General features: G+C 43.6%; 105 protein-coding genes and 1 tRNA gene (2 of these 106 running past the window's edge). 54 read left to right on the top strand and 52 right to left on the bottom strand.

Annotated features, from left to right (window positions below; translation table 11 throughout):
- Positions 1–108 carry the start of a PAS domain S-box protein gene (locus tag IEV61_RS02025; RefSeq protein ID WP_188413315.1) on the bottom strand. It extends 2,472 nt beyond the left edge of the window, so the window shows 108 of its 2,580 coding nt (coding positions 1–108); it begins with the start codon at positions 106–108; its stop codon lies off the left edge, out of view.
- A 109-nt stretch (positions 109–217) separates the two neighbouring features.
- Positions 218–1,048 carry an MBL fold metallo-hydrolase gene (locus IEV61_RS02020; protein ID WP_188413314.1) on the bottom strand — a complete coding sequence of 277 codons (831 nt, stop codon included), beginning with the start codon at positions 1,046–1,048 and terminating at the stop codon, positions 218–220.
- 169 nt (positions 1,049–1,217) lie between these two features.
- Between IEV61_RS02020 and IEV61_RS02015 the strand changes: the two genes are divergently transcribed.
- The 4 genes from IEV61_RS02015 to IEV61_RS02000 all read left to right on the top strand — a co-directional run bounded on the left by IEV61_RS02015 (position 1,218) and on the right by IEV61_RS02000 (position 4,829).
- Positions 1,218–1,718: a DinB family protein gene (locus IEV61_RS02015; protein ID WP_188413313.1), complete on the top strand. Its 501-nt coding sequence runs from the start codon at positions 1,218–1,220 to the stop codon at positions 1,716–1,718.
- A gap of 93 nt (positions 1,719–1,811) precedes the next feature.
- Positions 1,812–3,431, top strand: a complete 1,620-nt coding sequence (locus IEV61_RS02010) for an arylsulfatase (RefSeq protein ID WP_188413312.1) — start codon at positions 1,812–1,814, stop codon at positions 3,429–3,431.
- 465 nt (positions 3,432–3,896) lie between these two features.
- A complete protein-coding gene (locus IEV61_RS02005) occupies positions 3,897–4,409 on the top strand; it encodes a hypothetical protein (protein WP_188413311.1) in 513 nt (170 codons plus the stop codon).
- 9 nt (positions 4,410–4,418) lie between these two features.
- Positions 4,419–4,829 carry a hypothetical protein gene (locus tag IEV61_RS02000; protein WP_188413309.1) on the top strand — a complete coding sequence of 137 codons (411 nt, stop codon included), beginning with the start codon at positions 4,419–4,421 and terminating at the stop codon, positions 4,827–4,829.
- Positions 4,830–4,955: 126 nt separating this feature from the next.
- Here IEV61_RS02000 and IEV61_RS01995 read toward each other — a convergent pair whose 3' ends face one another.
- Entirely contained in the window at positions 4,956–5,711 is a 756-nt protein-coding gene (locus tag IEV61_RS01995) for a DUF4272 domain-containing protein (RefSeq protein WP_188413307.1), read from the bottom strand.
- 141 nt (positions 5,712–5,852) lie between these two features.
- On the opposite strand from IEV61_RS01995, the gene IEV61_RS01990 reads away from it, so the two are divergent.
- The 7 genes from IEV61_RS01990 to IEV61_RS01960 all read left to right on the top strand — a co-directional run bounded on the left by IEV61_RS01990 (position 5,853) and on the right by IEV61_RS01960 (position 10,736).
- Positions 5,853–6,359, top strand: coding sequence for a GbsR/MarR family transcriptional regulator (locus IEV61_RS01990; RefSeq protein ID WP_188413305.1), 507 nt, complete (start codon positions 5,853–5,855; stop codon positions 6,357–6,359).
- 77 nt (positions 6,360–6,436) lie between these two features.
- Entirely contained in the window at positions 6,437–6,802 is a 366-nt protein-coding gene (locus IEV61_RS01985) for a hypothetical protein (protein WP_188413303.1), read from the top strand.
- Positions 6,803–6,922: 120 nt separating this feature from the next.
- Positions 6,923–7,744, top strand: coding sequence for a DCC1-like thiol-disulfide oxidoreductase family protein (locus IEV61_RS01980; protein ID WP_188413301.1), 822 nt, complete (start codon positions 6,923–6,925; stop codon positions 7,742–7,744).
- Between the two features lie 3 nt (positions 7,745–7,747).
- Complete coding sequence (locus IEV61_RS01975; RefSeq protein WP_188413299.1) at positions 7,748–8,674, top strand: TIGR01777 family oxidoreductase; 927 nt, start codon at positions 7,748–7,750, stop codon at positions 8,672–8,674.
- 24 nt (positions 8,675–8,698) lie between these two features.
- Positions 8,699–9,655 (top strand): hypothetical protein, encoded by a 957-nt coding sequence (locus IEV61_RS01970; protein ID WP_188413297.1) that lies wholly within the window; start codon positions 8,699–8,701, stop codon positions 9,653–9,655.
- Between the two features lies 1 nt (position 9,656).
- Positions 9,657–10,154, top strand: coding sequence for an SRPBCC family protein (locus IEV61_RS01965; protein ID WP_188413295.1), 498 nt, complete (start codon positions 9,657–9,659; stop codon positions 10,152–10,154).
- Between the two features lie 96 nt (positions 10,155–10,250).
- Positions 10,251–10,736, top strand: a complete 486-nt coding sequence (locus tag IEV61_RS01960) for a hypothetical protein (protein ID WP_188413293.1) — start codon at positions 10,251–10,253, stop codon at positions 10,734–10,736.
- On the opposite strand, the gene IEV61_RS01955 is transcribed toward IEV61_RS01960, so the two are convergent.
- A complete protein-coding gene (locus IEV61_RS01955) occupies positions 10,729–11,487 on the bottom strand; it encodes a DUF1223 domain-containing protein (RefSeq protein ID WP_188413291.1) in 759 nt (252 codons plus the stop codon). The genes IEV61_RS01960 and IEV61_RS01955 overlap by 8 nt on opposite strands.
- Before the next feature lie 176 nt (positions 11,488–11,663).
- Here IEV61_RS01955 and IEV61_RS01950 point away from each other — a divergent pair, with 176 nt between their 5' ends.
- The 3 genes from IEV61_RS01950 to IEV61_RS01940 all read left to right on the top strand — a co-directional run bounded on the left by IEV61_RS01950 (position 11,664) and on the right by IEV61_RS01940 (position 16,983).
- On the top strand, positions 11,664–13,346 hold the full coding sequence (locus IEV61_RS01950; protein ID WP_188413289.1) for a GH39 family glycosyl hydrolase: 1,683 nt from the start codon (positions 11,664–11,666) through the stop codon (positions 13,344–13,346).
- A 102-nt stretch (positions 13,347–13,448) separates the two neighbouring features.
- On the top strand, positions 13,449–15,566 hold the full coding sequence (locus IEV61_RS01945; protein WP_188413288.1) for a glycosyl hydrolase: 2,118 nt from the start codon (positions 13,449–13,451) through the stop codon (positions 15,564–15,566).
- Positions 15,567–15,717: 151 nt separating this feature from the next.
- Positions 15,718–16,983: a glycoside hydrolase family 28 protein gene (locus IEV61_RS01940; RefSeq protein ID WP_188413286.1), complete on the top strand. Its 1,266-nt coding sequence runs from the start codon at positions 15,718–15,720 to the stop codon at positions 16,981–16,983.
- A 57-nt stretch (positions 16,984–17,040) separates the two neighbouring features.
- On the opposite strand, the gene IEV61_RS01935 is transcribed toward IEV61_RS01940, so the two are convergent.
- Positions 17,041–18,378, bottom strand: coding sequence for a DUF8457 domain-containing protein (locus IEV61_RS01935; RefSeq protein WP_188413284.1), 1,338 nt, complete (start codon positions 18,376–18,378; stop codon positions 17,041–17,043).
- A 75-nt stretch (positions 18,379–18,453) separates the two neighbouring features.
- Here IEV61_RS01935 and IEV61_RS01930 point away from each other — a divergent pair, with 75 nt between their 5' ends.
- The 3 genes from IEV61_RS01930 (at position 18,454) to IEV61_RS01920 (ending at position 19,896) form a co-directional block, all read left to right on the top strand.
- A complete protein-coding gene (locus IEV61_RS01930; protein WP_188414405.1) occupies positions 18,454–19,026 on the top strand; it encodes a thymidine kinase in 573 nt (190 codons plus the stop codon).
- Between the two features lie 55 nt (positions 19,027–19,081).
- A complete protein-coding gene (locus IEV61_RS01925; protein ID WP_188413282.1) occupies positions 19,082–19,372 on the top strand; it encodes a putative quinol monooxygenase in 291 nt (96 codons plus the stop codon).
- A gap of 155 nt (positions 19,373–19,527) precedes the next feature.
- On the top strand, positions 19,528–19,896 hold the full coding sequence (locus tag IEV61_RS01920) for a response regulator (protein ID WP_188413280.1): 369 nt from the start codon (positions 19,528–19,530) through the stop codon (positions 19,894–19,896).
- A 128-nt stretch (positions 19,897–20,024) separates the two neighbouring features.
- Here the strand turns inward: IEV61_RS01920 and eno are convergent, their stop codons facing one another.
- The 5 genes from eno to mtgA form a co-directional block, all read right to left on the bottom strand.
- Positions 20,025–21,320: a phosphopyruvate hydratase gene (eno, locus tag IEV61_RS01915; protein ID WP_188413278.1), complete on the bottom strand. Its 1,296-nt coding sequence runs from the start codon at positions 21,318–21,320 to the stop codon at positions 20,025–20,027.
- Between the two features lie 324 nt (positions 21,321–21,644).
- Positions 21,645–22,352 carry a DUF2490 domain-containing protein gene (locus IEV61_RS01910; RefSeq protein ID WP_188413276.1) on the bottom strand — a complete coding sequence of 236 codons (708 nt, stop codon included), beginning with the start codon at positions 22,350–22,352 and terminating at the stop codon, positions 21,645–21,647.
- A gap of 69 nt (positions 22,353–22,421) precedes the next feature.
- Entirely contained in the window at positions 22,422–23,552 is a 1,131-nt protein-coding gene (locus tag IEV61_RS01905; RefSeq protein WP_188413275.1) for an ABC transporter permease, read from the bottom strand.
- Positions 23,553–23,677: 125 nt separating this feature from the next.
- Positions 23,678–24,439 carry an ABC transporter ATP-binding protein gene (locus tag IEV61_RS01900; RefSeq protein WP_188413273.1) on the bottom strand — a complete coding sequence of 254 codons (762 nt, stop codon included), beginning with the start codon at positions 24,437–24,439 and terminating at the stop codon, positions 23,678–23,680.
- Between the two features lie 234 nt (positions 24,440–24,673).
- Complete coding sequence (mtgA, locus tag IEV61_RS01895; protein WP_188413271.1) at positions 24,674–25,366, bottom strand: monofunctional biosynthetic peptidoglycan transglycosylase; 693 nt, start codon at positions 25,364–25,366, stop codon at positions 24,674–24,676.
- Between mtgA and IEV61_RS01890 the strand changes: the two genes are divergently transcribed.
- A complete protein-coding gene (locus IEV61_RS01890) occupies positions 25,278–25,487 on the top strand; it encodes a hypothetical protein (RefSeq protein ID WP_188414464.1) in 210 nt (69 codons plus the stop codon). The genes mtgA and IEV61_RS01890 overlap by 89 nt on opposite strands.
- A 33-nt stretch (positions 25,488–25,520) precedes the next feature.
- On the opposite strand, the gene rplI is transcribed toward IEV61_RS01890, so the two are convergent.
- The 4 genes from rplI to IEV61_RS01870 all read right to left on the bottom strand — a co-directional run bounded on the left by rplI (position 25,521) and on the right by IEV61_RS01870 (position 27,298).
- Positions 25,521–25,964, bottom strand: coding sequence for a 50S ribosomal protein L9 (rplI, locus tag IEV61_RS01885; RefSeq protein WP_188413269.1), 444 nt, complete (start codon positions 25,962–25,964; stop codon positions 25,521–25,523).
- A 17-nt stretch (positions 25,965–25,981) separates the two neighbouring features.
- Positions 25,982–26,245: a 30S ribosomal protein S18 gene (rpsR, locus tag IEV61_RS01880; protein WP_188413267.1), complete on the bottom strand. Its 264-nt coding sequence runs from the start codon at positions 26,243–26,245 to the stop codon at positions 25,982–25,984.
- 2 nt (positions 26,246–26,247) lie between these two features.
- Positions 26,248–26,607, bottom strand: coding sequence for a 30S ribosomal protein S6 (gene rpsF / locus IEV61_RS01875; RefSeq protein WP_188413265.1), 360 nt, complete (start codon positions 26,605–26,607; stop codon positions 26,248–26,250).
- 109 nt (positions 26,608–26,716) lie between these two features.
- Positions 26,717–27,298 carry a Uma2 family endonuclease gene (locus tag IEV61_RS01870; RefSeq protein WP_188414403.1) on the bottom strand — a complete coding sequence of 194 codons (582 nt, stop codon included), beginning with the start codon at positions 27,296–27,298 and terminating at the stop codon, positions 26,717–26,719.
- 128 nt (positions 27,299–27,426) lie between these two features.
- On the opposite strand from IEV61_RS01870, the gene IEV61_RS01865 reads away from it, so the two are divergent.
- Positions 27,427–29,424 carry a DNA polymerase III subunit gamma/tau gene (locus IEV61_RS01865; protein ID WP_188413264.1) on the top strand — a complete coding sequence of 666 codons (1,998 nt, stop codon included), beginning with the start codon at positions 27,427–27,429 and terminating at the stop codon, positions 29,422–29,424.
- Between the two features lie 87 nt (positions 29,425–29,511).
- Here the strand turns inward: IEV61_RS01865 and IEV61_RS01860 are convergent, their stop codons facing one another.
- The 3 genes from IEV61_RS01860 to IEV61_RS01850 all read right to left on the bottom strand — a co-directional run bounded on the left by IEV61_RS01860 (position 29,512) and on the right by IEV61_RS01850 (position 31,335).
- Positions 29,512–29,973: a hypothetical protein gene (locus tag IEV61_RS01860; protein ID WP_188413262.1), complete on the bottom strand. Its 462-nt coding sequence runs from the start codon at positions 29,971–29,973 to the stop codon at positions 29,512–29,514.
- A gap of 214 nt (positions 29,974–30,187) precedes the next feature.
- A complete protein-coding gene (locus tag IEV61_RS01855) occupies positions 30,188–30,889 on the bottom strand; it encodes a hypothetical protein (RefSeq protein WP_188413260.1) in 702 nt (233 codons plus the stop codon).
- A complete protein-coding gene (locus IEV61_RS01850) occupies positions 30,886–31,335 on the bottom strand; it encodes a hypothetical protein (RefSeq protein ID WP_188413258.1) in 450 nt (149 codons plus the stop codon). The genes IEV61_RS01855 and IEV61_RS01850 overlap by 4 nt, the downstream gene beginning before the upstream one ends.
- Positions 31,336–31,489: 154 nt before the next feature.
- On the opposite strand from IEV61_RS01850, the gene IEV61_RS01845 reads away from it, so the two are divergent.
- From IEV61_RS01845 to IEV61_RS01835, 3 genes are all read left to right on the top strand, one after another.
- Positions 31,490–32,719, top strand: a complete 1,230-nt coding sequence (locus tag IEV61_RS01845) for an NADP-dependent isocitrate dehydrogenase (RefSeq protein WP_188413256.1) — start codon at positions 31,490–31,492, stop codon at positions 32,717–32,719.
- 78 nt (positions 32,720–32,797) lie between these two features.
- Positions 32,798–33,088 carry a nucleotidyltransferase family protein gene (locus tag IEV61_RS01840; protein ID WP_188413254.1) on the top strand — a complete coding sequence of 97 codons (291 nt, stop codon included), beginning with the start codon at positions 32,798–32,800 and terminating at the stop codon, positions 33,086–33,088.
- A 178-nt stretch (positions 33,089–33,266) separates the two neighbouring features.
- A complete protein-coding gene (locus tag IEV61_RS01835; protein ID WP_188413252.1) occupies positions 33,267–34,247 on the top strand; it encodes a type I phosphomannose isomerase catalytic subunit in 981 nt (326 codons plus the stop codon).
- Between the two features lie 123 nt (positions 34,248–34,370).
- On the opposite strand, the gene IEV61_RS01830 is transcribed toward IEV61_RS01835, so the two are convergent.
- The gene (locus IEV61_RS01830; protein WP_188413250.1) at positions 34,371–34,856 is read right to left on the bottom strand and encodes an ABC transporter ATPase; all 486 of its coding nucleotides are present in this window, start codon (positions 34,854–34,856) and stop codon (positions 34,371–34,373) included.
- Between the two features lie 47 nt (positions 34,857–34,903).
- Between IEV61_RS01830 and IEV61_RS01825 the strand changes: the two genes are divergently transcribed.
- The 3 genes from IEV61_RS01825 (at position 34,904) to IEV61_RS01815 (ending at position 37,486) form a co-directional block, all read left to right on the top strand.
- Entirely contained in the window at positions 34,904–35,374 is a 471-nt protein-coding gene (locus IEV61_RS01825; RefSeq protein WP_188413248.1) for a hypothetical protein, read from the top strand.
- A 144-nt stretch (positions 35,375–35,518) separates the two neighbouring features.
- Positions 35,519–35,591: transfer RNA gene (locus IEV61_RS01820), tRNA-Phe, on the top strand.
- A gap of 386 nt (positions 35,592–35,977) precedes the next feature.
- Entirely contained in the window at positions 35,978–37,486 is a 1,509-nt protein-coding gene (locus IEV61_RS01815; protein WP_188413246.1) for a DEAD/DEAH box helicase, read from the top strand.
- Between the two features lie 36 nt (positions 37,487–37,522).
- On the opposite strand, the gene IEV61_RS01810 is transcribed toward IEV61_RS01815, so the two are convergent.
- Entirely contained in the window at positions 37,523–38,386 is an 864-nt protein-coding gene (locus IEV61_RS01810) for a DUF808 domain-containing protein (protein ID WP_188413244.1), read from the bottom strand.
- Positions 38,387–38,746: 360 nt separating this feature from the next.
- Between IEV61_RS01810 and IEV61_RS01805 the strand changes: the two genes are divergently transcribed.
- The 6 genes from IEV61_RS01805 (at position 38,747) to IEV61_RS01780 (ending at position 45,471) form a co-directional block, all read left to right on the top strand.
- Complete coding sequence (locus IEV61_RS01805; RefSeq protein ID WP_188413242.1) at positions 38,747–39,277, top strand: MepB family protein; 531 nt, start codon at positions 38,747–38,749, stop codon at positions 39,275–39,277.
- Positions 39,278–39,312: 35 nt separating this feature from the next.
- Positions 39,313–39,453 (top strand): hypothetical protein, encoded by a 141-nt coding sequence (locus IEV61_RS20755; protein WP_373867822.1) that lies wholly within the window; start codon positions 39,313–39,315, stop codon positions 39,451–39,453.
- A gap of 107 nt (positions 39,454–39,560) precedes the next feature.
- Positions 39,561–41,552: an HRDC domain-containing protein gene (locus IEV61_RS01795; RefSeq protein ID WP_188413238.1), complete on the top strand. Its 1,992-nt coding sequence runs from the start codon at positions 39,561–39,563 to the stop codon at positions 41,550–41,552.
- A 219-nt stretch (positions 41,553–41,771) separates the two neighbouring features.
- On the top strand, positions 41,772–43,007 hold the full coding sequence (locus IEV61_RS01790) for a glucuronyl esterase domain-containing protein (protein ID WP_188413236.1): 1,236 nt from the start codon (positions 41,772–41,774) through the stop codon (positions 43,005–43,007).
- A 150-nt stretch (positions 43,008–43,157) separates the two neighbouring features.
- Complete coding sequence (gene nhaA, locus IEV61_RS01785) at positions 43,158–44,483, top strand: Na+/H+ antiporter NhaA (protein WP_188413234.1); 1,326 nt, start codon at positions 43,158–43,160, stop codon at positions 44,481–44,483.
- Positions 44,484–44,514: 31 nt separating this feature from the next.
- A complete protein-coding gene (locus IEV61_RS01780) occupies positions 44,515–45,471 on the top strand; it encodes a CvpA family protein (RefSeq protein WP_188413232.1) in 957 nt (318 codons plus the stop codon).
- A gap of 133 nt (positions 45,472–45,604) precedes the next feature.
- Here the strand turns inward: IEV61_RS01780 and IEV61_RS01775 are convergent, their stop codons facing one another.
- From IEV61_RS01775 to IEV61_RS01690, 18 genes are all read right to left on the bottom strand, one after another.
- On the bottom strand, positions 45,605–46,060 hold the full coding sequence (locus IEV61_RS01775; protein WP_188413230.1) for a QcrA and Rieske domain-containing protein: 456 nt from the start codon (positions 46,058–46,060) through the stop codon (positions 45,605–45,607).
- Between the two features lie 27 nt (positions 46,061–46,087).
- On the bottom strand, positions 46,088–47,035 hold the full coding sequence (locus IEV61_RS01770; protein WP_188413228.1) for a DUF5777 family beta-barrel protein: 948 nt from the start codon (positions 47,033–47,035) through the stop codon (positions 46,088–46,090).
- A 30-nt stretch (positions 47,036–47,065) separates the two neighbouring features.
- Complete coding sequence (locus IEV61_RS01765) at positions 47,066–47,617, bottom strand: YceI family protein (protein WP_188413226.1); 552 nt, start codon at positions 47,615–47,617, stop codon at positions 47,066–47,068.
- A gap of 4 nt (positions 47,618–47,621) precedes the next feature.
- The gene (locus IEV61_RS01760) at positions 47,622–48,875 is read right to left on the bottom strand and encodes a porin family protein (protein WP_188413224.1); all 1,254 of its coding nucleotides are present in this window, start codon (positions 48,873–48,875) and stop codon (positions 47,622–47,624) included.
- The gene (locus IEV61_RS01755; protein ID WP_188413222.1) at positions 48,872–49,507 is read right to left on the bottom strand and encodes an RNA polymerase sigma factor; all 636 of its coding nucleotides are present in this window, start codon (positions 49,505–49,507) and stop codon (positions 48,872–48,874) included. Before IEV61_RS01755 ends, IEV61_RS01760 begins: the two co-directional genes overlap by 4 nt.
- Positions 49,508–49,746: 239 nt before the next feature.
- Positions 49,747–50,799 (bottom strand): DUF748 domain-containing protein, encoded by a 1,053-nt coding sequence (locus IEV61_RS01750; protein ID WP_188413220.1) that lies wholly within the window; start codon positions 50,797–50,799, stop codon positions 49,747–49,749.
- Between the two features lie 14 nt (positions 50,800–50,813).
- Positions 50,814–51,779 (bottom strand): YihY/virulence factor BrkB family protein, encoded by a 966-nt coding sequence (locus IEV61_RS01745; RefSeq protein WP_188413218.1) that lies wholly within the window; start codon positions 51,777–51,779, stop codon positions 50,814–50,816.
- A gap of 257 nt (positions 51,780–52,036) precedes the next feature.
- Positions 52,037–52,687 carry a response regulator transcription factor gene (locus IEV61_RS01740; protein WP_188413216.1) on the bottom strand — a complete coding sequence of 217 codons (651 nt, stop codon included), beginning with the start codon at positions 52,685–52,687 and terminating at the stop codon, positions 52,037–52,039.
- A gap of 209 nt (positions 52,688–52,896) precedes the next feature.
- The gene (locus tag IEV61_RS01735; RefSeq protein WP_188413214.1) at positions 52,897–54,510 is read right to left on the bottom strand and encodes a PAS domain-containing sensor histidine kinase; all 1,614 of its coding nucleotides are present in this window, start codon (positions 54,508–54,510) and stop codon (positions 52,897–52,899) included.
- A 13-nt stretch (positions 54,511–54,523) separates the two neighbouring features.
- Positions 54,524–57,421 carry a CheR family methyltransferase gene (locus IEV61_RS01730; RefSeq protein WP_188413212.1) on the bottom strand — a complete coding sequence of 966 codons (2,898 nt, stop codon included), beginning with the start codon at positions 57,419–57,421 and terminating at the stop codon, positions 54,524–54,526.
- A 458-nt stretch (positions 57,422–57,879) separates the two neighbouring features.
- Positions 57,880–59,598: an ATP-binding protein gene (locus tag IEV61_RS01725; RefSeq protein ID WP_188413211.1), complete on the bottom strand. Its 1,719-nt coding sequence runs from the start codon at positions 59,596–59,598 to the stop codon at positions 57,880–57,882.
- 12 nt (positions 59,599–59,610) lie between these two features.
- A complete protein-coding gene (locus tag IEV61_RS01720; protein ID WP_188413209.1) occupies positions 59,611–59,925 on the bottom strand; it encodes a circadian clock KaiB family protein in 315 nt (104 codons plus the stop codon).
- 33 nt (positions 59,926–59,958) lie between these two features.
- Entirely contained in the window at positions 59,959–60,228 is a 270-nt protein-coding gene (locus IEV61_RS01715; RefSeq protein ID WP_188413207.1) for a circadian clock KaiB family protein, read from the bottom strand.
- Between the two features lie 35 nt (positions 60,229–60,263).
- Positions 60,264–61,961: a circadian clock protein KaiC gene (kaiC, locus tag IEV61_RS01710; protein WP_229747001.1), complete on the bottom strand. Its 1,698-nt coding sequence runs from the start codon at positions 61,959–61,961 to the stop codon at positions 60,264–60,266.
- A 278-nt stretch (positions 61,962–62,239) separates the two neighbouring features.
- The gene (locus tag IEV61_RS01705) at positions 62,240–62,893 is read right to left on the bottom strand and encodes a hypothetical protein (protein WP_188413205.1); all 654 of its coding nucleotides are present in this window, start codon (positions 62,891–62,893) and stop codon (positions 62,240–62,242) included.
- Entirely contained in the window at positions 62,893–63,723 is an 831-nt protein-coding gene (locus IEV61_RS01700) for an ABC transporter permease (protein WP_188413203.1), read from the bottom strand. The genes IEV61_RS01705 and IEV61_RS01700 overlap by 1 nt, the downstream gene beginning before the upstream one ends.
- Positions 63,720–64,574 carry an ABC transporter ATP-binding protein gene (locus IEV61_RS01695; protein WP_188413201.1) on the bottom strand — a complete coding sequence of 285 codons (855 nt, stop codon included), beginning with the start codon at positions 64,572–64,574 and terminating at the stop codon, positions 63,720–63,722. The genes IEV61_RS01700 and IEV61_RS01695 overlap by 4 nt, the downstream gene beginning before the upstream one ends.
- A complete protein-coding gene (locus IEV61_RS01690) occupies positions 64,558–65,118 on the bottom strand; it encodes a hypothetical protein (RefSeq protein ID WP_188413200.1) in 561 nt (186 codons plus the stop codon). The genes IEV61_RS01695 and IEV61_RS01690 overlap by 17 nt, the downstream gene beginning before the upstream one ends.
- A gap of 228 nt (positions 65,119–65,346) precedes the next feature.
- Here IEV61_RS01690 and IEV61_RS01685 point away from each other — a divergent pair, with 228 nt between their 5' ends.
- Positions 65,347–66,042 (top strand): sulfite oxidase-like oxidoreductase, encoded by a 696-nt coding sequence (locus IEV61_RS01685; RefSeq protein ID WP_188413198.1) that lies wholly within the window; start codon positions 65,347–65,349, stop codon positions 66,040–66,042.
- Between the two features lie 99 nt (positions 66,043–66,141).
- Here IEV61_RS01685 and IEV61_RS01680 read toward each other — a convergent pair whose 3' ends face one another.
- Positions 66,142–66,699 carry a hypothetical protein gene (locus IEV61_RS01680; RefSeq protein ID WP_188413196.1) on the bottom strand — a complete coding sequence of 186 codons (558 nt, stop codon included), beginning with the start codon at positions 66,697–66,699 and terminating at the stop codon, positions 66,142–66,144.
- Positions 66,700–66,825: 126 nt separating this feature from the next.
- Between IEV61_RS01680 and IEV61_RS01675 the strand changes: the two genes are divergently transcribed.
- Positions 66,826–68,127: an MFS transporter gene (locus IEV61_RS01675; RefSeq protein WP_188413193.1), complete on the top strand. Its 1,302-nt coding sequence runs from the start codon at positions 66,826–66,828 to the stop codon at positions 68,125–68,127.
- A 67-nt stretch (positions 68,128–68,194) separates the two neighbouring features.
- A complete protein-coding gene (locus tag IEV61_RS01670; RefSeq protein WP_188413191.1) occupies positions 68,195–68,443 on the top strand; it encodes a hypothetical protein in 249 nt (82 codons plus the stop codon).
- A 113-nt stretch (positions 68,444–68,556) separates the two neighbouring features.
- Here the strand turns inward: IEV61_RS01670 and pruA are convergent, their stop codons facing one another.
- Positions 68,557–70,191 carry an L-glutamate gamma-semialdehyde dehydrogenase gene (gene pruA / locus IEV61_RS01665; RefSeq protein ID WP_188413189.1) on the bottom strand — a complete coding sequence of 545 codons (1,635 nt, stop codon included), beginning with the start codon at positions 70,189–70,191 and terminating at the stop codon, positions 68,557–68,559.
- A 303-nt stretch (positions 70,192–70,494) separates the two neighbouring features.
- Here pruA and IEV61_RS01660 point away from each other — a divergent pair, with 303 nt between their 5' ends.
- Positions 70,495–71,046 carry a hypothetical protein gene (locus IEV61_RS01660; protein ID WP_188413187.1) on the top strand — a complete coding sequence of 184 codons (552 nt, stop codon included), beginning with the start codon at positions 70,495–70,497 and terminating at the stop codon, positions 71,044–71,046.
- Between the two features lie 193 nt (positions 71,047–71,239).
- On the opposite strand, the gene IEV61_RS01655 is transcribed toward IEV61_RS01660, so the two are convergent.
- The 5 genes from IEV61_RS01655 to IEV61_RS01635 form a co-directional block, all read right to left on the bottom strand.
- Positions 71,240–71,761 (bottom strand): hypothetical protein, encoded by a 522-nt coding sequence (locus IEV61_RS01655; protein ID WP_188413185.1) that lies wholly within the window; start codon positions 71,759–71,761, stop codon positions 71,240–71,242.
- A gap of 169 nt (positions 71,762–71,930) precedes the next feature.
- Entirely contained in the window at positions 71,931–72,494 is a 564-nt protein-coding gene (locus tag IEV61_RS01650; RefSeq protein WP_188413183.1) for a DUF4256 domain-containing protein, read from the bottom strand.
- Between the two features lie 201 nt (positions 72,495–72,695).
- Complete coding sequence (locus IEV61_RS01645) at positions 72,696–72,920, bottom strand: hypothetical protein (protein WP_188413182.1); 225 nt, start codon at positions 72,918–72,920, stop codon at positions 72,696–72,698.
- A 20-nt stretch (positions 72,921–72,940) separates the two neighbouring features.
- Positions 72,941–73,321: a nuclease A inhibitor family protein gene (locus tag IEV61_RS01640; protein ID WP_188413180.1), complete on the bottom strand. Its 381-nt coding sequence runs from the start codon at positions 73,319–73,321 to the stop codon at positions 72,941–72,943.
- Between the two features lie 331 nt (positions 73,322–73,652).
- The gene (locus tag IEV61_RS01635) at positions 73,653–75,557 is read right to left on the bottom strand and encodes a rhamnogalacturonan lyase (protein ID WP_229747000.1); all 1,905 of its coding nucleotides are present in this window, start codon (positions 75,555–75,557) and stop codon (positions 73,653–73,655) included.
- A 329-nt stretch (positions 75,558–75,886) separates the two neighbouring features.
- Here IEV61_RS01635 and lpxK point away from each other — a divergent pair, with 329 nt between their 5' ends.
- The 3 genes from lpxK (at position 75,887) to IEV61_RS01620 (ending at position 79,946) form a co-directional block, all read left to right on the top strand.
- Positions 75,887–76,951, top strand: coding sequence for a tetraacyldisaccharide 4'-kinase (lpxK, locus tag IEV61_RS01630; RefSeq protein ID WP_188413178.1), 1,065 nt, complete (start codon positions 75,887–75,889; stop codon positions 76,949–76,951).
- The gene (locus IEV61_RS01625) at positions 76,914–77,729 is read left to right on the top strand and encodes a purine-nucleoside phosphorylase (protein ID WP_188413176.1); all 816 of its coding nucleotides are present in this window, start codon (positions 76,914–76,916) and stop codon (positions 77,727–77,729) included. The genes lpxK and IEV61_RS01625 overlap by 38 nt, the downstream gene beginning before the upstream one ends.
- A 120-nt stretch (positions 77,730–77,849) precedes the next feature.
- The gene (locus IEV61_RS01620) at positions 77,850–79,946 is read left to right on the top strand and encodes a putative porin (RefSeq protein WP_188413174.1); all 2,097 of its coding nucleotides are present in this window, start codon (positions 77,850–77,852) and stop codon (positions 79,944–79,946) included.
- 253 nt (positions 79,947–80,199) lie between these two features.
- On the opposite strand, the gene IEV61_RS01615 is transcribed toward IEV61_RS01620, so the two are convergent.
- The 4 genes from IEV61_RS01615 to IEV61_RS01600 form a co-directional block, all read right to left on the bottom strand.
- Positions 80,200–81,612, bottom strand: a complete 1,413-nt coding sequence (locus tag IEV61_RS01615) for an ArnT family glycosyltransferase (protein WP_188413172.1) — start codon at positions 81,610–81,612, stop codon at positions 80,200–80,202.
- A 245-nt stretch (positions 81,613–81,857) separates the two neighbouring features.
- Positions 81,858–82,286, bottom strand: a complete 429-nt coding sequence (locus IEV61_RS01610) for a retropepsin-like aspartic protease (RefSeq protein WP_188413170.1) — start codon at positions 82,284–82,286, stop codon at positions 81,858–81,860.
- 82 nt (positions 82,287–82,368) lie between these two features.
- A complete protein-coding gene (gene tamL / locus IEV61_RS01605) occupies positions 82,369–84,621 on the bottom strand; it encodes a translocation and assembly module lipoprotein TamL (RefSeq protein WP_188413168.1) in 2,253 nt (750 codons plus the stop codon).
- A gap of 4 nt (positions 84,622–84,625) precedes the next feature.
- Positions 84,626–89,782, bottom strand: coding sequence for a translocation/assembly module TamB domain-containing protein (locus IEV61_RS01600; protein ID WP_188413166.1), 5,157 nt, complete (start codon positions 89,780–89,782; stop codon positions 84,626–84,628).
- 282 nt (positions 89,783–90,064) lie between these two features.
- On the opposite strand from IEV61_RS01600, the gene dnaE reads away from it, so the two are divergent.
- Positions 90,065–93,649 carry a DNA polymerase III subunit alpha gene (dnaE, locus tag IEV61_RS01595; RefSeq protein ID WP_188413164.1) on the top strand — a complete coding sequence of 1,195 codons (3,585 nt, stop codon included), beginning with the start codon at positions 90,065–90,067 and terminating at the stop codon, positions 93,647–93,649.
- A gap of 113 nt (positions 93,650–93,762) precedes the next feature.
- Here dnaE and IEV61_RS01590 read toward each other — a convergent pair whose 3' ends face one another.
- The 3 genes from IEV61_RS01590 to IEV61_RS01580 form a co-directional block, all read right to left on the bottom strand.
- Positions 93,763–94,188 carry a hypothetical protein gene (locus IEV61_RS01590; protein WP_188413162.1) on the bottom strand — a complete coding sequence of 142 codons (426 nt, stop codon included), beginning with the start codon at positions 94,186–94,188 and terminating at the stop codon, positions 93,763–93,765.
- Positions 94,189–94,389: 201 nt separating this feature from the next.
- Positions 94,390–94,581, bottom strand: coding sequence for a hypothetical protein (locus tag IEV61_RS01585; protein ID WP_188413160.1), 192 nt, complete (start codon positions 94,579–94,581; stop codon positions 94,390–94,392).
- A gap of 348 nt (positions 94,582–94,929) precedes the next feature.
- Positions 94,930–95,718: a hypothetical protein gene (locus IEV61_RS01580; protein ID WP_188413158.1), complete on the bottom strand. Its 789-nt coding sequence runs from the start codon at positions 95,716–95,718 to the stop codon at positions 94,930–94,932.
- A gap of 217 nt (positions 95,719–95,935) precedes the next feature.
- Between IEV61_RS01580 and IEV61_RS01575 the strand changes: the two genes are divergently transcribed.
- The 6 genes from IEV61_RS01575 to IEV61_RS01550 all read left to right on the top strand — a co-directional run bounded on the left by IEV61_RS01575 (position 95,936) and on the right by IEV61_RS01550 (position 102,346).
- Positions 95,936–96,718, top strand: a complete 783-nt coding sequence (locus IEV61_RS01575; protein WP_188413156.1) for a slipin family protein — start codon at positions 95,936–95,938, stop codon at positions 96,716–96,718.
- A 101-nt stretch (positions 96,719–96,819) separates the two neighbouring features.
- Positions 96,820–97,248 (top strand): VOC family protein, encoded by a 429-nt coding sequence (locus IEV61_RS01570; RefSeq protein WP_188413153.1) that lies wholly within the window; start codon positions 96,820–96,822, stop codon positions 97,246–97,248.
- Positions 97,249–97,382: 134 nt separating this feature from the next.
- Positions 97,383–99,380 (top strand): DUF1800 domain-containing protein, encoded by a 1,998-nt coding sequence (locus IEV61_RS01565; RefSeq protein ID WP_188413152.1) that lies wholly within the window; start codon positions 97,383–97,385, stop codon positions 99,378–99,380.
- A gap of 66 nt (positions 99,381–99,446) precedes the next feature.
- Positions 99,447–100,718: a DUF1501 domain-containing protein gene (locus tag IEV61_RS01560; RefSeq protein WP_188413150.1), complete on the top strand. Its 1,272-nt coding sequence runs from the start codon at positions 99,447–99,449 to the stop codon at positions 100,716–100,718.
- 377 nt (positions 100,719–101,095) lie between these two features.
- Complete coding sequence (locus IEV61_RS01555) at positions 101,096–101,668, top strand: NUDIX hydrolase (protein WP_188413148.1); 573 nt, start codon at positions 101,096–101,098, stop codon at positions 101,666–101,668.
- A gap of 24 nt (positions 101,669–101,692) precedes the next feature.
- Positions 101,693–102,346, top strand: coding sequence for a hypothetical protein (locus IEV61_RS01550; protein ID WP_188413146.1), 654 nt, complete (start codon positions 101,693–101,695; stop codon positions 102,344–102,346).
- Positions 102,347–102,366: 20 nt separating this feature from the next.
- Here IEV61_RS01550 and IEV61_RS01545 read toward each other — a convergent pair whose 3' ends face one another.
- The gene (locus IEV61_RS01545; RefSeq protein ID WP_188413144.1) at positions 102,367–103,062 is read right to left on the bottom strand and encodes a pseudouridine synthase; all 696 of its coding nucleotides are present in this window, start codon (positions 103,060–103,062) and stop codon (positions 102,367–102,369) included.
- Between the two features lie 183 nt (positions 103,063–103,245).
- Here IEV61_RS01545 and IEV61_RS01540 point away from each other — a divergent pair, with 183 nt between their 5' ends.
- The 9 genes from IEV61_RS01540 to IEV61_RS01500 all read left to right on the top strand — a co-directional run.
- Entirely contained in the window at positions 103,246–105,471 is a 2,226-nt protein-coding gene (locus IEV61_RS01540) for a tetratricopeptide repeat protein (RefSeq protein WP_188413142.1), read from the top strand.
- 94 nt (positions 105,472–105,565) lie between these two features.
- The gene (locus tag IEV61_RS01535; RefSeq protein ID WP_188413140.1) at positions 105,566–106,687 is read left to right on the top strand and encodes a glycoside hydrolase family 43 protein; all 1,122 of its coding nucleotides are present in this window, start codon (positions 105,566–105,568) and stop codon (positions 106,685–106,687) included.
- 142 nt (positions 106,688–106,829) lie between these two features.
- A complete protein-coding gene (locus IEV61_RS01530) occupies positions 106,830–107,285 on the top strand; it encodes a ferritin-like domain-containing protein (protein ID WP_188413138.1) in 456 nt (151 codons plus the stop codon).
- Between the two features lie 6 nt (positions 107,286–107,291).
- Positions 107,292–107,801 carry a TspO/MBR family protein gene (locus IEV61_RS01525; protein ID WP_229746999.1) on the top strand — a complete coding sequence of 170 codons (510 nt, stop codon included), beginning with the start codon at positions 107,292–107,294 and terminating at the stop codon, positions 107,799–107,801.
- A gap of 39 nt (positions 107,802–107,840) precedes the next feature.
- Positions 107,841–108,380, top strand: coding sequence for a hypothetical protein (locus IEV61_RS01520; protein WP_188413136.1), 540 nt, complete (start codon positions 107,841–107,843; stop codon positions 108,378–108,380).
- Between the two features lie 200 nt (positions 108,381–108,580).
- A complete protein-coding gene (locus IEV61_RS01515; protein WP_188413134.1) occupies positions 108,581–109,132 on the top strand; it encodes a PPC domain-containing DNA-binding protein in 552 nt (183 codons plus the stop codon).
- 440 nt (positions 109,133–109,572) lie between these two features.
- A complete protein-coding gene (gene sucD, locus IEV61_RS01510; protein ID WP_188413132.1) occupies positions 109,573–110,451 on the top strand; it encodes a succinate--CoA ligase subunit alpha in 879 nt (292 codons plus the stop codon).
- Positions 110,452–110,679: 228 nt separating this feature from the next.
- The gene (locus tag IEV61_RS01505) at positions 110,680–114,372 is read left to right on the top strand and encodes a type IIG restriction enzyme/methyltransferase (RefSeq protein WP_188413130.1); all 3,693 of its coding nucleotides are present in this window, start codon (positions 110,680–110,682) and stop codon (positions 114,370–114,372) included.
- Between the two features lie 204 nt (positions 114,373–114,576).
- A protein-coding gene (locus IEV61_RS01500) for a TPM domain-containing protein (RefSeq protein ID WP_188413128.1) crosses the window boundary here: on the top strand, positions 114,577–115,343 show its 5' portion. Its footprint extends 322 nt past the window's final position; only the first 767 of its 1,089 coding nucleotides appear in the window; it begins with the start codon at positions 114,577–114,579; its stop codon lies beyond the right edge, outside the window.

The raw sequence follows: 115,343 nt of genomic DNA, 5'->3' as shown, positions 1-115,343 counted from the left end.
ATTGGCAAAAAGTATGCGCATTTCGCGACCGGCATACAAGCCAATAGGCGTAGGCGATTCCTCAATTAAAGCACGCAGCGCAGCAAAATCAATGTCGGGGTAGTTCATCTCTTGAGTAACAAATATATATTTTGTTGGGTACCTAATGCTATGCCGAAGATATAAATTTCAGCATATCCAAACCCGTAAGTAATTCCAACAATGATGGTTAGATATTTTAAAAAAGTGAGGTTTGAAAAGATTGTACCGGCTGGTAATTTCTTAGCATAACTTTCCCATAACCAGTATCTTGCGCTGTAAAAACAGGTGTTTCTTCATAGCGCGATGCAATTATAATTTCGGTACCGCTGGCATGGGGTAAAAACATTTCGCGGGCCTTTACGGGGCAATTATTGTCTTTAGATAAATGCGACAGTAACAGGTGGCTCATAAACAAAGGCTTATGCGTCTTGAAAAGTTCAAGTGCTTGATTATTAGATAAGTGCCCGCGGCCCCCGCTAATGCGTCTTTTTAAATGATAGGGGTAGTTGCCATGCTGCAGCATATGCTCATCATAATTAGCCTCTAAAAAGGCAGCGTGGCATTGCTTAAAATGGGTGATAAGGTGCTGGCAGGGAGCGCCAATATCGGTAAACACGCCTACCTTGACGCCATTGCAACTTACTATAAAGCTGTGAGGCTCAGCGGCATCATGAAATTTAGGGAAAGCCGTAATCGAAATGTCTCCTATTTTTACAGGCTCGTATCCTTTAAACGGTATGGCATAATCGTCTAACAACAGGCGGCCATACTGCATGGTGGCATGGGTTATATAGACCGGCAGCTTATACTTTTTGGCAATAACCGGCAGCCCGCGTATATGGTCAGAGTGCTCGTGAGAGATGAAAATGGCCTTTACTTTTTGCATACTCAAGCCCAGGCGCTCCATGCGTTTTTCGGTTTCGCGGCAAGAAAGGCCCACGTCTACCAGGATGGCCTCCCGATGGTTGCCTACATAGTAACAATTGCCGTTGCTGCCTGAATTGAGCGAAGTGAAGAATAATGCCATATTTACAATTACAAATAAACCTGTTTTTACGCATATAAATAGCGTTAAACTTCAAAAAACTTCAAATTTTTAGTTTAGTAAATTTCGAAGATGATTTGTAATTAGTCTAAATATTTTAGTAAGTTTTTAATATGAAATTTTCATATTTGCCACTAAAATTACAACCACCATGTATCGTAACATCAACGACTTTTTAACCGACTGGCAACTCGAAGCTGCCAGCACCAACCGGGTGTTAGAAAATATTACCGAGGAAACCAAAGGCGTCAAGGTTCATCCCAATATACGCACCCTGGAAAGGCTGGCCTGGCACATTACTCAAACCATTGCCGAGATGGGCACCAAAGCCGGGCTGTTTGAAGAAGATGTATTGGAACACTTACCTGCACCTGTTAACTTTAAGGAGGTTACTGCCACCCATCAAAAATATAATGCATTACTGGCCGATGCGGTATGTACCCATTGGAGTGATGAGTCTTTGAACGAAGAGTTGGATATGTACGGCCAGGTATGGACCAAGGCAACCCTTCTGGATGTGCTGGTGAAACACGAAGCGCACCACCGCAGCCAAATGACGGTGATCATGCGCATGGTTGGCTTGCCAGTGCCGGGTTTGTATGGCCCATCTCAAGAGGAATGGGCAGCTATGGGTATGCCGGCTATGGAGTAGTTCTGCATAACCATCCTGCCCCGAACTGGTATTTGCGCTGGTAAATAAACTAAGTTTTTATATTTCATGCCCGGTTATATTATTACCTAACTTATGAAATTAAAGTCTGCGCTACACCTGAGTATTTTATTGCTGCTGAGTGCTACTGTTTTACGGGCTCAAAAAGCTAATAAAGCGGTTAAGAAACCTAATATCATCATTATTTTGGCCGATGATATGGGTTACTCAGATATTGGCTGTTTTGGCTCCACCACGCAAACACCCAACCTGGACGGTATGGCCAAAACCGGGCTGGTAATGACACAGTTTTATAATGCCTCGCGCTGCTGCCCTTCGCGGGCATCATTGCTTACGGGCTTGTACCAGCACCAGGCTGGCGTGGGCGATATGGTGAATACCCGCAAAGAACCAGCCTATCAGGGCTACCTCAATAATAACTGTGTCACCATAGCCGAAGTGCTAAAAGGCAGCGGCTATAATACATACATGGCCGGTAAATGGCACGTAGGCACCGCGCCTGATAAGTGGCCGGTAAAGCGTGGCTTCGACCATCACTTTGGATTGATAGATGGTGCCGGTAGCTATTTTGACCCCACCAACCCGTACCGCCCAAACCAGCATTTGACTGTGGCTTTAGATGATAAGCCTTATACGCCCGAAAAGGGTTTTTACGCTACCGATGCGTACGCCGGGCATGCCGTGCAATACATTAAAGACAATCAAAAAACAGGCAAGCCTTTCTTTCTATACATGGCTTTTACCGCACCGCACTGGCCTTTGCATGCATTGCCGCAAGATATTGCCAAATATAAAGGCAAGTACATGGCAGGCTGGGACAAACTGCGAGAGGAACGCTTTAACCGCATGAAGCAGTTAGGCATCATCAATAAGACTACCCAACTCTCGCCGCGCGATAAGAACGTGCCCGACTGGAACTCTTTAACTGAAGCAGAGAAGATAGCCTGGGACGATAAGATGGCTGTATACGCCGCCATGGTAGACCGCATGGATCAAAACATTGGCCGCATACGCCAGGCACTCAAAGAAACCGGGCAAGATCAGAATACGGTGATCATGTTCCTGTCAGACAATGGCGCCAGTAGCGAAAGTATTAAAGGCCCCGGCTTTACGCCCGAAGTTACGGCAGCTAATTTAAAACCCGCCAGCGATCCATCTTCTTTTACTGCCTACGGTTTTACCGGGGCTAACGTAAGTAATACGCCGTTAACCCTGTTTAAGCATTGGGTATACGAAGGTGGTATTGCCACGCCATTCATCGTGAGCTACCCGGCGGTAATTAAAGCCCACAGGCAAAGCACACAACCGGCTCACCTGGTAGATTTAATGGCTACCTGCGTAGATTTGGCCGGTGCCAAATATCCGGCAACTTACAAAGGCAACACGATCACCCCAACCGAAGGGCTTAGCCTGATGCCGGTTATACAATATAAAAAGTGGGAAGGCCACAACGCCCTGTTTTTTGAGCACGAAGGTAACCGTGCCGTGAGGCAGGGGCCTTGGAAACTGGTGTCGCAATATCCCGATAACCAGTGGCAGTTATATAATATTGAACAAGATCGCTCCGAACAAAATAACCTGGCTGTTCAAAATCCTGATAAGGTAAAGGAATTGGAAACACTGTACCAAAGCTGGGCCAACCGCATAGGTGTTATTCCGTTCGAAAAACTGAGCAAGGGCAAAGGCGATTTATAATGATATATTACAAGCGGCTGTAAACGAGAGTCGTGTCTTTTTATAACAAATAGCCAGGTTGGGTGTTTAGTCACCAGTATATTAGTTCGAGTAATTATTTGCACAATATATGGACAAGTTAATAATCTGTTTTTACGAGGTAGTTAAACTGAACATGACCTGTATAATTGGGATGCCATTTAATTGCCTGCAGCAATAATTCACGCTATTTGTGGAGAGGTATGTAAATAGACAAATTATGCTGAGTCTTACAGTGTAATTATATAAGAGAAAAAAACCTTAAAATTAATTATGATCAAAGTCCTTAAATTCCTTCCTTTCGCATTGTTATATATAATTACAGCATGCAATACAAAAGGGCAAAATATTTCTGTTACAGACTTATTAGATCAAAATGTGCAAGAGGTTTTAAAATCCAAAGGTATCAAGTTTAAGCTGACCCCATTAAACGATATGCCTAACTATATGCTTAATTTATATGGCGAAATTATACCGGCAGGAACTGTTACGGTATTATCTCCCGAATATCAAATTGATTGGCAGGGCGAAAAGATTGTGCCAATGCTGGTATTTGGAGATGTTCCCTTAAAATCGCCATATTTCTTGTTGGATAAAAATGGAAAGATATTGATCATTACAGCTGAAGCAGGAAACAATGGCCCTAAGGGTCATAAACAAGGAGAAGTATTTGCCGACGATGATGTTATTAATTTAAAAGCTGCGCTGGCTAAACAATGGGGAAAGGAGAAACTCGCACGTAAAGACCCTAATGAAGGCAACATATACTTATGGAAAAGCCAAACCATTAGCTCACGTTTAACCATAGAAAACGAGAACTTTGAAAACCTATCAAAAGAATTGCGTAACGATATTCCTCAGGATGGCCGGCGTGGAGTGCTTACTATTTATAATGGCGTTAAGCCGGCTTTTTATGATGAAGATGCCAATTACTTTAACAAAATGCAAGTACCTAAATAACTGCGCAGTATGAAAAAGATAATATTTTGGTTAATGGTGTTGTTCCCAACATTCTTATTTGCCCAGGAATCATATTGGAAAGTAGAGCGGGTTAAGCCTGTAATGCAAACGGGCTTAATTTTTGAAGCAGCCTTGGGAGAAATGTCTAATGCAGACTATGTTATTTATGACGAGGCTAAAAAACAGGTTTGGTATTATAGCAACAACCATGCAATGGAGCCATATCTTCTTGAAAAATCTTTGATAAAAGCAAAAGGTAAACTTGTTAACGAAAGCCGGATACGTACGAAAATAGTTGGAACAGAGCTGAAAATTTTAATCTATCAGGATAATAATAACATTGCTTTTTTAGCATGCAAAAAAGTTGCCGATAACAAATCTGCATTTTTAGATAAGGTTAACGCAAATAAGAAAAAGTAAATAAGTTAATCAATATGGTTTTATGAGCATAAATTATTGTAGTTAATACAAGCGGTTAGTTAAATATTTTATTGATCAGTTATTACCTTAAATGATTTCAAAGGCCGATTATAAAAGAATATAACCCTAGGTATCGGTAGATACTTCATCCCAATGCTGATCGGCTAATTTAATTAACCAGTTGAGTGCGTAATGCCTTTCGTAAACCACTCCTTTATCCATTTTACCTGGTGCCGGTTGGTTTTTTGTGCGGGCATCTACACAAGCCCAGTCCAGCCGAAGGATGAGGTCGGCCTGGTCTAAAATCTCTTTTTTGCTGCGTAGCTTGGCCTTGGCTTTAAACTCGTCTTCGGTAAGGTCGCTAATGATTTTTACGTCTTGGGCAACGTTGCACATTTGATCGGGGTAGGCCAGTTGGTCAATATAACCCAGCGCCCAAAGCATTACGTGCAGGTCTTCATAGCGCCAGTTGGCATCTATTTTCTGTTGTTCGGTAGGGTGTTTAGTGTTTACATAGGCCAGTTCGGCGGGGCTTAGCTTACCTTCAAGGTTATACTTCTCATTAAAGAGATCTAATTTACTTTGCTCAAGTCCCTCGCTTTTCAGGCCAATGAAACATAGCGCCAGGGCACGGTCGGCTAACTCATCCTGGGTGCGTAATGTTACCTGGCTGTCATCGTCCATAAACATGGCATTGGGGTTGCTGTAAACCGGAATACCATGCGCTTTGCAATAAGCTTCTGATTGTGCACGACGTTCTTTTTGTGCCTGGGTAGGTTCAATGTGCTCGACAGGGACCGATATAGAGGCTTTATCATCAGGTTTATGATTAGCGCAGGATAACGAAGCGGCTATCATTACAAGACCAACGTACTTTTTCATTCAGGCTGAATTAAGTAGAATCAAACAAAAAACTTTTCGATTGACAAGGTAGGAATGTTGCAGCAAGAAATAAAAGTAAAATGGTTTAAAATAAACTTTCAATAATATTTGAAAGTTTGAAAACTTGTATTACATTTGTACATGGAATTAGCAGAAGGGAAACAGAAGTTTATTGAGGCCTGGGGTAAGCTGGGATCGGAGTGGGGGATAAACCGCACCATGGCCCAGGTACACGCCTTGTTGCTGATCTCGCCCGATGCACTTACCACCGAAGAGATCATGGAAGAGCTAAGCATTTCGCGCGGTAATGCCAACATGACCCTGCGTGATTTGATGGGATGGGGATTGATAGAAAAACAACATAAACCCGGCGAACGCAAAGAGTACTTTTACGCTGATAAAGATACCTGGAACATAGCACGCCAGGTAGCCCAGGAGCGTAAAAAACGCGAGCTTGACCCGGTAATCAAAATTTTAAACGAATTGAATAGTGTGGAGGGTAACGATAAAGACCCCGCTTACAAAACCTTCAAAAAATCGGTAGCCGATATTAACAAGCTTGCTAAAAATGTAAACAAAACATTAGATACCATGCTTAAAGCCGATGAGAACTGGTTTTGGGGTTCGATTTTTAAGATCTTTAAATAGATCTATTTTTTTAATCCTATCTTTCATTAATTACTGAAAATACAATAATAATTATATACACTTAAACACTAAAAATCATGAACTACTTTATTTTAACCTACGCCGTTTATTTATTGGTAAGCATTGCCTTAACTATTTGGGTGGCCAAAGTATTGTTTAACAATGGCCGTATTTTCCTGATCGATATTTTTCATGGCAACACACCCCTGGCCGATGCCGTTAACCGGTTGCTGGTTGTGGGCTTTTATTTGATTAACATTGGCTATGTTAGCCTGGTGCTGCGTGAGTACGGACTTATAGCCAGCACACAAGTTGTACTGGAAGTATTAAGCCGTAAGTTGGGTTGTATTATCCTTATTTTAGGAGGGATGCATTTTATCAATTTGATCGTGTTCTTTAAACTGCGCAATAAGGCACAATTGACTAAACCTGTTAACTTGTAATATTATAGAACTCTCGTAGCGTTGTCAGCCTGAGCTTGTCGAAGACCTAACCAGGCGGCAAATGCTTCGACAAGCTCAGCATGACATAGTTCTTTCAATATTATTATTCATCACCCCACCATGAAAACCCTGCAAAACCACCTTGTACTATACGATGCCGAGTGCCCCATGTGTACCAGTTATGCTAAAACCTTAACGCAAACCGGTATGTTAGACAGCAACGGCCGGGTCAGCTACCAGGATATGCCGCAAGACACTTGCGTACTGGTAGACCGCCAGCGTGCCGTGAATGAAATTGCGTTGGTAAATACCCAAACCGGTGAGGTGAGTTATGGTATAGACAGCCTGTTTAAGCTATTCGGCCATCAAATACCGATGTTTAAACCACTGTTTACTTTCGGCCCGTTCGTTTGGTTAATGCGTAAAGTTTATGCGTTTATCTCCTACAACAGGCGGGTTATCATTCCTCCGGCACATACTGTTGCCGGTAGCCTGCAACCCACCTTCAGGTTGAGCTACCGCTTGTTGTACCTAATTTTTACATGGTTTATAGTAGGTTTTATACTCACTGGTTATGCGCATTTGTTAACAGGTCTGGTGCCCTTGGGCAATGCCTATCGCGAGTACCTGATCTGCGGCGGACAAGTCCTTTTTCAGGGCATCATCATCAGCTGGTACGCACCTGCCAAACGCTGGGATTACCTGGGCAACATGATGACCATTTCTTTTGCCGGTGCGCTGCTCTTGCTGCCGGTTATGCTGCTGGCCAAGTTTGTAGCATTGAACGCTATCATTTGCACTATTTGTTTTATGGGCGTTGCGGGGCTCATGTTCTTAGAGCATATCCGCCGTACCAAGCTGCTGCAGTTAGGCTGGCTGCTCACCGTTACCTGGGTGGTGTACCGCCTATTGGTTCTTTTGCTTATCTTTAAATTTAACTAAACCATGCAATATCACAAAGTAGTTTTAGCCGGCGGTAACGGTTACCTGGGTAAGGTGCTGGCACAGTATTACAAAGAGCTGGCAAGCGAAGTCATTATTTTGAGTCGTAAACCTGCGTCGGCTATCAATAACATCACTACTATAGTTTGGGATGGTAAAACGGAAGGCGACTGGGTGAAAGCTTTAGAAAGTGCCGACCTGCTGATCAATCTTTGCGGTAAAAATGTGAACTGCCGCTACACACCTCAAAATAAGCAGGAGATCATCAGTTCCCGCATAGTACCTACCACCTTGTTGGGAAAGGTGATTGCCGGGTTAAGTCGTGCGCCTAAACTATGGATCAACGTAACCTCGGCCACTATATACCGACATGCCGAAGACCATGCTCAAGACGAAGCAACCGGCGAAATTGGCTACGGCTTTTCTATAGACGTATGCAAGCAATGGGAGCAAACCTTTTTTGACACCGTAACACCCGACACCCGCAAAGTGGCACTACGCATGGGTATTGTACTGGGCCATAGCGATGGCGTTTTTCCGCGTTTGCTTAACCTGGTAAAGCTGGGTATGGGTGGCAAACAAGGTGATGGCGAGCAATATGTAGCCTGGGTACACGAACATGATGTAGCCCGCATTACCGATTGGCTCATGCAAAACACCGATATTGATGGTGTAATTAATTGCACTGCCCCCGAAGCTGTCAAAAACCATGAACTAATGCGCCTTATTCGCCGCGCATATGGCATCCCCGTAGGTTTGCCTGCACCGCAATGGTTATTGGAAATTGGCGCAATGGTTATTGGTACCGAAACAGAACTCATACTAAAAAGCCGCTGGGTGGCACCTAAGCGATTGCTGGATGCTGGTTTCCGGTTCCAGTTTCCACAGGCGCAGCACGCGATTCACGATATATTGAGTATTAAAAATTAATCTACAATCTTACACCTGCTCATCATGACCGATAAACAAAAAAGGCTATTCAAAATTATTGGCATACCATTGCTGTTCGCCTTTATAGCGCGCTTTATTTTTAATGTGAAAACTTGGGATAGTGCTTTTACATTGATGTCGCTTACATTTTTATTTATGGTTCCTTCTGCTATCGGAGCAATTACCATCTATTTTTCAAGTATCGAGAAGGTTAGAAATTATTCTTACCGTTTCTTTATGCCTTGGGTGCCAATTTCAATATTTATGGTGCTTACGCTGTTTTTTTCTATTGAAGGTTGGGCATGCTGGCTAATGATCATGCCCGTTTTTTTAATAGCGGCATCTTTGGGCGGCTTATTAGCCGGTTACTATAAAATAAAACGACACGATAAGGAACGAATGTACCTGTCAATACTTGTTTTATTACCGTTGTTTCTATCACCTATAGAACAGTGGATAGGCAGTGTAAACAATCAATACGAGGCCTATACCTACATTGACCTTCATGCCGATAAAACCAAAATCTGGCAAAATGTAACCCGCGTGCGTGCCATTCAAAAGGATCAGGATAAAGGGTGGTTAACCAATAGGCTGGGTTTTCCGCGCCCCGTGCGTGCCGAATTAAATTACAACGGGGTAGGCGGTTACCGTAAAGCTGTATTTGAAAAAGGACTGGTTTTTCACGAACAGGTAACCCAGTATGAAGAGGAGCGCCGAATGCGTTTCACCATCAAAGCTAACCCCTACGAAATTCCATCCACCACTATGGATGAGCATGTGGTAATAGGCGGCAACTATTTTGACGTGATGGATGGCACTTACGTGCTGCAAAAGCTCAATGCCAATACTTACCGCCTGCATTTATACAGCCACTTTAAGCTCACCACCACCTTCAATTTTTATGCCTCTTGGTGGGCAGGCTTAATTATGAAAGATATCCAGAACAACATTTTACAAGTTATTAAAGAAAGGGTAGAATAATATGCCGGTCATTAATTTACAAACCTACATTAACGCCCCGGTAGAGGATTGCTTCAACCTGTCGCGCAGTGTTGATATGCATTTGCAGTCTATGCAAAGCCATCAGGAAAAAGCCATTGCAGGTATAACTACCGGGCTGATGAACCTGCAAGATACCGTAACATGGAAAGCCACGCACTTTGGCTTGCCGTTTAAAATGACGGTGCAAATTACCGAGATGAGATACCTGGAGTATTTTGTAGACCAAATGGTAAGTGGGCCGTTTAAATGGTTCAGGCATTATCACGCTTTTCAGGCTAAAGGCAATGGCACTTTAATGTTGGATGAGTTTGTGTTTAAATCGCCCCTGAGTTGGCTGGGTAAACTGGTAGATCGTTGGGTATTGAAAACTTACCTCCATAACCTGCTTCAACAACGTAATGAGGTGATTAAGCAGGCGGCCGAAAATGTAGCCAATACTATCCGTCGTGCCGATGAATATCAGCATCCTATGTGCTAAGTGGTGGTCTTTAATTAGCCGTTCGTTCTCCTTTATGCTGATATGCCGATATGCATTGGCATGACAACTTTGTTTCATAAATTACCCAAACCTCGCATGAAACCTCAACAATTTCTAACCCGCATCCGAATCTATATCTGGATCATTATCATAGGCCTGTTCATCAGCGGCGCCACCGCTTTCCCGCTCGAAACAGAGCTGGCTTATTTTTACCAGCATATCCAAATCTTCCCTACAGGGATGCAAGGCTGGCTAACCACTATTTACGAAGCCATACGTAGTACCAATGCCAGGTACCCATACCTGAGTTACGGCACCGATTGGCTGGCTTTTGCACACCTGGTACTGGCTGTCTTATTTATTGGTCCGTTGAAAGATCCGGTGAAGAATATCTGGATTATCCAGTTTGGTATGATTGCCTGTGTGTTAATTTTTCCACTGGCTTTTATTGCCGGGCCTGTCAGGCATATTCCGTTGTTCTGGCGTTTTGTTGATTGTTCATTTGGTGTTATAGGCATTGTGCCTTTGTGGCTGGCCTACAGGGCTACGCGGAAATTAGAGGCGGCAGGCATTATTAAATAGCGCTCAGCTGAACTTCTTTAGCCGTCATAATTTCGCCTGTGCTGCTGTTTTGTATAAAGCTAATCACCTGGCCATCTTTCAAATTAAAATTCTCGGGTGGCGTAATAGCAGCCGTACCTAATTGGTGGCCGTTAAGCGGAATGGTCTTCAGTTCGCGTACAATGTTGATGTGAGGGAGGGTTTTGCCTGCATTTTCGCCTGCTTTTACTTGAGTTTGTGCTTGCTTTTGTACAAAAGCAATATTCAGCGTATAATTATCGGCAGCGTTCAATACCTGGTATTGCAACTGTAATTTCTGCTGACTTAAGCTCGCTTCTTTAAAGGTTAAGATTGCCGCAGATGTGTTTTTTAAACCGGCGGTAACAGCCCGGCGCAAGGCATTTTCGTTAGAACCTACCATTTCTGTTTTTCCGTTCACTACTATTTGTGGCGTATAGGCACCGCTTAGGTGCATCCAATCCGTATAGCGTTTTTGCCTGGCCGAGAATTCGGCTTTACTGTAAACATCTTTCCAGCCCAACCTATTCCAGTAATCTACATGAAAGCTTAAAATGTAAACCGGCCGGTTTAATGTTTCTTTGCTGATCTTGGCAACTAAAGCATCGGCCGGCGGACAACTCGAACATCCTTCGGAAGTGAAAAGTTCAACCAGCGCAAAACCTTTGTCTGCCTCTTTCCATGTTAAATAGGTAAATGCGGTGCCCGTAAGCAGTATAAACGCCAGTAAAAAACTAACAATCAATGCTTTCATGATTTAAATATAACTCTTTTTAGTGCAGGTTAGTATGATGTTTAAAGCCAGGTAATCTAAAAAACATCAAAAGTACTTGTAAAAATTTAGTGTCTAATCGACGAGTAATCGTATTAAACACTACTTTTATTATACATCGCATGTAACACTTGCGGTATTACCAATTAACCTGCTTCATGAAATTACGTACGCTGCTCATCCTTTTATGGGTTGCTGTTATAACTCAAACGGTTATAGCACAAACCAATGCTGACATTACTGCCGCCACTATCAACATAGATATGAGCAAGCCAACCGGGCTAATGACTCCTATTTGGGCCTGGTTCGGTTATGATGAGCCTAATTACACTTACATGAAGGATGGGCGAAAACTGCTGTCGGAAATTGCGGCTTTCAGCAAACTGCCGGTTTATGTACGGGCGCATAACCTAATGACCAGCGGCGACGGCACCCCGGCTCTTAAATGGGGATCTACCAATATGTACACCGAAGATGCTAACGGAAAGCCTGTATACAACTGGCATATTGTAGACAGTATTTTTGATACCTACGTTAAGCGCGGCATGAAACCGCTGGCGCAAATTGGTTTTATGCCCGAGGCCTTGTCAACACATCCGCAACCTTATCAGCATAACTGGAAGCCCGGTATAGATTACAAGGTCATTGAAACCGGCTGGGCCTATCCGCCTAAAGATTATAAAAAATGGGGCGAACTGGTATATCAGTGGGTTAACCATTGCGTTCAGCGCTACGGTAAAAAAGAGGTAGAAAGCTGGTACTGGGAAGTATGGAACGAACCCGACGGCGCTTATTGGAAAGGTACCGTACCTGAGTTTTGTAAACTGTATGACTATGCGGCCAATGGTGTAAAGCGCGCCCTGCCCACCGCCCGTATTGGCGGCTGTAATATTACCGGCGGTGGTATGAAATTCCTGACCGCTTTCTTAAAACATTGCCTTAAAGATACCAACTATGTAACCGGCAAAATAGGCTCGCCGCTTGATGCCGTGCTTTTTCATGCCAAAGGCTCGCCCAAGATTTATAATGGTGTGGTGCGCATGAATATGGGCAGGCAGTTAAAGGATATGGATAATAACTTCAGGCTGATTGCCTCTTACCCGGAGCTGAAGAACATTCCCGTCATCATTGGCGAATCGGACCCGGAAGGTTGCGCAGCCTGTGGCATGCAAACCAACCCCGAAAATGCTTACCGCAACGGCACCATGTACAGCAGTTACACGGCGGCTTCGTTTGCGCGGGTATATGCTTTGGCGCAGCAGTATAATATCAATTTAAAAGGCGCGGTAAGCTGGTCGTTCGAGTTTGAGAACCAGCCCTGGTTCTTTGGCTTTCGCGATCTGGCCACCAACGGTGTTGATAAGCCGGTGCTTAACGTGTTCCGCATGTTTGCACTCATGAAGGGTGATAGGGTGGCCGTAACGGGGAGCCAGATGTACCCGCTGCAAACCGTGGTAGATTCAAGTATTCGCAACGCACCCGATGTTGGTGCACTGGCCACCAAAGGCACCCGCGAAGCAACCGTTATGCTTTGGAATTACCACGACGAAGATAAATTTACTCCCGCCTTGCCTGTAACCTTGACTATCAACGGACTATCTGCCAATACCGTAACGCTTACCCGTTACCGCATCGACCAGGAAAACAGTAACTCCTATACTTCGTGGAAGAAGATGGGCTCGCCCCAACAGCCAAGCCCGGCACAAATTGCACAGCTTGAAAAAGCCGGTCAGTTAAAAGCGGTGGGCCAGGTGCAAAAAATGGCTGTTAACGGAGGGCTTCTTGATATCAAAGCTACACTCGCCCAACAAGACATTGAACTGCTCAAAATCAACTGGTGAGCGAAATGCGTATAAAATTTAGGCTTTTTTATATAGCTGCGGATAAGTAATTAACAACGATTATCCTTAACTCATCTCCTCAATTCAATTCACGAAAAATAAATGTTGAATATCAAAAGCTACCTGCTTTCGGGTTTTGCATTGCTAACGGCTCATTTAACCTTAGCACAGCAACCCTGGCAAAAAGTAACGCTTCCAAAGTATAATGCTATGGTGGCTACGCTTAAAAATTACCCTACGGCATATGCAGAAACCTTGACCTGGGGTTTGGAAGGCCCGCTTTCCCGTGAATCAGTCATTGCAGATCTGGATGCTATTTACAAGCAGGGTATCCGCGTGGTAAGTATCGAGGCCGGGTACGGTATGAAAATACCATACTTATCTGATGGCTGGTTTGAGAATATAAAGATCGTTGTAGAAGAGTTGAAGAAACGCAACATGCGTTTGTGGATCATAGATGAAGGCAAATATCCCAGCGGTTTTGCCGGTGGCAAGTTTAGCCAGGAACGGCCCGATTTGCGGATGCAGGGCTTGGTTGTTGCCAAACGCATTAACCTAAAAGAGGGCGAAACGCTTAACGAAAAGTTAGATGCATCCATCATTAGTGCAGTTGCGGTTAACGCCGAAAGTAAGAGCCAGCAAATCATCAGTATCCATAATGGCACCATCAATTGGAAAGCTCCGGTAGGCAACTGGCAGGTGCTATTGGCGCAGCACCGCTTTAAAACTTCTGTTACCCGTGCGGCCAATAACCCTACGGGGGGCAAAGACACTTTGAATTCTTTGTGCGATTACTTAAATGCTGAAGCCACCCTCCAGTTTTTGGAATTTACGCATGTGCAATACAAAAAGCATATAGGGAACGAGTTCGGCAAAACGGTATTAGGTTTCAGGGGCGATGAACCCGAGTATAACTTTACGCCCTGGACTCCGCAGATCATCAGCATTTTTAAGCAAAAGAAAGGGTATGATGTTACGCCTTACCTGGCCTCATTCTTCGGTACTTTCATGACCGATGAGCAAAAGAAAGCCAGGGCCGATTACTGGGATGTTTGGTCGGACCTTTTCCGCGATAACTTTTTCAAACTGCAGGCTGATTGGTGTGCCCAAAACGGACTGGAATACATGGTGCACGTTAACCATGAAGACAAGCTAATGGATTTGGCCCGCAGCGAGGGCGACTTTTTCAAGACCATGCGCTACGTACAGGTGCCCGGCGTAGATGCCATTTGGCACCAGATATGGTACGATACTGTGGCCGATTTTCCAAAACTGGCTTCTTCTGCAGCACACATGTACGGCCGTCCACGTTCGTTGAGCGAAAGCTTTGCTGCGTATACACCCAAACCTACCGTGGCCGATGCCCGCTGGGTAGTGAACGAGCAACTGGTACGTGGCATTAACATGTTCGAGTACATGTTTTGGTCATCATCGGCCAGCGGACGGGTACCCGGTAAAAGTTACCTGACCGACGCAGAATTTCCGGCCCTTGCCGAATATTCAAACAGGGCTTCGTACCTGTTGGCTAACGGCATACCCGCCGCGCAGGTTGGCTTATATTGCCCTACCGAAAGTATGTGGTTGGGCAAAAAAGAAGCTGATAGTAGCTTGCTTAATGTAGCCAAACAACTGTTAGAGCACCAAATAGATTTCGACTTTGTAGATAACCAAGGTTTATCATCAGTATTTAAGCTGGATAAGGGAGCATTTACCAACTTAAGCGGACAGCAATACCGCACCATCATTATTCCTCAAACCGAAGTGCTTTCGGCGCAAGCATACAGGCGCTTAGCGCAATTTGCCATAACCGGTGGTAAGGTGATTTTCTTGGGCGAAAATTTACCGCTGGTTGCAGGGCAAACTTTTAAAAATTCGCTGGCTGGACTTAATTTTGATTGGGCAATTAGAGAATCTTCGGCCCAACTGACGGATAAGGTGATCAAAAGCATGTCGCCGCCCGATGTGGTGTTGAGCAAAGCTCTCCCGGCTATCAAATACCTGCACCGCCGCTGGGAAGATGCCGAGCTGTATTTCTTCTTTAATGAGGGCGAAGAGGCACAGTCAATAAATGCTTTGTTAAACGGAGCGGGTAAAGCTGAAGTTTGGGATGCCGATGCAGGTGCCATCAAATCTTTAGCTTCTAAAATTATAAGTGGGAAGACACAGGTAGCCTTGAATATGGCAGGGCGCAATAGTCAGTTCATTATTATCCGTCGGTGATAAATCTCGTAAATAAATAGCCTGCTTTACAATACCAAATGTCATCTCGAACGATAGTGAGAGATCCTGTTCAAGAGATAGATGGGCAACCGGCTGCCTTGAACAAGATTTCTCGTTAACACTCGAAATGACAGACTAAAATAATTAACTCATGAAAAAGATATTCTATCTGGTGGGTATCCTCATCACAATCTCCACATCAGCCTTTGTAATGAGGATAAACACTGCGCCCAAACGCTACCTCATTACCGCTTATGGCGCCAAAGGCGATAGCGCAACCCTGAATACCAAAGCCATACAACAAGCCATTGAGCAATGCAGCAGTAAGGGTGGGGGCATCGTAGTGGTACCTAAGGGTATCTTCCTAAGCGGGGCCATATTCCTTAAAAAAGGCGTTAACCTGCTGGTTGAAAAAGGCGGCGTATTAAAAGGTTCCGTTAATCAGGAAGATTATCCGCAGATACCAACACGTTGGGAAGGCGAGGAGCGAACTTTTACGTCGGCCTTTATCAATGCTATCGACCTCGACGGCGTTGAAATAAGCGGCGAAGGAACGATAAATGGATCGGGGGATGTATGGACGGCACGTGGTAGACAGCCGTTACCGCAAGGAGCTCCACGAACAGCCCGTTTGGGCAGGCCGCGGCTTATCTGTATTCAAAATTGTCAAAATGCTACCATTGCCAACCTCAACCTGCACAACCAGGCGGTATGGTGCCTGCATGTGTTATACAGCAGCAAGGTGCTGGTGAAAGATCTGAAAATCACCGCCGATCATAACATCCCGAGTTCGGATGGTATTGATATAGATTCGAGCACTGATGTGCGCGTTACCGGTTGCGATATTGATGTGAACGATGATTGCATCTCCATCAAATCGGGTAAGGATGAAGATGGATTGAAAGTGAACCGTCCCTGTGAAAATATACTAATCGATAAATGCCGATTTGGATACGGGCATGGCGGCGTAGCCATGGGCAGCGAAACATCGGGCGGCATCAGGAATGTAGAAGTGAGAGATTGCGTAGCCGAAGCCAGTAACTGGGCACCCATCCGTTTTAAATCGCAGCCCAGCCGCGGCGGCGTGGTAGAAAATATTACTTACCGTAACATTAAACTCAACAACACCCGCAAGGCATTTGAGTTTAATATGGCCTGGCGCATGGTGCCGCCTGTTAAGCCGCCTTCCAAAATATTACCCATTGTGCGTAATGTAAAGCTAATCAATGTATCGGGCACGGTTGCAACCATTGGCGATATGCACGGATTGGAGGGCAGCCCCATCACCAACGTAGTTTTTCAGGATTGTGTATTGACTGCCGAGAAAGGCTTCACGCTGGACAAAGTGGAACAGGTAGACTTGAGCGGCTTAAAAGCCAACGTAAAAGAAGGAGAGAAGGTAATCTATGTTAAGTGATAAAATCAAACAATCACCCGCTAAATACTCATGTAGCGGGTGATTGTTTATAGCATATTATGCCGGGAAGCGTCTGTGTAAAACAGCGTAAAATTTATCGACCGTATTAGGTTTATCGCCCCAGCTGTTTTTAACTACGTAGTTCGACTTCAAAAAGCGGTCGGCCTCGTCAAAGGTTTTGCAGCGGTTTACCAGCTCAATGGCTTCGGTGTAAGCCATACCGTAGCCGTTAAACAGGTCTTTCACAAACAATAATTTATCGTTCATGCTAATGGCTGCCTTAATATCTGCAACGGGCTGTCCCTGCTGCGAATGTGCAGGCGTTTGCGGATGCAGTTGTGCCGATAATCGCTGGTTTAGTGTTAATGGCTGCTCAGGCTCAGGTTTGGGAGCCTCGGTAACAGGAGCGTTATAGGTATTATAAGCCGGTTCGGGCTGTTGTATTTCGGTTGCACGTTCATTAGGCTCAGGCGTAAAATGAGCAGGTTCCTCATATACGGGCGTAGGTATGGTGGGTTCAGGCTCTGCCGGAGCAATGTTTACAGGCTCGGCGTATTCGGCACTGTCGTAAGCTGCGGGTGTAAATACCGGCTCTTCTACTTTAACTTCTTCGGTAACAGGTGTAAGATCTACATGTGGTGGTGCAGGTTCTTCGGTGTGGCTGCTTATACTAAAAGTATGATCGTTGTTGCTTACCTGCGGGTCGTGGCGTATAAAATCATAATGGTCGGTTCCAGCAGCGCCTATGGAAATGCCCTGTTCTTCCTGTGGCTCTTCGTTAACTGGTGCTGTGTATGTTTCTTCCTCTTTTATGATATCTCTCGGAGTGCTTTGATGCACATGTTCGGTCGCTTCATCTTCCTGTATATCTGCGGTGTACTCTTCCTGGGCAGGGTTGGTAAAGGTGAAGGTTTGATCTTGTGCAGGTAGCGGTATAGTATCGTGTTCAACCTTTTCGTCAGCAATAACATTGGGTTGTGTTTCATCAATTACCACAGGTGTAAAAGCATCGTTATCCTGTGCAGCAGGGGGGGTAATGGTATCTTGCAGGATTCCGGTGTCAAATGTTATGGCGCTTTGGACCAAGGGGGGCAAACTTATTTCGACCTCGGGTGCTGGTACCGGTGCCAGTATTTCAATGGTTGATGTTGCAACGTCCATGCTTTCTTCTCCGGTGCGCTCGGTGTGCTCAGGCAGGGCGGGAGGAATGTTGCTGCTTTGGGAGTTGATCTTACGGAGTATCTCGGTATGGTCGGTCAGAAACTTGGCATTGGCGGCAAACAGCTCCAGTTCCAAATCGTTTAAATGTGCTTCTTCTGCATGCAGATACTCATATTGTTCGCTCAGTTCTTTCAGTATGTTGCCTATCTTTCTTAGAATTTCCTGTTGTTTCATGTAGCCGATGTTGATAATGTACCTATTCAAAAGTAAGATATAATTATGATATTAGCAGGCTGTAAAGTTTTTGGAATGCTGTTTAGTGAAGATGTTTTTAAAAGGCGCAGTGAACACGGCGGAAGTATTGAAGTGGTATGCGGCTCTATGTTTTCGGGTAAAACCGAAGAGCTGATCCGCAGGTTGCGTCGTGCCCAGATTGCCCGCCTCAACGTAGAGATTTTTAAACCCATGACCGATACCCGCTATGATGAAATGGCCGTGGTATCGCACAACCAAAACAGCATCCCCTGTACACCGGTCGAAAGTTCATCGGCCATACTACTGCTGGGCAGCCATGTGCAGGTAGTGGGTATTGACGAGGCCCAGTTTTTTGATGAAGAACTGGCTTACGTTTGCGATACCCTGGCTAATAAAGGGGTAAGGGTAATAGTTGCCGGACTGGATATGGATTACAAGGGTAAACCCTTTGGTCCCATGCCCGGTGTTATGGCCATAGCCGAATCGGTTACCAAGGTGCATGCCGTGTGCGTGCAGTGTGGTAACCCTGCGCTGTATTCGTACCGCCTGGTGCCTGATGGTGCCCGAATTTTATTGGGGGAAAAAGAAAGCTACGAGCCACGCTGCCGTAACTGCTATAACCTTTAAACGCAGCGAACAAATAGAATTGGCGTTGGTTATCTATTATATAACCAATACCGCAATGAATGTTAAATTATTAGCTTTCCTGCATTGCAACACCGATGCAGAAGATACCTTTGAACTTGAACTAAAAAAGCTGGTAGAAGCGTCGGCCGCCGAAGAAGGCTGTTTGCATTATGAGCTTTACCAGTATGAGAATGAGCGCTGCCACTACGTTATCATAGAGCAATGGAAAGATGAAGCTGCCTTGCAGCATCACCACGAAACTGTGCATTACAAAAACTTTGGTCGTGTTGCCCCTGTACTCCTTACAAAACCTGTTGAAGTAAAAGTGTTAACAAGGTTAGCCTGAAATTTTCTGATAAAATAAGGTAATAATATTGCTTTCGGGGTAAAACAAAAGAGAGGGGTTTATTTGTTAATTACTCGTAAGACCGGCACAGGTTTGGCAAGTAAACACTTTTTGCCGGTCAATTATTTATACACGTATACATTCCGTAACTTATTATGGCTAAGAAAGTGCTGCTTATTGAAGATGATAAAGATATAAGGGATACTATAATTTATGCTTTGAAAGAAGAGCAAATTGAAGTGATCGCTTCCGAAGATGCTAAGATCTTAAAGCAGTTATCGGAAATTAAGCCCGACCTTATTTTATTAGATAACTGGTTAACCGATTGGAAAAGTGATGCCAACGGGCAGCAAATAAGTAAGGAAATTAAAACTAATCCGTCTACCAGCCATATCCCGGTGGTTATTGTATCGGCGGTGAGCAACATCAAAGAGATTGCCGATGCCGGCCAAGCCGATGGTTATTTGAAAAAGCCGTTTGACCTCACCGATCTTTTTGCTATTGTACATAAGTTTGTAGATTAAAGTCCCTCCGAAACTGGGAAGACTTTAGAAAATATAAAAACAAAGAAAGCCGCTCATTTGAGCGGCTTTCTTTGTTTATGAACTGAATGGCGGGTTAACTAATCAACTATTCACCAATCAACCTGTCACTATTTTTTCAAAAATTTGAAATCTTTACCGATGAATTTAGCGTTGCTGCCTAATTCTTCTTCGATGCGAAGTAACTGGTTGTATTTTGCGATCCGGTCTGAACGTGAAGCCGAACCGGTTTTGATCTGACCGCAGTTTAAGGCCACAGCTAAATCGGCAATGGTAGCATCTTCAGTTTCGCCCGAACGGTGACTCATTACTGAGGTATAACCGTTAGTTTGAGCCAACGATACAGCATTAATAGTTTCGGTTAAAGATCCAATTTGATTTACTTTAACTAAAATTGAGTTAGCTGTATGATTATCAATGCCTTGTTGTAAACGGGTTACGTTGGTTACAAACAAATCATCACCTACTAACTGTACTTTAGCGCCCAGTCTTTCGGTTAATAATTTCCAGCCATCCCAATCGTCTTCGGCCATACCATCTTCAATAGAAATAATAGGGTATTTTTCAGCCAATTGAGCCAAGTATTCAACTTGCTCTGCACTGGTGCGGATGGCACCTTTTTCGCCTTCAAATTTAGTGTAATCGTATTTGCCGTCTACATAAAACTCAGAAGCAGCACAGTCAAACGCCAGGTAAATATCTTCGCCGGCTTTGTAACCTGCTTTTTCAATAGCTTGTATAATGGTTTCAACGCCATCCTCAGTACCTGCAAAGGTAGGCGCAAAACCACCTTCGTCACCTACAGCGGTAGAAAGACCACGATCGTGCAAGATTTTTTTCAGGTTGTGGAATACCTCAGTACCCCAACGCAAAGCCTCAGAGAATGTAGGAGCGCCAACCGGCATGATCATGAATTCCTGGAAAGCAATAGGGGCATCAGAGTGCGAACCACCGTTAACAATGTTCATCATGGGAATAGGCAGCGTGTTGGCGTTTACACCACCAATGTAGCGGTACAAAGGCTGACGGCTTTCTTGTGCAGCAGCTTTAGCAACCGCTAAAGACACGCCTAAAATTGCGTTAGCGCCTAAATTGCCTTTGTTGGCAGTACCGTCAATCTCGAGCATTAATTTATCAATGGTATTTTGCTCAAAAACGTCCATGCCTTGTAGTTCTTTGGCCAGTTTATCGTTTACGTTGGCAACAGCCTGCAATACACCTTTACCCATGTATTTGCTTTTGTCATTGTCGCGAAGTTCAACTGCTTCGTGTGCACCGGTAGATGCACCAGAAGGTACGGCTGCACGGCCCAAGGCACCGTTTTCTGTTAAAACTTCAACTTCAACTGTAGGGTTACCACGCGAATCCAATATCTGGCGGGCATGTACATTAATTATTAAACTCATAATGCTATTTATTTTTGGTAAGAGTATATAGTATATAATTATTTGCGCGCTAAGATAAGCGCAAAAATTTAAATTTTGTACTTAAAATAGCAATACTTAGTGTTTTGTTTACAATAACTCAGGGTTAAGTTATTTGGTTAGTAATTTGATTGATTGAATTAAAAAGATGTGGATTATTGAACGGGTAACTCAAATAAATAGTGGGCATTATCCTAATGGTTATGGCTTTTCGTTCCTACTATGTGGGCCTTGGCCACCTTGCCGTATTGGCTTACACCCTTAATACAAAAAGTTGAAAGCAAACCAAGCTATGTATTACGGTATTTATTTTTTATCTGAGGTCTGCTGGCGCTGAATGTTATAGGTGGCAGTTAATATCAGGTAGTTTTTATCATTGCTTGAGGCAATGGCGTAATTACGCTGATTAATGACACCCGCCTGCAAAGTAAATTCTTTACTGAATTTATAACCTAAAGATGGAGAAAAGCGGTTGCGTTCAAAATTGGGTTGCTTGTTATTAAAAAATACTTCGCCAAAAGCTGCAATAAAAAAGGTTTTAGGATCTAATTTAGGCCTATTGATAGGAACACTGGCAGTTAGCCGATACCTGAAACGATTTAAGTAGCCTGTACTTAACCAGCGCTGCTCAACACGGTACCTGTGTTCTAACTTAACACGGTTGATGAAATGGTTTGTAGTAAACTGTTCCCAAAGGCGGGTTTCGGTTACCTGAGGGCCATCATCAACCGCATCAAAACCATAAGTAGTATACCTGCCGGTACCTAATAAGAACAAACTGTTGTTATCAATATTATAGCTAATACCCGCTTTTACCTCATAATAATAAAAATGGCTGGCTATGCCGTAATTGCGGTTTTGTGCTTCTGCATAGCCTCCCCAATGTTGGTCTACGTTGCCCGCAAAGTTTACCGTAAATATATTCCAGCTACCCGTACCGTAATTTACTCCTTGCCCTTTAGCAAGAAATGATGTTGTAGCAAAAAGCAGGATGAATATGTAAAGTCTTTGCATAAGCACATTTGTTAATTTTAGGTTAACAAAGGCGCAAATATAGTTTTGTTAATATTAATTTAACATATATTATTCCCATTTGAATGTTTTAATAGCTACAGCATATATCACAATGCCCCATGCAAGCAGTATCAACAGCTCATGACCAACCTCCGTTATAGCAACGCCTTCAAAGGCAACTTTGCGCATAGCATTATTTAAGTGCGTAAGGGGCAAAGCATTGCTAATGGGTTGCAACCATTTAGGGAATGCAGAGGTTGAAAAGAACGTACCCGATAACAAAAATTGTGGCAAAGTAATAATGTTGGAAAGCGGCGGTACGGTGGTTTCGTTTTTAGCGATCCCTGATATGATAAAGCCAAAGCCCATAAATATAACCAGCCCCACAAATGCAAGGAAAAGCATACTCAACACCGTAACTGCACCATGCACAAGCGTAAATCCAAACGCATAATGCCCTACTGCTATAATGATAATGGAACCCAGCATGGCAAAAGTAACCCGAGCCAGCATTTCGCCGGCTACAATGCTGTAGCGTTTTACAGGAGTAGCAAAAAAACGTCTGATGACCAAGGTTTGGCGTAAGCTTAAGAAAACAAAAGCTGTACCGAATACGCCAATGTTCAATAGCGAAAAACCTAACTGTCCGGGTAAAATAAAGTCGATGTATTTATACTCACGGCCTTTTATGGTAGTTTCTTTAATAGTGGCAATAGAGGAGAATGCTCCCGTTTTTTCTCCTATTTTAAAGAAGATGCTGTTCAGCAGAGATTTTAAGATGCCACCTTTATCGGCGGATGCAGCAGTGTATTTTACCTGAACGTTATACCGTGCTTTGGGTAATGCAGATAGAGGCGGGTACACGGTCCAATTACCACCGTTTTTTTTAACGTTTAAAATAGCGTCGATTGATCCTTTGGATAAGTTCTTCTCCATCTGATCGGCGTTTTGATTCCGAATAAGGTTGACCACTTTAGCATTTTGTAAGGCTTTATAAATAGGGTTAAGGGTATCACAGCCCTTAGCTACACCAACGTCAACGGTTACGCCACCGCTGCCAATATTGGCAAATACTACTATAAATATTAAAGGAAACAAAAGGCTGAAAACCAGCCCCGAAGGGTTGCGGAATATGGAACGTAAACTGGCTTTAGTTATGGCCAGAGTAGCGCGAATGTTGCTGTATGATGAAGTGTTCATGAGACCTCTCCCCGGCCCTCTCCAAAGGAGAGGGAGTTTTTAGGGGTTTATTTAAATTGTAAATATTATTAAGAAACGATGTCTATAGCCCTCCCCTTTGGGGAGGGTTGGGAGGGGTTGGGGTTTTATTCCCGCCATTCCTTCCCCGTTAAATTAATAAATACATCTTCCAGGTTGGCCTGCTTCACGGTTTTCTTACGCTCAAAGCCGGTGGCTACTAATTGGTCAATAAATGTATCTGGGGTGTTAATGCCTATCACATGCCCACCATCAATAAAGGCCACGCGGTCGCATAGCTCTTCGGCTTCGTCCATATAATGGGTGGTCAACACTACGGTGGTGCCTGCGGCACGTATCTGGCGAATGAGTTCCCAAAGGTTACGACGGGCCTGTGGATCGAGCCCGGTGGTGGGCTCGTCTAAAAATATGATACGGGGATTATTAATAAGGGTAGTGGCAATGGAGAAGCGTTGCTTTTGTCCGCCCGAAAGGTCTTTATACTTCGCTTTGGCTTTATCGGTTAGCGCTACCTTTTCCAGCATCTCTATGGGTTTAATGCGGTTGCCGTATAAGCCTGCAAAAAGCTCCATTAACTCAATAAGGTTTAGGCCGGGGTAGTAGCCTGCTGCCTGCAATTGCACCCCAATGCGTTTTTTTATTTGGTTGGCTTGGGTATCTATCGAAAAACCATCGACCGTAATACTGCCCGATGTTTTATCGCGCAGTGTTTCGATGATTTCCAGCGTAGTGGTTTTGCCGGCGCCGTTGGGGCCTAACAGACCGAATATTTCGCCTTCATAAACTTCGAAGCTGATGTCTTTTACGGCGGTAAAATCGGCATAGCGTTTTACCAGATTGTTTACGGTGATGATAGGTTGTGTTGCCATACTATAAATGTAGGGCAGAGGCAGTTGATTTGGAAATTATATTCGGTGAATGGCAGAAATAGTAGGGCGAACGGTAGAAAGCCCCTCCCAACCCTCCCCGGGAGGGAGGGCTTTTGATTTTCTTGTGGTGCTTATATTACTTTGCTACTTAAAAACAGCCCTTTTATCAAGAAAGAGCTTGGTGGTATTTTCTTAAAGCCCTCCCTCCCGGGGAGGGTTTGGGAGTGGCTTCTCTTAAAAGTCTAAAGGCCCTAATCGGCGCATATTTTTCATAATCAAATACCTTCGGTGTCTGATAAACTTTGTAGGGTTAACGGCCGAGCGTTTTAACGGGCTTGGGAAAATAGCGGCAATAGCGGCTGCTTCGCGGCGGGTAAGGTTGGCAGCAGGTTTATGAAAGTAGTTTTGTGCAGCCGCTTCGGCACCGTAAATCCCGTCGCCCATTTCTATCACGTTGAGGTATACTTCCATAATGCGTTCTTTACTCCAAAGCAACTCAATTAACATAGTAAAGTATGCTTCAAATGCCTTGCGGATGTAGGAGCGTCCCTGCCATAAGAAAACGTTTTTGGCAGTTTGCTGCGATATGGTGCTGCCGCCAATTACCTTTTTACTGTTCTGGTTCTTTTTAATGGCCCGTTCAATAGCTTTAAAGTCGAACCCATGGTGCTCCAGAAACGATTGATCTTCACCGGCCACGGCCGCCTTTTTCATGTTGATGGAGATTTCATCAAAATCTTTCCAGTGTTTGTCAATTTTCCAGATTTTGCCGGCCGCCTTGCGCTCAAAGCCACGGCTTATCATAAGCCAGGTAACAGGTGGGTTTATAAATTTATAAATGAATACCCAAAAAACAGTTATGGCAATAAATGCTATTACAAATAACCTAACAAAGCGCCAAATGAGTTTACCTATACCTCGAGTCATGAAAGCCCCTCCCAACCCTCCCCGGGAGGGAGGGCTTTTGAAAAATGTTGTTGATGAAATTTCTCTAAAATATAAAAGCTCTTTCCTATTGGAAAGAGCTTTTATTAAAATATCCTTTTAAAGTCCTCCCTCCCGGGGAGGATTTAGGTGGGGCTTACTCAGCTACTACTTCAAAAGGTACCTGAACTTTAACTTCTTTATGTAAGTTTAGAGTTGCAGTGTATTCGCCTACAAATTTAGGCTCTTCGTTGAAAGTGATACGACGACGGTCAACTTCGAAGCCTTGTTTTTTCAAAGCATCAGCCACCTGGATAGTGTTGATAGCACCGAAAATTTTACCGCTTTCGCCGGCTTTAGCGCCGATAGTTAATTTAACGCCTTCTAAACGGGTAGCCACTTCATCAGCATCCTTACGGATCTTGTCTTGTTTAAACTGAGCTTGTTTCAAGTTTTCAGCTAAAACTTTACGTGCAGATGGGGTAGCTAACTGACCAAAACCTTTAGGGATTAAAAAGTTACGGCCATAACCTGCTTTTACTTTAACAACTTCGTCTTTCTCGCCGAGGTTTTTAACGTCTTGTTTTAATATAATGTCCATTTTGTTAACCTCCTATATTATTTTAACGAGTCAGTAACGTAAGGCAACAAACCAATGTGGCGGGCACGTTTAACCGATTGAGCCACTTTACGCTGAAATTTTAATGAAGTACCGGTTAAACGGCGTGGTAATAATTTACCCTGATCGTTAATGAACTTTAATAAAAAGTTACCGTCTTTGTAATCAATGTACTTGATACCGTTCTTTTTGAAACGGCAGTATTTTTTGCGGTTATCGTCCACTTTAGGAGCGGTAACGTATTGAATTTGATCGTTTGCCATAATTAAGCTGCCTCCTCGGTTTTAGGTTTTTTGTTGAAAGCGCCGCTACGTTTTTTCTCGTTGTAAGCAATGGCATGTTTATCCAAAGAAACAGTTAAGAAACGCATTACACGCTCATCACGTTTAAATTCAACTTCCAGTTTGTTAATTAATTCACCTGGAGCTTTGTATTCGGTGAGGTGGTAGTATCCTGTCGATTTCTTTTGGATAGGATACGCTAATTTTCTCAAACCCCAATTGTCTTCAAGAACAATTTCGGCTCCGTTATCGGTTAAAAGCTTGCTAAATTTGGCAATTACCTCTTTAGCAACCTCATCAGATAACAACGGGGTTAGAATGATTACGGTTTCGTACTGTTGCATTTTTGCTTTTTGTTAATTAATTGCCCGCGCAAAACGGGAGTGCAAATGTAGGGAATGCATTGCAATTTTGCAACAGTAATTTAGATAATTGCTTGACGGTATGAAGGGTTTACAGTTTATCGGCAAACACTTCGTCCAAACTTAAGGTAAAGCCGGGCAAAATAGGAGTAATCACCTCATCACCTATAGTCAGTAGGCGTGATGCCTGATAAGCACCGTTAATTAAGGTATATTTTAAAAAAGTTTTTTCTGATGGTTGAATGATCCAATATTCCTGCACACCGGCTTCTTCATAAACTTCATACTTATTTTGTAATTCTTTTTTATTGTTGCCTGGCGAAAGTATTTCAATTACAATATCGGGTGCGCCTATGCAGCCGCGTTCGGTAATTTTGGAGGTGTCGCAAATTACACACAAATCGGGTTGCAATACGGTTGCAATCTGTTCTTCATTAATTGTACGTGATAAAAGTACATCAAACGGAGCTGCGCAAACCACACATGGTTTTTTATTTAAAAAGTTGTACAATTCAAAATTTACGTATTGTGAAATACGCTGGTGAGTATAACCAGGTGCAGGGCTCATCTTAAAGATCTTCCCTTTAATTAGTTCCAAACGTTCATCAAAACGCCATTTCAGGTAGTCGGCGTAGGTGTAACTTTTGTCTAAATCTAAATCTGAAAACTGCATAACTGTACTATTATGGAGTAAAAATACAATAATGTGTGTAAATGTTTGCATAGTTCTGTTTATCAGGAAACAGCAACTTTCAACCTTTCATCTTTACCCTTTCGCCTTTTTTATTTACCTTAGTGGCTGTGGATAATTTTATTGTTTCGGCCCGTAAATACCGCCCGGTTACTTTTGAAAGCGTTGTAGGTCAGCAACATGTGACCAACACACTAAAGAACGCGATTAGAAATAATCAGCTGGCGCAGGCATTCTTATTCTGCGGGCCACGTGGGGTGGGTAAAACAACTTGCGCGCGCATCCTGGCCAAAACCATTAACTGCACCAACTTGCAGCCCAGTGGCGAAGCCTGTGGCCAATGTGATTCGTGCCGTGCATTTCAAAACGGAAATTCTTTTAACGTACATGAGCTGGATGCGGCATCTAACAACTCGGTTGATGATATACGCAGCCTTATAGAGCAGGTGCGCATACCGCCGCAAGCCGGTCGTTATAAGGTATATATTATAGATGAGGTGCATATGCTGTCGCAGGCGGCGTTCAATGCGTTTTTAAAAACGCTTGAAGAACCGCCTAACTATGCTATCTTTATTTTAGCCACTACAGAGAAGCATAAAATACTGCCTACTATCCTGTCGCGTTGCCAGATCTTTGACTTCAACCGCATCAGGGTAGAGGATATGGCTAACCACCTGGCCTCTATTGCCGGGAAGGAAAGCATTAGTTACGAGCCCGACGGATTACATATTATTGCCCAAAAGGCGGATGGTGGTTTACGGGATGCTTTATCTATGTTCGATCAGATCGTGAGCTTTTCGGGCGGACAGGTTACCTATCGCTCGGTTATAGATAACCTGAACATTTTAGACTACGATTACTATTTTAATGTGACCGATAGTTTGCTTAACGAAGATACCACAAAAACCTTATTGCTGTTTGACGAGATTTTATCCAATGGTTTTGATGGCAGTCATTTCATAACCGGCCTGTCGGGCCACTTGCGTAATTTATTGGTAGCTAAAGATGCGGCTACCTTAAAGTTACTGGAAGTGAGCGAAGGTATCCGCAATAAATATTTGCAGCAATCGCAGCAGTCGAGCACCTCGTTCCTGCTATCGGCCATGAATATTGCTAACCAGTGCGATCTAAATTACAGGCTAAGTAAAAATCAACGCTTACAGGTAGAACTGGCCTTGCTCAAAATATGCCATTTAGGTGCCGTATTCACTGCGGCAAGCGTTCCGGCTCAGGCTGCGCCAAATGGTGAGGCTTTAAAAAAAAACTCTGAACCAAGCGTAGTCCCGGTTGCTGAAGCGCCTAAACCGGCCAATGTTACACCAGTAGAGATACCCAAAGTTGAAGCGCCTAAGCAAGAAGCAGCCGCAACCGAGGTTTTGCCTGTGCCGGCGGTGAGCGAGCCTAAGCCTACTTATCAAACGGCCACGCCGTCATTATCAGCAACTCCGTCGTTAACCGCTACGCCATCGCTGACAGCAACACCATCATTAACGGCCACGCCATCGTTAGCAGCAACACCCGCACTGGCCAAACCCCCAGTGCCTTCTGCTGAAACGCATGTTACCGAAGCTCTTCCTTCAGCATCGCCTCAGCCTGTAGCCAGTAAGCCTGAGCAGCCTTTAAGGCCGTTGGCTGGGTCGCTTTTAGCTACACCATCGTTAAGCCCGTCTTTAAAAGGGGGGAGTTCAGGCAGTTTAGTTATTGAGGAAGAGGAAGACCCATACGTTTATGGTACCGATAAAGAAGATTTTACTACTGATGCCTTTTTGAAGTGCTGGAATGAGTACGCCGCTAAGATAAAAGCCGAGGGGAAAGCTACCTTAGTTACTATACTAACCGCCAACGCGCCGGTAATGCAAAGGCCTTATGTGTTTGATATTGGTGTTAGTAACCGTACACAGGAAAATGTTTTCAGGGAAGAGAAACCGGGCTTGATGAACCACTTACGTACCACGCTACGCAACTTTGGCATTGAAGTAAATACGCGTATTGAGGAAAGTACCGTAGTGCGAAAACCTTATACTGCCATTGAGAAGTTTCAGCACATGGCAGCTAAAAACCCGCAGTTAATTGAATTAAAAAAGCGGTTTAACCTGGAGTTTGATTAACCCCTCCCAACCCTCCCCAAAGGGGAGGGTTTAATAAGAAAGATGATATTTTAACTCCCTCTCCTTTGGAGAGGGCAGGGGTGAGGTTTAATTCAAAAATTCTTTATCCTCTTCGTCACCGCTAATGTCGGCATCATTTTTTGGATAACCTTCCTCATCCAAATCGTCACGATCGTCTTCGGGTGTGTGTGAGAGGGCAGCATCAACTGGATCAATCTCTACAATTTTTCCGTCGTCTATGTGCATTCCCAAATTGTCTACATCCGTTTCCAGCGAACGATTTTTGTCGTATTCACCTAAGGTATCATAAGGGTTTGCTTCGTCATAATCAGAGTTGAAGTCGCTTCCACCGGGAGCTGCTGTTTCAAATAATGCAGGCGGATCATAATCCGGGTCATCACTTTCAACTTCTATTTCGTAGCTATCGGTTTCAGGATCGTATTTCAAATCGTGGGCAGATGATTCTTCATTAAGATCGTCTTTCAGCTTTTTATCTCGGTCCAGGTTTTCGTCGTTGAAACCGGGATAGAAGGTATCGTCGTTTTTCATAGGTTTAAACTTTGTATATTATCTCAACAGAAAATATTGGGCCAAAGTTTTATTACCGATAAAAATAAAGATACCTTTCCTGTCCTTGCCACTTGGGAAGCCCCTCCCGAACCCTCCCCGGGAGGGAGGGATTTAAAGCATGAGTTTTTTTCTAAGTCTTCCCTTCCGGGGGAGATTTAGAGGGTGCTCTTCGTCGGCAAGGTTTATAGCAGGCCTACTGTCTTGAAATTTGCTTGCGGTAAGACGTAAATCCGCCTATGGCAAATTTTACGCCCAATACAAACTGGGTGTATGCGTCTTTACGGGTACCTGCTTTTATTCCGTCTATTTGATCGCCCAACACCAGGTTATACTGATAGCCTAAATCAACTTTCACCGAAGGTTCATCGTAGCTGTTGAAGATCTTGAATTCGTAGCCTACTTTAAGCGGCACAAAAAATTCGGTGCTGTTGTTGCGCCCGCCAGAATAAAAATCGGGAATGTATAACGACTGGCGGTTAATCTCGCTCATGTTATTATAAATTACGCCAATACCTCCGCTTGCGTATACATTTTTTAAGGCGTTAAAAATTACGCTTCTTTCGTAATCCAAAAACTCACCTGCCTGTATCTGCGTGCGGAAACTCACCGCAGTATAGCTGTTTTTAAACTGGCGGCCCGATAGGGTAAGCAGCGAATCGCCACCGGCCAGGCGGCCTACCTGCACCTCAGCAATGTGGTTTAAAAAAGGGGTTTGGTTATAAGTAAAATGCAGGTGCACTGCAGGGGTACCTTTTACGGTTTCTGCATCGGTGTAAGCATAGTTTAATGCGCCCGAAAAACCAATATCATATTGTGCGTAATTGTAGCCTAACTGGGCTTTGGCCAGCAATACGGTAAGACATATGCCAAACGTTAACAGTAACTTTCTGATCATAATGTCTTGTTGTAGGTGTAACGATAGTAGGTAGTAGCAGGAAAGCCCGAATCTGTATCGACTATAGTTTCGTCGAGCACGAGGTTACCAAGCGGGTCTAAACTGTAAATGTCGTAACGGAGCAGCAGGCTGCCACTTTTAAAACTTAACGTGTTAGGTGTATTTTGTGAGTTTGCCGAGTAGTAGCCCTCATAAGTACTTCCATATATGGTAGAAGAATAAGTGGCTGCATTGCCGGTTTTAAAGTCAAAATAGTCTTTATCAGTAAAATCGGTAAGCGGCGGAGAAGTTGTGCCGTCTTCTTGTGTAATTACTAATTCTTTGAGGTACCATTTGCCAATTAACTTGGCGTTTTGCAAATAAGCAGGTACCACCAGCGGGTCCTGCTTACAGCCGGCAGCAAACAAGATCACCGCCATGAATAAAAAACCGTAAACTTTTTTCATCTTCTCTTTTCGACCTTAAAAGTAATTATTTATTTAAAGGCCACCAATTTTCATTTATACGTTTAAGTAAAAGTTTGAGTTATATAAATTTCACTATAGCCAAAATGTATATATTTGGACGTTTTTACAAAAATAGAACTACAACAAACCCGATATGTCAAAAATTAAAGTAGAAAATCCGGTAGTTGAACTGGATGGCGATGAGATGACCCGCATCATCTGGCAATTTATCAAGGATAAACTTATTCTTCCTTACCTGGAAGTTGACCTGAAGTACTACGATTTAGGTATCGAGTACCGCGATGAAACTAACGATCAGGTAACTATTGATGCTGCCAATGCCATTAAGCAATATGGTGTAGGCGTTAAATGTGCTACTATTACGCCTGATGAAGAGCGCGTTAAAGAATTTGGTTTGAAACAAATGTGGAAATCGCCTAATGGTACAATCCGTAACATTTTAGATGGTACCGTATTTCGCGAGCCTATTTTGATGAATAATGTACCTCGTTTAGTGCCAAACTGGACAGCTCCTATTTGCATTGGCCGTCATGCTTTTGGCGATCAGTACCGCGCTACCGATTTTGTTACCAAAGGTAAAGGTAAATTAACTATTACTTTCACTCCAGAGGATGGCAGCGATGAGCAATCATTCGAGGTGTTTAACTTTAAGAGCGATGGTGTAGCTATGGCTATGTACAATACCGACGAATCTATCCGCGGTTTTGCTCACGCTTGCTTTAACCAAGCTTTGATGAAAGGCTGGCCTTTATACCTGTCAACCAAAAATACCATCCTGAAAAGATACGATGGTCGTTTTAAAGATATTTTTGAAGAGATCTATCAGGCAGACTACAAAGCTAAGTTTACCGAAAAAGGTATTGTTTATGAGCACCGATTAATTGACGACATGGTTGCATCGGCCTTAAAATGGAACGGTAACTTTGTTTGGGCTTGTAAAAACTACGATGGCGATGTACAGTCTGACACAGTAGCACAAGGTTTTGGTTCATTAGGTTTAATGACCTCTACTTTAATTACGCCAGATGGTACCGTTATGGAAGCCGAAGCAGCACACGGAACAGTGACCCGTCACTACCGCGAGCACCAAGCCGGCCGCCCAACCTCAACTAACCCTATTGCCTCTATTTTTGCCTGGACCCGTGGTTTGGAGTTCCGTGGTAAACTGGATGGTAACCAGGAACTGATTGATTTTTGCCATGCTTTAGAGCAAGTTTGTATTGAAACTGTAGAAAGCGGTAAAATGACCAAAGATTTAGCCATAACAGCTAAAGCCAAGGTTGAACACGGTGTTGATTACTTATATACCGAAGAGTTTTTAGAAGCTATCAACGAAAACCTGAAAGTTAAATTAGCTAAGTAATTAAAGGAAATTTTCTTAAATATTTTAAAGCCCGCTTAACAATAAGCGGGCTTTGTTGTATAATAGCTATATTTGTTTATGGCTTATCTACAAGAAGTACAGTCGGTTTTGAGAGAGCTAAAACCTCAGTTAATGTCTAAATATGGTGTAAGTACACTGGGCCTTTTTGGCTCCATTGTGCGTGATGATTTTACGCCGGAGAGTGACATTGATATAGTGGTAAGTTTTAGTCGACCTATAGGGATTGAATTTGTAACCTTGGCAGATGAACTTGAAGACAAATTTAATCGCAAGGTTGACTTAGTTTCACGTAATGGGATAAAGCCCCGCCACTGGGCTTATATAGAGCCGGAAGTTTTATATGTCTAATAAATTATTTATTGAAACTTTCAGGCCTGTTACCCGTATTGTCAATCTGAGCTTGTCGAAGACTTAGTTAAGCGTATAGGTCTTCGACAAGCTCAGACTGACAAGTTTAGTCAGATTTTACAATTCGAAATAACGTTTAACTATGACTCACAATCTTAATCAAAATCTCTAAATAGACATGTCAACACTCTATCCTTTAAAATTCAAGACTATTTATAAAGATAAAATATGGGGCGGTCAAAAGATCAAAACCTACTTGCATAAAGATTTTGGCAATTTGCCTAACTGCGGCGAAACCTGGGAAATATCGGGTGTGAAATCGGATGTTTCGGTAGTTGATGGGGGAGCGTTAGACGGACAATCATTAGCCGACCTATTAGCGCAACATAAAGGCGAGTTAGTAGGTAAAGCCGTTTATGAGCGTTTTGGTGACATCTTTCCATTACTTGTAAAGTTTATAGACGCTAACGAAGATCTTTCGATACAGGTACACCCTGATGATGAACTGGCTAAGAAACGCCATAACTCATTCGGTAAAACCGAAATGTGGTACGTGATAGAAGCAGATCCTGGTTCGAGCCTCATTGCTGGCTTTAACGAGGAAGTGAACCAAGAGGTTTATGTAAATAAGTTAAACAGCGGCCATCTTACCGATATATTGAACCGCGAAGATGTAAAGGCAGGCGATGTATTCTTTTTACCAGCGGGCCGTGTGCACACTATTGGTAAGGGTTTGTTAATTGCCGAGATACAGCAAACTTCAGATATTACCTACCGCATTTATGATTTTGACCGCGTAGATGATAAGGGTCAAAAGCGCGAACTGCATACCGAAGAAGCTTTAGCCGCCATTGACTACAAAAAATACCCCAACTACCGCACCGACTACACGCCTGTAAAAAACGAAGACGTGCATTTGGTGAGCTGCCCGTACTTTACCACCAACGTGTTAGATTACACTGAGGGCGTAACCAAAAATTATTCAGCCTTCGATTCGTTCGTGATCTACGTTTGCCTGGAAGGAAGTTTGGAAGTAAAATACAACGGAGCAAGCTATCCTGTAAAAATGGGAGAGTGCCTGTTGTTGCCAAACAGCGTAAACGAAGTGGAATTAAGTACTACTTCGGGATTTAAGATATTGGAAAGCTATATAGCTTAATAGGCTGTCTAAACACCAAATAAAACCATGTCATTGCGAGGAGCGATAGCGACGTAGCAATCGCCCGCGTGCAAGTATAAACGCGTGCGGTTGCCATGCTACGCTCGCAATGACGGTTATATTTTAAGCCACCAAATAGCGACCAAACAACTGCATATGCCAACTGTCTTTCAAAGGTACTTCCCATTTAGTTTGCAGCTCATCTAAATTTTGTACAAGGTTGTTAAATACAAGCGTATCCTGCGTTATAATGCCGTTTCTAATCAGCTCTTCAAACTCCTTACGCGACACCGATACAACGCGGTCTTCATCGCGGTAAGCCAGGTTAAAGCGGTCAAACAGTACAATACCGTATTGCTGCTCCAACTGCTTCATAAAGTTTACCGATTTATCGATAGAACAACCGCTGGCACCGGCCTGGCTTTCATCAACTACCAAAATCAGAAAACGGTTGTACTTTACCTGTGCGCCTGCCAGTAGCTGATTGTTATGCGCGGTCCACCCCTGAGCAAAGGCGTTAAGCTGCTGTTGTATTTGTTGCGTTTGCTCGTCGGTCAATTCGGTGGTTGACTGGTAAACCCACACTCTCGAATTTTTAGAAAATTGCATATACAAAGGTATCAAAATTGTAACTTCGGGTTGAACGTTTTGTTGTCATGATGAAATCAACTTTTGCGGGGTTCAAACCGCTGTATGTGTTAGGACTTGCTTCTGTGTTTTTACTGGCAGGCTTTAGCTTGTACATAGATAAGCAAGACACCATTAGCTGGAGTAACCAGTGCTTGTTTCAGTCGTACGACTCCTCGGGCGAGCTTAAGTTGAAAAAATGGGAGCTCACCGTTACCGCCGATGCCTTTATGCGCTTCCGGAAAACGTTTCAGAACGGGAAACAAGAATACTATTCCTTTAACATACGCCGCTTTAAGGATATGGACTACCTGGGCAATACCAACAAAGGCATCATCCGCCTCAGTACCCTGGCCGATGATATTATAGTGCAAACCTATAATGACCGTAAAGGTAATGTTGACTCTATGAGCACCACACTTAAAATTCCGGTTAAAAATATGGGTGCCGAAAGGTTGGATAGTTTATACCAGGCATTAACTTACCTTAAGTCAAAATAATTGTAGATAGCTGTAAATTTTATTTGTCTTGCAATCAGTATTTTAACTCATTTCATGCTGTAGCGGACAAAAATAAGTGCAAATTTTATCAAAATAAATTTTGATAACCGGAAAAACAAGCTACATTTGCATTCCCAAAACGGAGGTACCATAGCTCAGATGGTAGAGCAAAGGACTGAAAATCCTTGTGTCACTGGTTCGATCCCAGTTGGTACCACAAAAATTAAAAGCTTCTCAATTCAATTTGAGGAGCTTTTAATTTTTAAGCCCACTATGTGCTCGCTTTATAATTCTTAGATGCACTTGCCAGCTGCATGATTAAATAGATTTGATAGCATACACCTTAACTTCATATATCGTTATGTTCATTTTTTGCCGCTTAAAAAATAACGCTGTGAGTTTATTCTTAGTGGAATAATGCAATAACAATTCAAAACAAGCGCAGATGCGTTTGGCATAAGATCTTTGCCGTTCGCTTGTTCTTATTAATTGAAAATTATTTAATGTAAAAGAAACGGCTGGCTGTATTATTGATTTATTAGTGTTGTAGCATGGTGGTGCAAAAAGCAGTACTACGCTATCACACTAATCTACAACGATATTATGAGTGGATGCGGCACTAAATTATACGATTATCAGCAAAATGACCTGAACAAACTGTTCGATAAAATGGAACAGGTGTCTACAAATTATAAATTGCTTTACCAGCTACCTACCGGTGGCGGCAAAACGGTTATATTTTCTGAAATAGCCAATCGCTTTATTGAAAAATATAAGCAAAAGGTAATGATACTTACGCACCGTTTGGAGCTTTGCAACCAAACCTCGGCCACGTTAAAAAAATGCGGTATTAAGAATAAGATCATCAACAGCGCGGTTAAAAAGCTGCACAAAACCGATCAATATACCTGCTACGTAGCCATGGTAGAAACGCTGAATAACCGCATCGAAGCAGGCCACATAAATATGGATGATGTTGGCCTGGTGATAATTGATGAGGCGCATCACAATTCATTTCAAAAACTCATAGATAAGTTTGACAACGCGCGTATTATAGGTGTAACGGCAACCCCATACAGTTCTGATGTGAGTTTTCCTATGCGTAATACTTATAATGAGTTGATTATTGGCGAAAGCATCAGTTCACTAATTCAGAATGGATTTTTAGCCAGCCCAATTAGCTGGCGTTATGACGTGGAACTAAATACGCTAAAAACAGGTTCACACGGCGATTTTACAGTAAGCACTTCCGACGAATTATATTCTTCACCGGCTATGCTGGAGTTGTTGCTGCACGCATACGAGGAGCATTCTAAAAACAAAAAGGTGCTCATTTTTAACAATGGTATTTTTGCGTCAAAGGCGGTTTGCCAAATGTTTAATGATGCCGGCTATCCGGCCAGGCATCTCGACAACGAAACATCGGCAACAGAGCGGGCCGAAATATTGCTATGGCTTAAGAAAACCAAAAACGCTATCTTAACTTCGGTATCTATCTTAACTACCGGCTTTGATGAGCCTTCTATACAAACCGTTATTTTAAACCGGGCAACCACCTCGCTAACCTTGTACCATCAAATGATAGGCAGAGGGTCGAGAACACTTCCTAAAAAGAAGCAATTTACTATTATTGACCTGGGAAACAACGTTGACCGCTTTGGCGAATGGAATGCAACGGTAGATTGGCAGTTTGTTTTTGACAACCCCGAAGCATATACAGCGAGTATCCATATCCAGGCGTCCCACGATTCGCATAGCATGCCTTCAGAAATGCGTTCTATGTTTCCAAACAGCTTGGAGATTTCCTTCGATGTACAAACCGCTTACCACGATGCCGTGGAAAAAGGCAACAAACCAAGCACCATCATCACCAAATCTATACAGCAACACGCCATGATGTGTGCTGATAATAGCGAAACCATTGCCGATGCACTTAACCTGGCCGGAGAGTTGAATAAAGAGATTGCCTGGCGCGTTAAACAATACGGAAAGTGTTTGGGCAAAGCCACCAAAAATTACCTGGATTGGTTACAGGAAGATTATAAGTCAAAAATGAAGGCACAAATTCAGGAAACCATGCTCGAAAGGCAATCGCAAAGAATAGCCGTTTAACGGTTAGCTAACTAAATTTAAATAAGATTGGGGTGCTTACGATTTAAACAACGTAAGCACCTTTTTAATTATAGTAAACAGCAATACTGCAATGAGCCCGGCAGCAAGGCCCAGCGCAAATTCTTTAATAATGGATGGTACATTGGGCAGCAGGTGATGAAAGTATTCGATATTGTGAACAAATATACCGCCCGATACCAGGATGAGCGCAACGGTACCTACAACCGCTAAAATTTTGATGATGATAGGTAACGACTTAACCAGCAACGAACCTAAGGTTGCAATAAATCCTTTATTGTCGGCACTCTTCATGAGTTTGTAGCCGGCATCGTCCATACGTACTATCAGGGCAACTATACCGTAAACACCTATGGTGGCCAACAAGGCCACCACCGAAACCGTAATGATTTGGGTAGATAGGCTTTCGCCGGTAACAGATTCCAAAGCAATAATGACTATTTCTATAGAAAGAATAAAGTCGGTGGTTACGGCCGATTTTACTTTCGCTTTCTCTGCCTCCCGGTCATCCTGCTTCTCTTCAATAACCTCATGGCCTTTTTTAGAAGGGTGAAAAAAGAATTCGATAATTTTCTCTACGCCTTCAAAAGCCAGGTAAAATCCGCCTAAGATCAATATGATCTTAATGGCCACCGGGAAAAATATACTAAGTAGCAACGCTACCGGTACAATAATGAGTTTGTTAACCAACGACCCTTTAGTGATAGCCCAAAGCACAGGCAACTCCCGTGATGATAGGAAACCTGTAGCCTTTTCTGCATTTACGGCCAGGTCATCGCCCAGTATGCCGGCTGTTTTACGCGTAGCAACTTTGGTTGCTACGGCCACATCATCCATTAAAGCCCCTATATCATCTAAAATTGCAAAAAAACCTGATGCCATGCGTTCAAAATATTCAGTTCAAAAATCAATGTTATTAAGATAAGTATAGCACTTAAGTTTTAATCTGTTGTAATTATTTGCTTACACCTGCTTAACCAGAGTCAATAATAATGAAATTATGTTTCGTAATGCGGTTAGTTGATATTGCAAAAAAACAGCTGACTATTATGGTTAACAATACAATACATCATGAGAATGCACTCATGTTTAATGCTGAGCGATTGGCGAAATACAATCGTTGTTAAGAAGAGATCGCTATATCTGCGTATAGCTTTCCACATTGAAAACCGACACAACAAATGCCACTAAATTTTCAATAGATAAAGTAGGTATATTTGGAACAAACATTAATAATTTAATATGCCGGGGGAAGATACGTTGACAACAGTAAGCATGCTTCCAAACGAGCTAAAAAACGCTAAGAGATTGATATATGATAATTGCGGGTTAGCTTTGACAAACCTGAAGTTAAATACTGCAAGTTTGGAATATGAAGCTTGTTCATTTGAACTCAATAGTAAGAAAATTCAATACCGATTGTCTAAAATCACGCCAAGAAAAACCGGTCAATTTGTGACAATATGGAAAAGAAACCAAGATGGAATAACTGAACCTTTCGATATGTCGGATGATCTGGATTTTATAATTATTGCAGCGAAACGAGAAGATGACTTTGGGCAATTTGTTTTTCCAAAATCAATTTTGGCAGAAAAGGGAATTATCACTACAAATACTAACGAAGGAAAACGTGGAATTAGAGTATATCCACCATGGGACAATGTAACGAATAAACAAGCGGAGAAAACTCAGATCTGGCAAACAAAATACTTTTTTATAATTGATGATGTCAACACAGCAAGCGTTGATTTAATAAGGAAGCTGCTTGTTTAAGCTATAGAAATAAAACTTAATAGTTTGTAAGTAGGATAGGACGTTCACTAAAAGACCCCACTCAAATGGTTGAGGACTTAAAAGTATTAGACATTGACTTTATCAGCATCCATAATCGTATTGATACATCCACTCCAACCGATCTCTATTCACTTTTAATCTTTCGCTGCAATTAAAGATTAATTACTGTAGATGATAACGTGGCATAAGGAGTAACAAATGCTTACAAAATGCTTTGCAGGTAACTGATAGGGGAGTAATATTCGTAATTTTACCCCGACTAATGAATGCACTGAACCCGGCCATGCAAATGGCTCAAAACTACCTCGAGTTTACCAATACCACCATTTTCCTTACGGGTAAGGCGGGCACGGGTAAAACCACGTTTTTACAAAACCTGCGCAAAACATCGTCTAAAAAGATGGCCGTTGTGGCGCCAACAGGTGTAGCAGCCATCAACGCCGGCGGCATGACCATTCATTCTTTTTTCCAGTTATCGTTTGCGCCGGTTATCCCTACGGGTAACGGCCGCCCCGAATTGCATTACAGTTTAGAGAAGAAAGAACTGCTCAATAGTTTGGAACTGCTCATTATTGATGAGATTAGTATGGTAAGGCCCGATGTGCTCGACCAAATAGACCTCATCTTGCGTAACATCAAAGGCTCTTCGCATCCTTTTGGAGGTGTGCAGCTGTTGCTCATCGGCGATCTTTCGCAGCTAAGCCCCATTATCCGTAATGAGGAATGGGCTATGCTGGGCAGGTATTATGAAAGCCCTTACTTTTATAGTAGCCTGGTTATGCAAAAGGCTTCTTACGTGCGCATAGAGCTCGATCATGTTTACCGGCAAAAAGAACAGGCCTTTGTAGATATTTTGAACGAGGTGCGCAATCAAACCATTAGCCAAACCAGCTTAGATTTGCTTAATGCACGTTACGTACCCAACTTTAAGCCCGATGCCGCCGAACCCTACATTACGCTTACCACGCACAATGGTATTGCCCAGCAAATAAACAACGAGTTTTTAACTGCATTGCCAGGTACCGAAATTGAATTTGGCGCTACCATACGCGGCGATTTTCCCAAGGATGCTTATCCTACTGACACCAGCCTTAAGCTAAAGATAGGTGCGCAGGTCATGTTTGTCAAGAATGATGCATCGGCCGAAAAACTTTTTTATAACGGCAAAATAGGAACAGTTACCCGGGTAGAGAATGACGCGGTTTTTGTACAGTGTGGCCAACAGGATAAGGAGATTATGGTAGAAGCTGTAGAGTGGACCAACATAGCCTACACTTTAGAAAGCGATACCATTAACGAAACCAATACCGGCAGCTTTGCCCAAATACCGTTAAAGCTGGCCTGGTCTATTACCATACACAAAAGCCAGGGATTAAGCTTTGATAAGGCGGTAATAGATGTATCAGAGTCTTTTGCACACGGCCAGGCCTATGTGGCTTTAAGCCGTTGCCGCAGTTTGGCGGGTATGGTGTTGCGTAACCCTATAGCGACCCGCAACATTATTGGCGACCCGGCCGTTGCCCGGTACAATGTGCAGGCTATGGCGCTTAAGCCCGATGAAAAGAGGTTGGAGCGCGACAGGCAACAGTACGAGTTATACCTGTTATCGGAGCTGTTTAATTTTAATCCGCTGCAAGCCAAATTGGGCGAATTTGAACCGTTGCTGCCCAATGCGCAACAAGATATATTTTCCATAGCCGATAAGTTTAAAGGAAAACTAAAGACTGATCGAAGTATGGCTGCGGCCGGCTATTTTCAAGAAAAGTTAACTGCTGCTGTAGAAAGCTTGCACCAGCAATTACCCGCGCAAATTGGTAAAGCCAAAGATAAAGCCGCCAAGGCCGACCACCTCATGAACTGGTTGATGGACCGCATAAGGCTGATGGCCTACTTTGCCGTTAACGCATTCAGTACCGATAGCTACCTGGAGGTAAGCAGGCAAAAAGCAAAAGCCAGCGGACAATCGTACCTGAAAACGCTTAACGATAAGCCTAACCAAAAGCTTTTTGAACAGTTGCAAGCCTGGCGCGAAGAAGAAGGTGCCAGGGAAAAAATGATGCCCAACATGGTGCTCACCGAGCAAACTTTAGCTGCCATTGCCGAAAAATTGCCCGAAACGCTAAAAGCCCTAAGCGCCATCAAAGGCGTTGGTCCGCTTAAAACTCAGTTGTACGGTGCCCGCTTAATTACCATGATCCGTGCTTACTCCCTGGAGTTACTGGGCGCACCTGCCGACCAGAGGAGTTTATTTTAAAGATTTTGTTGGGTCGATAATCTGTAATATAACGAAGCCGGTAAAAGACTTGATAAAATTTGCAATCGATTGTAAGTCCAAAAATTTTCGTTACATTCGATTACCAAATTAAACTATGCTTCGTTATCCCGTAAAACGGAATCTATAATAAAGAACCCGTATAGCGCGCTTACAGAACCAATTAAAAATCTTTATAGAAACCTAAAAACTGATCGGGTTATGAAAATTAGATCGTTGCTATTTTGCTCGGCAGGCACTATTGCGCTGTTAACGGCTATTATTGTGAGCTGTAAAACCCATGGCGGCAATATTGTCCAATCAAAAGGGGAGTTGCAGGCCATGCCATCCTATGCATCATTACCGTCAAATCCCAAACTGCCCGACCCGTTCAAAATGATGAATGGTAAGCGTGTAACCACTAAAAAGGAATGGGCTCGTCGCCAAACCGAAATTGCTGCGTTAGCACAGGAGTTTGAATACGGGTATAAACCCAATACGCCGGCATCGGCTACAACAGGGGCATTTAACAATAATACGATTACCGTTACTGTAAATAATAACGGCAAAACCATAATGTTTAATTGTACCATTACCTACCCAACCACGGGCAGCAAGCCGTATCCGGCAATGATAGGCATTGGCATGTCTAACCTGAACAATGCCGCCATACTTAATTTAGGCGTAGCTGTTATCAATTTTCCTAATAACCAGGTTGCCCAGCAAAGCAATGCTTCCTCAAGAGGTAAGGGTTTGTTTTATGATATGTTCGGGAGCGATCACTCGGCATCGGCCACTATGGCCTGGGCCTGGGGCGTAAGCCGGTTGATAGATGCGTTGGAGAAAACGCCATTGGCCAATATCAACGCGGCCCGTTTAGGGGTTACCGGCTGTTCGAGGAACGGTAAAGGTGCTTTAGCTGTAGGCGCCTTTGAAGAACGCATTAAACTTACCATACCACAAGAGCCCGGTGCAGGCGGCGCGGCCAGCTGGCGTGTTTCTGACGCGCAAATACTGGCTGGCAAAAAGGTGCAAACCATTTCGCAAATTGTTACCGAAAACGTTTGGTTTAGAGAGAACTTTTCGCAGTTTGGCAAAACAGCCGATAAGCTGCCGTTCGATCAGCATAGCGTGATGGCCCTGGTAGCCCCCCGCGCACTTTTAATTATAGACAATACTTCTATAGACTGGCTTAGTCCGGTTAGCGCATGGATAACCGCCAATGCTGCGCACAAAGTATGGCAATCTCTTGGCGTGCCCGACAGGATGGGGTTTTCGCAAGTGGGTGCGCATAACCATTGCGCTTTCCCCGATGCACAATTGCCCGAATTGACCGCTTATATTCAAAAATTCCTTTTAGATAACAACACACCCAACACCAACGTCATGAAATCAGATGGTGATCATAAATATGATGAAGCCACCTGGGTAGACTGGACAGCACCGGGTTTAAGGTGATAGCAGCTTGTTTGTTACAAGAATAGAAACCAATGATTTATGCATAATCATGATGATTTAAGCTCAATTATTACGCTGAAAGTGGGGTGATAGATACTCTTTATTCCACCGCATTGTCTTATCTTCGGGCAACTACCGAAAACAAACATAATGCGTAAATCACCCATCGATCAGCTTATTGAGCCTGTAAGTAAGTTTATTCACCAAGAGTATACCAGCGGTATAGTGTTGTTGATGAGCGTACTGGCGGCCATTGTTTGGGTAAACTCACCCTTTAGTGAAAGCTATCATCATTTTTGGAATATCACGTTTTCGGTAGGGATAGGCAAAGCAGTTTTAGATCACCCTTTACACATCTGGATAAATGATGGCCTTATGGCTATCTTCTTTTTTGTGATAGGGCTCGAACTCAAGCGTGAGTTTATGGAAGGTGAGTTGTCTACCTTAAAAAAATCGCTGCTGCCCATGATGGCGGCCCTGGGCGGAATGCTGGTACCGGCAATGGTATACTTTGTAATTAACAAGGGTACCGAGGCCTCGCACGGCTGGGGTATACCCATGGCAACCGATATTGCCTTTGCACTGGCCTTGCTATCTATAGCGGGGAAGCATATACCCTCGTCTGTTAAGGTGTTTCTCTCGGCTCTTGCCGTGGCCGATGATTTGGGGGCTGTGCTGGTTATCGCTTTCTTTTATACCTCGGGCATCAGCTTTTTACCTTTGATGATAGGCCTGGGTTTTTTACTCATCCTCATTATTGCCAATGTAATGGGCGTGCGTAGCGGTACTTTTTATCTCATCATAGGTTTTGGCGTTTGGGTGGGTTTCCTGCTTTCGGGTGTGCATGCCACTATTGCAGGGGTATTGGTGGCCTTTACCATACCGGCCCGTACCAAAATTAACGAAGACGAGTATTCGCGGCAGGTAAAGCAGCTAATTCATGAATTTGACCATGAAATACCTAATGCCGGAGCACTCACCACGCCCAGCCAGCACCAAACCATACAGGAAATTAAAAAGATAAGTCTTGATGCCGAAACACCGCTTCAAAAAATAGAGAATGCACTGCATCCTTACGTAGCTTTTGTAATTATGCCCTTATTTGCCCTGGCCAACTCGGGTATCATCATCGGGGCCGATATTTTTTCGGCCATTGTAAACCCTGTAAGTATTGGGATAGCGGTGGGCTTGTTGTTGGGTAAATTTATAGGCGTGTTGCTGTTTACCTTTACCATGGTAAAAACCAAATTGGCTCAACTGCCGGCAAAGGCAACCTGGGGACACATGGTTGGCGTATCCATTTTGGCGGGCATTGGCTTTACCATGTCGTTATTTATTTCGGCCTTGGCTTTTAGCGATGCACAAATGATTAACCAGGCCAAGTATGGTATTTTGGTAGCGTCCATTATTGCCGGTACACTGGGTTTAACGGTACTTAAATTCACAAAAAAGGCGCCGGCAGCAACTATAAGCTAAGCATATGGTTACTTAATTAAACCAACCGTGCATGAACTACATTAATGCTTTGTTGCTCATCATTGTGGCGGTGTCTGTTTGGGCAGGCATTGCACGTGGGTTTATTATTAGCGCCCTGGCGTTGGCAACATGGCTGGGAAGCTTGGTTGCAGGCTTTTTAGCTTATGGCTTGCTCAGTTCACTACTGCTTAAATTGTGGCCATCGGCAGGGGTGTGGGCGGCTCCTTTGTCCTTTATCATCACCGTAATTTTAGCCCGTTATGTTTTAGATACCCTGGCAACCCGCGTGCTGGAAAAAGTGCCCCGCCAAGTGCATGGAAATATGCTGAACCGTATTTTGGGAGCAGTTCCGGGCACTGTTAACGGGTTAATATGGGCGGCTTTGTTATCGGCTTTCCTGCTGCTGATGCCTTTAACCAATCTGGTATCTAAGCAAGCACGCGATGGTAAACTGGCGGCTAAACTAACCGAAAAAGTGGGTTGGGTTCAGGAAAAGCTATCGCCCGTTTTTGGCGATATATTAAATTACGCTATCCCGAAAAACACGGTAGAAGTAAGCGCCAATAATCTTATTAAACTACCGTTTAGGGTACAAGATCCCAAATACCGGCCCGACCTCGAAGCCCAAATGCTGGTACTGGTTAACCGCGAACGAACCCAGCGAGGCCTGCATGCACTAAAGGCCGACCCTGAAATTGCCGTAGTTGCCCGCAAGCACTCTGCCGATATGTTTGCCCGGGGATATTTCTCCCATTTTACTCCCGAGGGCACTGATCCATTCCAGCGGATGCGCAAAGGTCATATCCGTTTCCTCACTGCCGGCGAAAACCTGGCGCTTGCCCAAACCCTGGCCATAGCCCATAGCGGATTAATGAAATCGCCCGGGCATCGGGCCAATATTCTTAACCCAACGTTCGGCAGGTTAGGCATTAGCATACTGGACGGTGGGATTTACGGTTTAATGATCACGCAGAATTTCAGGAACTGATAGATCGGCATTGATCATATTCCTGCGCTGAGTATCGTTGCGTATGTGCAATAAAGATGTTAAAAGGCCTGCCGGGAGCGATGTTTGTAACATTATCCGGCAGGCCTTAATTAAGCTTGTTAAGCTTTTATAGTTAGGCAGCTACAGTAAGGTTGCTGCCGGTAATGGCTACTGTGTAGGCTTTTAATGCCGTTGTTGCCGGGCCTAATAATACCGCACCGCCGGTACTAAACTGGCTCCCGTGGTTAGGGCATATAAATTTGCCTTGTGCCGTATTGTAGTTAATTGAGGTGCCCTGATGAGTACAAGCTACCTGCACTGCCGTAAAGGCCGATGATACCGAGCCTGCTGCAAGGCGTACCAGTATTACGCCGCTGGCTACCTTAAAATCGCCAATGTTTTTAAGTTCACTATCCAGGTTAACGTTAAATAAAGTGCTTCCGCTTGTTGGCGGAGGATTAGTGGTGCCGCCGCCGTTGCCTGGTGTGGGGTCATTTTTAGGATCGCTGCCGCAAGAGTATAAGCTGCAGCCTGTGCAAACAGCAGCCATGGTAATGCCCAGTTTCGATAAAAAGTCTTTTCTTTCCATAATGTTGTCGTGAATTAGTAAGGATTGTTATTTGTAAGTGCCTTTGTGTTTATGGTTAAAATCGAACACACGCGATATGGTGAACCCAAAGCGGTATTGCCCTTTGCTCCAGTTCGATTGGCTATCGGCCAGGTAATTAATAGGGGAGATAGCCTGGGCATTGCTGAAATTCATGGTGAACACGTGCCCGCCGGTTTCAATTTCAATACCCACGCCCGAGGGGTCGTAAAACTTTGGACTATTGCTGTTTTTGCGGAAGTTGGAAAAAGGATGCGCATAATCTACCACGATACCCAGTCGCTTAGTTACCTTCAAACGCCCTGCTGCCGATAAGGAGAAGATATTTTTTTCGTTACCTACCAGGTAAGGGAACGGCAGGTTGTTACGCAGAAACGATGGCGATATTTGCATAGAAAGTTTAGGCGAAAACTTGCGCGCTATAACCACCTGTGCAAAATAATTAAGGCGGTTAGTATAATCGTCGTACACATTGGTTGATACGCTGTAGGGTTTCAATCCTGTTTTACCTATCAGGGTAACGGCTACAGGTATACTGTTATCGGTTTTTTGGTGGAGTATGTTATACTTTAAGCCCAGCTCCAATAGCTGCTCATATTTACTGCGGGCAAAATCAACATCCAGGTTATCGGTAAGCCCATACTCAAAGCCAATCAAAATATCTGAAGAGTTATCAAATCCCCACAAGGTTTTACCACCGCCATCGGTGCCGCCTATATCGCCAAAGCGGTGTACCACAATAAAGTTGAGGTTATTCTTTTTAATGGTTTCGGTGGTTTCTGACAGGATAAGCCGGGTGGCTTTAAACGTGGCTATTACCGGTTCGGCCTGCGGACTGCCCGTAAGTGCGTTCATTAAAGAGTCGGTGGCCGAAGTGTCGCGCCCGATGGTTTGTGCTTCAACACTGCCTAAGGCAGCAGCAAATAGCATAGCAAGCAATAAAAATTTTTTCATCATGAGGGTGTAGTGTTGGAGGGGGGAGATAGATTAATTTTTAGGTTGGTATAAGGTGTAACTGGCCGCAACCTGTATCCTTATACTTTCGGCAATGTTTTTAAATACGATGGTAGGGATGTCTATTTTATGATCTTTACACAGTACCATAAACTCTGCCGTCATGCTGATGCTGCCATCGTTGACCATGATCTTACCCGTAATGGTACGGGCCTGCTTTACGCCGTGCGTTTCAAAAGTGCCTGTTACCGTAACAGGGTAGGTTCCGTTTTTGCTTAAATTGGGCAGCTGTTGTATTTTACCTTTAAAGGAGGCATTAGGATACTTGTCGCTCTCCATGTAGTTCTCGTTAAAATGCTCCTGCATCAACGACTTTTCGAACACGAACGAGCGGATAGGTACGCTAAAGGCTAAATCGCCGGTTGCGGCATTAAATACCGATGTGCCTTTTTGCGATGTGGCGTCAATATCTTCCAACGGCGCCTTGGAATACAGGTTAACCCTGGCATTTTTTGACACGTAGGTTCCCTGTACCGCCTGATTGATGTGCAACCAGGCAATTAAAATAATTGCTATATATTTCATAATGCTACTTTTTTGCCCGAGAAGTATTGAGGTACCAGCTGGCACCAAAGGCCACACCGGTAGATTTTAAATTAACACGGCCGTATCCAATATTGGTTAGCGGCAGCTTCATGTAAGGCTGTACATTTAAGCCAAATTTTGAATTAATACGCCTTTGATAGGTGGCGTTAATATTTATGACACCAAACAGGTGCTTATTTTGGTTTTTAATTTCAATATCGCCTGCACCAATGGTATTGCCCGGATAAGTATAGCTATACCGTTCGCTGAGCATAAAGTAAGAGGAAAGGCCCGTGCCAATGCTTAACTGGTTTATACCTCTGCTGTAAACCTGGTAATTTATATTTAAAGGAATATCTAATACGCGGCAGTCGGCCATTACATCAATTGGGTTGACAGAAAATTTATAGTCAGACGCGTAGTTGTACTGGCTAAAGCCAATAGTGTATGGCTTTTTAGCATACACAGCACCCGTGCTCATGGTTATTTTATTGGTAATGCCTACCGATAGCAATAAACCGGCGTTAGTGCCTATTTGCGTGCGGTTAAAGGCACTGCCCACGCCATTAAAATCGGGCGCGGCAATAATGCTTAGGCTAATGGGATGCCTGAAGGTATTTGTGCTTCGCACTTTTTTCTTTCTTTCTACCGATAGCAATGTGGCCAGCGAATCTGCAGGAATAGTTGTTGCAGCAGCAATTTCGGAGGCTAATAGCGCAGTCTGTTGTGGTTGTCCGCTACTGGTGCTATCGTTTGAAGCAAAAACCTGTGGCTGAGCGTTATTTTTTACTTTTTTAGGACTGGTGGTATCCTTAACAGCAACGTAAGGGCCAGTGCCATAATCAGGTAAGGCATTTATCTCTCTCTTCGTACTTTTTTTACTTATTATAACAGGGAACCTCTTAACTAATTTTGCCATAGCTGCTACATGCTTGCTGGGAGCTGTTTGGGTTGGTATTTGCTGTATGGACTGACCGTTTTTGCTGGTTTGGGGTTTGAGTTTAACTTTCGTAATTAAAATATGCTTTTTAACAGGTGTTTTATTAGTTATTAAGAACAAGCCAAAGGCAAGTAATAATACCGCGGCCGCACTGCTCAAAATTACCGGCATGCTAAAAATTATACCTCTACGTTTAGGCTTATCCAATAATTCTTCCATAGCCTCCCAGTCCTCGTTACGGTATGTAACATGGTCCTCTGGTTTGGATAGCCCATTTTTAAATAGCCGGTCAAGCTTATGTTCGTCGCCCGTTTTCATCTCCTTATACCGTTATTCAAAAAGCTCAGGTGTAGTTGGGCTGCGTTAATAGCTACTATTTGCGTTTGATGGGTGCCATTGGAATTGTCTGATATTTCGGCGGCTTTAAGTATCATCTTTTTTAATTTTTCGCGTGCCTTAAACAAATTTGATTTTGATGTCCCTATGTTAATATTCAACATCGTCCCAATTTCTTCATGCGTGTAGCCTTCTATGGCATAAAGGTTAAATACGGTACGGTAGCCGTGGGGCAATTGCTGTATCATATGCAGCAGTTCCTGGTAATTAATACGTTTGTCGGGCAGTTCGTTATCATCGCTTATATGTTCGGCCTTTTCCAGCTCATCGGTATAGGCCATTTTTAAATTGCTCCGGTAATAATCAATGGACGTATTCATCATGATCCTGCCCATCCATGCTTTAAACGGCTTGCTGCTTTCGTATTTGCTGAGGCCGGTAAAAACCTTCATGAAGCCCTGATTCATAATTTCGGCCGCCTCATAACGGTTACCGGCATAACGCAAACATATACCCATAGCAAAGCCATAGAATGCTTTATAAAGCATTCTATGGCACTTTCTATCCTGCTGCAGGCAGCCGGTAATAAGCTCTGCTAAGTCTGCTTCTCCCATAAATACCTTGGGTGTGCTGCTTTTTTATGAATTAAGATACATCATTTATAAGCATCACGTACAAAAAACCTAAAAGGTTGCCTGCGCAGTAAAAAATAATTGAAAATAATTTATCTACGTTAATGCAAGTCCTGCAAATGTGGTTATTTAAAACAGAGTTAGCCCAATAGCCCTTTGGATACGCTAGGTTAGGCGCAGATTAAATTATAGTAATGTAGGGTACGTTGATTAGTGGTTTTTTAATCAAGCGTGCCTTCGATGCCTTGTTGAAATGCTTTGATGAATGCGTTTTTAATAACACCTAAAAATGTAGCCCAGCCACTGGTTTTAGGATCGTTAATGTTGCCTTTGATAGGAATTTTAGTGGCAACTTTTTTGGTTTTTGGGTTTTCAACCACTTTGACAAACAGGCCAATCACCGCTTCTTTGGCTGCGCTGAGTATGCCGCCTTCTTTTTTATCTTTTTTCCAGTTGAGTACTTTAATGTTTTTGAAGAACGGTTTTGCATACCCTTTAAGCTGGCCGTTATTAAGTTCCAGTTCGCTATACATATCCAGGCTGCCGCGCTCTACATCAAATTTGCCATAAGCTTTAATAAAGCCATTTAAGCTGGTTAGTTTAGTGCCGGTTAACTGCATATTCAGGTTAAAATCGGGAATTTCTTTTAACGCATTCAACTTCATGTCGGCTTTTATGTGGCCCTTACCTATGGAGGTGCCCGTTAAGGAAACAGAAGAAGGCAAATGTGTGCCTACAGCCTCAACGTTGGCCAGGTTAAGCGCGGTAAGGTTCATACCGTCTATGTACAGGTTCACATCGGGCTTACGGCTAAAATCAAGATAGGCAAATCTACCGTTGCGCACAACGAGCCGGTTAATAGTCATCGGCATCAAAGCTTCTACAGTTTCGGTCCAATGTGCCCGCGATGGTTCTTTAGATAGGTCGGCAGTTGCAGCCAAAATATGGATGACCGGTCGGTCCATTTCAACCTCACCCACCAGGCGGCCTTTAAAAATGTATTTCCATTCTATAGATAAATCTATATGGCTGATCTGTAAAAACGGATATTTAGGCGGGTCGATCTTTTTTCGAAGTTCAAGTCCCTCAATTGCATAAGCACCCCTTATCAGGTGAATATCAACATCATTTACGTGGCCCGTATAACCCGGCAGTTGGTTGAGCTTTTTATTAACGTAGCTTTTTACAATAGAGGGGAGTGCTATCCTAAATATGACCAATAGCAGAATAATACCTATGATGATTTTGTACGAAGTCTTGAGGTTTTTCCACATTATAGGGGCGTTAATTAGCTTTCTTTCTTTTCTACATTGCCCTGCGGAGGCAGTACGTCAACATCGCGCTCGGTTTCGGTTTGCTCTACATGCACGGCATAATCGGCCGGAGCAATTTTGGCGCCGGTAAATTCGGCATACGCCTGGGTAAACTCTGCACCAAAGTAGAGGATGGCTGCTGTATAATAGATCCACAATAAAATGATGATCAGCGAGCCTGCCGCGCCGTATGCCGAGCCAGAGCTGGTTTTTTCTATGTAAATGCCAATTAACAAACGGCCCAGCATAAACAGCAAGGCGGTAAAAATGGCACCTGCACGTACTTGTTTCCACTGAATTTTAACATCGGGGAGTACTTTGAATATTACGCCAAATAAAATGGTGATCACTACAAAGCTGATCACTACATTGAGCACACTGAACAAGGTCACGGTAACATCGGGCAAAAAGTTTTTGAGCCTGTCGCTCACCGCTTCCAGCGCGCCATTTACCACCAATGATACTACCAAAAGAAAACCCAGTGTTACAATCAACGATCCGGATAGCAGGCGGTCTTTCAACAGTTTTACCCAGCCGCGTTTTGGCTTAGCTTTTACTTTCCAAATGATATTGATAGAATCCTGTATCTCGCCGAAAATAGAAGTGGCACCTACTACCAGCGTTATAAAGCCTATAATTACAGAAATGGTGGTTTGCCCAGATTTTTCAAGGTTCTTGATCATGTCCTGAACCTGTTTGGCAGCTTCGTTGCCTATAAGTCCATTTATTTCATGAAACAACTGCCCTTGTATAGCCTCTTTACCTAAAAACAAGCCCGCCAGCGAAATCAACAGCATTAACAACGGGGCAAGTGAAAAAATGGTGTAATAGGCTAGCGAAGCACTAAACTTCATGGCCCTGTCGTCGCCAAAACCTGTAGCGGCGCCTTTTATAATGGTAAATCCGTCTTTTAAAGTTTGTAACGAGAAGAGTTTTTTCATAGGGCAACAATCAAAAAAATAAGGCAAACTGCACCTAATGCAGGTTTTACCCGTAGGGAAATATTTATCTTAGTAAATAAAAATACTCCTGAATTGTTTGCCGCCACCTTACAGAAGGTGAAGTATAGTCATGAAAAGAGGCCGCTTAAAGCGGTATTTTAGCTCATTTATAAAACCAATCAGGAATCTTATTCGCCTCTTTCCTTTGGTGCATTATAAGCGTTGGGCTGTACGCCCGATTGCAGGTCGGGGTATTATTAATGAACAATACCGTTCAACACTGCAAACCTTATAAGGGCGGCGGTATTGCGTACGCCGGTTTTATCAATAAGATTTTGGCGGTGCCCTTCTACGGTACGTTTGCTGGTAAATAGCTTATCGGCAATTTCCTGGTTGGTAAAGCCATCGGCCAGCAGGGTAAGTATCTCCAGCTCGCGGCTCGAAAACTCAAGGCCTGCCTGCATTTCGGTGCTGGTATGTTCGGGCATGGTAACCAGGCGATTAACAAAGCGCATGGTAAGTTCTGAGCATATGTACTGGCCTTTGGCCGCCACATGTTTAATGGCAAAGTGCAATTCATCGGCACTTATGTTTTTAAGCAGGTAACCGCAAGCGCCCGATTTAAATGCTTTGATCACATATTCCTCATTATCCAATGCGGTAAGTATAATTACCCGCACCCGGGGGTGGTTGGTGTTTATCCACTGGGTAAGTTCCTGCCCGCCCATGCCGGGCATGTTCATATCGGTTAAAATCAAATCAATGTGGTCGCCTTTTTTAAAAACCTCTATTACCTCTTTGCCATTGTTAACCTCGGCTACAATGTTAAAATCTGGTTCTTTTTCTAAAATAAACTTCAAACCATCTCTCACTATTTTATGGTCTTCGGCAAGAACAATGTTAATCATATTGTATTTTAATTAGGTATGTGGTATGGTAGCGTAATAGCGCATATTAAGTATGAGAGTGCAAGTTATATTAATGGTTTAAAATATTTCTTTTAAACAATATTCATCTTTTTCAAATTGTTGTTTAATCACATTAAATGTGATTAAATCCTCCGGCCTATGCGCCAACAGCAATGATTCTTTTTAATTCACTCATTTACGCTATCGTTTCAAATACTTACCGGGTTGTTTAGTTTTATAATGATGCTGGTACCCCGCCCCGGTGCCGATTTAATGGTTAAATTGCCGTTATATAAACTCAGCCTGTTTCTAATACTGCTTATACCTGCGCCTTTGGGCACAGTATCTAAAGCTTTAACGTCAAAACCCCGGCCATTGTCTTTAACGATGATATCTATACCTGAGTTTTGAAAAAGTTCTACGCTGATGAGGCTGGCCTCGGCATGTTTCATGCAGTTATTTATAAGCTCCTGTACAATGCGGAAAATGCAGATCTCGAGTAAGATGTCTAAACGGTTATTAAAGCCGGTTATCTTGGTTTTAATGTGTAGCTGTGGGGTAGACAGCCTTTTTGCCAGTTCGTTTACGGTAACACGCAGGCCAAAATCTGTTAATACAGATGGTGCCAGCTCAAACGATATATTGCGCGTTTCTTGAATGGCTATATTTAATAGTTGGTTTATACGCTGGTAGGCTTCGGGGGGTGTTTGTGGTGTGTTTAGCTGGTTCAACTGTATTTTTATGCCGTATAGCAACTGACTCACACTATCGTGCAGGGCTTCGCTTATGCGTTTGCGTTCGTTCTCTTCGGCATAAAGGGTTGCCGTGGTTACGTGCTGCTGATGCTTTATTTTCAATAGCTCGGCTTCTTGCTCGCGTTGCTTTTTCTCCGTAACATCGGTCATGATACCGGTAATACACTTGCTCATATCGGGCTTTACAACCTGGTGCCCGCGCAGGGCAGCATAGCATACCCTGGTATTTGAACCTGCAAAACGGCAAACAAGATCTATTTCGCTTTGGGCGTTAATGGCCGTTCTGAAAAGCTGGTCAACCATGGCCTGGTCTTCGGGGTGTATAAGTTTTATAAATGAATAGTAGTTGCCATCAAACCCGGCTTGCTTTATATTACACAGCCGGAGGTTTGTCTTGTCGAGGTACATTTGCATGGTATCTATATTAAGTTCCCACACGCCCGATGATGATGCATTGAGCGACAGCTCTAACCGCTCTTTGGTTTCGGCCAATACCTGCTCAGACCGTATACTTTCGGTAATATCAATTACCGCTACGTAGTATTGCAGCTTGAGGTTAAAAGAGGTATTAATGGTAATACCCTCCATTTGTGCATAAAACTCGCGCCCGCCGACCGATAAAATTTTGAGCTGGCAGCTTTGCTTAACCGGCGAGGTGAGCAGCCGCTTATGAAACTGCTCATATATGTCAGCATAATCGGGTGCTATAAAATGCTTTAAGCGCTTTTGTTTAATACTGCCCCTGCCGGCATCTATAAGATTTAAGCCGGCCGTGTTTACCTCTTCAATATAACCGTTCTTATCTAAAATAAAATAACCAATGGGGGCCAGGTCATAAATGCCCGAAAACTTCATTTGCTGCATTTCCAACTCCTCGTTGGCTATGCGCAATTCGTCGTTCTGCATTTCCAGCTCAATCTGGTGCACCTGCAGCTCCTGAAAAAGTGTATTTACATCTTTTTCGCCATAGGGCTGGCCATTGTAATTGCCGCTATCAATAACACCTTCGGCATTAGCGCGTAATTGTGAAAATGCAGATTCATCGGTAATGGTTTTTTTCTTTTTCAAAGCCGGGTGGTAATTACTGCTGTTTTATAGTGACCAAAATAAGTTGCCTTTCGTTTACATTTTCTTCGCCAATATGCTCTGCCGTAATTTGGTAATTAACACCCCTGTTGTTTACTATAACAGGCGGAGTGTTTTTACCGGCGCTCCACTGCTCAAGCACGGCAGGCAGTAAGGCGTCTTTCCATGTATTTTCTGCGAACTGTATAAAGTTAAGCTGGCCCTCGGTATAATCGTTTATATGAAAAGCTTGCTCAAAGCTGTGGTTCACGTTCAAAATATCCAGTTTCCAGTTAAGTATTACTGTAGGCTGATCTGTTTTATTGATCATGCCGGTGGTGTACTTTTTAAGCGCCTTTAACTCGTATTCCATTTCTTTATAGCTGGTAATGAGCGTGAAGGTAAGCACAGCCCCCGATATAAAATTATCTAAGGTGCGGTAAGGCATAATACGTACGCGGTACCAATCATTAGCCTTGGTTTTTATTTCAATTTCTTTAATGAGTAAGCGATCAATTACTTCGAGTATATTGCTTTCTAACACGTCATAATCAAAGTTAGATACCACATGCGAAAGCGAACGGCCCACATCAATAGGAATGATGTTGAACAATTTGCTTATTTGCGGGGTGTATCGTAGTATTTCAAGATCGTTGTTTAAAAATATGGTGCCTATCTCGGTACTGTCGAGCAGGTTCTTCATATCGTTGTTTAAACGGGTAAGCTCTTCGGCTTTCGATTGGTATTGCATGTTAACGGTCATCAATTCCTCGTTAAGCGATTGCATTTCCTCTTTCGTAGTTAACGATTCTTCGTTAGTGCTTTGCAGTTCCTCGTTAGTGCTTTGCAATTCCTCGTTGGTAGATTTTAGTTCTTCTAACGAGGTTTCCATTTGTTCTATGGTGCTATGCAATTGCTGTTTGGTATAAAAGAGTTCTTTTTCCAGGTCGCCCACCGCTTTATCAGGCAAGCTGTTTTCGCTGTCGGTACGGCGGCTGGCTTTTTTTACCATACCCATATCTTCAAATGCAATAAGCATTAAACTGCTCAGAGCCGATTCGTTCATGAGGGCAGCCTGCAAATTAACCAGCCGGGTTTGGCTGCCATCCTTAATTTTTATATTGTTAACTTTTATGGGCGTTTTTTGCGTTCGGGCCTGGTGTATAATGTTGCCTAATACATATTTAAGCTCTTCGCGTGCCATTTTGTGCACGTTCATTACGGCCTCGCCGCTGGGCAGCTCAAGGTAGCGGCCGGTTTTGCCGTTGGTAAATAAAATATCGCCTTTATCGTTAATTAATACCGATGCCGGGGTGTAATACTCTAATAGTATTTTGTTATAGGCTTCTACAATGGGGAGTTTAGGCATTGATTTTTCATTGTCTTCGATACGCAAAATGGAGGTTGGCTGGCGGGCAACATGAAAAGGAAAATCTATCATTTTGTTGATAGCCGGTTTACCTTCTTTGGCCTCAAATATTTTCCACTTAGGCTCTACCGATACAAACATATCGGTAAAGCCTCCAATGGTTTCGGCAGGGCCCAAAAACATGAGCCCCTTATTGCGCAGCGCATAATGAAATACCGGGATGATCTTTTTTTGCAGCTCGGTGGTCAAATAGATCATTACGTTGCGGCAGCAAAGCAAGTCGAGCTTGGTAAAGGGAGCATCTTTAATTAAGTTGTGCTGCGCAAATACGATCATTTCGCGTAGGTCTTTCTTAATGGTATAAGAGGCATCGGTATAGGTAAAGAAACGCTCTAAGCGTTCGGGCGTTACATCGGCCACAATATTGCTATGGTATACACCGGTGCGTGCATGCTCAATGGCATCGGCATCAAGATCGGTGGCAAATATTTGCACTTTAGGCAGCTTTTTTTGTGGCCAGGAATCCAGGATCTCAATAATGACCATGGCTACCGAGTAAGCTTCCTCGCCGGTAGAGCAACCGGCTATCCATACCCTAATGGGTTCCGAATTTTCTTTATTGCGTATAAGGCCGCCCAGCTTTATCTTTAAAGCATCGTGAGCTGCAGAATCGCGGAAAAACTTGGTTACACCTATCAGCAGTTCGTTAAACAGCACATCAATTTCCTGCGGATTTTCGCGCAGGTAGTTTACGTACTGCACATAGTCGGGCAGCTGGTGGTAGGCCACGCGGCGGTCTATCCGGCGTAGAATGGTGCTCTTTTTATACAGCGAAAAATCGTGACCGGTGTGCGAGCGCAGCAGCATCAGTATTTTTTGTACCGAGTGCGCATTCCTGATCTCGGAGCGGGCCTGATCTGAAGGGTCTTCGGTTAGTACCGGGTGGTTAAGGTATTGGATGAGTTTGATGGGCATTTCCTCAGGGGCCAGCACATAATCGGCCAGGTTGGTGTCAATAGCGGCCAGTGGCATGCTGTTGTATTGGGCAGTTTCGGGGTCTTGCACCATCACCATGCCCAGCTTTTCTTTGATCATTCGTACGCCCGTTTCGCCATCAGAGCCCATGCCCGAAAATATGATGCCTACGGCCTTGTTCCATTGGTCGTCGGCCAGGCTTTGCAAAAAGTAGTCAATAGGCTGGCGGTAGCCGTGGGGCTTGGTAATGTTTAACAGCAACAGTTTGCGGTTATGAATGCCAATATCCTTATTAGGCGGAATGATGTAAATATGGTTTGGCTCTATTTGTACCCCATCTAATGCTTCATGTACGGGCATGGAGGTAAAATTCCTGATCAGTTCGGCAATTTGGCCCTTGTGGTTAGGGTCGAGGTGCATTACAATAACAAAGGCCATCCCGCTATCTGACGGCATGTGTGTGAAAAACTTCTCGAATGCCGCAAATGCACCTGCTGAGCCGCCTAAACACACTACCGGAAACGAACGGCTCTTTTGAAGCTTCGCACTGTCATTGCTTCTTTTACTCATAGGTAAGTACAAAAATATGTATGCTATATCCTGTTGTTGCAACTCCAGGGACAGCTATAAATAAAATGAAAAATTATAATGGTATAAGTATAATCTTAAAATATGGGATAAGGAAAAAGCAGCATGAGATTTAAACCTGTTTCCCCGGATAAAGATTAACGGTATTGGCTTGTGATTAGCTTTGATGAAAGCATCATCAAAGATAGGTTTATTAACCGGGTATAAAACCCGGCCCCGGCAGTTTTTTATAAAGGGATGACGAGTACCCTTCCGCCCACCATTTTTTCTGATAGAATTTTTGATTTCGGACACCGATGGCTCAAGCCCCGGCAAGTTTTAAAACCCGTAATTTTAGACAGTTTTTGCCGAAATAGAAAGGCTGATTATCCGCGTGTAATTAAATGAAGAAAAATGGAGGTTTTTTGAGGAATATTGTATTTATTCCTACTTTTTTGAACCTAATTGAGCGGTAATGTGAACCAAAATGTACTGCCCTGGCCTAAATGGCTATCGGCACCAATGTCGCCGTTATGCCTTTTTACTATCTCGGCACAAATGTATAAACCCAAACCTAAGCCCGAATATTGCTTGCCGCTGCTGTCTACCCGGTAGTATCTATCGAACAAATAGGGTAGCTTTTCGGGCGGTATACCCTGGCCCTTATCGGTAATGGAGATTTTGGCAAAATTGCCCTCACGAGCTATATTGACCAGTATTTCCTGCGAATTGGGAGCGTATTTTATGGCATTATTGACTAGGTTGGTAATTACCTGCTCAATTTTGTCGGCATCTATATTGGCCTGCAGTTCCATATCGCCGCTGGTGGTGAGGTAGTGGGTATGGCCTGTAAGCACATGGTTGCAACAGTCTTGCAACAGCCCCGACAGCGTAGTAGGGGTTTTGATGAGGTGCAGCTGGCCATCGGTCATTTTGGTGGCATTCAGCAGATCTTCTATAAGCACGCTTACCCGGTTAAGGCTCTTGTTAGCCTGATCTATAAGCTTGGGTAACATAACGTTAGATGGGTTATCCTTCATGCGGCTAAGCAATTGCAACGAAGCCTGCAAGGTGGTAACCGGTGTGCGCAGTTCGTGGCTGGCCACGCTTATAAACTCATCTTTATGCTGTATACTTTTGCGGCGTTGGGTTACATCCATAAAGGTACCTATACCTCCTGTAACCTCGCCATGCTCATCAAGCAGTGGCGCCGCGTTTATAGAGATATAAAAACGCTCATCATCAGGAGGTTGTACGGATATTTCCTGGTCAAACAAGGGTTTGCGCGTAGCCATCATTACCGACATAGGATGCTCATGCGATGGCAGGGGTGTACCGTCTATACGCAGGTTTTCCCATTGCGGGTCATCGTAAGTGCGCTCGAGTATTGTGCTTTGCTTGAGGCCTAATATCTTCTGTGCCATGGGGTTAGCATAAATTAATTTACCCTTTGCATCTACAATACCCACACCTTCGGCCATGGTTTCGAGTACACGGGTAAGGCGTTCCTGGTTATGGCGCAGCTCTTCTTCAACCCTTGTTTTTTCCTCAATGTTGATCTGTAACTCATGGGTGCGCTCCTTAACCGTAACTTCAAGATTGGCATTAAGGTGCTGGGCTATTTTTTGCGCTTCCTCTAACTGAGCATTTTTATGCTCCAGCAGCTTTTGTGTCTCTTTTTGTTCGGTTAAATCGGTAAGGATAACGCTCATAGACAAGCCTTCATCCAAATTTAGGGTTTTTAACGAAAGCAATACAGGAACCTCTACATCGTCACTCGCTAATATATGGAGTTCGCCTTTTACATTGCTCGTCCAAGCTCTGGCTATGTATTCGGCGCAGGTTTCCTGGCAATCTTCGGTAATGAATTTGTAAATGGATTTGCCGGTAACTTTCTCTAACGGGGTGTTTACCAGCGTTGCAAACTGCGAGTTACAATACAGGATATAGCCATCCTCATTAAGCGTTACGGCCCCCTCGCTCATTTGCTCTATGAAAATACGGTAGGTATGATCGGCGCTTTTTAGCGTGAACAGTTGCAGGCCGTCATTAGCCTTCACTACTAAAGCATCAATTTCGCCCGAGCGTATGGCCTCTATGGTATCGGTAGCTTCTTCAAGCTGTATACGCATTTCGTTAAGCTCGGTAAGAAGTTCCTGGTATGATCTTGTATTTTCCACCTGAACAATTAATTACGATAAACCAAGTCCGCGTAAAACCTTTGCCGTGTCTGACATGTCGCCAACCATGCGCCTCACCGGCGCCGGATACTTTTTAATGAGCATAGGCACCGCCGTTACGTTATCGCTTTGTACCAGCATAGGCTGCTGGTGCACGTCAATAATTTCGAGTTCAAACCTGTTTTTCAAGTGGGTATCTAATATAATCTGCAGGTTATTAATGGCGCGTACAGATACAGGAGATGTGCCGGTTACAAATAATCTGAGCTGGTAAACCGAATCATCATCCTTGCCCCAATCCACGGGCAGGTCTCCGTCCTTAATCATTATACTGCATATAAAATTGCTTCTGTCTAAAATTTATTTCGGACGTATATCTAATCCCACTAAAACCTTTTCTTCATTTGAAAGGTCGCCTATTATTTTACGTACAGGCTCAGGTACTTTCTTCACCAAAGTTGGTATGGCCAGTATCTGATCGCCTTCGGCTAATTGAGGGTACATAAGCAAATCAATCACCTCAATAGTGTACTCACCCTTCATGTGCTCTTCACAATATTTTTTCAAATTGCTAAGTGCTGTAACCGATTTGGTGGTCTTACCTGCTACATAAAGCCTCAATTCGTACATTTGTTCCAGTTTAATATTAATTACAGAAGAGTTAATTATATTTCGGGGCTCAAATTACTATTGTTACCCCGGCGCATATCCGTTGTTCTTTGACGGGTTTGCTCCATAATTTCCTTTTTCAAGTCTTCTTCTATATACATTTTGTTCAATTCTTCTTCCGTTGATTCGAACTCCGTTTTAAGACTTTCAATTTTTGACTCCAGCACCTTGCGCTTGCGCAGCAGTTCGCGGTCTTTACGGCCAATGGCGTGCGTATGTAATACCTGCCCGGTTTCTTCGAGCAGTATGTGCGCCTCGCGTGCCGAACCTATCAGTACGCCATCGGGACCCAGATATACGTCTACAAGGTCAAGCCCTTTATCGGTGATAATAAATTCGCGAACCTGGTTAGAGTGATGCATACCGCGCGATTTCATGATGTATAAACCCCGGTTGCGCTCGCCGTTCAATTCAATATCTTTAATCAACAACCAGGCGTCAACCAATGATGATACGCCTTCGTCGGTTTGCTCGTTAACTACCGTATTTAAAGTTAAAGCAGTAAACATAACAGTTATTTGCTCTTCCTGCAAAAAGTCTATTAAACGTACCAGCATAGCTTTTACTTCGCTAACGGTACCTACGGTGATCAAATTGGTGATAGGGTCGAGTACGATTGATGATGGCTTAAACTTACGGATAGCTTTATGTATGGCTACCAGGTGCATTTCTAAGCCGTATAAGGTAGGGCGGGATGAATAGAATTGCAGCAGGCCATTATCCATGTGCGTTTTTAGATCCATGCCTATAGAGTGCATATTACGGATGATTTGCTGAGGAGATTCTTCAAAAGCAAAGAAAAGGCACTTCTCACCACGGTTACATGTTTCGTAGGCAAAGCTGGCTGCAATACTGGTTTTACCTGTACCTGCCGTACCCGATACCAAAATGCTGCTGCCACGAAAAAAACCCTTTTTGCTCAGCATGTCATCTAACGCTTCAATGCCCGAAGAGGTACTCTCCGAGGAAACTGGTTTGTTAAGTTTCAACGAGGTAACGGGCAAAACTGAAATGCCTTCTTCGTCAATTAAGAAAGGGTATTCATTGGTGCCATGTACCGAGCCCCGGTATTTTACAACACGTAGCCTGCGGGTAGATATTTGGTTGATAATGCGATGGTCTAACAAGATAACGCAGTCAGATACATATTCTTCCAACCCTTGGCGTGTAAGCGAGCTTTCGCCTCGTTCGCCGGTTATAATAGCGGTAACGCCTTTATCTTTCAACCATTGGAACAAGCGGCGCAATTCGGCACGTAAAATGGTTTGATTATTTAATCCCGAAAATAGATTTTCAATAGTATCTAACACCACACGTTTGGCACCAATACTATCTATAGCATAGTTCAAACGTATAAAAAGCCCCTCAAGATCGTATTCGCCGGTTTCCTCAATTTCGCTCCGGTCAATATGAATGTAATCTATCCTGATCTTTTTTTCTGCCTGTAAAGTGTTAATATCAAAGCCTAAAGAAGCTACATTAACAGCCAGTTCTTCAGCTTTTTCTTCGAAAGCTATAAATACGCCGGGCTCATTATATTCCTGTGCGCCACGTATAATAAATTCTAACGAAAAAAGAGTTTTGCCACAGCCGGCACTGCCGCAAATTAAGGTTGGCCTGCCGGTGGGCAAACCTCCCAAAGTTATTTGATCGAGGCCGTTTATACCGGTGGGGGTTTTTTGTAATGTGTTCAAGCGGGTATAAGAGTTTAAATGCGAAATTAGGAAGCTGACTTTTGCGTTCTAAAAGCATAGAACTTTATAAACCTACACTATTTTTTCCTTAGATACTGCTGTGTAAACAAATATAGAGTAAACGTTGCATTAATTAAACAATTTGTTAAATAGGAGTAATTAAGGTAAAAATAATTAACCTAAACAATATTTTGAATTGTAATAGTATGGCAAATTTAATTATAATTTTATTGACGGCAGAGCATCGCATCTCTGTTATTTAAATTGAATAATTTCAGTTATCCTATTTTGATAGTATAGTTTTCGAAGCGCATTTTTATTTTGCCGGTTTTGGTTTCCATACCACGCATTTTTTTGCGGTCTATTTTGGTGTCTTTACCCATAAAGTTGAGCGGAATTTTAAGTCGCTCTATAGCAAATGTGGCTTCTACATAGGTAGGTAATACGCTATTGCCCGGCGCATACTGCATTAAAAGGTTATAGGTTCCGTTTTTGCGGGTGTTAACTTCAGATTCTGCTATACGGCCTGCACGCGTATCCATGTAGAGGGTGGCCAGGGCCAGGTCCGACCGGTTATCGGTAGGTATAACGTTGATCACTTTGAGCACCTTTCCGTGCCGAGTTTCGGTGCCGCGGTCTACGGTGATAAAGGGATATTTGAAAATTTCGTTCAATGAAAAATCGAGCCCGCGCCTGGGCAGCATCACAAAATCGCTGGATGAAAACTCCATTTTTTTTCCTTTGGCGTATTTGATCTTAGCGGTTTTGGTGGGCATTTTAATGAAAGGGACATCAAGATCTAAGATCACGTTGGCCGTAAATTGCTGTACCGAATCCATGCGCTGCTTGATGCGCAGCAGGTCGGCATCAATTTTTTGGGCGTTGGCAAGGGTGCCGGTAAAGATGAAAAGTAGGATGAAAGCATACCTCATTATCCGATATCTTTTTTGTTGAAGAAGTAAGTGCCCGTAGTTGAAAAAATAAGGCAGTAAATAATTAGTATAGCGTTGTTTATGCCAATGGCGAGCCAGTTGGTTTCAAAATAGAACAACTGTTGCCAGGTATCAATTAATTTTGGGAAAAAGTAGTTGTTGAGCGCAGGTACGCCTAAATCTACTTTTAAAAGCAGGTTGGTGATGATAAGGAACAATGCCGCAGCTATCCAAGTTTTAGCCGAATCTTTAACAAAAATAGCCAGCGTTACGCTTACTACACTATAAAAAACCATAGCTACTGTTCCTGAAGCAAAAGCCCAGCATATGCGATGAAATGCATCTGTCGATTTGAAGAAATTTAAGGTGTTGATGTAGACTACCAGGTCGCCCTTCCCAAAAATAGAATAAGCCATCACAAATGTGCTCAACATCATTAAAGCGATAATGGTAACGGTGAACAGAACTGCCATAATATACTTGGACAGGATAAATTTCCATTTTTTTACGGCCTGAAGCATTACAGTTTGCAGCGTGCCATCCTTATACTCATCCGTTACCAAGCCCGATGTTACGATCATGAGGATAAGCGGCACATTAAACCATAAGGAGTTAAGAACAATGTACATGATAAGGTTGCCGTTGAGCAGTGTACCTTCGAAGTAGAAAGACTGCTTGAGGTTATCTAACAACAGATCTAAAATAGTACTGCCCTGGTAGTAAGCCGTGATGAAAATTAGCAGTTCTATGACCAGTATGGCCATTAAAGCATAGTAGGTTTTACTTTGCTTAACCAATTTGAGCATTTCGGCATAAAGTAGCGATCTCATACTGCCGGTGTTTTGATGAGTTCTTCGAGGGTTAACTCAGGAGTGCAGGCGGTTACTTTAATGCCCTCGTTTAACAAGTTTTGCAGTAATGCCGGAATATCTTTAGCATCGCAAGTTACCTTAGCATCGTTAATGCCGTACTTTACCTCGTAGTTTTGCAGGGTTTTAGCTGTAGCCAATTGGTTGGCCGTAATACTAAACGTACGGATGTGCCGGCTAATGAGCTGATTTGTAATGCCCGAATTTACGATACGCCCCTGATCTATCACATACAAAAAGTGGCAGCACTTGCTTATCTCCGACATTAAGTGTGAGGAGAGCAGGATGGCAATGTTCTCCTTAGCGGCAAGGTTAACAATCAGCTGTACCAGCGATGTTACCCCTATAGGGTCGAGTCCCGAAAAAGGTTCGTCTAACACTAAACATTCGGGGTTATTTAACAGCGCTATAGCAATGCCAAGGCGTTGTTTCATCCCTAACGAGAAGTTACGAACGGGGTCTTTACGGGTGAGTGGCAGGCCGACTTTCACAAGCACCTGGTTGATAGACGCCGCATCGGCGGGGGCACCTTGTATACCGGCAAATATCTTTAAATTATCAAAAGCATTAAGGTAATTGTACAAGCCCGGCCTTTCAATAATACCGCCAATGGGTTTGGGCCTTTGCGAATTAATGATAACCTCTCCCGTATCGGGCTTTACCAACCCGCATAATATTTTGAACAACGTGCTTTTACCGGCACCATTGCGGCCCAGCAATCCGCAAATTTGACCGGGTGCTATGTGGATAGTCACATTATCTAATGCTTTACCGGAAGGGTAGGTTTTGCTCAGGTTACTTCCGGTAAGCATCGTATAGTAGATTGTTGCTCATCTCCCTGAAATTGAATTTAGGCTCGTAATACTTTTCCAAGAACGTGCGCGACCAAAAATATCTTTTGAAGATGAATAATGGGTCGGTCACCATAAAATCGGGCACGAAGTGGTACCACTTAATACCCAGCCTGCGGTAATACTTTGTCACTTCATCGTGCAAACCCAATTCTTTCGCAGCCACTAAAACGGCGTTACGCTGGCAGCGCGAGCCTTGGTACAGCCCTGCTATTTTAGGGGTAAAGCCATTCATGTACAAGGCATCTTTAACCTTTTTATAAGTTTGAAAACGCGACCATCCATCCATAATTACCAAGAAGATGTGGCTAAATGCGAAAAGCACGCACGAAAACCAGAACAGGATAAATATTAAACCATCGTTTGCATAAGCATCCTGAAACTTTGACCAGTAAAAGGCCGATTCTAAAATAAAAAGCAATACCGAGCCATATAGCAAGCTGCCCACGTTCCAAAACGAAACGGCTACGCTGGGTTGCCTGGGTAAAAGATTTGGGTTTAACATAGCGTGATTATCTTTCGGGCTTAAGTAAGCACTTTACAGGTTTAACTTAATATTAACTAAGCGGAAAGCAAATTAGTACTTGCACCGGGTTATTTCAATAGATAAAAACTGAATTTAGTAAAAATTAACTGTAAAAGTGTAGGCTACGCCGCATAGTCGTAGTTAGGCAATAGGTAAACGCCTGTATTTTTAATTAAATGCGTAAATTTATATTTTACACAAATTGCCATGGAAGAATCGGATAAATTGAACCGGATTATTGAGGCCCGCATGAAACTCAAAGCCCGCTTTGAAGAAAAAATGCAACAGACGCCATCTGTTGCCGATGATGCACCCAAAGGCTCAGGTAAGCCCAACCGGCATGGTATGCCCAGTATCCCTATAGGCCAAACGGCTACTGTAAAATGGCCTGTTCTCGATCTCGGCTATCAACCTAATATTCCGCTCGACCGCTGGCGACTGACCATTGATGGCGCCGTAGAGAACCCCGTGCGCTTAACCTGGAAAGAGTTTATGGCCCTGCCGCAAACCAAGGACACCTCTGACTTTCATTGTGTAACCACCTGGTCAAAACTTAACATGCACTGGAAGGGGGTAAGTATGCTTGACCTGGCGGCGCTGGTGCATCCTAAGGAAACGGCTACTCATATCATGTGCTATGGTTACGATACTTACAGCACCAATATATCGCTCGAAGAAGCGCTGAAGCCTGATGTGTTGCTGGTGCATATGTTCGACGGGCAGCCGTTGCCTCATGAACACGGCGGACCTGCACGCATGATCACCCCACAGCTTTATGCCTGGAAAGGCTCCAAATGGATTAAACGCATTGAGTTTTTAACCGAAGATAAACCCGGCTTTTGGGAAGATCGCGGGTATTCAAATACGGCCTATCCGTGGAGGAACGATAGGTATAGTGATTAAGATCTTTGGAGAAAAGACTTAGGGAAGAAGGACTTTCAGAAAAGTTAAGGTGTTCGATAAATCCTTCCTCCTCAGATCTTTCTTCCCTAAGTCCAAAGTTTACTTCTCCAGCCCCACTAACACGGTATAAAATGCGTGGTAGAGTTTGCGCAGTTCGGTGGCATCGGTAATGCCGCGGTTCAGGTTAAATTCCAGGAAAGTTTGATCGCCATCGCTGTCTTCAAGGTGATGGGTGTGGATGCCGAAATCAAAATCTTCGAGCCCGGTAAAAAGAGTTCTGATCTCTGCATCGGCAAAAAGTTCGCGCACCTTTTCGGGTGCATTGGTTTTGATCACCACATGGTCATCCAGCTCGGGGTAACCCATTTTCATATCTTCCAGGCCAAAAAACTTGCCTATGGTATCTAAAAAGTCTTCGTCGTGTATGGCAAATTTAAAATCGCGGTTAACCGATAGGGGAGCAGAAAGCTGGGTAAGTTCCGACCCGCTCTCAAAACCGCCGCCTAAATCGATATCAATATACAATTCGGTTTGCCTGCCATCCTGATCTATGATCACGTTATAATCAAGCAATTCGCCTTCGGCAGCAAGATCTGCCGCAATGGTATCCCAAATTTCCTGTTCGGTAGCACCTGATATTATTTTTTGATCTTCCATAACGTGAGGGTTCAATTTTTGGAAACAACACCTGCCGCGCTATAATGTTTAAGGCATTACAGCTTGTGTAACATAATTACAGTTATGCTTGCCTAAGTAAACCTAAAGCTTAAATTAGAGCGGTATATGATGCAAGGTATTGAATCGGCGCATGCAACAAAAAGGTTGAACCACTTTAAAGCAATTTTAGGCGGCTCGGCAGGCAATTTGGTAGAATGGTACGACTGGTATATTTACTCAGTTTTTGCGTTGTATTTTGCCGGTTCGTTTTTTCCTAAGCAAAATGAAACTGCACAACTGCTTAACACTGCGGGTATTTTTGCCATTGGCTTTTTAATGCGGCCTATTGGCGGCTGGCTCATGGGTGCCTATGCCGACCGCAAAGGCCGTAAGTCGGCGTTAACGCTATCGGTACTTATGATGAGCGGTGGCTCATTACTGATCACCATAGTGCCCGATTATAAGCATATTGGCATTGCTGCGCCTATTGTTTTGGTGCTGGCGCGTATGCTGCAAGGGTTAAGCATTGGCGGTGAATATGGAACTGCAGCCACTTACTTAAGCGAGGTTGCCCCGCCAAACCGTCGCGGGTTTTATTCCAGCTTTCAGTATGTAACCAGCATTATGGGGCAATTGGTAGCGCTTGGTATTTTAATGCTTTTGGAACGATGGCTACTTACCCCTGCACAACTAACTGCATGGGGCTGGCGCATACCGTTTGCTTTGGGTGCCGTGCTGGCCGTATCGGCGCTTTACCTGCGCCGCAGTTTGCCCGAAACAGAATCTTTCAGTAAAGAAACCACCGATGATGAACAACGCGGTACTTTTGCCGAACTTAAAAAGTACAAGCGCGAAACTTTTACCATTGTAGGTTTTACCATAGGTTTAACTGTATCGTTTTACACCCTAACGGCTTACACGCAAAAGTTTTTAGTTAATACCGCAGGTTTCAGCAAGCAGGATTCAACTTTGATTATGACCATTGCCCTGCTCATTTTTATGGTGGCGCAACCCCTTGCCGGTTTACTGGCCGATAGTATTGGCCGTAAGCGCCTCATGGTTATACAGGGTGTGGTAGCCCTGGTTACCACGCTGCCTATTTTAACGCTGCTTGGCCATACCCGGCAGTTGTGGCTGGCCGTGCTGCTGGTTTCCCTGGCACTGTGTATTTTAAGTTTTAATACGGCTATATCGGCCATTATTAAAGCCGAACTATTCCCGGTTAAGATCCGTTCGCTTGGCGTGAGCTTTCCTTACGCTTTTGCAGTGGCACTATTTGGCGGTACGGCCGAATATGTAGCATTGCTGTTTAAAAATGCAGGGCATGCGGGTTTGTTTTTTTGGTACCTTACCTTTTGTATCGGCGTTTCGCTCGTAACCAGCATACGCATGTATCGCCGTAAAACGGCCGATCATATGGATGCGTAAACCAGGTAGCGTCTTGCAAACAAAGCGCCGTGTTTTTGCTTTATAGATTACATTAATTTATATAAACATGGCTTCAGAAAATACAGTTCCCGTGAACGAGGAAGAAAACGAAAAAGACGCAGTGCGCGACGAAAATAATACCGATTTAGGTAACGCCCACGATATTGAAAACAAAGAAGAAGGCGAATTTGAAGCCGTACAACATGCTTACGATGCTTCTACACCTTCTTACGAACTGAACCTTGATGCCGGCATCGAATCTGAAAAACAGAACGAAGAAGGCGAAGAGGATGAAGGATCGAACATTAAGAAATAGATTCGAGAGTACAGAGTCAAGAGTCCAGAAAGCCCCTAAACTTGGTAACAAGCATGGGGGCTTTTTATTTTCTTAAGTCTGGATTCTTGACTCTATATTCTGTAATCTCTCCTTTACAATTCTTTATTCAAGAAAGGGTAAGTATAATCCTTAGGTGGATCGAAGGTTTCTTTGATGGTACGTGGCGATGTCCAGCGAAGCAGGTTTAACATAGAGCCTGCTTTGTCATTAGTACCCGAACCGCGTGCTCCGCCAAAAGGTTGCTGACCAACCACGGCGCCGGTGGGCTTATCATTCACGTAGAAGTTACCGGCTGCATTGCGCAGGCGTTGTGTGGCCTGGGTAATGGCATATCGGTCTTGCGACAGGATAGAACCTGTTAAGGCATACGGCGAAGTTTTATCGATAATGTTCATCACCTCTTCAAACTGGCTATCCTCGTATACATAAACGGTTAATACAGGGCCAAACAACTCCTCGCACATGGTTACATAGTAAGGGTCTTGCACCTGGATAATGGTAGGCTCTACAAAGTAACCTACCGATTTATCGTAGCTACCACCCGTAATAATTTCTACCTCGGGGTTAGCCTTGGCTTCGTCAATGTATTTGGCCAGTCTATCAAAAGACGCTTCGGTGATGACGGCGTTCACAAAGTTTTCAAAATCTTCTACCGGGCCAACTTTAATGCCGGCAATATCGCGCTGCAGCTTTTCTTTCACCGCAGGCCATAATGATTGCGGGATGTAAGCACGCGAAGCCGCCGAACATTTTTGTCCCTGGTATTCAAACGCGCCGCGTATTAAGGCTACGTTCACCACATCGGCATCGGCGCTGGGGTGGGCCAGCACAAAGTCTTTACCACCGGTTTCGCCCACAATGCGTGGGTAGGTTCTGTATAAATGAATGTTGTTACCGATGGTCTTCCACAAGTTTTGGAACACGTGGGTTGAACCGGTAAAGTGCAAACCGGCAAAATCGGGGTGACTAAAAATAATATCACCCGCTACCGGACCATCCACGCTGATCATGTTAATAACACCGGCCGGTAAACCTGCCTCAATGAATACTTCCATGATCACATTGGCCGCATATATCTGTGTAGGTGCTGGTTTCCAAACCACTACGTTACCCATTAAGGCAGGCGCAGCGCACAGGTTACCCGCAATAGCAGTAAAGTTGAAAGGGGTAATGGCAAACACAAAGCCTTCTAACGGGCGCTGCTCCAAACGGTTCCAAATGCCTTTGCCCGATACGGGTTGCTCGGCGTAGATCTGCGTCATGAAATGCACATTGAAGCGCAAAAAGTCAATAAACTCACAGGCGGCATCAATTTCGGCCTGGTAAGCGTTCTTGCTTTGGCCCAGCATGGTAGCCGCGTTGATTTTGGCGCGGTAAGGACCGGCCAACAGATCGGCAGCTTTTAAGAAAATGGCAGCGCGTTGCTCCCAGGGCATGTTTTCCCATTGCTCTTTGGCACCCAGGGCGGCTTCAATGGAGGCATGTACGTGGCTGGCATCCCCTTCGTGGTAGGTGCCTAAAACGTGTTTATGATCGTGTGGCGGGCGTACTTCCAGCGTTTTGCCGGTGCGAACTTCTTGTCCGCCAATGTACATGGGTATATCTATTTGCTGTGCGCGGGCTTCATCTAAAGCGGCTTTCAAAGCGGCACGTTCCACACTGCGCGGACCGTAGTTTAAAACCGGCTCGTTTACAGGATCCGGCACATTAAAAAATCCTTTTAACATAGGGTATATTTTATGCCGCAAAGATAAGGATTGTAGGGGAGATGTGCGAATGCAGGCACGGATGGCTATGGAATTGTGACGTTGGGATTAATAGGGAATCCAATCAGCCAAGCTTATGAGCGCTTTAGTGGTGCGGTGATAACACCGACCAAAGGCTGAAGGTTCTACGTACAGGAGGATGGAGAGCGGCAGCAGGATAAACGGCTGCGGTAGTGTATTTTTAAATAGTTAAATTAGCACGTGGTTTAATAGCAGATCATTCAAATTCATAACATCTCTGCTTCCACAAGAACGAAAATTGATATGCCACTGATTGTTAAAGGTGCTTTATGCGGATTAATGCTTTTCTTAGTCAACTGGCTTTTTGCGGCAGCAGAAAGTTTGAGCCTGCTCTTGATTTTTTCCAACTTGCTGCCGGGATTTGTATTCGGGGGGCTATTGGAGGCTGATTCTAAGCGGGATTTCGGCAGGAAATCATTAGCCTTTATTACACTTTCGGGCTTTTTATACATCCTGGTTGCATGGATAGCTACGGGCCCCGAATTACAATCGGTTAAAGATTTGAAATTTCCCATAGCGAGTGTTATTGGTTCGGTTGGCTTAATGCTTTTGTACGGTGCTTTGGTCAATAAACAGGTTTTAAACCTGCCAACCTTGATCTGTGCTTTCATTGCAGGTATAATAGCAACCCTGCTTCAGTTGTTGAATCCCGACTTAATATTCACCTATCATGTGAAGTACATGGAGATACTGGCGGTTTTAATTATTATACCCATTTGGCAAATTCTCTTTTGTTCTGTAATTTACTTTTCTTTGAAAATGAACAGGGCAACGCCGGTAAGGTTGGGTTTGTAAACTGTGTTAATTATGCAGCGGTAAAGCAGGCTTTTTAAAAACTGTAGTCGGAGACTACAGGCATAGTGGTTCATAGACGGAAGTCTACGAACAGCGCACGGGTATATAGTTTTGTATACTGTAGTCTAAGACTACAATATACAGTTGGTAGACAAAAGTTTACCAACTGCGGACATTCTCTAACTTGCTATGGCTAAGTAGTAGCCTTTGATGAAATATGCTCTTGTGACGCATAAAATTCATTTTGTTGATCTTTATTAAGTAGTGTATCATCAATATTTAATAAAGTATTTGTACCTAACGAACCAGACTTTATTTCTTTAAAGTATTCAGAGAATGAAAGTTTGTCTTCCCCCGTCAATTCACATATAGAGGCGTAAGATTTATAATCTATTAAGGTGAATGACTTTCCGCCCAAATAATAGCTACCAGTCAGAGAACTTAATAAGTGCGGAATGAGTTCGCCAAACTCGCCGACATAAAAAGCAAATAATAAGTTCTTTTTTTCATTGAAAGTAGTTTTGCAAGAAGCAATAAACTGCACTTTGAAAATCTCATGGTATTCATTTGTGCTTGCATCTTCATTGTGCATTTTATCGTCGCCAACTAATAAAAGGCTATTTGGGTGAGCTATTGGCTTATAAGTTAAAATTTCATATAACTTACGATCTTCAGGTTGGTCTTTACCAAGATACTTAACGATTTCTATTTCCATAAATTTGGTTTATATATTTAATTTTACAATACAAATTGTCAAGGCTGATGTTACCCGCGCTACCACAAGTTCATGACTTGTGGTAACCATGCTAAAGATTATAATCTTCAGCCATCATCAACCACGGGTTTCGCTGCGCTAAACCCGCGGCAGCACAAAGCGTACTAAATCACACCCTTAACACCCCCCTAAACCCCCTCGCCGCATAATAAGATTCTGCACCGTTATGATACAAGAAAACTGTATTATACCGCCTGTCACAAAACACTGCGCCGCCCAGTTTACGGATAGCTTCGGGGGTTTGTATCCAACTGGAGGTTTTGAGGTCAAAGCTGCCGAGCGTTTGCAGGTGGCGGTATTGTTCTTCGGTTAAAAGTTCGATGCCGATGTCGGTGGCCATATCCATGGCGGTATTCTCGGGCTTAAATTCTTTGCGGCTTTCCCAGGCTTTGCGGTCGTAGCATACGCTGCGGCGGCCTTTAGGGCTTTCGGCTACGCAGTCGTAAAACAGGTATTCATTAGTAGCATCGTAAGCTATCACATCCGGCTCGCCGCCGGTGCGTTCCATTTCATAGAGCGACCACAGTTTATCCGTGCTGGTTTCCAGTTTAGCTTTAAGTTTAGCCCAATCCACACCCTCGTGGCGGTTCATGTGTTTTTGAAAACGGGTTTGCAGGGTGGTAAGCAGTTCTTCGCGCTGCTCGGGTGATAGGTTTTTAGGTTGGTTAGTCATGTTGTAGAGGCTACGGTTATGAAGGTTTTAAACAAGCCTAAAGTATAAAACTTTGGTGTCATTTCAAGTTTAAAATCTGCTAAGGGTAAAGGCGTCAGTCTGAGCTTGTCGAAGACATAGTAAAGCGTACAAGTCTTCGACAAGCTCAGACTGACAAGTAGATTAATGTGCCATACTAAAAACAGCACTCCACAACACAGCTTACAACTTGGCCGCATACCTTCCCTTAATATCTTTACTAATATAGGTGCTTAGTCCAACGCCTTTAGTAGCCAAAATTTTTATGGCCTCTACAGCGTCCTTGCCAGGTGTATCATAACTGTACAAGTATTTATCGCCACTTTTAAATTCCACAACAATGCTATCGACCTTAATTTCGTAGGCCGTAACTCCCGAATCAGTACTGAGATTTTTATACGGCGTCATGAACCAAAAAGTGCAGCGGTTTAGGTTTCAATAAGCATGGTGCGCATACCGCCCACGGTGCCATCGGCCGTAAGGCCTAAAATAAACACTTGTACCTGCACATCGCCCACACGGTAAACGGTGAGGTTGGTGAGTTCCTGTTTCAAGGCAGCCATTAACTGTTGAAAGCGTTGTGCGGTGGCTATGTTGACGGAGCCTGAGGTGGGGTCTATCAGGTTCCGCAGCAGGTGTTCAATAGTGGTTTGCTCAACGGTTGTGCCCTCCGGCTTTTGCGCGAGTTTAAGTGCCAGTGCGGTGGTTAACTGGCGCTCGTTAGTGTTAACGTACTCGAAGGGATAGTCCGATTCGCTCATCATCATTAAACCGCTGGCGGCGCTTTCTAACTTGTTTTGTATGGTCATATATAGGGGTTAGCTGTTAAGCTAATTTATGCTTATACAAGTGCCGCATAGAAGATTTGTTTGAGAAAGTAGCAGATAGTGTAATAATAAACCATCATGCCGAACTTGTTTCGGCATCCCATTATGCAGGTGTGTACAGATTTGCGCGCAACGTTCATTACCTGGCAAGTGGGGTGCCGAAATAGGTTCGGCATGACGGGAGTAAGCAACCGTTAAGTTGCTATTAATCCAAGTGTCAGTCTGAGCTTGTCTAAGACCTAGCAACGCGTACAGGTCTTCGACAAGTTCAGACTGACAAATTCATCAAGCATTAGGGTAGCGTGTAACTATGCTACTTCTTAGCCTTCTCGCCAACAATTACAATGTTAGGTTTGGGTGGTGTTTTCATATCCTGACCTATGTAAAAACTGGTATGCGGCGGCTGGTTGTAAGCAACGTTTTGCCAGGCAATGCTTACGCGGTATTGCGGGTCGTGCATGAACGTGTACAGGCGGTTTTTGGCCGGTATGGTGGTGGTGAAGATGCGGAGTTCCTTTCCGTCGCGGGTGGCGTAAATGGCTTCTTCGCGCCAATCACCCAGTATATCGCCGCTTAAAACCGGGTTTTGCTTGGTGCCGTTGTTGCTTACGCAATCGTACTGGGCGGCATTCAGCAGCATATCGGCCTTGCTATTTTGGTAATCCCACTTGGTAATGCGGGTGCCGTCCAGCAGTTCGCTCAGCATATCATCGTCCCAAAAAATACCGAAGTTAACTGATGGGCTGCGCTCCGAGATCTTGTTACCCTTTACATCGAACATGCCCGTAATACCAGCTCCGGCCACCCACGATTCAAACCCCCGATAGCGCGGGTCAACGTCTAATGATAAGCCACGGCCTGGTCCTTCGCCATCGTCGCCCGCCTTAACGGATGCTTTTTTCCAGATCACTTCGCCCGTGCGTGCATCACGAAAGTTGGCACCCGCATCGCCAAAGCGTTCCTGTATATCGAAAACCTCCAGACCCGGTCGGTCTGGGTCAAGGTCCGATACATGCAGGGCATCGGCGTGGCCAATACCGGTGGTGTATAAACCCTTGCCGTTATCGTCAAGCGCCATGGCGCCGTAAGTGATCTCGTCTTTGCCATCGCCGTCTACATCGGTAATGGTGAGGTTGTGATTGCCCTGTCCGCGGTAAGGGCGGTTTTCGGGGCTGGCATCACTGTCAAACAGCCAGCGTTGTTTCAGCTTGCCTTTCTCCAGATCCCAGGCTACAATAACATTGCGTGTATAGTAGCCCCGGCACATAATTAAGCTCGGATGTTTACCATCAAGGTAAGCCACAGCGGCTAAAAAGCGCATGCCGCGGTTGCCGTAACCATCGCCCCAAACGGCTTTAATTTGGTCGGTGGTGGGCTCCAGGGTTTCGGGGTGTAGGGTGGGCGCGTAGTTTACGGTGTTAATTTCGGCACCGGTTAGTCCGTTAAAAACGGTCAAATACTCCGGTCCGTGAAGGATGTGGCCGGCACTGTTGCGCCAGTCTTTGGTAGAGTCGCCTATTACTTTGCCTTTGCCGTCTATAGTGCCATCTGCGGTTTTGCAGGCAACCTCGGCCTTGCCGTCGCCATCAAAATCGTATACCATAAATTGGGTATAGTGGGCGCCCTCGCGTATGTTGCGGCCCAGGTTAATGCGCCATAGCAGGGTGCCGTTCATTTTGTAAGCTTCGAGTACAGGTTCGGTAGTGATGCCGGGCTGCGAATTATCGCGCCCGCGGCCTACCTGGTGTATCACAATTTCGTATTCACCGTCGCCATCCAAATCGGCCACAGAACCATCATTGGGGTGATAGCCCTCCGGGGTTTGCAATGGAACGGACAGGTAGGGTTTAGCGGTATTATTGGCAGCCAGGGTAAAGGGTGCGCTGGCTTCGCCTTCTTTGCCGTTAAGCACTTCTCTAACAAAGTAGCTTTGGCTAAGGGTGCTATCCACCTTTTCGTCAATATAGTTGGTGGTGGCAGTAAGGGGTTTTGCATTGAGCTTAACGGCTTCTTTACTGCCCGATTTACGGTAGAGATTAAACGCCAGTTCATCGGCATCGGTGCCCAGCAGGCGCCAGCCTATATATACTTTGCCACCGCCCTGGTTTATGGCCACTACACCCCGGCCAAGCTTTTCCATCATTTTTTGAGCGTTGGCCGCCGTGCTGATGCACCCCAGCAACAAAGCTGCCATCAGTACATTGAATTTTTTTTTCATGGTTAATACAGGTTAAAATTGGTGGCTAAAAATAATGGAAAACTCTGCACTAAACTGTGATGTACTGTACGGTTATTGGCTGCGTTTTGTATAACAATTGTGTTATATATTTTATGGGAAAGTTTTTAACCACTTTAGGGTATCAAGAACTATTGAAATACCTTTTATTTTGACCAGTATGATAATTTATGGAAAATCGCCGCAACGCTATAAAAGCCCGAAGCGAACTCAGCTTTTAATTCTGTCCGCTTACCGAAAAATCACATCATCTACCGTTTAATAGCATCAACCCGGCATAATCAGCTTTTTGTATCTTTACCTGTTGATATATGAAATATTTGCGCTGGTTGCTTTTCCCGTTTTCGTTGCTATATGGCTTGGTGGTTATGATGCGTAACTGGTTTTATGATGCCGGGTTGTTTGCCAGTCGCAAATTTGATTTACCTGTTATTGCCGTAGGCAACCTTGATGTGGGGGGTGCCGGCAAAAGCCCCATGACCGAGTATCTCATACGCCTGTTAAAAAATGATCATAAACTTGCTACCTTAAGCCGTGGCTACGGCCGCAAAACTAAAGGCTTTTTAAAGGCAGATGACACCACAACCGCCACTCATATAGGCGATGAACCGGCACAATTCCACCAAAAGTTTCCGGATACTACGGTAGCAGTTTGCGAAAAACGAGTAGACGGGATTACACAGCTCTTGCCGCAGCATGATGTTGTTATTTTAGATGATGCATACCAGCACCGCGCGGTAAGCCCTGGTTTAAGTGTTTTGCTCTTTGATTATAACCGCCTGCACGAACCACATTTACTTTTGCCTGCAGGTAACCTGCGCGAGCCATTTAGCGGCCGTTACCGGGCCGATATACTGGTGGTGACAAAGTGCCCTCAAGAGTTAAGCGCCCAGCAGCAACAGCGGGCCACTGAGCAGTTGAAGCCCTTAACCTATCAGCCGGTGTTTTTTACAGCAATTCAATATTTGCCTTTGCAAAATATGGCAGGCGAATTAGTTGGGCCAATGCCCGGTGCAGATACTACCGTGTTTGTGTTAACTGGTATTGCCAATGCACAACCTTTACTGCAATATATTAAACAGCATAACTCCAACGTTATACATCATAATTATCCCGATCATCACCAATTTAGCTTGAAAAATATTGCTAAACTTGCAACGGATTTTAACAATTGCAAGGCATCTAAAAAGGTAATAATTACTACCGAAAAAGATGCCCAGCGCTTAAAAACACCTGTATTGCTGCCTCATGTTAACGCTTTGCCGGTTTGGGTTTTACCTATTGGTTTAAGCTTTGTGAATAATGACGGGCAACAATTTAACGAATTAATACACCAATATGTTAAACAGTATACAACGCACAGCCGCCTGGATTAAAAACCGCATAGGCGACTTTGAACCAGAAGCCGGCATTATTTTAGGCACAGGCCTTGGCGGCCTGGTTAGAGAGATAGAAATAGAAAAGCAACTGCCATATTCCAATATCCCCGATTTTCCTATTTCAACGCTGGAGTTTCATTCGGGCAGGTTGATATTTGGTACCCTGGCCGGTAAAAAAGTAGTGGCCATGCAAGGGCGCCTGCACTATTATGAAGGGTATAGCATGCAGCAAATTACTTTCCCGGTAAGGGTAATGAAATTGCTGGGCATCAAAACGCTATTCGTATCAAACGCCAGCGGCGCTTTGAACCCCGCCTTCAAAAAAGGTGATCTCATGGTGATTGATGATCATATTAACTTGCAGCCTGCCAACCCATTGGTAGGGAGCAATATTGACGAACTAGGTCCTCGTTTTCCGGATATGAGCGAGCCTTATGACCGTACCTTATCTGAAAAAGCATTACAAATTGCTGCGGCTAACAATATAACCTGCCATAAGGGAGTTTATGTAGCGGTTAGCGGCCCAAACCTCGAAACACGTGCCGAATACCGCTATTTGCGTATAATAGGCGGCGATGCGGTGGGTATGAGTACAGCACCTGAGGTAATTGTGGCTAATCACATGGGTTTAACGGTTTTTGCTATCTCCGTTTTAACTGATGAAGGTTTCCCCGATACGTTGAAACCGGTAGGTATTGAAGAGATCATTGAAATAGCCCGCACGGCCGAACCCGATCTTACGCATATTATGAAAGAACTGATTGCAGGATTGTAAGCATCGTTAAAATATGAGCAATTGTGCTGAGCATATCAAAGCATTTGTCGCTTTTACAAGTCTCAGGTAAGTTTACACTGGCAAGTTTATTATAAATAAAATTCCCGACCAACTGATTAAATGCTGGATAAGCTAAAATATATACTGGTTACATTACTGCTTACCGTATTGGTACAAACTGCGTTTGCCCAAGTACCTTTGCGTCGTGTAGCGCCGCCCGGAACCACCACCACCAACGATACTACTACACGTAGCGGCAGGAGCGGTGCATCGCAATCGATAGATAGCGTACGCAAACGCCAGGAGAATAAGCAGGATTCCATTATTTATACCTCTAAGTTCATTAAAGTGACCAACGAAGCGCTGCTGAAAGATAGTACGCAGGTTTTTCCGCTGGATACGGGTTTGGTGAATTTTGAAAATTATAGTCCGCTATTGCAGCCGCGCAGTCCGCGTATCCATTTAGGTAATACAGGTTTGCCCCAGCGAGCACTGTTGTTTGAGCCTGCAAAAACCATTGGGTTTGATGCCGGTTTGCATGCGCTTGATGTGTTTATGGTACGGCCCGAGGATGTTTTATATTACCGGGCCAGGGTGGCTTACACTAATCTGTCGTTTTATAGTGGTGCATTCAGTAATTCTAATTCTGAGCAGATATTTAAACTGCTGCATACCCAAAATATTAAGCCCAACTGGAATTTTACTTTCATCTTCAATAACGCCGGTTCGCGTGGTTTTTACAGGCGGCAAAACGTTGGGCATTTGAACGCGGGCATTGCCACCTGGTACGAATCAAAAGGTAAGCGTTATAACCTACTCGCTAACATTTTATTTAATAATCTGAAAGCACCCGAGAACGGCTCTATCACTAAAACTAATATCTTTCAGCAAGGGTCGTTCGATAATTCCCAAGAGGCAGTACGGCTTAATAATTCTTACTTAAACTATCGCAACAACGGCTTTTATCTAAAGCAGTTCTATTACATAGGCCGTATAGATACGCTTTTATCGGCCACTAAAGATGTTCAGAAGATATTGCCCACACAGCGTATTTCTCACACGCTGTTTTATAACGTTCAAAAATACAGGTTCATTCAAAATGAGCAGGATATAAACAAGGTGTTCCCCGATTACTTTTTTAATGCCAACATCTCGCAAGATTCGCTCGCAGTGGTCAATGTCCGAAATGATTTTTCTTACAGCTTTTACCTTCGGGGAAAATCGGTAAGTTTTGTAAAGAACGAAGTAAAGTTAGATGTAGGCCTCACGCACGACTTTTTTCATTACACTCAATACGTAAACGACTCGGTAGACGTAATTAATAATTCGGGACTGCGTAACCAGGTGCGCCGAGTACAGGGTTCAACGTATCAAAACATTAAGCTGAACGCTAAATTCAGCTATCGCTTTAGCGACAGAGTAGGACTTGAGGGCGATTTTCAGCAGGTGGTGCAAGGGTATAACTTTGGCGACTACCTGTACGATGCTAAGCTAAACTTAGCCGGTGGCGAAAAAGCAGGCCGCATCGTGTTAGGCGCTTATATTCAAAACAACGAACCACCGCTCATTTACAAAAACTGGATCTCTAACCATTATGTTTATACCAATACCGGCATAGGCAAGCAGCAGATCAACAACTTATCGTTCAACTATATAAATGATAAATTGCAGCTTGATCTCAAGGCCGAATACTTTCTGGTAAACGGCTACCAGTACTTTGCCGCCCAAACGCCCGGAGGTATTGATGCTGCCCCGGCACAGCTAAATTCACCTTTAAACCTGCTTAAAATTAGCGTGGGTAAAAAGGTAGCTTTTGGCAAATGGCACATTGAAGACTACCTGGTATACCAGCGGTCCGATTACCAAACTACCATTCGTACACCCGAATTTTATAACTACTTTAATATTTACTACACCAAGCTGTTCTTCAACGTGCTGAACGCAAGCTTAGGCGTGAATGCGCGGTACAATACCGCTTATACCAACCCCAGCTACGCGGTGGGGATAGGCCAGTTCTACAATGGCTCAGATATTTCGTTCTTTACCTACCCGGTGATAACCCCGTATGTGAAAGCTACGCTGTTCCGTACCAACCTGTTTTTGATGTACGATTATGCCAACCAAGGCTTGCAAAGCAACGGCTACTACACGGTTAACCGTTACCCAATGCCCGCAAAGCAATTGAAGTTCGGCGTAAGCTGGACGTTCTATAATTGATCCGAACCCGCTTAAGGGAAGTAATAGTTTTTCTGAATTTCCCTTCTTGGAGAGGGTAAGAGGAATTTTTGCAAAGGCCGGCATATTTATTCGCGTAATGAATGCAATCGCTTTACGAACACACCCCTAACTCCTCTCAAGAAGGAATAAGAGTTTTTTATTTTTAGCTTTCTAAAATTCCCCTCCGAGGAGGGGGGGCGTGGAACTAGTGCGAGGATAGGTTATACGCTAATAGGATATGAAACGGTCTTACCTAATTAACCGGAACAGCCCGCATTCGTCTTTTCGTAACAAATTTTAGGTTAAGCAGCTTAGTATTGGCTGCTAAATAACATATCCAAAAAAGTAATACAGGTACCACCACATCAAGTTGGCGTGGGTATGCGCTTAATGCACCGCTTAGCAGCAGATAAACGCCGGTAACCAGTAGAATGAATTTAACCGGGTAAATAACCTTGCGCCAGTTATAAATAGTGAGTACTATGCCCAATAAGCTTGCCCACATCATTAAGCTCCCTCTGATGATGTTCCCAATAATGGCCGAATCCTGGTAAGCATACGAATACGGGAAGTTGAATAACATCCTCGATACGTTATAGTAATAATTGGTGGCAAATTTTAGCGGATGCGCTTTAATGTTTTGAAATGCTATCTGTTTAAAAAGTGCGTCTTGTTCAATAGCGTTATGCTTGTTCAGGATAAAGTTGATCTCTTTGATGTGATTCTTCCTCAGCAGCATAGCTGTTTCTTTCGATTTGAAAATATACGGGTATTGGGTGTTTTTAAGGCTGGGAACTTTCCAATCACCGTACTCGCGTTCAAAAGGTGTGCTCATCCAATAGAGGCTCATACCGCCCGAATTGCCCCAGTAAAATACCTTATCCGTGATGTAGTAAGTATATGCAAGATATGGTACTGTTGCAGCCAAGGCAATAAGCAGCACAGTAGCCGATTTAATGTAGTACTTCCGGTTCTTTTTGAACAGCAACATGCCTAAGCAAACGAATAAGCAAATAAGAATTACATATCCTAAGATAATTTTGGTGAGCGTAAGGTAGCCTAACACCCCACCCGCTATCAGCATGTATTTATTTTTCTTTTGAGTGTAGTAAAGGGTAACGCTATAAATAAATGCAGCTATTAAAAAGGAGGTGAATGCCTCGGTATACAAAAGCGGTAATACCGATAAGGCATTAGGATAAATGCCCAGTAGCAGACTACCAACCAATGCCGTTTTTTTATTGGCCACTAAACTTAGCGACTGGTGCAAAAACACCAGTGAGAGATAATGAAACAAAGCGTTTATTAACGCCGCATAAACCAAAGGCACATGCAAAGCCGCAAAAGGCATTAAAAGAATGGGGTAACCGGGTCCGTTCCATAAATTGATGTTCTCAGGAAATGGGGAATAATAACCGTGAATAAGGTTTTTGGCCAGTTCCACATAACGGATCTCATCGGCATGCAAACCGGGTAGCCTGTAGTGGATAATTAACCAGGCACTATACAACAGAAATGGGAAATACAATAAGTACGGACTATCCATCAGCCTTTTGCTAAAGGTGCTCCATCGTAAATTTGCCTTTGTGTTGGCCCATAAACTCGAATGAGCTACAGCAGCAGCAGCAATAGCTTTTACGGTTTTACTTTCTGGTATATCGTTCATGTTTTATGAGGAACAGCAAATTATGCAGGTATGTATGGATGCCTGTTTATAGCCAACCAAGCCGCCTAAGGGCGTGTTAGGCTGTGTATATAGTTATTCAATGTGAAGTAAATTTAAACGAATAAAACCGGCTATGCAAGTGCATGAGATAAGGTAGTATGCTGAACTTTATAACAAGGTGTTATTTGCTTATTCCTGTAGATATTGCCAGGCTACGCAAACGGCAATGTATGTTAAGTGATCACTTATTCTACCTGCAAGCTCAGTTTCTGCTTCCCATAGCTAATCACAGCTTTATAGCGCATCAAAATATCTCCACCCAACACGCCCAGTACTTGCGGATGATTGAGCTGTGCATAAGCTTGGTTAATAGTAGAAAGATCTAACACAGCTACTTCAAAGTCAGGGAGCTTTAATCTTCCTATCTTAAAATCAGGCAATACTGCTGTAAACGATTCCATAGTGAGCGTGCCTAAGCCTGCCGACAGGCGGTCTGTCGACTGAACATTTACGTGGTTAAGTGCCTGCGCCAGCATGGTTTGGTCAAATACGGTTTTGGAGGCACCTGTATCTAATACTACCTTAAAACTTTTGCGGCCAATTTTAACTTCGACTAACAGGTGGTAGCCATCGTCTTGCAAATCAATGGTGTATAAGGGAATGTTGATCTTCATAAATTTGGGCGAAGCTAACAAATTAAAAATGCCATTCCGAATAATCAGGAATGGCATTTTATAAGTTAAACGGGTGTGATGTTTAAAACGGATAGCCTATGGCTAAATTAAATACCACTTTATCTTTTGCAGTATCCGACTTATAAGGCCGGGTTAACGGGAAACCAAAATCGGTACGCAATACTAATACACTGGCATCAAAACGGAGACCTGCACCAACGTCGGTAGCTAACTGACTCAAGAAGTTTTTGCTGAAAGTTCCACCTGGTAAAGTAGCAGCCGATTTGGCATTCCATACGTTACCTGCGTCAAAGAACAATGCACCATAAACAATGCTAAACAAGTGCGGTCGGTACTCTAAACTACCTTCCAGTTTAATATCGCCCGATTGATCGCCAATAAAACCATTAGGATTGTTAGCTAATGGGTCAATTGTACCCGGCCCTATTGAGCGGGCACGGAAACCACGTAAGCTGTTAGCACCCCCTATAAAAAATTGCTGACTGTAAGGCAAAATGGTTGAGTTGCCATATGGTAAACCTGCACTCGCAATTACCCTTGCTGCAATAGTGCTTTTTGCACCAAGTTTGTGGAAGAAACGAATCTCATTCTCTAATTTAATGTATTGATTGAAGTTAGTACCAAACACCTTTTTTGCGTTACCGCCTAAAGTATCTGCCCCCATAAACAAGCCGGTTAACAAGCCTGATGTACTTGCACGCCCGTTATAGTAAAAAGTGTTGGTACGGTACGTTTCTGTAGTGTTGGTATACGTGTAGCTATAACTTGGGCCAAAGGTAAACTGAGGATCAATAACGTGTTTTAAAGCCGGGTTAGGCGTTCTTCTAATACTATCTAAATACAATTCGGTTACACTTGCCGGCTTAACATAGGTAATTGCCAAAAGGTTAAGCTCATGGCTTTTGTGTACGTTTTGCTTCCATTGATAACCGAATGAACCATTGAACGAATTAAGGTTATACAGTTGGCTACGGTTTATAACCGAGTAACCCAAGCTTAAATTAGTACGCGGTATGTAAGCGTTATCGGCCTTGAAATTAAACGGACTGATAAAACGCGGCCACGATAGGGTAGTGTTTATACCCACTTGTGAAAGTGCATAGCCACCATTGCTTGATGCTATTTGCCCATCGGTGCTACCAAACAAGGTGACGGTTAGCGCTTCTGCACCTTTAAAGGTATTGCGGTTACGCCAGTTGATATTGATCTGGGTTCCGTTATAGTTGGCCGATGTGGTACGACCCAATAAATCTACAGATAAAGACTTACGCGGGTATTGGGTTAAAAAGTAGAAAGCATTTAGTTTAGATGAATCGGCAGACACATCCTCAAAACGGTTCTTTACAAATTTATAAGGCCCTAACTCAATAAAGCGATTCAAAGAGTTATTGTGGTCTGTACGGTTGTATACTTCGCCCGGGTGCAGCAAAACCGTATTTTTGAACACATAAGGGCGAATAGTACGTCGGCGGCGATCTATTACATTGTACCAGTTATATTTTACAGCCGAATCAAGCTTTAAAGCCGTATCTCTTAAAGAGTAGGCCGGATATATATAAATCTTATTAATGGTGTAAACACGGCGTGCACGCTCGCTCACATCGTTTTTTACCTTCATGTAAGCATCTATCTGGTGGCCGGCAATGGTGGTGTCAAACGCACTGAAAATCAAATTTTCGGGTGCAAAATAATAGAAGCCTTTTTCTTTAAGACGTGCATCAATACGCAAACGTTCTGCCTTAATGGCATCCAGGTTATAAGCCTCGCCTTTTTTCAAGATAGTTTCTGATGCTGTTGCTTTGATCGCTGTATCCAAGGGGTCAGTACCTGTAGGGAAGATGATATTTCGGTATTTGTAAGATGGCCCTGCCGAAACTGTGTAAACAGCCTTTGCTTTCTTATCCTTGCTTATGGTATCGCCGGTAACTTGGGCTTGAAAATAACTGCGGTTTTGCAGCCGGTTTTGCAAAATGGTAATATTAGCTGTAAGGTCAACATCGCTTGCCAGCACAGGAGGTTCGCCAAACTTGGTGTTTAACCAATGCTTTAAACCCTTGGTTTTGGTAGTTTTTGTTTTTTGATAAATGTATAATTTAAAACGGAACGGACCTATTTTTCCGTTAGGCTTTGGTCTTAATAAAGCTGTTAAATCTTCAGTTAAAAGGCTTTTTTCTTTTTTAGACAGGTCTTTATCTGTAAAGTTGACCTCACCTCCGGTATATAGCTTTTGACCGGCAGGCAAATCCTTGGTGGTGCTGCAAGCGCTGATCACTAAAGCAAACATTAACGATAAGTAAGCTAAATTTTTAATCATAGGTTTAGTTTGTAGAAGTAGTAGTCTGCTTTGGCTCATCAGCAGGTTGCTTGTCCTGTTGTTTTTCTTTCTGTTCTTGTTGCTCTTTTTTCTCTTTCTCCTCACGCTTGCGCTGACGCAGTAAAGCTCTTTCTTCCGGACTGTTTTTAGAAAAAATCTCTTTAAAACGATTATAGTCTACATTAACGGTAAAACCCACACCTGTTTCAATAACCTGACCCTGGATAACAATATACTGGTCGCGGCGATAAGCACGCAGAATGTAGCGGCCGTCTTTAGTTAAACGATAATTAACAGATACGTTACCAGCTATCGTACTGGAGCTTTGCCCCGGTTGTTGTTTACCTTCGAGTTGGAAATTATTACCAATGGTTACGGTTAACCTATCATTCAGGAAGCGTTTTGATAGCCCCACGTTCAGGTCTGTACGGTTTTGTTCGGTACCTGAGGAGTAATCCTGGCCCGATTGCAGGTCGAAGTTCAAATCCACACCTCCAATAAAGTTACCCGCAAGTTTATTTAATTGGTTAGATAGTAGGCTGCTCACGCTATTACGGACAGCACCTTCCACACCGGCACTGCCGCCTTGGCTTTGTAAAGGATTATCGCCAATAAAGTGACCCAGTACCAATACGCCCAACACTTGTTTATTCATTTCGTTAGGGTCGCGCCTGATTTGCGAAAGGCGGTTGTTCACAGCATCAACAACGCTTTGCGACACGGTGTAATTACTATCCGGTAACACTATGTCAAAGCTGATTTTTGGTGTAAGCAACTGATCTTTCATGTTGAGGTTTACATTGAAAGGTAGCTTTTGTTTATAAACAGTGCCAGAGCCATCTGTACCGCTCAATTGATCCTGCACTAAATCAATAGGAGGAACGTTAGCCAGGTAAATTGCGGTTAAATCAACGTTGGCGTTGGTCGGGTCGCCATTCCAAACAATGGTACTGCCTTGTTTAAAGCGGAACAAGCGGCTTACCGGCCCGTAAGATAGCTGGTATGAACCTTCGTTAACGGTATAGGTACCGGTTAGGTTAATTTTACCGCTTGGATCAATACCCGCGCTTAGTTGTGCTTCGCCCTTAATGTGTACCACATCGCCGTTACGCTCATCAATTACAATGTTGAAGTTGGCGTTCTTGCTAACGTTTAAAGTAGCTGTTAAGTCTAAACCCGTAAGTTCTGATTTGCGGAGCGAATCCAGTTGTTTGGCGTATAATATGGAGTCAAGATCAGGGTTTTTACTGACGAACTCCACCACGCCCTTTCGGTCCTCCACACTCGGGTCGGTAGTGGGCAGCACAAAAGTCATATCCGTTTTATCATTCACGGTCAGGCTGGCATCAACCACAGGCTTGTTCATATCGCCCCGTATCTTCACACGTGTATCAATATAAAGCTGACCGTAAAACAACTTGTTATCGGCCTTGGTAGAGTTTACCGCACGGAAGTTGGCTGCATTAATATCTAACCCAAAACGGAAATCGGTATAGGTTTTCGTATAAACCGCTCCCGTAACTGTGGCTTTATTGCCAAGGCTATCTATCAGTGTAAAATCGTTGAAACGTACACCCTCGTTATTAAAGGTAATGCTTTCGTTAGGCATGGTAAAGTAGGAGTTGAGCATGGATACATTGAACCCAACTTTGGTGAAATTGATATCTCCCCTTACCGCTGGCGCAGCTGTATTACCTGTAATTTTTAACTGACCTGTAATGTTGCCCGTAGCCCTGCGTATGCTGCCAAAACTGAAGCCTTCAATGCTCTTCATGCTCATATTCACAATGTTCAGGTTCATATCCATGCGGCCTTCGGGGGTATCGGTGTAATACATGCCGGTTAGGTCTACCTGGTTACCGTAGCCGGTTATGCTTACGTTTGCTGCGTAGGCATTGGCGGTTTGGTTGTTCACTTTAATGGCTATGTTACCAACGGTATCGCCTTTAAAGTTAAAATCGCCAACATTCATATCGGCTACAAATACGGGTGATGCCTGCAGGTTGCTTACTACTGCATTACCATTAATGGTACCACCTACCAATAGCGAGTCTTGCTGGGCCAGGCGGGTTAGCGTTTCGATATGGAAATTGTTGAAATTAACGGTGAGCGGTGCGTTAGGCTGCGCCGGGTTACTGTTAATACTCAAAGTTTGATTATTATTGGTTAATGCAAAATCGCGTGCTAATATACCTTTGGGGCCATACTGGAATGAGTTGTTAGGATTAACCGCCCATTCGGCATAGTCTAATAGCAACCCGTTTTGCAGGAAGCTGAACTGGTAGGCGCCCGGTATTACGTTAAATACACCGGCTATACGGTAGCGCTCTTTCTTCGCAGCATCACGTACTTGCAGGCTCAAATTCAGTTTGTCATTTTGGGCATTACCGCTGAGACTAGGGTACAACAGTTTTAAACTGCTGCCTGCTTGTATTTGGTCAAAGGTTAACGCGTAGTTTAAAGCGTTATTGGCAGTGTTAATGTTTATTTTGCCATTACTTACTACGTTAGTGCCATAAACAATTTTTGGCATGGTACCGTTAACCAGCAATTCTCCGGTTTGGCTATCAAAGCGGCCATTGATCAATACCGGGTCAAGCTGTTTCAAATCGGGTGCAAACTGTGCAACCAGTGGTGTTTTAACCACGCGCATATCAAAGTTGAATTGCTGAGGTTTGTACGGTGCAGTTTTAATTGCTTTACCTCGTGCTGCCGGGGCGGCGGCTAAAGCGGTATTGAAGTATTTATTTATATTATCTTGTAAGGCAGTACCTATTTGCGTTAGCTGATACTTGCCACCTAAATGGGCAGTTAGGAACGGCGTTGCTAACCGCAGGCTACTGCTATCGGCATTGGCGGTTGAAATAACACTTACGGTATCTAACTGAATACGCTGTCCTTTATTCACCAATAGCATATCCGTTAATACGGCGCTACCATTTAAATAGTCGGGGTCGGCAGTAGGGAAGTTAGCTACCAGCTTACCATGAAAGCGCATATCATCCTTCACAAAATTTAGCTTTTGCAGGTTCACACTATCAACCAGTACCGTGGCGTTAACCGACGGATATTTCTTGTTCATGTTGGCCTTGGCATCCAGCGTAAAGTTGATGTTTGGATCTTTCATGCGGGCTGTGGCTACATAATTTCCATTACGGGCACTGCCTTTGGCTACCAGGTTGCGGTAGTTGTAACCCTTTATTTGTGCACTAAGTACGTTGGCGGCAAACTGTAGGTTCAAATGTTTAGGATCGGCACCTGCACCTTTAACGTTGGCATTAAGCGTAAGGCGGCCTACCATTTGCGGCTGACCGCTCAGGGCACCGGCATTCAGGTTTTTTACCTTCACGTTGGCCGCATAAGCAATGCGCTTCATGTCCATTGCATTCTTGACGTTTGCATTTATGGCTGCGGCACCTAATGTTGAACTTAATGTCATTTGCGTCGACAGATCCTTCATGGTGCCTTTCAGCTTACCACGCAGGGTCATGTACTCAGGTATATTAATATTAGGAGGGATGGTACCACGTGGTGCCAGGCGCATGATATCGCGACGACTGGTAGTAAAATCGGCCAGATTTACATCGAAATAAGCCTTTTTCACATCGGGCATGCCACGCAACACGGCTGATGTTTTGATGTGCGTATTTGATAAACCGGTTACTTCAAAATTAGGGATGTTCAGGTTGTTAACCCGACCCATAATCCGGCCGTTGATCTTGAATACTGCATTGGGTGTACTTTTGAACGGTTCCATGCTGGCCATAGTAGGCATGAGCAATAACACATCTTTTAAGCCTAAACTGCTGCCATCTAAATTGGCGTTGATGCCTAACTTTCCAATGTCTTTGGTTAAGCTTTCAATAGATGGGTAAGTAACTTCTAAATTGCGTTGCAGTACGGTTTGCGGGGTTTCAACATACAAATCTTTTAGGTAAGCGCTTTTGGCACCATACATAAACGAGGTACGGAACTGTTTGAGGTTGAAACCACTCTTGTCTGTAAACGTAAACTGGTTTACCTTGCCCGCTATGGTATCCGGACTGTACGAAAGGTTTTCTATCTCCGTAGTCAGGTTCTTAATATCCATGTGCCCAAAATCAATACCGCGGCGCAAAGGTGCCTGAGCATTGTTATCGAACTTAATATCGTTATTAGCTAAACTAATTTTGCCAATAGTGGCGTGCCATGGTTTGGTGCTGTTAGGAGCAGTAACAAGGGTGTCTAATTTTTTGGCACCCTTAACTATAGCTTGGGTTACCGATTGTGGTTTGGCCAGGGTTAAACCTGCTTTGGTGTCATTCAGGGTAATGCTTTTAACACCAACACGCTGATTTTTCAGGTCAATAGCATCCATCTCTACCAATAGCTTTCCAAGGGTGGTCACGGTGCTCATTTCGTTGGTACGGTAATCTATCTTGATCTTCGAAAAATCGATAGTACCCAGTTCCAGTTTCAGGTTAAGCGGAGTGGTGGCGGTATCTACCGCATTAGTTTGGGCAATGCTCGAACCGGCTGGTGTTTGTATAATTCGGGCGTTAACATCCGAAAGGTTTATCTTCGGGATACTGAAACGCATGCTGTCTAAATCAAATTTCTTAATGCGGGTATCAAAGTGGCCTAATAAAAATTTGACGTCGTTGCCGGTGGTCACATCTTTATAGGCAATGTTAATACGGTCGAGTATTATTTTATCTAACGATATTTTAAGTGTAGAAGTGGTGTCTTCGGGTTTGGGTTCTTTCTTGTTTTCTCCGGCAAAAGCTTTGATGATATAATCAAAGTTGAAAAGACTATCGGGTCCGCGATTGATTTTGGCGGTAATGCCCTGCAAATTGATCTCGTTAATCTCTACCTGGCTTTTCAGGAGCTTTAACATGCTAATGTCTACCTTCAGTTCATCGCCTGCTATAAGAGTGTCACGTTTTTGATCTTCAAAATAAACATCTTTCAGCACCAGCATTTTGGGGAAGCCAATGGTGATGTGTCCAATTTCAACTTTAGTATGAATTTTCCCTTCCAGGAAATTTACGGCTTTGTCTTTAGCGAAATTTTGTACGGCGGGCACTTGTATCAAAAGAACTACAAGGAGCACCAGAAAGATGACACTACCAACTATCCAAAGAATGGTTTTTAAAGCTATACGTCCAAATTTTTCCAATTTTATTAACTTTTCGAGATGTAGATGATGCAGTACTAAAAGTTGTACAAACACTATGCCCCCTGCCTGTGGGAAAACAAGATAACGGCAAATTTACACTTTTAACACCCGTAATTTTAAATGGTTTTAAGCGTTTTTATATTTAATACAGCATTTTGCAGCAGGATTAACCTTCTGCATTCAGTGTGAATACTTTAGCATTTTTGTTGAAAAATGCTTTATACTTTAAACAGGGGAGGGCGGTATTTTATTTAAATTTGTACTCCACGCGAAGGATTAGTTATGCCAGATTTTTCTCATTTACACGTTCACACCCAGTTTTCTTTACTCGACGGTGCCGCCGATATATCAAAGCTCTACAAAAAAGCAGCAGCCGATGGTATGAAAGCCCTGGCCATAACCGATCATGGTAACATGTTCGGCGTATTTAAATTTGTAGCCGAAGCTTCAAAACATGGTGTAAAACCCATTGTTGGCTGCGAGTTTTACGTGGTGGAAGACCGTCATAAAAAACAGTTTACCAAAGAGAAAAAAGACGTACGCCATCACCAGTTGTTACTAGCTAAAAATGCACAGGGCTATAAAAACCTCATCAAGCTTTGCTCGCTGGGGTACATGGAGGGTTTGTACAGCAAGTGGCCGCGGATAGATAAAGAACTCATCCTTAAATATCATGAAGGGCTTATTGCTACTACCTGTTGTATAGGAGCCTCAGTACCCCAGGCTATCCTCAAAAAATCGGAAGACGAGGCTGAAAAGGAGTTTAAATGGTGGCTGGATATTTTTGGCGAAGACTATTATATCGAGGTACAACGTCACGACATTCCCGAGCAAACTACTATTAATAATACGCTGCAAAGGTTTGCCAAGAAGCATAACGTAAAGATCATTTGCTCTAACGATTCGCACTATGTAGACCAGCAGGATGCTAACGCGCACGATATTTTGCTGTGCGTAAACACCGGCGATATGCAAAGTACGCCCATTGCCACTGACGAAGAAGGCGGCAAGGGTTATCGCTTCGGCTTTCCTAACGACCAGTTTTATTTTAAAACGCAGGCCGAAATGGCCAAGCTGTTTCACGACATACCCGAAGCGTTAGATAATACCAACGAAATTGTAGACAAGGTAGACGTGCTGAAGCTGAAACGCGACATCATGTTGCCTAACTTCCCTATACCGCCCGAGTTTCAGATACACCAGGGACCGGAGTCGGACGTGCTCAATCAATGGGAATACCTGAGAGATTTAACCATGAAAGGTGCCCGCGAGCGGTATCTTGATTTTACACCCGAGGTAGAAGAGCGCATTAACTTTGAGCTGTTCACCATTAAAACCATGGGTTTTGCAGGTTACTTCCTCATCGTGGCCGATTTTATTAAGGAGGGCCGTAACATGGGCGTATTCATTGGTCCGGGACGTGGTTCGGCGGCAGGATCTGTGGTGGCTTATTGTACGGGCATTACCAATATAGATCCTATTAAGTACAACCTCCTGTTCGAGCGTTTTTTGAACCCCGACCGTAAGTCGATGCCCGATATTGATACGGATTTTGATGATACCGGTCGGCAAAAGGTGATTGACTATGTGGTTGATAAATATGGTAAGAACCAGGTAGCCCAAATTATTACCTACGGCTCTATGGCCGCCCGTACCAGTATACAGGATGTAGGCCGCGCCCTGGATATGCCGCTGGCCGAGGTAAACGCGCTGAAAAAACTGGTGCCCGATACCTTGGGCATTAACCTTAAAACGGCTATTGAGCAGGTGCCCGAACTGGCCGAGATCTATAAATCTAAAGAATTAAAAGGTATTGTACTGCGCGAGGCCGAAAAGCTGGAAGGCTCGGTACGTAATACGGGTGTGCACGCAGCGGGTATCATCATAGCGCCCGATGACTTAACAAATATTGTTCCCGTAGCCACCGCCAAAGACTCCGACCTGCTGGTTACCCAGTACGACGGCCGCGTTATTGAAGATGCCGGTGTTATTAAGATGGACTTTTTGGGCCTCAAAACCCTCACCATTATTAAGGATGCGCTTCGCCTGATTAAGCAAAACCACGGTGTGGAAATAGATATAGATTACATTCCCTTAGACGATCAAAAAACCTACGAGCTTTACCAACGGGGCGATACCAACGGTACCTTTCAGTTTGAAAGCGACGGTATGCAAATGTATCTGCGCGATTTAAAGCCCGATAGGTTTGAAGATTTAATTGCCATGAATGCCCTGTACCGACCGGGGCCAATTGAGTACATCCCCAGCTTTATTAAGCGTAAGCATGGTTTAGAGCCTGTATCGTTCGATTTGGATGACATGGAGGAGTACCTGGGCGAAACCTATGGTATTACCGTATACCAGGAGCAGGTGATGCTTTTATCGCAAAAACTGGCCGGCTTTAGTAAGGGCGATGCCGACGTTTTACGGAAGGCCATGGGTAAAAAGCAAATTGAGGTGCTCAACAAAATGGAAGGCCAGTTTATGGAAGGTGCGGCTGCCAAAGGCCATGCTAAAGATAAACTGACCAAGGTTTGGAACGACTGGAAAGCCTTTGCCCAATATGCCTTCAATAAATCGCACTCTACCTGTTATGCCTTTGTGGCCTACCAAACGGCTTACTTAAAGGCGCATTACCCGCCCGAGTTTATGGCTGCGGTATTAAACAACCAGAACAATATTGAAAAGATCTCTTTCTTTATGGAAGAAACCCGCCGCATGGGCATTAACGTGCTTGGCCCCGATGTAAATGAATCTGACCTGGCCTTTGCCGTGAATAAAAAGGGCGATGTGCGCTTTGGCTTAACTGGCGTAAAAGGAATAGGCGATAAGGCGATTGAAAGTATTATAGACGAGCGCAACGAGCGCGGCCCTTATAAATCTATATTTGACTTTGCGCAGCGCAGCAATGGCCGCAACGTTAACAAGAAAGCCTACGAAAACCTGGTGTATAGCGGAGGCTTTGATAGTTTCGGCTTGAACCGTTCCTGCTTTTTTGCCAAAACGGAGAATGGCATATTAAACGGCGTTGAACGCTTAATTAAATACTCCAACGATTATCAAAATACGCTGAATAGTTCGCAGTCGTCGTTATTTGGCGGTACTGTGGAAGCTTACATACCCGAACCGGCCATGCCCGATAGCGAAGAGTGGCCGCTGATAGAAAAGCTGAAGTACGAAAAGGATGTAATAGGGATCTATTTGACCGGTCACCCGCTTGACAACTATAAGCTGGAACTCGAAAAATACTGCCAGAACAAAGTAGCCGACCTGAAAGTATTAGTAGCCATGCGCAACGGCGAAGCCCCACCCGAAATGATGGAACGTTTTGCCACCCTGCGTAAGCAAGGCGAACTCAGCATTGGCGGCCTCATGGCCAATGTGCAGCATAAAATGACCAAGACCGGCAAGCCCTTCGGTACCTTCGTCATAGAAGATTATTTTGACAACTACGAGTTTGCATTATTTGGCGATGATTACATCAAATTCCGCAACCTGCTGGGCGATGGCTTTTTTGTGCAAATCAAAGGCACGGTAGAAGAAAAGTACCGCCAAAAAGACAACTGGGATATGCGCCTGGCCGCCATTAACCTGCTCTCCGAAATGCGCGATAAAATGACCAAATCGCTCACCGTGTGCGTACACCTGCACGCCCTAACCGATCAACTGGTTAACAACCTGCAAAACATCATCGAAGCCAACAACCAAAAATACCCCGTCAAAAATTGCACCCTCCGCTTCATGATCAAAGACAGCGAGGACACGTTGTTTACCGACATGTTTTCGAAGACCTGTAAAGTAAACCCAAGTGATGATTTGATTGAAGGGATTTTTGGGTTGACGAATGTGCAGCCGGTGTTGAAGTAGGGTTGATATATGTAATATTATTGGAAAAGCGATAGCGTTGCAACCGCACATAGGCAGGTATAAATGCTTGCGGTTGCAGCGCTACCGCTCGCAATTACGTTTAATTTATAAGATTAACCTAAATCAAAAAACGTATAAATTTTAAATAGAATTGGATTGATGTCTTTGTGCTGGTTGATACAATTAAACACATCATTATTAATTGATATTTCAGTAGTAACCCCACTTCTTATTTTAATTAAGTGAGGGTAGCCGTCATAAAGCTTCAAGCCATAAAGCATTTTGGAGATTACAACTTCCGGATAGTCAGATTCCGGGGTTTTGCCGTTTAAATAAATGATCTCAACCTGTTCTGGCAAATATGGTACTATATTCTCTTCAACATATTTTTTTAAGCTTAACTTGTTATTATAACAAAAGAAGTTTTTGTCTCCCATGTTATTTAAATAATTTAAATATTCTAATTCAATAGGGTCTTTCTTAGTTGAGTTTTTATACCAAACAACAAAGAGAATTATAATTAGAAAGCCAAACATCATTAGGTTGCTTCAACTTTAGGTTGCAACTAATATACAGGTAATTGGCTAAATTTATTTATTGTAAGTCTGTAAAAAAATCTGTGTCAACCCCGCTGCCGCGAGTTTAGCGTAGGGTAACAAGTAGTATAGTATAGGAAGGTTTAACCTTCCTATACTATACTACGAATCATACACTCGTAGCAACGAGTGGATGTATTAATTTTATCCGATGATCAACCAATTGGCTCCAACAGCCTTAACTGTAATAAATTTATATTGAGTAGCTAATTGAATAGTAGCTGCCCCATTGATATTCTGTTGAACTGTTGAAACAACTTGTCCTGTTACCGTAATTACTCCGGTGCCTGAATTAATAATTGTTTGTTCTTTTCCCGGAACTATCAGGGCGTTCATTAAGGTGACTGTAAAGGTATTTGAGGTACAATTAATTACCTGATCAGCTTCTAAAGTAGCGTAAGCGCTCGATTTGTCGGTTGAAGGAACGTTTTCCCGGTATTCACTCCGGTTAGTAAAATTTAAATACTGGTTGGCGTTACAGTTTTCAATATTATTGCCTAAAAATTTAACGCCAGTTGTTGTTGCACCGTTAGAAAAAAACGAAAATGTTGTAGTCCCCCCGCGCTGTGCGTAGTCTCCGACTACGCACCACTATGCCCGCAGACTTCAGTCTGCCCAAATCACCGGGAAAATACTTAAATAACGTGTTGGCAATGCACCCAATACGGTTGCCAGCGCTGATTGCTATTTATGCTTAACAATATAAAGGCTGTTTGGTGCACTGTTAACCGCATATACTAAAAAGGCAACATCGGCTTTGTATTGGGCCGGCAAGCGGTAGTAATTTATACCGGTGTCGTAATCAAAATCACCCGGAAAAAGTATAGCGGCCGATTGACAGGGCAGTTTAAATTTAAGCACTTCGTTTTGGTGTTTTACTTCATAATAAGCATCGCCGTCCCACCAGTGATAGTGAGTGCCGCCGTTACCTCCCAGGCCGCTTAACGGGTTAAAAATTTTAAAGCTATTAAACTCCTTAAGGTGAAAGTGTTTAAGGCAGATGACCTGTGCGGGGTCTGTCCATTTTTGAAAGGGCTTAATTTCATCCTTTAGTATAATGCAGTTCTTTCTTAGCTGTGCATATTCCGTGTTTTTTATAACATGGTCATGCACTACCTTGCCGGTTAAGGTAATAGTTACCATATGGGCGAGGTTGTCTTCGCCCAGTGTTGATGCATAGTTTTTGTATTCCAGTTTTACCACATTTTGCAGGGTGTCAAAATACAGATAGCCGTCATTGCCTTCGGTCATCACCGTATCGTTGGCACTCCAATTAGATTCTCCGGGGTGGTATTCAAAGCTGCCGGTAACAGCAACTTTGGTTAAGGTATAATGTGCCGATTTTACGCCGGCTTCAATGGTATTAAATTGCCGGTTATAGTACCTGCTGGTTATTTGATTTATCCCCACAACTACAAACGGAAACGCAATTAAAACAAGCAGGCCTATCAGTATTTGGTATCTCTTCTTCATGCGGTGGTTTAAGTTAATAAAAGTGCTGTTTCAATATATACCTCATGTAGTGCTGCTTGTTTTAAACTGATGATTTATATAGTATTAAATGGTTTATTGTTCTGCACCCCCCGCCCGTTCAGGCGTCCACGCCTGAACGAAACTACCCGTGCAAATTTATAAAAATGATTTGCACATAACTTTCGTACATTGGCCCATCCATTTAACCATCATCAACATGTATTTCTTACCCATTATAGGCGTTATTGTATTCGTATTATTATCGGGCATCCGCATTGCGCAGGAGTATCAACGGGCGGTGGTTTTTCGCTTGGGGCGCTTTCAGGGCATTAGGGGGCCGGGGCTTTTCTGGCTCATCCCGTTCATAGAACGGCAGCAACTGGTGGATATCCGCACCAAAACGGTTGACCTGGAACAGCAGGAAACCATTACTAAAGACAGCGTGACCATTAAGGTAAACGCCGTGCTATGGTTCAAGATCACCAACCCCGAAGATGCCATTATAAAGGTAGCCGACTATAATAAAGCAGTTTACCAGTTTTCGGTGACTGCCCTGCGTAACATCATAGGCCAGCATTCGCTGGATGAAGTACTGCGCGAACGCGAGCAAATTAATGGCACCCTGCAAAAAATAGTGGATGCGGCCACCGGTCCATGGGGTATCAAAATTGAAATGGTGGAAATGAAGGACGTAGAGATCCCCGAAGCTATGCAACGCGCTATGGCCCGAGAAGCCGAAGCTATCCGCGAAAAACGTGCCCGTATCGTTAAAGCCGAGGCAGAACTCGAAGCATCGATCAAGTTAACCCAGGGCGCTAAAGAAATGGAACGCAGTCCTATAGCGCTGGAATTAAGGCGTATGCAAATGCTGTCGGAAATTGGCATTGATAATAATACTACCACCATTGTATTGGTACCGTCAGACTTTACCAACGCCGCCCGCAGCTTTACCGAAATGGTTGCCGCCCAGAAACCGGCCATTCAAAAAGACGAAGAGTAGCGGTTAATACCTGTAATGTGCTCATTCTGGAGGATTGGACACGATGGCTTTTATGTATGCGCAATATCTGTTAATTTGCCATCCCTCAAATTTTAGTATATATGAGCAAACTCACCCCATTCCATGTAGCCATCCCCGTATACAATTTAGATGAAGCCCGTAAATTCTACCGCGAAGTATTGGGCTGCCCCGAAGGCCGCAGCAGCGACCAGTGGACCGATTTTAACCTTTATGGTCACCAGTTCGTTATCCACCTTAAACCCCGGCCCGAAGGAGGATCGCAACATCACACCAATGCGGTAGATGGGCATGATGTACCTGTGCCGCATTACGGCGTGGTGCTGGAGTGGTACGCATGGCATGAGCTCGAAGCGCGTCTTAGAGCAAAAGGCATCCATTTCATTATTGAGCCGGGCATTCGCTTTGCCGGCAAACCCGGCGAACAGGCCACCATGTTCTTTCTCGACCCATCGGGCAATGCGCTGGAGTTTAAAGCGTTTAAAGATATAGGCCAACTGTTTGCAATATAACAGGCCTTTGCCGAGCGATGAAAATGATACAAGGCTAAACTAATTATTCAAATAAAATTGTTTTAAATTTGATAAGTGGTTAAACCACAGACTGCTTTAGTTGTCTATTAAAACATCATTTAAACAAAATGCTTATGAAAACCGGGTTAAGCAGGTTCTATTGTGCCATTGCTGTTTTGTTTATACTTTTTGGATTTTCGGCTTTTTATACAGGTCAGCTGGGTTACAAAGACGTTCCTAAATTTCCTTATAAATCAAAAGGTTTAACCGAGCGTGAGGCCGCGGCCCACCTGTTGAGCCGCTTTACTTATGGTGCCACTCCGGGCCAGGTTGACGAGGTAGTGAAAACCGGTCTCGAAAAATGGTTTGCTCAACAACTGGAAGCACGGCAACCCGATGATTCACTCAAACAATTACTCAAAGATTTTGATGCGGTTAAACTCAGTACCGAGCAAATCATCACCAAATACCCGCGCCCTTTCCAGGTAACCCGCATGATGATCCGCGATAGCGTGGTTAATAAAGATTCTATCAGGAGCGACAGGAAAGAATATAGGGATCTGATCAATAATTATATGCAGCAGCACGGCATGGTGGCCGAGCAGGAATTGTATCGGCAGTTTATTAACCAAAAAGTACTGCGTGCGGCTTACACCCAAAACCAGTTGCAAGAGGTCATGACCGACTTTTGGTTTAACCACTTCAACGTATCTATTACCAAAAACCAGTGTGCGGTGTTTATACCTACTTACGAGCGCGATGTAATACGGCCTAATGTATTTGGCAAATTTGGTAACCTGTTGCTGGCAACGGCCAAATCTCCGGCCATGCTCATTTATTTAGATAATTCGTCAAGCTCGGGCGATAATGCCGCCCCAGCCAAACCTAACAATACACAAGCTAAACCGAAGGCCGATGCTCAACCTGGTATGGGCATGGCAATGGAAGGTTCCTCAATGATGATGGGCAATACCATGGCTATGGTCGCACCCAAGCCACAGCCTAAAAAGAACGGCGCCGGTTTAAACGAAAACTATGCCCGCGAGGTAATGGAACTGCACACCCTGGGGGTTGATGGCGGCTACACTCAAAATGACGTAACCCAAGCTGCACGTGTATTAACTGGTTGGACCATTTACCCCATGGGCGATGAAGGCTATGGCTACATGCGCAAACTGCAGGAACGCTTTAGCGCAGACAGGTTAAAAGAACAAGGCTACGTGCACGACGGCGAGTTTCTGTTTACCGCCAACCGCCACGATCGTGGCCAAAAAACGGTGTTAGGCAAGCAATTTGGTCCCGATGGCGGCTATCAGGAAGGGGTAGATCTGCTGAATATGCTGGCTCACCACCAGTCTACTGCTAAATTTATTACCCGTAAACTGGCCGTACGCTTTGTGAGCGATAACCCGCCGCAATCGTTATTGAACAAAATGGTGAAAACCTTTAATGAGAAAGATGGCGATATTAAAGAAGTGTTGATCACTATGGTATCGGCACCCGAATTCTGGAGCAAAACATCGGTTCGCGAAAAAACCAAGTCGCCCTTTGAACTGGCCATCGGTGCCGTGCGTACGCTTCATGCCGATATTCAGCAACCATACCAGTTATATACCTGGATCAATCGCATGGGCGAAAAAAAATATTACTACCAGGCCCCAACTGGCTTTCCCGATAAGGGACAGTATTGGATAAATACCGGGTCGTTGCTTAACCGCATGAACTTTGGCCTGGCATTGGCATCCGGCCGTATACCGGGCGTAAATGTCAATCTTATGGCGCTCAATCAAAATCACGAGCCCGAAAGTGCACAGGCAGCTTTAACAACTTATAGCAAACTCATTATGCCCGAGCGTAATTTAAGCGAAACCATTAAGCGCTTAACGCCCATGCTTAACGACCCGCAACTGATGGATAAGGTAGCAGCGGCAAGCGCGCAAAACAAACCGGCAGCCAATCCTTCTACTGCATCTAACAATGTAATGATGAAGGGAACAGTGACTGATACGCTACGCGATAAAGCTTTAAAAAATAATACCTACATGGCTATGCAGGCCAAGGGGGTAAATAAAAATATGCTATCGCAGGTGGTTGGCGTTATTATAGGTTCGCCCGAGTTTCAAAGGCGGTAAAGCCTGTGCTATACTTGCCAGTGGGTGAGGTTGATGTTTAAATATTACAAGATTAAAATTTTAATCATGGTATCGAGAAGAGGATTTTTAAGATCGGGCGGTTTGGCCCTGATGGGCGTGGGCCTTATGGGCGGCATCCCAGGTTTTTTGGCCGAAGCTGTAGCCGGCGAACAACTCATTAACCCCTACGGTAAACGCAAGGTGCTGGTATGTATATTTCAGCGCGGCGCCATGGACGGACTGATGGCCGTTACACCTTTTACCGATGAATATCTGAAAGCCGCCCGACCTAACCTGTTTATGTCTGCCGCTAAAACCGGTACCGGCGCATCGTTGATAGATTTGGATGGTCACTACGGTTTACATCCCTCCATGCAGGCTTTTGAACCCATGTTCCGCGAAAAGCGTTTGGGTATCGTGCATGGCATCGGTTCGCCCAATAACACCCGTTCTCATTTCGACGCGCAAGATTACATGGAGTCGGGCACACCGTTTAATAAGGGTACGGCCAGCGGCTGGTTAAACCGCGCCGTGGGTTTACTTGGGCACGATGCCATTACGCCGTTCACGGCCGTAAGCTTAACGTCGGCCATGCCGCGTTCATTCTATGGAGATAATCCTACGGTATCTATCAGCAACCTGCAAGATTTTGCCATCCAAATGCGTGGTAACCCGGGTGCCGCCAACATGGCCGCCAAAAGCTTTGAAGACCTTTACGATAAAACATCGACCGGCTTATTGCACGATACAGGCAAGGAAAGCTTTGATGCCGTAAAAATGCTGCAAAAGGCCGATGTTAAAAATTATAAACCTGCCAACAACGTGGTTTATCCAACTTCGGCCTTGGGTAACTCCTTAAAACAAATAGCCCAGTTAATTAAGATGGAAGTGGGTATGGAAGTAGCCTTTACCGAATCTAACGGTTGGGATACCCATTACTCGCAAGGAACAGACAATGGCATATTTGCCCGCAACGTAGGTGATTTGAGCAGCAGCATGATGGCCTTTTGGAATGACCTCAGTGCTTACCAGGACGATGTAACCGTAATGACCATGACCGAATTTGGCCGTACCGTTCATCAAAATGGCACCGGCGGTACCGATCATGGCCGTGCCTCGTGCAACTTTATTTTGGGCAATAATGTAAACGGCGGACTTGTACACGGCAAAATGCAACCCTTAGCCAACGAAAACCTTGAAGATGGCCGCGACCTTGCCGTAACCACCGATTTTAGAAGTGTATTTAGCGAGGTAGCCGACCGCCAGCTTAAAGTAACCAATAACCGCGTACTATTCCCCGACTGGAAGGGGGAGAAGATAGGGGTGATGAGGGCGTAAGTAGCCTCTTGGAAAGGTTATTCAAAAATTCCCTCCTTGGGGGAGGGGTGCGGCCGGATTGCGCGGTGGCAGGGAGGGTCTGAACGCTATGATGTTTAATAAACGCTTCATTAGACCCCTCCCTGCCCTCCCGAGGGAGGGAATTGTAAAGCATGCTATCTTAACAAAACTTTGCGAAGTAACGCTACTACTGTTCAAAATAAGAGAGGCTGGCCTTTAACGTAAATTCTGTAATCTCGAACGAAAGTGAGAGATCCTGTTCAAACCACAAGTCACCGCCTCGTAGGATAGCAAGACTTCCGACAAGATTTTAGACATTTCAAAAAGTCCTCCCTCCCGGGGAGGATATAGGAGGGGCTTTTTGTTATTTTAGCGGCATGAACACGCATGAAATTCAAAAGTGGAAAGTGCTGAAAGAGCAGGATGTATCACCGAGTCCGTGGTTTCCTATATTGCAGCATACGGTGCAACTGGCCAACGGAAAAATTATCGACGATTATTACTTTTCCCCTTTGGGTGATGTGGTTCAGGTACTGGCCTTAACCCCGGCTCATGAAGTGATACTGGTAAGGCAATACAAACATGGTTTGGGCGAGATACTGCTTGAACTTCCCGGTGGTATGCGTCAAAATGGAAAATCGCTCATCCAGTCGGCCTTAAATGAACTGGAAGAGGAGATAGGTGTAAAGGCCAATGCCGATCAACTGGAATCTTTAGGTCAAATTGCCAATAACCCAACCAAAACAAGGCAAATTACTTACGGCTACATTTTGTTCGATGCCGAATTTAACTCCATACAAAAGCTTGACGAAACTGAAGATATTGAGGTACTCACCATGCCGGCCCCCGAGGTATTGCAATACGTAAAAGATGGTAAAATATGGGTAACCGATTCTATGAACTTCATCCTGAAAGCAGCACTTAGGTATCCCGATATTTTTAAGATTTAAACTTTTAATATTACTGTAATGAGTATGTATAAGAAGCAACTTAATACTATTATTCTTCATCGGTTTCCTACACCGTTGGGTACGGTAAGTTGTGGATTTAAAGCCGATTCGGCAGTAGTGGAAGTGTTGGGTCCTTACAATCAACCAAACGGCTATTGTACGTTAACCATAATGCCCAACTACAAGGTAGAGTCGATTAATTTTAAATTGCCTGCGGGAGATGATTACAAAGAGCATAACACTGCATCTCATGGTTGGTTATGGCGTATAGAAAAATTGACGGATGTTGTCGATCCTGTAGAACTTTATTGTAAAATATCTACCCAAAGAAAGATAAACTACGGTGCGGCCTGCGGCGAAGCATTAGACGCTATTGAGGCTTACGACGATGAGTGGTCATTGAATATAGGCACCGAAGATGGAGAAGCCATGAGAAATAGGGGTATGAATAGCGATGGAATGCCGGAGCGGTTAAAAGATCAACTGGATTTTCATAAATCGTTTACGATATTGAAGCGTACAGGGCTTTACACCAAAGTTCCGCATCTAAATAAAGGAGAACACTTTCACATACATTACCTTATGGCTTACGGTAAGCGAAGTGCAGAAGATATTTCTACATGGCTTGCGGTAGATACTCCGAAAAGGAAATTAGAAAATTGGGTAGGCGTTTGGTAAGTGCTTAGCAATTGAGTTAATTATAGAAAATTTATATCCGTCCAACCCATAAGTTCCATCATTCTTAAAAATTCAGGTTGCAACGGGGCTGCTATAGTTACTTCTTCGTTGCTCAACGGATGATTAAAAGTGAGCGTTCGCGCGTGCAGTAACATGGTGTTCAAGTCCCAGGTTTCGGTAAATAGCTTGTTTTGCTTATTACAACCGTGGGTGCGGTCGCCTATAATGGGATGAAAAATATGGGCAAAATGCTTACGTAACTGGTGCATGCGCCCGGTGGTAGGTTTGGCCTCCACCAGCGAATAGCGCGAGGTCGGGTGTTTACCTAAAGCAACAGGTAATTCGGCACGGGCCAATGTTTTGTAGGCGGTAAAAGCATTCTGTAATGTGCCATTTTCTTTACGTAACGCATAATCAATTTCCCCGCTTTCGGGCGTGTGGCCGCGCAATATGGCTAAGTATGTTTTGTGTACCTGGTTGGCAGCAAACTGCTGCTGCATGGCTATCTCGGTAGTTTTATTGAGGGCAAACAACAATACGCCACCCGTTTTACGGTCTATACGGTGAGCCGGAAACACTTGTTGGTTTATTTGATCTCTTAGGAGTTGCAATGCAAACTCTTCGGCATCTGCCGCAATGGATGAACGGTGAACCAGTAGTCCGTGGGGTTTATTAATAGCAATCAGGTCGTTATCCTGGTATAAAACAGATAGCATCAGGCTGTAAAAGTACGCTTTTAAGGCGTTAGAAGGTTTGAAGACGGTGATTTACATAATTTATTTTATCATGAGGATAGTATTATAATAAATTAATTGCTTTAAAATATATAATATTGTTTACTTTACATAAACCAAAATTTATACCATCTCCGTATAAAAATTTAAATCGATTAATTTAACATGAACAAAAAGGTTACCGTGCATAATGCTGACGTTGTGTCACTGTTAAGCAGCGCCTATACAAGCCGTGTTCATAATCCTAAAGAGAGTGTTGTTTTAGCTAAGCAGGCCCTCGCTATCAGTAAAAAAGCAGGTGATCTATCGCTTATTGGTAAGAGCCTTAATCAATTATCGCTGTTTTACATGATCTTAGGAGAGTATAAACTTTCTGTTAACACAGCTAAAGAAGCCATACGTTATTTTCAAAAACTTAACGACGAACGAGGCATTGCCGATGCCCAATATAATATTGCCAGTGTTTATTATAAGACCGATAACTACCATTTAGGGCTTATTAATTTGATAGATAGCCTGGCCATATACCGTAAGTTTGACGATTACCACAACCAGGCACGCACGCATAAATCTTTAGGCACCATATACGAGTACTTTGGCGACCGCAAAAATGCGGTACGATCTTACGAAGCCTCTATTGATGCCGCTAAAAAGGTAAAGGATCAAGACCTTGTTGCTAATGCTTACAATCCCCTTTCGGGTATTTGTCTCAAAAAAGGTAAGATACCAAAGGCCTGGGATATGATTCAAAAGTCGGTGGCCATAAAAACCAAGAGTGGCGATGTTAGGGGGTTGGCGTTTTCGCTTTACGGGCGTGGCAAGGTGCATGTGGCATTAGAGCGCTGGGCCGAAGCCGAGCAGGATTTTCAGCGTGCTATGGAAATTCATAAAGAGATGGGCGAACGACTGGGCCTGGGTATGGTTTATTGTAAGCTGGGTTCGTTATATGTAAAAACCAACCAGTTAAATAAGGCCAAGCATGTGCTCGAAAAGGCACTGCAATTTAGTACCAGCCACAATATCATCTACATTAAGTTTAAATCTAACTATCAGCTTTACCGCGTTTACAAAGCCGAAAATAATACCCTTAAATCTTTAGAATATCTTGAGCATTACTTAAACGAAAAGGAAACGGTGATCAACACCCAAACCCTCAAAATAATTGAGAACTATGAACTGATCACCAAAATGGAAACGCTTGAAAAGGCGGCCCAGTTAGAAAAAGAACGTATACACATCATGGAAAACCAGGCCAGGGCAGAGCATACGGCCCGGGTAAAGCAAAACTTTTTGTCTACCATGAGCCATGAGATACGTACGCCGCTTAATGCTGTGATAACCATTACATCCCTGTTGAACGAGCGAGTGGATCCCGAAGAAAAGCAACTACTCGATTCGCTAAAGTTTGCCTCCAATAACCTGTTAATGATCATTAACGATATATTGGATTTTACCAAGCTGGACACTGGTAGGGTACAGTTGGAGTGCCGTAACTGTAACCTGTTAGCACTCTTTAAAAGTATAAGCGAAACTTATAATAATATGGCTAAGGCCAAAGGTTTACTTGCAGAGATCAAGATTGACGAAAATATACCCGGCGATTACGAAGTTGACGAAACCAAGCTATCGCAAATTCTGAATAACCTCATCAGCAACGCTATAAAGTTTACGGATAGGGGCAAAGTAACCGTGGGCCTAAAGTTGATCAACAGTATTGGCGATCATGATACCCTGCGCTTTACCATTACCGATACCGGCGTGGGGATACCCGAAGACTTTTTTGACGAAATGTTCGATAGCTTTTCGCAGCCCAAGGCCATTACTACGCGCAAACAGGGAGGGTCGGGCCTGGGACTTGCTATTGTGAAGAAACTGGTAGAACTGCATCAAAGCCAGATACATTTTAAAAGCATCATAGGGCAGGGCTCCGAGTTTTATTTCGACATAAAATTTAAAAAAGCTACTCCTGTTAAAAAAGCAGTGGTGCAGGATCTTGATCAGTTAAGAAACAAAATTGTGCTTCTGGCCGATGATAATATGATCAACGCCATGGTGGCCCGTAAGCTGCTCTCGAAATGGGGCGTATCGGCCGAGCATGCCGTTAACGGGTTAGATGCCATTGAGAAAGCCAAGCAGCAGCAGTTCGATTTTATATTGATGGATATTCACATGCCCGAGATGAACGGGTTTGATGCCACCATGCATATCCGTAAAAATCAAAACCTTAACGTAAGCACGCCTATATTTGCGCTAACTGCCGATGTTACGGCCGAAAACCATGCTGAATATATTGGCTTTTTTACCGGCTTTTTGCGCAAACCAATAGAGATAGATAAGCTTTACGAAGCCTTGCTCAATGTCTCTGCTCGGGTCAATACTTCCTTCAGATAAAAAATTATTTAAATGAGTGGGCAAAATTACAGCAAATCAAAAATAATTTGTTTCTTTATGCAACCGATTGCAAAACCATAAAAAACAATATTATATGCTAAAATTCACTCAACTGCCTGCGGTTGCTTTGCTCAGCGTAAGTTTGCTTTCTGCTGCTTGCCAGGGTGGTGCAGGTAATACTACTGCTGCCAATAAAGACAGTGCCGAAGCAAAGAAAGATACGCTTCCGAAGGCTAAATTTATATCAAAACCACTGGTAACCACCATTTACACCGCCGATCCATCTGCACATGTGTTTAATGGTAAAGTTTATGTTTATCCATCGCACGATATTGATACCGGTACCCCCGAAAATGATAACGGCGATCACTTTAACATGAAAGATTTTCATGTGCTTTCTATGGATAGCGTAGGAGCACCGGTACTGGATAACGGCGAGGCGCTGAATATTAAGGATATTCCGTGGGCGGGCCGCCAACTTTGGGCTCCCGATGCCGCTTACGAAAAAGGAACTTATTACCTGTATTTCCCGGTTAAAGATAAAAGCGATATTTTCCGCATTGGCGTAGCCACCAGCAAATCGCCGGTTGGTCCGTTCAAGGCCGAGCCTAAACCTATTGAGGGCAGCTTCAGTATAGATCCGTGCGTATTTAAAGATACCGATGGCAGCTATTACATGTACTTTGGTGGTATTTGGGGTGGTCAGTTACAGCGCTGGGCTACCGGTAAATATTCGGGACCTAACGGTTCTAAAACCGATCTTCAAAAAGATGATGCACCGGCATTAACCGCTAAGGTAGCTAAACTGAGCCCCAACATGCTGGGCTTTGCCGAAACGGCTAAAGACGTGGTTATCCTCGATGAAAACGGCAAACCGCTTTTAGGTAAAGACCACGATCGCCGCTTTTTTGAAGGCTCATGGATGTATAAGTACAACAATAAGTACTACTTTACCTATTCCACCGGCGATACCCATTTGTTATGCTATGCTACCGGAACCAGTCCTTACGGACCGTTTACCTATAAAGGTGTTATCCTGAAACCAGTTCAGGGCTGGACTACCCATCACTCCATTGTAGAAATTAAAGGCAAGTGGTACCTGTTCTATCATGATACCGAACTTTCGGGCAAAACGCACCTGCGTAATGTTAAGGTTACCGAGTTAAAGTACCGTCCCGATGGTTCTATTGAAACCATTGATGAATTTGTAAAATAAAGTTAATACTATAGTTTCTAAAAGCGGATTGCCTCAAAAGCGTCCGCTTTTTTTGTTGAGTTACGTGGCGCCAAACCAAAAAAGCTGCATCCCCAAGAACCACTTGGCCGCTTGTTTGTATGTATATCAAAACAACATCATTATGGATACTACGCTTAAAAGTGCCGCCGAAGGGTTAAATCATTTAATTATCATTGCCAACGATGGTAAAGAAGGCTATGCGCAGGCGGCCGATATTGTTGCCCGGCCTATGCTTAAGGCTATGTTTTCGCGCTTAGCCACCGAGCGTGCGGAGTTTGCAACGCAACTAACTGTACTGGTATTGGCAACAGGTACCCAGCCCGAAAGTGGGACCGGCCCGTTAGGGGCGTTGCACCGCGTTTGGGTAGAAATTAAAAGCTCGCTGGTGGCCGATGATGACGATGCTGCCCTAAAAGAATGTATCAGGGGAGATGAAACTGCCGTAGCTGCCTACGAAACTGTTTTAAAAGAACACGCACTAACTGCCGAACAGCAAAACATCATAAACCAGCAACTCAGGTTAACGAGCGATGCATTGTTTTCACTCAGGCAAGAACTCCATGGCAATAACGTTTAGCCTGTAATGACAACCTCACCCATGCGGGCAGGAAAGCCGCACCCTTTTAAATGGACGCACCTGATCATCAGCATCCTTATAACAGAAAGCATTGCCGCAACGGCATCCTTGTTCACCATATCGCAAATACCGGTTTGGTACCGTACCTTAAACAAGCCTTCGTTTAACCCGCCCAACTGGCTTTTTGGCCCGGTTTGGACGGTACTATACGTGCTTATTGCCATTGCGGCGTATCTGGTTTGGCAGCGGAGGGATGACAGTCCGCTTTACAAAAAAGCCAGGAATGCTTACATTCTACAGTTGATACTGAATTTTGCATGGTCGGCCGTGTTTTTTGGGATGCACCAGGTGCTGGGCGCTTTGGTGGTTATTGGTCTTTTGTGGTTGAGTATAGTTGCCATTATTTACTACTTTGGCAAGTTTAACAAAGTGGCGGCGTGGCTGCTGGTGCCTTATTTATTATGGGTGAGTTTTGCCAGCGTGTTAAATCTGTATATTTACCTGCTCAACAGGTAGCCTTTAACCGGCGCCGTTTTGAAATTATTGTTAAGCAGCATGAAAAAAATAATACTTACGATAGCGCTTTTTGTATTTACAGCCGCAATGCTCAAGGCCGATACCATCAGCATCAAGCATTTTATTGTTAAAGAAAATCCCTTTGCCCAACACGAAATTGCCATTGTAGCGGCCGATACCTCCGATCAAATTCAGGATAAGGTGAACGGCAAGTTTGCATTCACTATTAATGGTTTCGAAAACGAGCTTACCTTTCAGCGTGGTGTGGCTTATTATCCGCATAAAATAGAAAAATCGGCTTTTATGTACGTAAAGCACAAAAACGAAAGCGGTACCCATTCAACGTTATACTACATCTACAAACATGGCGATAAGCTTAGTCCGCTGCATGTAAGCTGGATGTGGCTGGTAGCCATACCACTCATCATTGTTTTTGCAGGCTACCTGTTTAAGCGCTTTATTATTATTGCGGTAGTGGTGCTCATCATCTTTGTATATTTTAACCACCAAAACGGTTTAAGCATTCCCACTTTCTTTGAGAGTATATTCGATGGCTTGAAGCATGCGATAACGGGGTAGGTGTTTGTGGCTGCGAATGATTTTAGCCTGCATGTTTGTATGCAAAGCGGCTAAACCCCTCCCTAACCCTCCCCTGGTAGGGAATTGTTATTGGATATTACTGCTTTGTGTTATATAGTGGAGTGTATTGCTGGCTTATAGTAGCATCCATAATTTAAACTTTTAACTTTCTCTGTGGTTAATTCTATAAAGCATTAACCATGAAAGCATCTCTCATAACCGCCCTTATTTGTGCATTTAGCCTAACCGCTGCTTTAGCGCAGGAATACGTATCGCCCACCAAATCGCCCGAAACCGGTAAATCGCCGGGGGTAAAGGTGAAGCTCATTAGCCAGAACGACCGCGTAAAAACCTATGCCGTGATTTTTGCCAAGGGCGATGAGGTGGTATCGGGACTGGCAGAGTTTGCCGAAAAGTACAAAGTGACCAGCGCCCGCTTTACCGGCATAGGCGATGCCACCTCGGCCAAGGTAGGCTGGTTTGATAAAAGCCGCAGCCAGTTTAAAGTCATCCCTATTACCACACCCGGCGAAATTACTTCCCTCGTGGGCGATATTGCCACTTACCAGGGTAAACCCGTAGTGCATGGTCACCTGGCCGTAGCTACCGAAGATGGCATCGTACACGGCGGACACCTCCTGCAAGCCTACATTTTCCCCACCCTCGAAGTCATCGTTACGGTAGAAGAAAAACCCCTCTACAAACGGCTCGACCCCGAAACTGGTGCCACGGTGATAGACGCAAATCAGTAGTTGTGAGTTGCGAGTTGAAAGTTGTGAGTGGGGGAGTCGATTAGTAAGTCCGTTAGTCCGAAAGTCCGTGAATTTTATATAGTAAGCCACTACCCGCCAGCCCCAGTGCACCCAGCAAAGGAGCGACGGCCTGACAGAAAAGCGGGCCGGCGTGGGCCCTTGTGGGTGGAAGCTTTTTTCTGTCTTGATTTTTTTGTTACTTTTTGTATCAAGACAAAAAGTAATGGGCCTCTCCGGCCAAGAGGAAGCTAAGTAAGTTCATCAGCACTAACCCAAGGTTATAAACGCACTAACACACCTCAACAAACCCCTCTAACAAGATTTCTAACCATCGTTCCAAATCACAACAAATAGCACAAGACCACTACCACTAAAAAACGACTACTTTATTTGACAATACCCGTAATAATTATAGCTTTGCCGTTACTAAAGCAAAAACCATGAGTGTTCTCGTAAATAAAGATTCTAAAGTAATTGTTCAGGGTTTTACCGGTAACGAAGGTACCTATCATGCCGAACAAATGATAGCGTACGGAACCCAGTTGGTTGGTGGTGTAACTCCCGGTAAAGGCGGACAAACTCACCTGGACCGTCCGGTGTTTAATACCGTTAAAGATGCGGTTGACCAAACCGGTGCCGATGTATCTATCATTTTTGTACCGCCTGCCTTTGCAGCCGATGCTATTATGGAAGCTGCCGAAGCAGGTATCAAAGTAATTGTTTGTATTACCGAAGGTATCCCAACTAAGGACATGATACAGGTGAAAGAATACTTAACCGACAAAGATAGCCGTTTAATTGGCCCTAACTGCCCGGGTATCATCACGGCCGACGAAGCTAAAATCGGTATTATGCCAGGCTTTATCTTCAAAAAAGGTAACGTTGGTGTAGTATCAAAATCAGGAACTTTAACTTACGAAGCAGTTGACCAGGTGGTTAAAGCAGGTTTAGGTATTACTACCGCTATTGGTATTGGCGGCGACCCTATCATTGGTACCCCAACCAAAGAAGCTGTTGAATTGCTGATGAACGATCCTGAAACTCACGGTATCATCATGATTGGTGAAATTGGTGGTAACATGGAAGCTGATGCAGCCAAATGGATCAAAGAACATGGTACCAAACCCGTAGTAGGTTTCATTGCCGGCCAAACTGCGCCTCCGGGCCGTAGAATGGGTCACGCTGGTGCCATTGTAGGCGGCGAAGACGATACTGCTGCTGCTAAAATGAAGATCATGGCCGAGTGCGGTATCCGCGTGGTAGAATCTCCAGCCGAAATTGGCGCTGCCATGGCCGAAGAACTGGCTAAGTTAGCGTAAGGCTTTTTAGAAGAAAGACTTTGGACTTAGGGACAAAGGACTTGAACATATATTAAAAATCCCGGTCAGTTTTGGCCGGGATTTTTTTTGTGAGAATACGTTTCAATTCACCATGTCATTGCGAGGAGCGATAGCGACGTGGCAATCGCAAGGAGGTATTCTGCTAACCTGCTCACAGCATTTGGTACCAACCTGTATCTTTGCTAACTTACAGGTCTATTATTTCTCATGCACCTAAATTTACTTGCCCCTAAACAAACACTTAACAAAGCTTACCTTAAAGAGAAAGTAAGCCGAACCGATATTGAGCAGTTTAAAACGAACTTCTCCGATTTATTGAATAAGATAAACGAGAAAGCTGATGAGGAGCACTTAAAATCATTGATCGGAGATTTCCTAAAGTTCACTTGGTACAAAGATTCGTATCAAATTAATCCCATAGGAAAGAATGATTTGGTTATACATACGGGTAAATCTCCTGCCGATCCTATTGGCGTTATCCTTGAAGTAAAGAGTCCTACGAATAAGGGCGAAATGATTAGCGAGCAGAAACCCAACGCTAAAGCTATTCACGAATTAATATTATATTATCTAAACGAACGTATAACCAATAACAAGCACGAAATTAAGCAACTTGTAGCCACTAATATATTTGAGTGGTTTATTTTTGATGCTAATGAGTTTGATAAAAAGATATATCGCAATACGGCTATTAAAAAGCTGTACGAGCAAAAGAAGGCAGACAACAAGGACAATCCTTGGTTTTATGAAGAAATAAAAAAGCTGCTTAACGTTGTAGAACTAAATTTAGAGGCTACATTCTTAGATATAAGGACTTATAAAAGTTATGCTTTAAACAGTAATGATAAGGATGATAATAAGCTCATCCCATTATTTAAGATATTATCACCGGTTCATTTACTCAAGCTATCATTTGCAAATGATAGTAATTCATTGCAGCCTAAATTTTATGCAGAACTGTTGCACATCATTGGATTGTATGAGTATAAGGAAGGCAGCAAAAAATTAATAGGCCGTAAAAAAGAAGGAGAACGCAACGCGGGATCACTGCTCGAAAATGCCATTATTAATTTAGACAGTCACGATAAAATATCACGACTGGACAAGCCCTCACAATATGGCGAAAACTACCAGGAAAGGCTATACAATGTAGCTCTTGAACTAGTAATTACCTGGATAAACCGCATCCTGTTTTTAAAGCTGCTCGAAGCGCAATTATTAAACTACCACAAAGGCGATGCTGCTTACACCTTTTTAAATAAGGATAAAATACGCGACTTTGACGATTTAGATAAGCTGTTTTTTAGAGTGCTCGCTAAGAAAGCCAATGAGCGCAGCAACGACATTATGAAACTGTTTGGCAAAGTGCCTTACTTAAATTCATCATTATTTGAGCCTACCGAACTGGAGCACCAAACGATATTTATAAATGGGCTTGAAGATTATGTGGCCCTGCCCGTTTTGAATGGTACTGTACTGAAGGATGAACGTGGCAAAACTAAAAAAGGCACGCTCAACACGTTAGATTATCTGTTTGAGTTTTTAAACGCTTACGATTTTAGCAGCGAGGGTGCTGAAGAAATACAGGAAGACAATAAAGCCCTGATTAACGCCTCGGTGCTAGGGCTTATTTTTGAAAAGATAAACGGTTATAAAGACGGTTCGTTTTTTACGCCCGGCTTTATTACCATGTATATATGCCGTGAAACCATACGTCGTGCTGTGGTGCAGAAGTTCAACGAGGCGAAAGGTTGGGAGTTAAAAGATTATGGCGAACTGTACAACCAGATAACAGACCGCAAAGAAGCTAATACTATCATAAATAGTCTAAAAATTTGCGACCCGGCAGTAGGCTCCGGTCATTTCTTGGTTTCTGCTTTAAATGAGTTGATTGCCATTAAAAGTGATTTAAATATCCTAATGAGTGGAGATGGACGAATCCTACGTGATCACCGCATAGAGGTGGTGAACGATGAACTCATCATAACCGATGAAAACAACGACCCGTTCACCTACCGTTACAACGACTTGCGCAGCCAAACTGTACAGCAAACTTTGTTTCACGAAAAGCAGACCCTTATAGAGAACTGCTTGTTTGGCGTAGATATTAACCCCAACTCGGTAAAAATATGCCGCCTGCGTTTATGGATTGAATTGTTAAAGAATGCTTATTATAAACCAACCTCCGATGGCAGCCTGCAACTGGAAACCCTGCCGAATATTGATATTAACATAAAAACAGGTAACTCGCTAATAAGCCGTTTCGGGCTTGATGCTGATTTAAAACCCGCTTTAAAAAAGAACAGTATTAGTATTGAAGCCTATCGTAATGCAGTAAGCACGTATCGTAATGCACGCGATAAGGAACATAAGCGGGAGATGGAAGGCATCATAAATGCTGTTAAGAATAATTTTAGAACTGAAATTGCAAAGAATGACCCTAAGTTGCTTAAGCTCAGTAAGCTAAACGGCGAACTATATAATTCGGTTAATCAACAGCAACTGTTTAGCGAAAGCCGTGCCGAAGCTAAAGCCCGTAAAGTAAAACAGCAAAAGTTCCAAAAAGAAATTGACACTTTGATTGTTGAAGTGGAGGAAATTAAAAACAACAAAATTTATGAAAATGCCTTTGAATGGCGATTTGAATTTCCCGAAGTGTTAAATAATGAGGGTGATTTTTTAGGTTTCGATATAGTTATTGGTAATCCACCATACATCTCAAACTGGGATTTGTCAGCCAGTAATCGTAAAGCGGTAATTTTTTTAGAAGATCATTATAGGCCTTACTTAACTGGGCACTGGGACTTATTTGGAGCTTTCATTATAAAAGGATATTATATACTGAAGCATGAAGGACTAAATTCATATATTTTACCAACGTCTTTTTACAAAGAGAAGCATTCAACCGAGCTTAGGCGATTCTTTATTGAAAATCTTACAATAATCGAATTAATAGATTTTGATAAATTGGTTGTATTTGAAGATGTTGCTCGGCAAACGGGCATTTATTTAGTTAAAAAAGATCTCTCAATTCAAAATGAGCTAAATTTGAAATTAGGGATAGCTGATAATGGTACATACATTAAACAGAATTTCTACAGTAATTTGAAGAATTATTCCTTTAAAACCAATGTAAACAAGTTAGATATAGAAATATTTAATAAGCTTAACGCAAACTCCACCTTGTTAGGTAATTTAGTTTGTATAAATACAGGTGTAGTTGCACATTCTAAAATAGAAAGTCCAGTTAAGTTTACAAAAGATGAGGTGATTAAAAGTGTATATAAAGAGGGGTTTAAGAAATACGTTGAAGGAATTAACATAAGCCCTTATTTAATTGGATTTAAAAATCAGTATATAGATTATGAATCTAACATAAAATTCTTTCATCGACCAAAGTTCCCATTACTGTTTGAATCTAATAAAATAATAGTAAGAAGAATTAGTGGTAAAAACAATCAGTTCTTTGCTTCGTACGATTGTAATAAATATTATTCAAATGATAATTTGATGCACGTTTTGTTATGGACAAATGAATTGTTAAAATTCCAACGACCAGAGAACAAATGGACGGCTATGATTCTTCCGGAATTATCCTTAGAATACATATTAGCAATACTTAATTCAAAACTGAATACATATTTTTTTAGTCGATTTTTAAGTACAGATACTCTTCAAGGAACCTATTCGAGTATTTATCCTGAAGATATTAGACAGATTCCAGTAAAGTTGAATAACATAGCAATCCAAAACGAATTAACAGATATCGTAAAGGAAGTTTTGGAATTAAGAAAGAATGGTTATGAAGTTAGTGAATACTTAAAAAAAATCGATTTTCTGATTTATCAACTTTATAAACTCACTAATGAAGAAATTGAAATGGTAGAAGGGCTATTTTAACGTCTTTAAGATTAATTACACGCTGTGCGTAGTCTCCTGACTGCGCACTATTATGCTCGCAGACTTTAGCCTGCCCTGCTATCAACAGCACTTCCACATTCCCCAATACCTGTAGCCTCTTCGCTTGGAAATATTTTCAACTTTCCCTGCCGCCATCAACTTTTTTACAGTACCTTGGTGTTACAATAGTTCAACCCAAACCCAATGAAACAATTTTTCTTGCTGTTAAGCCTTTTGGTGGCTACAGTTAGCTTTGGTAAAATTCCGGAGCGTCAAAAAAATACTTACGTTAATGATTTTGCGCATGTGCTGAGCACTAACGAGGTGGAAGCGCTCAATGCCAAAATTCACCGCATAGAGCGTTTGTCGGGCGTGCAAATGGCCGTGGTACTGGTAGACAAGGTTCCGGCCGAGTACGATATTGACGAGTTTGCCCTTTTAATTGGCCGTAAATGGCATGTAGGCAAGCATAAAGATGGACTGGTGTACGTGGCCGCCATTAGCCAGCACAAGCAACGCATTGAACTGGGCCGTGCCCTGAGCGATAAACTGAGCGATGGCAAAAGTGCCGAAATACTCGACCTCATGAAACCCTACTTTCGCAAGCAGGACTACAACGGTGGTTTGGATGCCATGATAGATGCCGTTGGCACCGAGGTTATACCGGCCAACACACAGGCGGCTACACCGGCAAGGCAGCAGCAACGTGTGGTTCAGGTTAAAGAAAAGCCCAGCACTGCAGCCGATACTTTTGCAACCATTATTACAGCAGCTATATTTATAGGTATCCCTGTTTTAATTATCTGGCTAATTGTACGGTACAGGCGTAACCGCAGAAACATGGTGTTTCAGCAAAATACGGGTTACAACAACCCAGGTTACGGCGGTGGCAACTACCCCGGCGGCGGCTATGGCAACGGCGGACCGGTAATTAACAATTACGGTGGCGGCGGCTACGGTGGCTCGGGCAT

The organism is Mucilaginibacter galii, from assembly GCF_014635825.1.
GTDB classification, from domain to species: Bacteria; Bacteroidota; Bacteroidia; order Sphingobacteriales; family Sphingobacteriaceae; genus Mucilaginibacter; species Mucilaginibacter galii.
The sequence above is the reverse complement of the archived record's forward strand: the minus strand, read 5'-3'. Positions and strand labels throughout refer to the sequence as shown.

Bases quoted from the DNA above. Each gene is read 5' to 3' on its own strand.
- IEV61_RS02000 (WP_188413309.1), top strand. From the start codon at position 4,419: ATGAAAAAGATAATATTTTGGTTAATGGTGTTGTTCCCAACATTCTTA.
- IEV61_RS01580 (WP_188413158.1), bottom strand. From the start codon at position 95,718: ATGAAGAAGAGATACCAAATACTGATAGGCCTGCTTGTTTTAATTGCG.
- IEV61_RS01870 (WP_188414403.1), bottom strand. From the start codon at position 27,298: ATGCAGTTTTCAGATTTAGATTTAGACAAAAGTTACACCTACGCCGAC.
- IEV61_RS01615 (WP_188413172.1), bottom strand. From the start codon at position 81,612: ATGAACGATATACCAGAAAGTAAAACCGTAAAAGCTATTGCTGCTGCT.
- IEV61_RS02015 (WP_188413313.1), top strand. From the start codon at position 1,218: ATGTATCGTAACATCAACGACTTTTTAACCGACTGGCAACTCGAAGCT.
- IEV61_RS01790 (WP_188413236.1), top strand. From the start codon at position 41,772: ATGAAAATTAGATCGTTGCTATTTTGCTCGGCAGGCACTATTGCGCTG.
- IEV61_RS01695 (WP_188413201.1), bottom strand. From the start codon at position 64,574: ATGCTTACCGGAAGTAACCTGAGCAAAACCTACCCTTCCGGTAAAGCA.
- IEV61_RS01845 (WP_188413256.1), top strand. From the start codon at position 31,490: ATGTCAAAAATTAAAGTAGAAAATCCGGTAGTTGAACTGGATGGCGAT.
- IEV61_RS01545 (WP_188413144.1), bottom strand. From the start codon at position 103,062: ATGCTATCTGTTTTATACCAGGATAACGACCTGATTGCTATTAATAAA.
- IEV61_RS01860 (WP_188413262.1), bottom strand. From the start codon at position 29,973: ATGAAAAACGACGATACCTTCTATCCCGGTTTCAACGACGAAAACCTG.
- IEV61_RS01985 (WP_188413303.1), top strand. From the start codon at position 6,437: ATGAACTACTTTATTTTAACCTACGCCGTTTATTTATTGGTAAGCATT.
- IEV61_RS01910 (WP_188413276.1), bottom strand. From the start codon at position 22,352: ATGCAAAGACTTTACATATTCATCCTGCTTTTTGCTACAACATCATTT.
- IEV61_RS01555 (WP_188413148.1), top strand. From the start codon at position 101,096: ATGAACACGCATGAAATTCAAAAGTGGAAAGTGCTGAAAGAGCAGGAT.
- IEV61_RS01960 (WP_188413293.1), top strand. From the start codon at position 10,251: ATGAAACCTCAACAATTTCTAACCCGCATCCGAATCTATATCTGGATC.
- mtgA (WP_188413271.1), bottom strand. From the start codon at position 25,366: ATGACTCGAGGTATAGGTAAACTCATTTGGCGCTTTGTTAGGTTATTT.
- IEV61_RS01755 (WP_188413222.1), bottom strand. From the start codon at position 49,507: ATGGGAGAAGCAGACTTAGCAGAGCTTATTACCGGCTGCCTGCAGCAG.
- IEV61_RS01740 (WP_188413216.1), bottom strand. From the start codon at position 52,687: ATGATTAACATTGTTCTTGCCGAAGACCATAAAATAGTGAGAGATGGT.
- IEV61_RS01515 (WP_188413134.1), top strand. From the start codon at position 108,581: ATGAAAGCATCTCTCATAACCGCCCTTATTTGTGCATTTAGCCTAACC.
- rpsF (WP_188413265.1), bottom strand. From the start codon at position 26,607: ATGCAACAGTACGAAACCGTAATCATTCTAACCCCGTTGTTATCTGAT.
- IEV61_RS01840 (WP_188413254.1), top strand. From the start codon at position 32,798: ATGGCTTATCTACAAGAAGTACAGTCGGTTTTGAGAGAGCTAAAACCT.
- IEV61_RS01720 (WP_188413209.1), bottom strand. From the start codon at position 59,925: ATGATTAAGGACGGAGACCTGCCCGTGGATTGGGGCAAGGATGATGAT.
- lpxK (WP_188413178.1), top strand. From the start codon at position 75,887: ATGAAATATTTGCGCTGGTTGCTTTTCCCGTTTTCGTTGCTATATGGC.
- IEV61_RS01675 (WP_188413193.1), top strand. From the start codon at position 66,826: ATGATGCAAGGTATTGAATCGGCGCATGCAACAAAAAGGTTGAACCAC.
- IEV61_RS01700 (WP_188413203.1), bottom strand. From the start codon at position 63,723: ATGAGATCGCTACTTTATGCCGAAATGCTCAAATTGGTTAAGCAAAGT.
- IEV61_RS01930 (WP_188414405.1), top strand. From the start codon at position 18,454: ATGCTGTTTAGTGAAGATGTTTTTAAAAGGCGCAGTGAACACGGCGGA.
- IEV61_RS01625 (WP_188413176.1), top strand. From the start codon at position 76,914: ATGTTAAACAGTATACAACGCACAGCCGCCTGGATTAAAAACCGCATA.
- IEV61_RS01645 (WP_188413182.1), bottom strand. From the start codon at position 72,920: ATGACGCCGTATAAAAATCTCAGTACTGATTCGGGAGTTACGGCCTAC.
- IEV61_RS01540 (WP_188413142.1), top strand. From the start codon at position 103,246: ATGAACAAAAAGGTTACCGTGCATAATGCTGACGTTGTGTCACTGTTA.
- IEV61_RS01810 (WP_188413244.1), bottom strand. From the start codon at position 38,386: ATGGCATCAGGTTTTTTTGCAATTTTAGATGATATAGGGGCTTTAATG.
- IEV61_RS01670 (WP_188413191.1), top strand. From the start codon at position 68,195: ATGGCTTCAGAAAATACAGTTCCCGTGAACGAGGAAGAAAACGAAAAA.
- IEV61_RS01750 (WP_188413220.1), bottom strand. From the start codon at position 50,799: ATGTGGAAAAACCTCAAGACTTCGTACAAAATCATCATAGGTATTATT.
- IEV61_RS01975 (WP_188413299.1), top strand. From the start codon at position 7,748: ATGCAATATCACAAAGTAGTTTTAGCCGGCGGTAACGGTTACCTGGGT.
- sucD (WP_188413132.1), top strand. From the start codon at position 109,573: ATGAGTGTTCTCGTAAATAAAGATTCTAAAGTAATTGTTCAGGGTTTT.
- IEV61_RS01955 (WP_188413291.1), bottom strand. From the start codon at position 11,487: ATGAAAGCATTGATTGTTAGTTTTTTACTGGCGTTTATACTGCTTACG.
- IEV61_RS01850 (WP_188413258.1), bottom strand. From the start codon at position 31,335: ATGAAAAAAGTTTACGGTTTTTTATTCATGGCGGTGATCTTGTTTGCT.
- IEV61_RS01520 (WP_188413136.1), top strand. From the start codon at position 107,841: ATGAAAAAAATAATACTTACGATAGCGCTTTTTGTATTTACAGCCGCA.
- IEV61_RS01715 (WP_188413207.1), bottom strand. From the start codon at position 60,228: ATGTACGAATTGAGGCTTTATGTAGCAGGTAAGACCACCAAATCGGTT.
- IEV61_RS01900 (WP_188413273.1), bottom strand. From the start codon at position 24,439: ATGGCAACACAACCTATCATCACCGTAAACAATCTGGTAAAACGCTAT.
- IEV61_RS01890 (WP_188414464.1), top strand. From the start codon at position 25,278: ATGAATACCCAAAAAACAGTTATGGCAATAAATGCTATTACAAATAAC.
- IEV61_RS02020 (WP_188413314.1), bottom strand. From the start codon at position 1,048: ATGGCATTATTCTTCACTTCGCTCAATTCAGGCAGCAACGGCAATTGT.
- IEV61_RS01920 (WP_188413280.1), top strand. From the start codon at position 19,528: ATGGCTAAGAAAGTGCTGCTTATTGAAGATGATAAAGATATAAGGGAT.
- IEV61_RS01560 (WP_188413150.1), top strand. From the start codon at position 99,447: ATGGTATCGAGAAGAGGATTTTTAAGATCGGGCGGTTTGGCCCTGATG.
- IEV61_RS01565 (WP_188413152.1), top strand. From the start codon at position 97,383: ATGAAAACCGGGTTAAGCAGGTTCTATTGTGCCATTGCTGTTTTGTTT.
- rpsR (WP_188413267.1), bottom strand. From the start codon at position 26,245: ATGGCAAACGATCAAATTCAATACGTTACCGCTCCTAAAGTGGACGAT.
- IEV61_RS01835 (WP_188413252.1), top strand. From the start codon at position 33,267: ATGTCAACACTCTATCCTTTAAAATTCAAGACTATTTATAAAGATAAA.
- IEV61_RS01905 (WP_188413275.1), bottom strand. From the start codon at position 23,552: ATGAACACTTCATCATACAGCAACATTCGCGCTACTCTGGCCATAACT.
- IEV61_RS01965 (WP_188413295.1), top strand. From the start codon at position 9,657: ATGCCGGTCATTAATTTACAAACCTACATTAACGCCCCGGTAGAGGAT.
- IEV61_RS01590 (WP_188413162.1), bottom strand. From the start codon at position 94,188: ATGATGTTTGGCTTTCTAATTATAATTCTCTTTGTTGTTTGGTATAAA.
- IEV61_RS01825 (WP_188413248.1), top strand. From the start codon at position 34,904: ATGATGAAATCAACTTTTGCGGGGTTCAAACCGCTGTATGTGTTAGGA.
- IEV61_RS01535 (WP_188413140.1), top strand. From the start codon at position 105,566: ATGCTAAAATTCACTCAACTGCCTGCGGTTGCTTTGCTCAGCGTAAGT.
- IEV61_RS01775 (WP_188413230.1), bottom strand. From the start codon at position 46,060: ATGGAAAGAAAAGACTTTTTATCGAAACTGGGCATTACCATGGCTGCT.
- IEV61_RS01570 (WP_188413153.1), top strand. From the start codon at position 96,820: ATGAGCAAACTCACCCCATTCCATGTAGCCATCCCCGTATACAATTTA.
- IEV61_RS01805 (WP_188413242.1), top strand. From the start codon at position 38,747: ATGCCGGGGGAAGATACGTTGACAACAGTAAGCATGCTTCCAAACGAG.
- eno (WP_188413278.1), bottom strand. From the start codon at position 21,320: ATGAGTTTAATAATTAATGTACATGCCCGCCAGATATTGGATTCGCGT.
- IEV61_RS01940 (WP_188413286.1), top strand. From the start codon at position 15,718: ATGAAAAAGATATTCTATCTGGTGGGTATCCTCATCACAATCTCCACA.
- IEV61_RS01610 (WP_188413170.1), bottom strand. From the start codon at position 82,286: ATGAAGATCAACATTCCCTTATACACCATTGATTTGCAAGACGATGGC.
- IEV61_RS01575 (WP_188413156.1), top strand. From the start codon at position 95,936: ATGTATTTCTTACCCATTATAGGCGTTATTGTATTCGTATTATTATCG.
- IEV61_RS01815 (WP_188413246.1), top strand. From the start codon at position 35,978: ATGAGTGGATGCGGCACTAAATTATACGATTATCAGCAAAATGACCTG.
- nhaA (WP_188413234.1), top strand. From the start codon at position 43,158: ATGCGTAAATCACCCATCGATCAGCTTATTGAGCCTGTAAGTAAGTTT.
- IEV61_RS01765 (WP_188413226.1), bottom strand. From the start codon at position 47,617: ATGAAATATATAGCAATTATTTTAATTGCCTGGTTGCACATCAATCAG.
- IEV61_RS01690 (WP_188413200.1), bottom strand. From the start codon at position 65,118: ATGTTAAACCCAAATCTTTTACCCAGGCAACCCAGCGTAGCCGTTTCG.
- IEV61_RS01950 (WP_188413289.1), top strand. From the start codon at position 11,664: ATGAAATTACGTACGCTGCTCATCCTTTTATGGGTTGCTGTTATAACT.
- IEV61_RS01980 (WP_188413301.1), top strand. From the start codon at position 6,923: ATGAAAACCCTGCAAAACCACCTTGTACTATACGATGCCGAGTGCCCC.
- IEV61_RS01745 (WP_188413218.1), bottom strand. From the start codon at position 51,779: ATGAAAAAACTCTTCTCGTTACAAACTTTAAAAGACGGATTTACCATT.
- IEV61_RS01990 (WP_188413305.1), top strand. From the start codon at position 5,853: ATGGAATTAGCAGAAGGGAAACAGAAGTTTATTGAGGCCTGGGGTAAG.
- IEV61_RS01780 (WP_188413232.1), top strand. From the start codon at position 44,515: ATGAACTACATTAATGCTTTGTTGCTCATCATTGTGGCGGTGTCTGTT.
- IEV61_RS01680 (WP_188413196.1), bottom strand. From the start codon at position 66,699: ATGGAAGATCAAAAAATAATATCAGGTGCTACCGAACAGGAAATTTGG.
- IEV61_RS01925 (WP_188413282.1), top strand. From the start codon at position 19,082: ATGAATGTTAAATTATTAGCTTTCCTGCATTGCAACACCGATGCAGAA.
- IEV61_RS01705 (WP_188413205.1), bottom strand. From the start codon at position 62,893: ATGAGGTATGCTTTCATCCTACTTTTCATCTTTACCGGCACCCTTGCC.
- IEV61_RS01855 (WP_188413260.1), bottom strand. From the start codon at position 30,889: ATGATCAGAAAGTTACTGTTAACGTTTGGCATATGTCTTACCGTATTG.
- IEV61_RS01830 (WP_188413250.1), bottom strand. From the start codon at position 34,856: ATGCAATTTTCTAAAAATTCGAGAGTGTGGGTTTACCAGTCAACCACC.
- IEV61_RS02005 (WP_188413311.1), top strand. From the start codon at position 3,897: ATGCTTAATTTATATGGCGAAATTATACCGGCAGGAACTGTTACGGTA.
- rplI (WP_188413269.1), bottom strand. From the start codon at position 25,964: ATGGACATTATATTAAAACAAGACGTTAAAAACCTCGGCGAGAAAGAC.
- IEV61_RS02010 (WP_188413312.1), top strand. From the start codon at position 1,812: ATGAAATTAAAGTCTGCGCTACACCTGAGTATTTTATTGCTGCTGAGT.
- IEV61_RS01995 (WP_188413307.1), bottom strand. From the start codon at position 5,711: ATGAAAAAGTACGTTGGTCTTGTAATGATAGCCGCTTCGTTATCCTGC.
- IEV61_RS01620 (WP_188413174.1), top strand. From the start codon at position 77,850: ATGCTGGATAAGCTAAAATATATACTGGTTACATTACTGCTTACCGTA.
- IEV61_RS01650 (WP_188413183.1), bottom strand. From the start codon at position 72,494: ATGACTAACCAACCTAAAAACCTATCACCCGAGCAGCGCGAAGAACTG.
- IEV61_RS01945 (WP_188413288.1), top strand. From the start codon at position 13,449: ATGTTGAATATCAAAAGCTACCTGCTTTCGGGTTTTGCATTGCTAACG.
- IEV61_RS01640 (WP_188413180.1), bottom strand. From the start codon at position 73,321: ATGACCATACAAAACAAGTTAGAAAGCGCCGCCAGCGGTTTAATGATG.
- dnaE (WP_188413164.1), top strand. From the start codon at position 90,065: ATGCCAGATTTTTCTCATTTACACGTTCACACCCAGTTTTCTTTACTC.
- IEV61_RS01935 (WP_188413284.1), bottom strand. From the start codon at position 18,378: ATGAAACAACAGGAAATTCTAAGAAAGATAGGCAACATACTGAAAGAA.
- IEV61_RS01730 (WP_188413212.1), bottom strand. From the start codon at position 57,421: ATGAGTAAAAGAAGCAATGACAGTGCGAAGCTTCAAAAGAGCCGTTCG.
- IEV61_RS01585 (WP_188413160.1), bottom strand. From the start codon at position 94,581: ATGAACGCCCTGATAGTTCCGGGAAAAGAACAAACAATTATTAATTCA.
- tamL (WP_188413168.1), bottom strand. From the start codon at position 84,621: ATGATTAAAAATTTAGCTTACTTATCGTTAATGTTTGCTTTAGTGATC.
- IEV61_RS01525 (WP_229746999.1), top strand. From the start codon at position 107,292: ATGACAACCTCACCCATGCGGGCAGGAAAGCCGCACCCTTTTAAATGG.
- IEV61_RS01770 (WP_188413228.1), bottom strand. From the start codon at position 47,035: ATGATGAAAAAATTTTTATTGCTTGCTATGCTATTTGCTGCTGCCTTA.
- IEV61_RS01685 (WP_188413198.1), top strand. From the start codon at position 65,347: ATGGAAGAATCGGATAAATTGAACCGGATTATTGAGGCCCGCATGAAA.
- IEV61_RS01530 (WP_188413138.1), top strand. From the start codon at position 106,830: ATGGATACTACGCTTAAAAGTGCCGCCGAAGGGTTAAATCATTTAATT.
- IEV61_RS01635 (WP_229747000.1), bottom strand. From the start codon at position 75,557: ATGAAAAAAAAATTCAATGTACTGATGGCAGCTTTGTTGCTGGGGTGC.
- IEV61_RS01760 (WP_188413224.1), bottom strand. From the start codon at position 48,875: ATGAAAACGGGCGACGAACATAAGCTTGACCGGCTATTTAAAAATGGG.
- IEV61_RS01795 (WP_188413238.1), top strand. From the start codon at position 39,561: ATGAATGCACTGAACCCGGCCATGCAAATGGCTCAAAACTACCTCGAG.
- IEV61_RS01505 (WP_188413130.1), top strand. From the start codon at position 110,680: ATGCACCTAAATTTACTTGCCCCTAAACAAACACTTAACAAAGCTTAC.
- pruA (WP_188413189.1), bottom strand. From the start codon at position 70,191: ATGTTAAAAGGATTTTTTAATGTGCCGGATCCTGTAAACGAGCCGGTT.
- IEV61_RS01660 (WP_188413187.1), top strand. From the start codon at position 70,495: ATGCCACTGATTGTTAAAGGTGCTTTATGCGGATTAATGCTTTTCTTA.
- IEV61_RS01550 (WP_188413146.1), top strand. From the start codon at position 101,693: ATGTATAAGAAGCAACTTAATACTATTATTCTTCATCGGTTTCCTACA.
- IEV61_RS01970 (WP_188413297.1), top strand. From the start codon at position 8,699: ATGACCGATAAACAAAAAAGGCTATTCAAAATTATTGGCATACCATTG.
- IEV61_RS01655 (WP_188413185.1), bottom strand. From the start codon at position 71,761: ATGGAAATAGAAATCGTTAAGTATCTTGGTAAAGACCAACCTGAAGAT.